Consider the following 115,343-nt stretch of genomic DNA (forward strand, 5'->3'; position numbering starts at 1 on the left):
TTTATGAGGCGCTTTATGAGTTTGGTTACAGTAATCAAAGACTATCTGAATCCCTCGTAGACGGCCTTAAACTTAAGCGTTGCCGTATTACCAACGCAGTTAAATGTCTGCCTCCGCAAAATAAACCAACAGGCGGTGAAATTAATCAATGTAATCAATTTTTGGCGGCGGAGTTAAAAACCCTGCCGGAACAGGCGGTGATATTGGCCTTGGGTACGGTAGCTCATCAAGCGGTATTAAAAGCCTGTAATCTAAAGTTGAGTAGTGCGGCCTTTGCCCATAATGCCCAACATAGCTTGCCGGGTGGATGCACCTTGGTTGATTCTTATCATACTAGTCGTTATAACGTACAAACCAAACGCCTCACCAAAGCCATGTTTTCTGATGTTTTTCGCAGTATTAAGCTGTTATTGCCAGATTGATAAAAGCTACCGTCCACGAAATACACGAAATACACGAAAAGCACGAAAAAATTCAAAGAGATACCAAGCTGTAAGCCTTTGCCCAAAGGATGATTGGTTGTGCAACGCAATAATCTGATTTATTTCATTTCGCCTGAAATGACCTGTTTTAGGTTTTTATGGATGAATTACTGTTCAGGATAAAGTTTTTTTTCGTGTCTTTCGTGTTTTTCGTGGACAATTTGTTTTTATCCATCTGGCATTATTCAAAGTGGCTTACACGTTTTTCAGTTAAAATATGCGCAATATCACTGGTAAGTTTTGCAATTTGGATGACATGACTTTTTTTACCCCTGTTACTGCAGTTAATTACGTTAAAAAACTAAGTTGTTTGATTTTCCTGATTGGTTTTTTTGGCACTGTATCAGCCAAAGAGCATCAATTTCTGGTTCTTAATTACCATGATATCGTTGGAGCGGAAGGTGCCAAGCCGCCTTTTAACGCTATGGATGTCAGTATCGATCATTTTGAAGAACATCTGCTGTGGCTGAAAAAAAACGGCTACCTGATTATCAGTATACAAAATATCCTTGATGCCGCAGCAGGCAAGGTTGAGTTACCTGTTAAAGGTGCGCTGCTGACCTTTGACGACGGCTATCAAAGTTTTTACACCCAGATCTTTCCGCTATTAAAAAAATACCATTATTCAGCGACAGTTGCCTTGGTGGGAACATGGATGGACGGTAATGTCACGGCCAACGATCCGGGTAAACCATTACTCACTTGGGAACAGGTAAGGGAACTGGTGCAGTCCGGTTTGGTAGAAATTGCCTCACACAGTTATGACCTGCATAAAGGCGTGTTGGGCAATCCGCAAGGCAATAATCAGGCCGCGGCTGTTACCCGAATCTATGACGATCCGATGCTGGTTTACGAAACTGACGAAGAATATCATTTACGTATCAATGCTGCTTTGTTGAAAAGCGCCGAGTTTATTTTCCAACACGCCGGTGTAAGGCCCCGGGTTATGGTTTGGCCGTATGGGGAATATAATCAAATGGCCGTGCAAGCCGCGCGTGAAGCCGGAATGCCAATTACCATGCGGCTGATGGACGGCTTTAACACGCTGGCGGACATCAGTGCCGTGCGGCGCTTGATCATGGTAGATAACCCTGATGTTAAACAATTTGCAGAAATTATTACCGGGTTGCGCGCTGACAGGTCTTTGCGGGTAGCACATCTTGATATGGATTATCTTTATGATAAAGACCCGGAGCAACTTGAGCGTAATCTGGACGTAGCGATACAACGTATTAAAGACATGCATATTAATACGGTTTATTTACAGGCGTATGCTGATCCTGATGGCGATGGTAATGCCGAGGCGTTATATTTTCCTAATCGACATTTACCGGTAACGCAGGATTTGTTTAATCGGGTTGCCTGGCAATTAAAAACAGTTGCCAGAGTGAAGGTTTATGCCTGGATGCCGATTATGGCTTACAAAGGCGAAGCCCCGGAATCTTGGTATGTTCAGGAATGGCGAGACGGCAAGGCACAAAAATCCAGCCATATTTATACCCGGCTATCACCGTTTAACCCGGAAGCCCGTCAGTATGTGGCTGAAATTTACGAAGATTTGGCCAAATATTGTAATTTTGATGGCATCTTGTTTCATGATGACGGGATTTTATCCGATTACGAAGATGTATCACCGCCAGCCTTACGTTTTACCAAAGAGGTTTGGGGGCTATCTGATCAATTTGAGCAGTTACATGCGACCAGCGCAATGCGCATGGTTTGGGCGCAACATAAAACTGATTTAATTAACCAGTTTACCGATGAGTTGGCGAGTCGGGTACGTATTTATCGACCGGATATAAAGACGGCGCGTAATTTTTATGCATTGCCTTTATTAAAACCCTATAGTGAAGAATGGTACGCGCAGTCTTATCAGTCATTTTTGGCGCATTATGATTATGTGGCCATTGAAGCCATGCCGTTTATGGAAGAGGCCGAAAAGCCCTTGCAGTGGCTCGCACAATTGGTAAAAGCGGCGGCTAAATACCCGGAAGGTCTTAAAAAAACCGTATTTGAGCTGCAAGCAGTCAATTGGAAAACCCAAGAGAAAATTCCGATGCCGGTATTTATTGAACAACTGGAATTATTGAAAAAAACAGGTGTAAAGCACATTGGCTATTATCCTGACAATATTTTTACCGATCAGCCGCGCTTGGTGGATTTACAACAACATTTCTCGCTGCATGCCCGGCCATAGTCACAATAAACCATGAATATTTCATTGCAGAACATTTTTGCCATACTCCAAAGCCAATGGCATTATTTTGTGCTGGCATGGCAACCGCTAAATGGTCTTACCGAAGGATTTATTTATTACTATCCTTTGTTTATGGCTTATATCTGGATGTTTGGCGCGATTATTTTTTATTTCCGCTATGAATGGCATGAGCAGGCTGATAGCGAACATTTGCCTGCATTAACTGACTATCCTCCCGTTTCTATTTTGGTGCCCTGTTATAACGAAGGGGAAAATGTTCGTGAAACTATCGAGATTTTGCTACGGCAGAAATACCCTGCGTTTGAAATTATTGCCATTAATGACGGTAGTAAAGACAACACGCTGGCGATATTGCAAGAGTTGGCCTTGCAACACGCCCAGCTTCGGGTGATAAATTTGGCGACCAACCAAGGTAAGGCCATGGGCTTGCGCACGGCGGCATTATTGGCCAACAGTGAAATTCTGATTTGTATTGATGGCGATGCGTTGTTGGCTCCGGAAGCCGTTGCCTGGATGGTGCGACATTTTCTTGAGAATCCCCATGTCGGCGCGGTGACTGGCAACCCACGCATACGCAATCGCTCGACGCTATTGGGCCGCATTCAGGTCGGCGAGTTCTCTGCCATTGTAGGCATGATCAAGCGGGCGCAACGGTCTTACGGTAAAGTATTTACCGTGTCTGGGGTTATAGCGGCATTTCGTAAATCCGCCTTGTACGATGTGGGCTTTTGGAGTAACGATATGATCACCGAAGATATCGATATTAGCTGGAAGTTACAGCTGGCTGGCTGGTCGATTTATTTTGAAGCCAATGCCTTATGTTGGGTATTGATGCCGGAAACCCTGGAAGGCTTGTGGAAGCAACGAGTGCGCTGGGCCCAAGGTGGAACGGAAGTATTGCTGCGTTATTTTCATGCCTTGTTCCGCTGGTCATCGCGTGGCATGTGGCTGTTATATGGTGAATGTTTAATCAGTATCATCTGGGCATTTTTGATACTGGTACATCTACTTTACGTGCCGGTAGAGTTATTGACTGAATCGACCAGGCAATCGTTACAAGATTTAAGCCCAAGCTGGACCAGCATGTTGCTGAGTCTGACCTGTTTGATACAGTTTGGCGTCAGTCTGTTTATAGATTCACATTACGAATCCAAAACCGGTGGAGTCGCGCGTTATTATTACTGGATGGTCTGGTATCCTCTTGTTTACTGGTTGATCAATGTCGGGACGACAATTGTTGGCTCGATCAGGGCGATAAAAAAGAAGCGTGGGCAGCGGGCAACATGGGTTACCGTCGATAGAGGCTTACGACATAAATGAAAGGTTACATTATCAATGCACCGCAGTTACAAAGCCTGCAAAAACGCGCTGGTGCTTTATTTGCGTGGGCTATTTGCTGGGTGATGTGGATTTACTTGTTGGTCCCCTTGGTTACGTTAAGTAGTTGGGTGCTGGGGGATAAACAGATGATCAACGAAATGCGCTGGTTTGGCGGTTATAAAAGTCTGCTGGAACTCATGGAAATTTATGTCGTAACCTTGTTGATTATGCTGGCACTTTGGCTGATCTGGATTTTTTATCGACGTTTACGGAGCAGGAGGATCTTACCCGCAGCACATAAAACGGTTAGCGATGCCGAACTGTGTACATTTTATCAAGTCAAGGCGGATGAGTTGCAACAATGCCGAAAGGTGTCAATGATTAGCGTTTATTTTGATGATCACGGACATATTGTGCAACTTGATCCTCATATAAACCGGCAGCGGTAAAGGAGAAAATTTTGCTTTTGTTTACAGATCCATCATCGGAAAATTTGGCAGTGCCAAGTGCTCATTTGTTATTGGTAGAAGATAGTTCGATTAACCAACTAATAATCAAGACCATGTTGCATAAGGGCGGCCATAGTGTTGACATAGCAGATTGCGGTATGGCTGCCATTAAAGCCGTATCAGCTACCCGTTACGATTTGATTTTTATGGACGTATCCATGCCTGATATGACGGGTATGGAAGCTACACGACGTATTCGTCAGTTGGGTGGTGCGGAAGCTACCGTGCCGATTATTGCCATAACGGCTCATGCTTTCGAAGACTATAATGCAACGTGCCTGGCGGCGGGCATGAACGGTTTTATCACCAAGCCGGTTGGCAAAAAAGACTTGTTGGCTTTGGTAGCGCAATGGTGCGGTAGCGCAACGCCAGGTGTTAGCGCCCAATCAACTATAACTGTCGAGCCGGTTGTGGGTAGTATCGAGCTGTTGAATGAAAAGGTGTTACAGCAATTTACTGATGATTACAGCATGGTTGGCGTCCCTCAGTTGTTACAACTTTCCATGACTGAGTTATTAAAGCGTAGTGACAAGATAAAGTGTGCCGTAGATCAGCGTGACTTAACCGCGTTGGGCTTTGAAGCCCATACTTTAAAAAGCGGTGTGGCACTTTTGGGTGCGTGGCCTTTGCATACGTTAGCCGTGGATATGGAGGCATCCAGTCATGATAACAAGATGGCAGCGACATTGTTGCTGGCAGAGCAATTATTGCCTTGTCTTGAGGCAACAGTAGCGGCGCTGGCCTTGCGAATTAACAAGGAAATTGCCTAAGACAGCTGTTGATCAACAATGAGCCGATTACGTCCTTCATGTTTGGCCTGGTAAAGTGCAACATCTGCCTGTTGCAGCAAGTTTTGCCAGGTTGTATGCTGATTCAGATTTAGCGTAGCCAGTCCCAAGCTTACAGTGACATGGTCTGCTACCGGCGAGTCGGCGTGGGCAATGCCCAAGTCACGGATACTGAGCAGTATCTGTTCGGCCAGATTGATGGCTTGTTCCTGAGGGACTTCCGGTAACAGGCAAACAAATTCTTCTCCGCCCAAGCGGGCGACCATGTCGCTGGCCCTGCGTATGGTGCTGACGAAGCTGTTGGCGATAGCTTTTAAACACTTGTCTCCGGCGGCATGTCCATAATGGTCGTTATAACGCTTGAAGTGATCCACATCAACCATAATAAGGCTGAGTGGTTTATCATAACGTAAGGCCCGATTCCATTCATTTTGTACAACCGTTTCAAAATGACGCCGGTTGGGAATACCGGTTAACATATCGGTGTCTGCCGTAAGTGCCAAACGATCACAATGTGCTTTAAGCTGTAACTGGGCAGTCACACGCGCACGAACAATGTTAGGGTTTATCGGCTTGGTAATGTAATCTACCGCACCTACAGAAAAGCCCCTGGTTTCATGTTCTTCATTATTTAGTTCGGTAACGAAGATAACAGGAATATGTTGGGTATCGATTTGTTGCTTGAGTTGCCGGCAGGTCTCGTAACCGTCCATTTCCGGGAGTCGAATACTTAGCAGGATTAAATCCGGTTGCACGTTAACAGCGATAGTTAGTGCTTGCAAACTATTTGTGGCAGTAAACAAGCGGTATTCAGCTAAAGCGGAAACCAATGTTTCCATATCCCGGATTGAATCATCGACGATTAGCAGGCTCGGTTGTATTTTAAAGCTTTTGATCATCAACGGGTCTACTCAGAAAAAGCGATAAGGTAAAGGTGCATTAAATAATATAGACACTAAAACACTGCTTTTTGGCAATTGTGCATTTTTTAAAGTATAGATGAGAGTCATCAATTTGGTAGGGTTTTTAAGTAGTATTTTTTGAGGGTTGTAATTTTTTCTGAGCTTGATTATTTTAGCGGCATGACTGTCAAAATAAAATATTTTCAGATGGACGCAATTAAATAGAATGTGCTATAAATTCAACTTTATTTTTCTTGAAAATTTGATTTGTTTTAGTAATGATACTAAAGGTTTAGTGCAAGAGCTTTTCCCATTGAAACATTAAGGATTGTTTTTTTCTTGAGCTTTTCGTCTATGCTCAGGAAGATTTTTTAAAAGAACATTCATGGAAATTATAGCGTAGATGTCCCCAAGTCAAACTTTACCTGGAATGATAATTTGCCGGAAAGTCCGGTAACATTTTTACCTTTATCAAGGTGTAATTTTTTTAACTTAAAGAGGATTTACTCATGAACACATTATCTATAAAAAAGGTACAACAAGGTTTTACCTTGATCGAATTAATGATCGTGGTTGCGATTATTGGTATTTTGGCGGCTGTGGCGATACCTGCGTATCAGGATTATGTTACCAAAGCTAAATATCAAGACATAGTTTCTGCGGCAGCAGCTGTTGAAACGGCCGTATCTTTATGTCTGCAAGAAAATGCTGGTGTTTTGGCTTCGTGTGATTCTGACGCTGAGGTTGGATTGACATCTATTACTAATTCAAAATATGCCGCTACCGCCTTAGCTATAACAACAGTCACTGCCGCTGTGACTGCAACGGCATCTGCGGAAGCGGGTGGTTATACCTATATCAACACTCCATCAGTTCCAGCCGGCCAGACACAAGTAGTGTGGACACAAAGTGGTACTTGTTTAGCAGCTGGGGTTTGCAAGCAGTAACGAATGCGGGACGAGGTTTCGAACGCGGGACGGGGTCTGCAACCCCGTCCTAAACGTTTGATGTTTACCGTTATTCAAAAAGTTTCGTTAGGAATGTATAGCTGTTTAGTTCAGGCAGGGTAAAAACGTAAGTGACGGAGTTGAAGTAGCGGGACGTTTTAATGGCGACAGTTATGTTGAATTTTTAAAACAACTGTTGGCTTATTACAAAGGTAAAATTATTCTGGTTGAAGATGGTGCACCTTATCATGCCAGTAACGTCGTCAAGGACTTTAAGTCAGCGAATGTCGACCGCTTGACGATTGAAAGGCTACCTGCATTTTCTCCTGACTATAATCCCATTGAAAAATTATTGAAAAATACCAAACGTGATTCGGACCCACATGAAGTATTTTAAAACCTTTGAAGATCTTTTTGATTCCGTTATAACGACTTTCAAAACGTATCTGCAAAATGCCAGTAAAGTGTTGTGTGTGATGAAAAAGATGCGCGTGGATTTTGCGACTACTGGGTAATGCCTACCGTGGGGAGCTGGAAATTGTTTATTTGAGGAACTATATGTTTAATCTTTCTTTACCCAATCAATCAGTAATCAGGTTTGGCAAGTTTTGTGCTTTTGTGGCAATACCCATCAAGTTTAATGAGCGACCCAATTAGAGTTTTTTTATCAATTGAGTCAAAAATTTTAGGCAGTAACATGGCAAAAATTACTAACCTTTCAAATTGGATTTAAACGGTACTTACAGTTATGCAGATTATTTAACGTGGCAATTTGACGAAACGGTCGAATTGATAAAAGGCAAAATCTAACTGATGTTGCCTGCACCGAATGTGCGGCATTAAAGTATTGTGACTGAATTAGGTGGGTATCTTACTCGTACTTTCATAAAAAATCCTGTAAATTGTTCTACGCGCCATTTGATGTGCGTTTATATAGCCAAAGAAAATAAATTCTTACCAATCAAGAAAATGTCGCGGTTTTTCAACCTGATTTGTGTGTCATTTGTGATGCCGACAAATTGGATAATCAGGGCTGCAACGGTGCGCCGGATTGGATTATTGAAATCTTGTCGAAGGGAAATTCCAAACGCGAAACCCAGGAAAAATATGCCTTATACCAGGAAAGTGGGGTAAAAGAATATTGGCTGGTTTACTCTTATGAACAATCGGTACATCAATTTTTTTTAAACGCACAAACAGAAAAATATGAGTTGATAGCCATGTATTTAGAAGAAGATAATGCCAGTCCGGTGTTGTTTCCTGATCTAGTAATTGATTTGGTTGAGGTATTGGCTGAGTGATTTTTCAGCATAACAGGCTTTTTAATTTGCGCTGAAGCTTGATAACTAACGTATAGATTCGGTTACTGTTATCGCCTAATCCAATCTCCTAAGCTTGCCTTTCATTTTAATAGTGGCTGGGCTTCATTTTAGCGACATTTCAGTGGCAAATTTGGGGGCATCAAATAATAAGGCTTAAGGAAACCATGATTATCATCAGTCGCTTGCTTAACTAAGCATTATTAAATTGATTGTTGTTCCCGGAGAGGAAGCTGTAAGGGAAATTTCTTGGTTGCAAACCATAAAAGCATTAGCCGAAAAAGAGGGCTTTTTTGTATTGTATTTGCAGTAGGATGAGGGTTTTGGATAAGATAGGTCTTCTAAATTTTATTGTATGGAATTATTGATGAAGCAGATGTTGAAAATATTACCTATTTTATTCGCGTTATTCTTTTTTATACCACATGTGGCAATGGCGAGAGATTACCCTACTATTGTTGGCGAAAAAGTGGCTACCGGTTTTGCCAATACAATTACCGGAGTAGGCGAAATTCCTAAAACCATTATGGTAATGAGCAATGAAAAAGGGCCTGTTTATGGGGCAACAGTAGGCTTTATGGTAGGTCTTGGACACACTTTGGGACGCAGTTTGTGTGGCGTTTTGGATTTGGTGACTTTTATTATTCCCACTGAGGCAATAGTTAAGCCTAATTATATCTGGGATCATTTTGACAGGGAAACCAGTTACAGTTCAACTTTTAAAATGCGCTAATAACCAACTTAAGACAGGTACATTCAGCGCTAAAGCAAAAGCGCTTGTCTGCTGAATGTACATGCTGACTTATCCAAATTATGCTTGTCGCTTTAACAGTCAATCAAACACAATTATTTGCTGTTTTAATTTCTGCCGTTAAATGCGCCCAGCAATTGCAATAAACTCAGGAACAAGTTGTAAATAGACACATATAAAGAAACCGTTGCCAGAATATAGTTGGTTTCACCACCGTTGACTATTTGGCTGGTTTGATAAAGGATCATACCTGACATCAGCAAAATAAACATGGCTGATACTGCCAGTGATAAGGCAGGGATAGCAAAAACGATTGCGCCAATACCTGCCAGAAAGGCGACCAGTACGCCAACCATCAAAAACCCGCCCATGTAACTAAAGTCTTTGCGTGTGGTTAATGCATAGCCTGAAAGCCCCATAAAAATAACGCCGGTACCGCCTAGGGCCATCATGATAAGCTCATGGCCATTACTGAAAGCTTGAACATACATGGATAAAATAGGGCCCAGTGTTAAACCCATAAAACCGGTTAAAGCGAAGACAAAAAGCAGACCTACTGCACTGTCGCTAAATTTTGCCGTTAAGAAAAATAAACCGTAAAAACCTACCAAGGTAACAATCATGCCAAAAGGCGGCAGATTAAGGTACATTGCCGCACCTGCGGTCATGGCACTGAAAATCAAGGTCATTGATAGCAGCATGTAAGTATTTTTTAGTACTTTATTGCTTGCCAGAATGCTTGCTTCCGGACGTGAAATAGCAGTATTTAATCGCATTTTAGTTAGATTCCTTAAATAAATGATTAACAAAACGGGCTTTGTGTAAGTCGGGATAAACCATTAAGAGTTAATCCAAAGTTGCCACTCAAGTTAAAAGCCAACGGGCAAAGAGACACTTAGATTCTACAAGAGTTTCATTGTCTTTGTAAGAAAACTTAAAACCAGCACTACGATTTAAGTGTTTGCATCGCTTAACAGACAGTGAAACTTTTATCAAAAAACGGGTTAAAAAATTATTCACCACGAAGGCACGAAGAAAAATATTCACATTTTTTTAATTGCGGTCACGCAGATTACTACCAAAGTGGTGGTTTATTTTTGTATCTTGCTTCCTGTTTAAACCTGGCAACAATGCAATCAGTGATCGTGCCACGTATAATTTATCGTTTAATTACTCAAAAACAAGCAGAAACCATGACTAAACCCTCAGTAAATTTTTTAGACAAGGAATGCACTATTGCCGGTCCGGGCTTCAATCGCTGGTTAGTCCCGCCAGCGGCGTTGGCAATTCATTTGTGTATTGGTATGGCTTATGGCTTCTCAGTTTTTTGGTTACCGCTTTCTAAAGCTCTCGGTATCAAAGACAGTATTGCCTGTGGTGCTGATGTCGGTTTTTTTCAGGAATTGTTTATTACCCACTGTGACTGGAATATTTCTACGCTGGGTTGGATGTACACATTGTTTTTTGTGTTTTTGGGTTCATCTGCATCACTTTGGGGTGGATGGTTGGAGCATGTTGGCCCACGTAAAGCGGCAGTAATCAGTGCCTTATGTTGGTGTGGCGGTATGTTGCTGTCGGCGTTAGGCATTTATTTACATCAGTTTTGGATAATGCTGCTCGGTTCGGGCGTCATTGGCGGCATCGGTTTGGGGCTGGGTTATATTTCTCCGGTGTCTACACTAATTAAATGGTTTCCGGATCGTCGTGGTATGGCAACCGGCATGGCCATTATGGGTTTTGGCGGTGGCGCAATGATCGGTTCACCGCTGGCAACGGCATTGATGAATCATTTTGCAACACCAACTGATGTGGGTGTTATGCAAACTTTTATGGTTATGGCGGTTATCTACTTCGTTTTTATGATAACTGGTGCCTTGAGTTATCGTATTCCTGCTTCCGGTTGGAAACCATTAGGCTGGACGCCTCGCATCGCCAAAAAGAACAATGGCATGATTACGCCGCATCATGTTCATGTTAAAAACATTTACAAGATTAAACAGTTTTGGTTGCTGTGGGCCGCCTTATGCATGAATGTTAGTGCCGGTATTGGCGTGATCGGGATGTCATCGCCCATGTTGCAAGAGGTTTTTGGCGGTCAATTAATTGGCGTCGCCAAAACCTACAGTGAACTGGATAAAACCGAACTGGCCGCGATTGCCGGTATTGCTGCAGGTTTCACTGCGCTGTTGAGTCTGTTCAATATCGGTGGCCGGTTTTTTTGGGCAACTTTGTCAGACTTTTTCGGCCGTAAAATGACCTTTATTATTTTTTTCGTGCTGGGCGGTTTGTTGTATATCAGCATTCCTGGCAGTGCCGATGCCGGTAACAAGCTGCTTTTTGTCGCTGCATTCTGCGTTATTTTAAGTATGTATGGTGGTGGTTTTTCGACGGCTCCCGCTTATCTCGCGGATTTATTTGGTACCCAAATGGTTGGAGCCATTCATGGTCGTTTGTTGACTGCCTGGGCAACGGCGGGGATTTTGGGGCCGGTGATAGTTAATTATATGCGTGATTATCAATTGAGTTTGGGTTTGCCACGTGAGCAGGTTTACAACCAAACCATGATGATTCTGGCCGGATTGTTAATGGCAGGCTTGCTGTGTAATTTGTTGATTCGCCCCGTGGCCGATAAGTGGTTTATGACCGCTAAGGAGCTGGCCGAAGAAAAACATCATGCTCGTGAAATAATAGCGGAGGAGGATGGACATTTTATAGCGGATAAAGAGCAGGGCAGGGACGCTATTAAACCCACGTCTAAGGTAATGGTCTGGTTAGCCTGGATAGTGGTTGTTATTCCCTTATCATGGGGAGTTTACAAAACCCTGATTAATGCAGCCAGGTTTTTTATCTAAGAGCCATTAATTTATTGTGGTATAGCGCCTGGCATTCACTTTACGCCGCTTTACATAATGGACATTCTGATGAATTACTCATGATTGAACCCGTCGCTTTGCAAGATTTTTTTATTACTTTTTTCTCTGCCGCTTTGATCATTCTGGCCGGTGCAAGTTACCCATTATTGTTTGCCTGGTCTAAAGTTAATCCAAATTGGCGTATTAAAGTTACTGCTTATCTGTCTTATTTTGTGTTGATACTCTCAGTAGCTGAATTAACATACGCAGCTCAATTTCACGGTTACTGGCTTACCATTTCTTTTGTGATGGTGACAGGCTATTTTTTTGCACCAATAGGTATCTGGTATTTGTGTGTTAAAACACATACCGATGATTTATCGACAACAACAAAGGATAGTCTATGAATGAAACACCCTTACGGGCTTCGGAATCATTCTGAAAAAAAACGGCAATATGGGTAACCGCAGGATCATTTTTGGTTTTAGTAGTGTTAACCATCGATTCATTAAGTAAAACCAGTGCGGGTAGTAAACGTGTCCCTGCCTACAGTGTTATTAACAAAAAAATCGATTATCAATAGAATAAGGATTTACATAAATCCATGCCGGTTATTGGTGAAAACGAGTTTTTATTTGGCAAGGAATATACGGAAGAAGAAGCGCGGCAATTAGTCGATTTGGGTAAAAAAGCCACATAAGCCAAAAACTGTATGAATTGCCATACTTTACTAGGTAATGGCGCTTATTACGCACCTGATTTAACTAAATCCTGGTTGGATAAGGGCTGGATTTCCAAAGAAATGCGCTGACATGATGGCCAGCTTTTTAATGCATCCCAAGAAAAATTCCCAATCTGGATATTACCGAACAGGAAGCGAAAGGTATTGTGGCCTTTTTGAAATGGATGTCGAGTATTGATACCAATGGCTTTCCTTATAACTTTAAAACCATTAATGCGGAGGAATGAGCATGACTACAAGCCGATCAAATGGGGTCATTCAGAATGTGGTTACTTTATGTGAGAAATCACAAGCCTGTTTCGGTAACTTTAAAGCCTGGGTGCAATTAGATAGTAGTCATTTAAGTGACGGGTAACAACTGGCCGTTAAATATTTTACCGTTGCGGTTATTTTGTTTTTGCACAAATTTTATTTGGCTTGTTGGCAGCGACATAATTTATCTACCCCGGCTTTCTTTACGAAATTCTGGATTTCAATGCCAACCGCATGTTACACATCAACGCCATGATTGTTTGGATGTTGTTTGGCTTTATGGGCTGCGTTTATTGGTTTCTTAAAGATGAGAGTGGCACTGAAATTGTCGGCTTAAATTTGGGTAATATCGCTTTCTGGGTATTTATTGCTGCGGTTATTCTGATAGTGCTGGTGTATTTGTTGGTACAAATTGGCCTCGGCAAGGATTCCAGTCTTTGGTTTATTAACTAAGGTCGTGAATATATTGAAGCGCCACGTTGGGCCGATATCGACATTGTCATTGTGATACCGATTTTTTTCTATAACGTTGTTGCAACTTTTAGTAAAGGTAAATGGTCGGGTATTGCCGGCGTTTTAACGCCAGATTTGGTGGTTTTGGCGGGATTATATGTCGCCGGAATGTTTTATATGGCCAATATTACCCACGAGCAATACTGGTGGTGGGTCATTCATTTGTGGGTTGAAGCAACCTGGGAAGTGCTGGTCGGCGTCATTATGGCGTGATCATTGATCAAACTACTGGGGGGTAGACGTAAAATTATTCAGACCTGGCTATATATTGAAGTCGCCTTGATGTTTGGTTCGGGTATTTTGGGTTTGGGACATCTTTATTTTTGGATTGGTACACCGGAATACTGGTTAATCATCGGTGGTTTTTTCTCGGCTCTTGAACTTATTCCACTGGTCGCCATGATGGTTCATGCAGTTTATGATTCCGGTAGACACGCCTTCAAAAACGGCAATCCCCCGGCATTGGCCTGGATTATCGCTCAAGCTTTTGGTAATTTTTTTGGTGCCGGTGTGTGGGGGTTTATGCATACCTTGCCACAAATTAATATCTACACGTATGGAACACAGTGGTCGGCATCCTATGGTCATTTGGTATTTTTTGGTGCCTATGCCACGATTAATATTGCCTTCTTTTATCTGGCTATTCAACATTGGCGTGGTGACGTCTGGATTGGTGGTGGTAGTCAAAATGCCTGGCGCTGGAAATGGGCTTTAGGCTTGCTCAATGGCGGTGTGCTGGGGATGACCATTGCGCTATTGATTGCAGGTTACGAACAATCATTTATAGAGCGTGCCGTCGAAGGCTCAACTTGGTCGGGATATTTTACCGCACAAAATCATCCGTCATTTCAAAGTGCGATGGTCTGGCGTTTATTTTTTGGTGGCGTAACATTTGCCGGATTTATCTTGTTGGTTTGGGATTTACTTACGATAGGCAAAGGCGAAACCAGAAAAGCACAGGAGATTGTTGAAAGTTAACTGATTCAGGTTAAAGGTACAATGTGCGTGTTTTAGAGTTTGCACCCTGTGTCTTTGTCATCAATCAATAATCGCTTTGTCCACATTTTTGGCAGAACTCAAACCTTTTAACTTCGATTTATCCTTAACACCCGCAAATTTGGTGCCCGCCAGATCCGCTCCAGAAAAATTGGTATCTTCAAGTGAAGTTCCTGTCAAATCAGCACCTGACAAATTAGCTCCTGAAAAATCTGCGCCGGAAAGGTCAACGCCAAAAAGCACGGTATTTTGCAGATTTGCTCCCGAGAAGTTGGCAAAGCGCATTAAGGCACGGTCAAAATTGGCATCGGAGAGATTGGCTCCCGAGAAATTGACATTATTCAGACTTGCTCGCATCAAACCCATTGACTGGTTTTTCATATCTGCTCCCCAGTTGGCGTGTGCGAGATTAGCATGAGATAAATTGGCTCGATCCATTATGCCAATAAATCGGCTATTACTTAAATTGGCATTGCTCAAATTTGCCCCACCGACATGCACCGCAAAAATACTGGTATTGGATAGGTTGGCATTTGAAAAGTCGACTTTCGATAGTACCGATAAATCCAGATTCACGCCGGATAACTCACTATTGCTGAAATTGGCACGGCGTAAATCCGAGCCCCACAAATCGGCCAATTTAAAGTCTAAACTTGATAAATCCAGACCGGTTAAATCCTTTCTGCGTAGGTCGGCGAGATGGGTTTTATCTGCTTTGGCGAGACGTTGTTCTACGGTTGACCGATCCAGATCGGCAGCCGGTGCCGACAGACAAAAGAACGCAGTTAATAGTCCTGCCCAGTGAAAATGAGTTTTCATATAGTTGCCTTTAAGTCGGTCAATAAAATCGTTCACCAATAATAAACTGGCGGTTAGCTAAATACTTCGGACAGTTTTGATTTGATTAAAATTAGTTTGGAAGCATCCAGCGTGGGAAGATGTAGTCATCGACGATAACAGCCCAACACATCAAAGGCCCCAATGTACTTAATAGAACCCATTCTGCAGCAAATGTCCAGTGTAGCAAAACCGCAGCGTAAATTTATGTCCATCTTGCTAACAACCCTGACTTATCTGCCGGGACGGGTAAATTTCCGAAATCTTGGCCGTTATAGTCCTTTGAATGAAAAAATCTTTTCGAGATGGTTTCGTCGCTCGTTCGATTTTGTTACACCAGCGATGAAGGTCAGGAGCAACAACAAGGGCAGGATGAATTTTCTGGCGAAGATGCTCGCGGCCTGGACACCGAAGGCGCATCGAAAACCGGAAGCGAGGAAAAAGCACCGACCGAGGCAGACGAGACACAGCTAACCAACCAGCAAGATGAGGCAACAAACGACAAACGGAAAGCGGCCAAACAACTGGGGATGCCCGACTACGGAAGCGAGAAAAAGATAGAAGTCACTGCAGAAGCGCATTATTATCCGGAAAATTGCGTACGCTGTGACCGTGAATTGAAGCCAGATACCGCGAAAGCCTATACCGCCTTTGAAACAGTTGATGTTGAGTGGGCTGATCCGAACACGCCCGGTATCCATTTGACCAATACCAAACACACCTATTATGAAACGATTTGCACCTGTGGGCATTGTACACAATAAAGATTTTATGAGTGTCAAAGAAATGCAAGTTAACAATGCGGCTAATTTCTCCATGTTCATGGTCACTTTTTCACCGTTTTTATCGGCAAAAATAGAGGCAACCAACAAGGGCAGTATGCTGGATTTGAAAGCCATCTTCAGAACCCGAAAATACACGCAGCGGATTATTAATTCGCTGGACAAAAATGATGACACATTTTTAATCGACGACCGTATCTTCCAAGCCGCAGAAATTAACAGGATTCATGCGAGAGCGGCCTAATTTTTGGCGAAGGTATTGAATTCATTATCTATTTATTATGAACTCAAAAAAATTCTATGAAAAAGTCACTTACATTAGTCAAATTAATTGCAATTGTTGCCGTGTACTCAATTTCATCTTACGCTTTTGCAGATGACCATGACCATGACCATGACCATGATCATGGACACCATAGATATCATCAATACCAGTCTGAAGAAAGAAGATATTACCAAGAGCGTCAAGATCCACGCTCTCATCAAGGCTTGGCAGGTGTTGTCGTCGGTAGTGTTGGGTTGCGAGCTTGGCAACGGAGATCCGTTAGCTAGCGGACTTGGTGCTGCGGCGGATTCTTTTCTTGGTAACGGGATGTCTGGAGGAAGATAATTCGATCAGCTGAAGCCGTGTAAGATCAATTCGAATTTTACGCGATGATAAGAGTGCTATTTTTGGGCTTTATATTGGCAAGAATTACTATCGATATTTTGTTATCCCAATAAATGTGCCAATGCCTTAAGTATATTAAGCTGGCATCATCGATTCAATATTGTTATCAGTAGCTTATGAAAAATTAACGAATCTTTGTTTATATTAAGCATTCATTCATATTTAGGCAGTAATAATGGCCTCCAAAGTTTATAACTAAATGATTTAATTTTGTTGATATATCAGTAGTATTAATTACTTATCCAAAGGAATCTAATGAAAAAATTATTTTTTTTAATTCAGTTAACGGTCGCTGTAGTAACCTATTCAGCTATTTCTTCTGCTGATGATCATCATGGACGGGGAGGCTACGGTTATGATCATCATGATAGAGGGCATCATGGGCATCATGGCCACCACCGTGACCACTATTATCCGCAGCCTCAAGTGAATTATTATTATGCCGAACCTCAAGTTCGTTATTATCCGCAACCTCAGCCTTACTATCCCCAACAACCCCAGTATTCAGGCTATGACCAGCGATCTCACCAAGGCTTGGCTGGAGGTGTAGTAGGTAGTGTTTTGGGTTACGAAATGGGTAACGGTAATCCCGTTGCTGCGGGACTCGGTGCCGCTGCAGGATCTTATATAGGTAATGGGCGGTGGTAGGCGATAAGTCACTGTCGTTTTTGGAAAAACCTTTATTTACAGATCTTGATCTTACCTGAAAACTGGAAAAGGATAAGTCAGTATTGAGATTGCCGAATAGCGATATGTTTCATCTCGATAATTTTTAAGATTGGACCAATAAGATCAGTGACCGTATACGGGTAATTCCCTATACGGTGGTTGATCTTTTTTCGTTGTTACGACCACATCTTTGGTTTATTTATTTTTTGCGTTATCTGTCATTATCATCCGATTTTTGTCCTTGATCCATTCACTCCATGAGCCTGCATAAATTTTGGAGCCACTTAATCCGGCGTGTTCCATTGCCAGTAAGTTATGACAGGCGGTTACGCCAGAGCCGCAATAATGAACCACTTGTTCAGGATCGATTGTGCCGATAAGATTTTTAAATTGGTGGTGTAATGAGTCGGCTGGTAAAAACAAGCCATTGTTGTCAATATTTAATTGGAAAGGGCGGTTTAATGCGCCTGGAATATGGCCTGCAACCGGGTCTATGGGTTCTTGCCCGCCACGATATCGTTCGGGTGTTCTGGCATCAATCAGGCATATTGTTTTTCTTGCGAGACTGTTTTGGATTTGTGAAGCTTTTAGCCAAGAATTGGTGTTTAAATATGGCCGGAAAGTATTAGGTTTTATGGTTGGTAATGTAGTGGTTATCGAAAAGCCTTGTTGTTGCCAGCATTGACTGCCGCCATCCAATACTGCGACTTTATCATGCCCCAAGCAGCGTAATAACCACCATAAGCGTCCTGCAAAAGCACCGCCTGCATCATCATAAACGATGACTTGGGTGTCATTAGTAATCCCCCATGCTCCCAGTTTTTTTGCCAACAGCGTAAAGTCGGGGAGTGGATGTCGTCCGGTAAAGTCAGTTATAGCTGATGACAGATCATTGTTTAAGTGAGCATAGCGGGCATGGGCTATATGGCCGTGGCGATAAGCATGGCTACCTGCATCATTATCGACCATAGAAAATCGACAATCCACAACGACCCATTTAGGGTTTTTAAGTTGTTGATTTAATGTGGCTGCGGAAACAAGTGTGGTGTAATTCATCTCGTTAATTCTCTAATATTATTTTACCGATATGTTGACTGGTTTCCATTAATTCATGGGCTTTGCCTGCGTCTTTGAGTGCAAAGGTGACGTGAATAATGGGTTTTATTTTTCCGGTTGCCAATAAAGGCCATACTTTTTGATGTAATTTTTGGGCGATGTCGGCTTTAAAATCATCGTCTCTGGCTCTTAATGTTGATCCAGTTATGGTTAGCCGTTTTATCATAAGAGATAGCAAGTTGATTTCAGTTTTCGCGCCGTTTTGAATGGCGATTTGCACGAGTCGGGCATCGAATGCCATACATTGTAGGTTACGTGGGAAATAATCACCGCCTATCATGTCGAGAATGACATCGACACCTTTAGTATCTGTAAGCCGATTGATTTCTTTAACAAAATCTTGTTCTTTGTAATTAATGACGGCATCTGCGCCAAGTTCCAGACAACTGTTACATTTAGCGTCAGAGCCTGCCGTGACAATGACTTTAGCATCAAACGCCTTGGCAAGTTGTATGGCTGTTGTACCGATGCCGCTGCTGCCGCCATGTACCAACAATGTTTCGTGTGGCAGTAGTTTGGCGCGATCAAATACATTACTCCAAACAGTAAAAAAAGTTTCAGGTAATGCCGCTGCCTGAATAAAAGACAAGCCTTTGGGGATCGGTAAACAGTGTGATGCAGTGGCCAGACAATATTCGGCATAACCACCGCCTGTCACTAAAGCACAAACGGTGTCGCTTGGCTTAAGATGGGTAACCATCGCGCCCGTTGCGACAATGGTTCCTGAAATTTCTAATCCTGGTGTATCAGATGCACCCAAAGGCGCAGGATATAAGCCTTTACGTTGCATAATATCGGGCCGATTAACACCAGCAGCGGCTATTTTAATTAATACTTGATGATTCGCCGGTGTGGGAATAGGGCATTCGGTCAGTTTTAAATGACTATTAACTATTTTAAAGGCCTGCATAGTGTCCGGAAGTTTCATAAGTGAGTACTGTAAAAAGTTGGATGCGGTTATTATATGCCTCAGTGATTTTCATAAACAATGTGTAATAGGATAAAAAATGATTCGTGCAGGTATTGTCGGCGGAACAGGTTATACGGGTGTTGAATTATTGCGGATTTTAGCTTTGCATGCAGAGGTTGAAGTGGCAGTCGTGACTTCACGTGCAGATGCGGGCTTAAGGGTGGATGCTTTATATCCGAGTTTGCGGGGCACTATTGATGTCGCTTTTAGTTTGCCGGATATTGAAACCTTGTCTCAATGCGACGTGGTATTTTTTGCAACACCCAATGGTACCACTATGTTAATGGCTGAGCAGTTATTGGGGCGAGGTATTAAGGTGATTGATCTTTCGGCGGACTTTAGGCTAAAAGATGCGCAAGAATGGAGTCATTGGTATGGTATGGAGCACGCCTGTCCTGATTTGATAAGCGAAGCTGTTTATGGTTTGCCTGAAGTGAATCGTGAGGCGATTAAACAAGCGCAATTAATTGCTTGTCCGGGTTGTTATCCTACAGCGGTGCAACTGGGTTTTTTACCGCTGATTGAAAACGACTTGATAGATATCAAGCATTTAATTGCGGATGTTAAATCCGGTGTTAGTGGTGCCGGGCGTAAAGCCGAGTTGGCTACTTTAATGAGTGAAACAGGCGAAAGTTTTAAAGCCTATGCGGTTAATGGCCATCGGCATTTGCCAGAAATTATACAGGGTCTTACGTTTGCCGCTAAAGAACCGGTAGGTTTGACTTTTGTGCCGCATTTGCTTCCGATGATACGCGGAATTCATGCGACTTTATATGGGCAATTTGTTACTCCGGCAGAAGGCGGAATTACCTTGGCCGATATTCAAGTCTTGTATGAGCAACGCTATCGTCATGAAGTGTTTGTAGATGTCTTGCCGCAAGGGTCCCATCCCGATACACGTAATGTCCGCGGTAGTAATAACTGTCAGATTTCAATTCATCAGCCGCAAGGTAAGCAAGTTATTGTGATTTTGTCAGTGATTGATAATTTGGTTAAAGGGGCTGCGGGGCAAGCCGTTCAAAATATGAACCTGATTTTTGGGTTGCAAGAAGACGCAGGTTTGAAGATAATTGCCTTGTATCCATAAATCTTGACTATAAAGCTGGGTATAGTCATAATTAAATTATGTTTAACGCAGAGAGTGTTTTATTTTATGGCTAATCCAATTATTTTTACTGATAGCGCTGCTTCTAAAGTGAGCGAATTAATTGCCGAAGAAGGTAATGATAACCTGAAGTTACGGGTTTATGTTTCGGGCGGTGGGTGTTCAGGATTTCAATATGGTTTCACCTTTGATGAAGAGGTCAATGAAGATGATACCAGTGTTGAAAATGGTGGTGTTACTGTGCTGATTGATTCAATGAGTATTCAGTATTTAGCGGGTGCTGAAGTTGATTATAAAGAAGATGTATCAGGTGCGCAATTTGTTATTCGCAACCCGAATGCAACAACTACTTGTGGTTGCGGCTCTTCTTTTTCTGCTTGATGTAAGTTAAAGGGGCGACGGAAAAGTTGCCCTTTTTTAATGCGGGATTATTTGAATTTAAAGCCGTAAAAAGTTGTTATTGACAGTTTATATGAATGTTTGATTATTTAATGAAGAAGGCCAGATACTTTCTTGAAGGCATCTGGCCAGATGCTATTAAATTGTAGAGTAATTTATGATTAATCGTACTGGTTTTTAGCAAATAACGATTGTGCTTTGGTTTTATTCAGTTCAGCTAAAGTGAGTCGGGATTGTGCTTTAAAGTGAGCCAGTATTCCTGCATGTAGCGGTAATGACTGTGCCAGATTAAGTGTTTCCGGGTTGCGATGAATACCGTCAACACGGAATTCATAATGTAAATGCGGACCGGTTGCCAGACCGGTTTGGCCAACGTAACCAATAACGTCACCTTGCTTCACCATATCCCCACTGCCAAGACCTTTTTTAAAATTAGCAAGATGTGCGTAAAGCGTTTCATAGTGATCGCCATGTTTGACTATCATTACTTGTCCATACCCACCTTTGTTACCACAAAAAATAATTTCACCATCTCCTGCTGATTTTACCGGAGTTCCTGTTCTTGCGGCGTAATCAACACCTTTATGCGCTCTAATTCGGTTAAGTATGGGATGCTTACGATTCGTATCAAAGCCGGAGCTGATGCGTACATAGTCAACAGGCGTACTTAAAAAAGATTTACGCATCGGTTTGCCTTCAGGGCTGTAGTAGTTGATTTGCCCTTCGCTATCCTTATATCTGACAGCGGTTAATATTCTGCCTTGATTAACAAATTCAGCGGCAACGATGTAGCTATCGGATGAGTTATCGCTTTGCTCATAAACAACGGTGAATTGATCACCTCGATGAAGATTTGTGGCAAAATCGATGTCCCAAGCAAAAATATTTGTGAGTTGAAAAATTAACTCCTCTGATAATCCTGCTTGTTGCCCTGCCGAGGATAAGGATGAATTAATTGTACCGTGAACGCTGGTAATATGACTTGGCGCTTCATCGGTTGCATCGGTTGAGTGGTCAACAAGATTATCTTGATTGTGTGGCGTTATAAGGGTGTGAATGCGTTCATTATTCTCAGTGGGCTCTAAAAATAAGTCATCTTGGTGATTAGCCAGGTAAGTGTTTTCAACTGAAAGTGAAAGTTGTTTTCGGGTTGTTACCTGTTGCGCAGTGTATATGGACCGTAGCTTTGGTTTGGCTTTGTTATTGGAGGCTTTAATTAGCTGTTTTTCGGTCGGGTGTTTTTTACGGTTGGGTGTATGCTTGGAAGTGGATTTGACGCTCTTGGCAGAAGCGCGAGCATGTTTGTTATGGGTAGGTTTGGCGTAACTAGTCGTGGCTGTAAAAGCTAAACCTATCCACAGTAATAAGGAGATATAAAATTTATTTTTCACGATATATGGTTAAGTAGTTGGAATTTATTCAAAACAGGAATCCTAAATTTTCACTGAAAATCATTTTAAGGGATTTTTGAAGGATTTACTAATTTACCGGCATTATAAAAATATTTATGCAGTCGATCTGATCATTAATTCTATAATGATCTGATTTATTAACGATTAAATTTGGAGAACTAAATTGCAAGAGGACGTATTGGCAAGCCTTCTAAGAGGCACGGATGAGGTTTTAATTAAACAGGAGTTAATTAAAAAGCTGGAAGAAGGTCGACCTTTGCGAATCAAGGCGGGTTTTGATCCGACCGCTCCGGATTTACATTTAGGGCATACCGTGCTTATTAATAAATTAAAACAGTTTCAGGATTTAGGTCATGAGGTGCTGTTTTTGATTGGCGATTTTACCGGGATGATTGGTGATCCCACCGGGAAAAATATCACCCGTAAGCCATTAACCCGGGATGAGGTTATTGATAACGCAAAAACGTATGAAGAGCAGATTTTCAAAATCCTGGATCCCGCTAAAACATTGGTCATGTTTAACTCAAGTTGGATGAATGCAATGTCATCAGCAGATTTAATTCAGCTGGCAGCCAAGCATACCGTTGCAAGAATGTTGGAGCGAGATGATTTTAGTAAGCGCTTTAAGGGGGGACAACCGATTGCCATTCATGAGTTCTTGTACCCATTAATACAAGGCTATGATTCCGTAGCCATGAAAGCCGATGTGGAGTTGGGTGGTACCGATCAAAAATTTAATTTGTTGGTTGGGCGTCAGTTACAAGAAGTTTTTGGGCAAAAACCACAAGTTGTTATTACAATGCCCCTTCTTGAAGGCTTGGATGGCGTGCAGAAAATGTCTAAGTCACTTAATAACTATATAGGTATAGCCGATGCTGCTGATGATATGTTCGGCAAATTAATGTCCATATCTGATGAATTAATGTGGCGATATTTTGAATTGTTAAGTTTTCGTCCAATGACGGAAATTAAGTTATGGGCGCAGGAGTGCGAGCAAGGTGCAAATCCCCGCAACTATAAAGTGAAATTGGCTCAAGAAATTATAGAAAGATTTCATGATGTCGCTGCTGCCAATAAGGCGCTGGAAAATTTTGAAGCCAGATTTCAGCGTGGAGCAATGCCGGATGAAATGGATGAGTTGGAATTAAAAGCCGAGGGCAGTAGTTATTTTATTGCCAATTTATTGAAGGATGCCGGATTAACGAGTAGTACCTCTGAAGCAATTAGATTGATAAATCAAGGTGCTGTAAAGATTGACGGAGAAAAGGTTTCTGATCCAAAGCTTGAGATATCAGTCAATGCCGAAAATGTTTATCAGGTAGGAAAGAGGAAGTTTGCACGAGTAAAAATAACCGCTTGACGGTACTGATTGTGACTATGTAATGTCCTGTTGTTTCGGGGCAGTGACTCCGCAAGGGCAGTAAGTTTTACGTTAATGTTAACGTGGAGGTTGACAAGTTGGCCTGGTAGGTTATAATTGCCGGCTTCTTCGGGGTAAAGCAGTTTGGCCCTGAAGCAGGACAGCAACACGCAATGTCGACAAGGGGTTGACAAACCGAATCCGCTCTGTATAATTGTCGGACTCAACGGTGCTGCGGCACCAACGCTCTTTAACAACTTGATCAAAATAATTTGTGTGGGTACTTGTGGTGATTGTTAGGCTGTTAAAAAATAATCGACACAGGAACAACACATTAAGAAGTAATTTTTAACGTTTAGTTTTGTAGTCGAGCCAAGATTGGCTACTCGTCTTATTGAGTGGCAAACTGATTTAAACTGAAGAGTTTGATCATGGCTCAGATTGAACGCTGGCGGTATGCTTAACACATGCAAGTCGAACGGTAACAGGCCTTCGGGCGCTGACGAGTGGCGGACGGGTGAGTAACGCGTAGGAATCTGCCTTATAGTGGGGGACAACGTGGGGAAACCCACGCTAATACCGCATACGCCCTACGGGGGAAAGGAGGGGATCTTCGGACCTTTCGCTATGAGATGAGCCTGCGTTAGATTAGCTAGTTGGTAGGGTAAAGGCCTACCAAGGCGACGATCTATAGCTGGTCTGAGAGGACGATCAGCCACACTGGGACTGAGACACGGCCCAGACTCCTACGGGAGGCAGCAGTGGGGAATATTGGACAATGGGCGAAAGCCTGATCCAGCAATACCGCGTGTGTGAAGAAGGCCTTAGGGTTGTAAAGCACTTTCAATTGGGAGGAAAACCTGCCGGTCAATACCCGGTAGCTTGACATTACCTTTAGAAGAAGCACCGGCTAACTCCGTGCCAGCAGCCGCGGTAATACGGAGGGTGCGAGCGTTAATCGGAATTACTGGGCGTAAAGCGTGCGTAGGTGGTTCGTTAAGTCAGATGTGAAAGCCCTGGGCTCAACCTGGGAACTGCATTTGAAACTGGCGGACTAGAGTTTAGTAGAGGGGAGTGGAATTTCAGGTGTAGCGGTGAAATGCGTAGATATCTGAAGGAACACCAGTGGCGAAGGCGACTCCCTGGACTAAAACTGACGCTGAGGTACGAAAGCGTGGGTAGCAAACAGGATTAGATACCCTGGTAGTCCACGCCGTAAACGATGTCGACTAGCCGTTGGTCCTATTTACAGGATTAGTGGCGCAGCTAACGCATTAAGTCGACCGCCTGGGGAGTACGGCCGCAAGGTTAAAACTCAAATGAATTGACGGGGGCCCGCACAAGCGGTGGAGCATGTGGTTTAATTCGATGCAACGCGAAGAACCTTACCTACCCTTGACATCCAGAGAATCTGTTAGAGATAGTAGAGTGCCTTCGGGAGCTCTGAGACAGGTGCTGCATGGCTGTCGTCAGCTCGTGTCGTGAGATGTTGGGTTAAGTCCCGTAACGAGCGCAACCCTTGTCCTTAGTTGCCAGCGGGTAATGCCGGGAACTCTAGGGAGACTGCCGGTGATAAACCGGAGGAAGGTGGGGACGACGTCAAGTCATCATGGCCCTTATGGGTAGGGCTACACACGTGCTACAATGGCCGGTACAGAGGGCTGCGAACTGGCGACAGTAAGCAAATCCCAGAAAGCCGGTCTTAGTCCGGATTGGAGTCTGCAACTCGACTCCATGAAGTCGGAATCGCTAGTAATCGCGAATCAGAATGTCGCGGTGAATACGTTCCCGGGCCTTGTACACACCGCCCGTCACACCATGGGAGTGGGTTGCAAAAGAAGTGGGTAGTCTAACCTTCGGGAGGGCGCTCACCACTTTGTGATTCATGACTGGGGTGAAGTCGTAACAAGGTAGCCCTAGGGGAACCTGGGGCTGGATCACCTCCTTACAAAGATGGTCTATCGTCATCATGCGTATCCACAACAAATTATTTTGATCAGACGCAGTATGAGCCCAGGGCCTGTAGCTCAGTTGGTTAGAGCGCACCCCTGATAAGGGTGAGGTCGGTGGTTCGAGTCCACCCAGGCCCACCACCTCGCCGCAAGGTAAGCGTGATGTGGCCCGGGGATGTCAGTAAGCAGCAGCGCAAGCATAAGCAAGACACATTGGGGCTATAGCTCAGCTGGGAGAGCACCTGCCTTGCACGCAGGGGGTCAGCGGTTCGATCCCGCTTAGCTCCACCAATTCTATAACGTTTCGATTCACTTAAGAATCAGCAGAGACCTTATAGAATTGGTGTATTTATTGAATACACGAATAGCTCTTTAACAATTTGGAAATCTGTAACAACGTAATCTTGATCTGTAAAGGTGACAGGATTACGCAACGAGTTCGCGTACACAGACGAAGTCAGCGGATAGTAACAAGACTTGGCCGATTAAGCAATTAATCAGCCAAGCTGGCTACTAAAGCGCAACCACAGAGTAGCACGCGAATGAGTTCTCAAAAACAGAAAAAAGCGATTAAGAAAGCTGATCGGTATAACACGTAACGATGTTAACCGGCTAACCCGCCAACAGAAAATACCCTGTTGACGGGCTAACCGGCGAAAACAGACTTATTGGGGTTATATGGTCAAGTGAATAAGCGCATACGGTGGATGCCTAGGCAGTGAGAGGCGATGAAGGACGTTGTAGCATGCGATAAGCCGCGGGGAGTTTGCAAACTAACCCTGATCCGCGGATTTCCGAATGGGGAAACCCGGCCAACATCAGTTGGTCACATTACAGTGAATACATAGCTGTATTGAGCGAACCCGGAGAACTGAAACATCTAAGTACCCGGAGGAAAAGAAATCAACCGAGATTCCCCTAGTAGCGGCGAGCGAACGGGGATTAGCCCTTAAGTTGTATAGTTGTTAGTGGAACAGTCTGGAAAGTCTGGCGATACAGGGTGATAGCCCCGTACACGAAAACGCTATACAGTGAAAACGAGTAGGTCGGAGCACGTGAAACTTTGACTGAACATGGGGGGACCATCCTCCAAGGCTAAATACTCCTTACTGACCGATAGTGAACCAGTACCGTGAGGGAAAGGCGAAAAGAACCCCGGAGAGGGGAGTGAAATAGATCCTGAAACCGTATGCGTACAAGCAGTGGGAGCACCCTCGTGGTGTGACTGCGTACCTTTTGTATAATGGGTCAGCGACTTAATCTCAGTGGCAAGCTTAACCGAATAGGGGAGGCGTAGCGAAAGCGAGTCTTAATAGGGCGTTTAGTCGCTGGGATTAGACCCGAAACCGGGCGATCTATCCATGGCCAGGCTGAAGGTGAGGTAATACTTACTGGAGGGCCGAACCCACGTATGTTGAAAAATGCGGGGATGAGCTGTGGATCGGAGTGAAAGGCTAATCAAGCTCGGAGATAGCTGGTTCTCCTCGAAAGCTATTTAGGTAGCGCCTCGTGTATAACTGTTGGGGGTAGAGCACTGTTTCGGCTAGGGGGTCATCTCGACTTACCAACCCGATGCAAACTCCGAATACCAACAAGTTTGAGCACGGGAGACACACGGCGGGTGATAAGGTCCGTCGTGGAAAGGGAAACAGCCCAGACCGTCAGCTAAGGTCCCAAAATCTATGCTCAGTGGGAAACGATGTGGAAAGGCCCAGACAGCCAGGAGGTTGGCTTAGAAGCAGCCATCCTTTAAAGAAAGCGTAATAGCTCACTGGTCGAGTCGGTCTGCGCGGAAGATTTACCGGGGCTAAGCATAGTACCGAAGCTACGGGTTCATCTTTTAGATGAGCGGTAGAGGAGCGTTCTGTACGCCTGCGAAGGTGAACTGAGAAGTTTGCTGGAGGTATCAGAAGTGCGAATGCTGACATGAGTAACGATAATGGGGGTGAAAAACCCCCACGCCGAAAACCCAAGGTTTCCTGCGCAACGCTAATCGACGCAGGGTTAGTCGGTACCTAAGGCGAGGCTGAAAAGCGTAGTCGATGGAAAGCAGGTTAATATTCCTGCACTAGTAGTAACTGCGATGGGGTGACGGAGAAGGCTAGGTCAGCTGACGGTTGGAAGTGTCAGTTTAAGCGAGTAGGGAGGGTTCTTAGGCAAATCCGGGAACCTCTATTCTGAGACGTGATGACGAGACTCTCCTCGGAGAGACGAAGTGATTGATGCCATGCTTCCAAGAAAAACCTCTAAGCTTCAGGTTACTAGTAGCCGTACCCCAAACCGACACAGGTGGGTGGGATGAGAATTCTAAGGCGCTTGAGAGAACTCGGCTGAAGGAACTAGGCAAAATGATACCGTAACTTCGGGAGAAGGTATGCCCTTGGTAAGTGAAGTCCCTTGCGGATGGAGCTGAAGAGGGTTGCAATAAAATGGTGGCTGCGACTGTTTAGCAAAAACATAGCACTCTGCAAACTCGGAAGAGGAAGTATAGGGTGTGACGCCTGCCCGGTGCTGGAAGGTTAATTGATGGGGTTATCTTCGGAGAAGCTCTTGATCGAAGCCCCAGTAAACGGCGGCCGTAACTATAACGGTCCTAAGGTAGCGAAATTCCTTGTCGGGTAAGTTCCGACCTGCACGAATGGCGTAACGATGGCCACACTGTCTCCAGCCGAGACTCAGTGAAATTGAAATTGCGGTGAAGATGCCGTATACCCGCGGCTAGACGGAAAGACCCCGTGAACCTTTACTATAGCTTGACACTGGACTTTGAATCGATTTGTGTAGGATAGGTGGGAGACTTAGAAGCCGGAACGCTAGTTTTGGTGGAGTCAACCTTGAAATACCACCCTGGTTTATTTGAAGTTCTAACCTGGATCCATTATCTGGATTGGGGACAGTGTCTGGTGGGTAGTTTGACTGGGGCGGTCTCCTCCTAAAGAGTAACGGAGGAGCACGAAGGTACCCTCAGCCTGGTCGGAAATCAGGCAATGAGTGCAATGGCATAAGGGTGCTTGACTGCGAGATAGACACATCGAGCAGGTACGAAAGTAGGTCATAGTGATCCGGTGGTTCTGTATGGAAGGGCCATCGCTCAACGGATAAAAGGTACTCCGGGGATAACAGGCTGATACCGCCCAAGAGTTCATATCGACGGCGGTGTTTGGCACCTCGATGTCGGCTCATCACATCCTGGGGCTGAAGCAGGTCCCAAGGGTATGGCTGTTCGCCATTTAAAGTGGTACGCGAGCTGGGTTCAGAACGTCGTGAGACAGTTCGGTCCCTATCTGCCGTGGGCGTTTGAGATTTGAGGGAAGCTGCTCCTAGTACGAGAGGACCGGAGTGGACGAACCTCTGGTGTTCCGGTTGTCATGCCAATGGCATTGCCGGGTAGCTACGTTCGGACAGGATAACCGCTGAAAGCATCTAAGCGGGAAGCCCCTCCCAAGATGAGATCTCACTGGGACCATGAGTCCCCTGAAGGGCCCTGGAAGACTACCAGGTTGATAGGCACGGTGTGGAAGCGCAGTAATGTGTGAAGCTAACGTGTACTAATTGCCCGTGAGGCTTGACCATATAACACCCAATCAGTTTGGGCGAGTTATACGCCGGGACGGTTAGCAATAACTGTTCTGGCCAGCCGATTATCGCTAATCACTGTAAAAAAGAACACAAAAAAAGCAGCAAAAAGTTAGTTGATATGAAGCTAACCAAAAAAGTGTTACAGATTTCCAGCGTTGTGTTTAACCGCACAGCGAAGACCGTCGACAGGCAAATAAAATAGCCTGAGGCGACACCAGTTTGCTTGGTGACCATAGCGAGCGTGAACCACCCGATCCCATCCCGAACTCGGAAGTGAAACCGCTTAGCGCCGATGATAGTGTGGCAGTTTGCCATGCGAAAGTAGGGAATTGCCAAGCGCTTAAATTAAAAACCCAAGATAATCTCTTGGGTTTTTTTTTGCCGGTCAGTTTGATGTTGCTTCATTAGGGCTAAAGTTATTTTTTCAGTATTAAAATACTTTAAATATGTTTTATTTTTATAAGTGAATAGCTAACCAGATGGTATTAAAATCAGGAAGCGTCCATTCCACCCTGTGTCGTGTATGTGCAGGGATTAATAAATAATCTCCAGGGATCATTGTTACCAAATGCTGATTTTCTTCGAAAAGTAATTTTGCCTGTCCTTGAAGCAGTATTACCCATTCATCTCCCGTTTGATCATACCATTGTCCGGCATCTGTAACATGGCCATTGGAAACAATACGTTCAATATGAATATTATCTTGTTTAATAATAGATTCAAAGAGTTCTTCCGGTAATTGCTCAGGAATATTGGCAAAAATATTAGCAGAAACAAGGTTCATTTTATTTATTAATTTAATTGAGAAGGTATATATTTTCAGGGTCACTGATTACAATATGAGTCATATTGTATAATGATAATTTATATATACTATATCCCGTCTGTTTATACGCAGCGGTTTAAAAAGGCTTAAGGGAGTAATAAAATCAATAAAGCATTTATGAAATCGTTTGATAATGTTCTGCCAAAAACGGTTGCTGTTATTGGTGGTGGTCCAGCCGGGTTAATGGCCGCAGAAGTTTTAATTGAAGCAGGTGTAAAAGTTGATATTTATGATGCCATGCCTTCTGTGGGACGAAAATTTTTGATGGCCGGTAAGGGTGGAATGAACATTTCGCATTCTGAGCCCTTCGAAAAATTTTTGTCGCGTTATAACGATTACCATGTTGATATTAAACCATTGCTTGAGAAGTTTACACCACAAGCTTTGCGTGATTGGGTGCAGGGTCTTGGTATTGATACTTTTATTGGATCGTCAGGACGGGTTTTTCCTGTTGACATGAAAGCAGCGCCTTTGCTACGAGCATGGTTACATCGGTTACGTGTTGCAGGTGTTAATATTCATGTGCGACACCAATGGCTAGGCTGGGTTGAAGGCGACAACACAATGCTTGATTTTGCAACGCCAGAAGGTGAGTGCAAAATAAAAGTTGATGCAGTCGTGCTTGCGTTGGGTGGAGGCAGTTGGGTTCGACTTGGTTCTACCGGAGCTTGGGTGCCGTTACTTACGCAGCGAGGTGTTTTAGTTAACCCGTTAAAGCCATCAAACTGTGGCTTTGATGTATTCTGGAGTGAGTATTTTCGCAGTCGCTTTGCCGGACAGCCGCTAAAATCAGTGTGCTTGTCTTTTAGCAATACAAAAGGGATTAATATTCGTCAGAAAGGAGAGCTAATAATAACCGAAAATGGTGTAGAGGGAGGATTAATTTATAGCCTTTCTGCTTTATTGCGAGAAGAGATTGCCGCAACAGGGTTTGCTATAATCTATATTGATTTGCTTCCTGATAAAAAATTGCCATTAATTCTTGATAAAATATCCCAAGCTCAAGGTAAGGATTCTATGGCAAATCATCTTCGTAAACGTGCCGGCATTGACGGCGTCAAGGCAGGATTACTTAGAGAAAGCGTCTCTGCGTCAGCTTTTGCCAATCCAGATTTACTATGTGATGCCATCAAGGCGCTACCGATTAAACTAATTGCTACAAGGCCACTTGATGAGGCGATTAGCAGTGCTGGTGGCGTTGGGTTTGAAGCACTTGACGAGAACTTGATGATACGTTCCATGCCAGGCGTTTTCTGTGCAGGTGAAATGCTGGATTGGGAAGCACCAACGGGTGGTTATTTACTAACGGCCTGTTTTGCAACGGGTCGAGCAGCGGGGTTAGGTGTATTGAATAGACTAAAATGTGTGATAGATTCTAAATCAAGTACCGATTTGTCAGTTCAGTGAAATTATTCATTGTGATTTACTGATAATAAATACAAAGTAACAATATGAGCGAGAGATAATGACAGTATCAAAGCCAAACGTTTTCAATTTTTTCCAGCATAGTAGGTAAAGGACGGCTATGAAAACTCCAAAAAGTCTCGAACCCTTGGTACGTGACGGTCTTGTCGATGAAGTTATCCGGCCACTAAAAAGTGGTAAGGAAGCAGCTGTTTACGTTGTACTCTCTGAAGGTGAAATTCGCTGCGCTAAAGTCTATAAAGAAGCTAATAAACGTGGTTTCCATAAGCAGTCTTTATATCAGGAAGGGCGTAAAGTCAGAAATACCCGACAGGCCCGTGCCATGGAAAAAAACACCAGTTTTGGACGCAAACAGCAAGAAGAGGTTTGGCAAAATGCTGAGGTCGATGCTTTGTACCGGCTTGCTGCTGCAGGTGTTCGGGTTCCACAACCCTATAATTTTGTTGAAGGTGTGCTGCTAATGGAACTGGTCACTGATGAGCACGGATCTGCCGCACCACGGCTTAACGATCTTGTTTTGACCCGTGAGGAAGCAATTGAATACCACGGTATATTGATTAAAGAAGTGGTAAGAATGCTCTGCGCAGGTATTGTCCACGGTGATTTATCAGAATTCAATGTGCTTGTTGATGCACATGGTCCGGTGATTATCGACTTGCCTCAGGCTGTGGATGCGGCAGCCAACAATAATGCGCCCGGGATGTTGGAACGAGATGTTAACAATATGGCTGCCTATTTTAGTCGTTTTGCGCCAGAACTGCTTGGAACCAGTTACGGTAAAGAAATCTGGAAAATTTACGAGAGTGGTAACCTGACGCCTGATGTGAAATTGACCGGGCATTTCAAAAGCAGCAATAAGCAAGCTGATGTACACAGTATTATGAGAGAAATTAATGATGCACGGGATGATGCAATAAGGCGTAAATACGAGCATGAAGACTAAAGGCAAAAGCTTCAAGATTGAAAGTTAAAGGCAAGTGGTTATTGTTTTTAGCTTTGAATTATGAATTTTTTATCTTGAGAACCTAATTTCCCTTCATCAGGATATCCAATGAATGACAAGCAACCAGATAACCCTCTACACGGTATCACTCTGGAAAGGATACTAATCAAACTGGTAGATTATTACGGCTGGGTTGAGTTAGGCAAAATAATTGACATCAGATGTTTTAATCATGAGCCCAGTATTAAATCCAGTCTGAAGTTTTTAAGAAAAACTTCGTGGGCGAGAGCTCAAGTTCAAGAATTGTATCTCAACAAAGATGGGTTTGAGTAAAAAAGTAGGCGATTAATTTAAGTCGGGATAGATACGATCCTTTGAATAGATGGTATCTATGAATTTGCTCGGCTTTAAATTGGTAGCCGTAGAAATAGTCTTTCAGAAGTTAAACTTACATTACATGAAATTTTAAGCCCACACGGATAACATTCATTAACAGGATGGTATCCGTAGTTATCGAAATTATTTATCTCACAATCTATAGCTATGGTTTTAATGTGGTGAGGGATGTCAATTGATGATTTAACTATAAGGTGGTTGCTCAAATTTTTGTTTTGATCCGCATGCGATAGAAAGAGCGCCACACAAACACGGCGGCCACCGCGAAGAATAAGGTGGCCAGCGATAAGCGCAACGTCATCAGGTGTTTCATGCTGAGGGCCAGTTCCACTGCCAACACGCCGAACAGGGTGGTGAATTTGATGATTGGATTCATTGCGACGGACGAGGTGTCCTTGAAAGGGTCGCCTACAGTATCACCGACAATGGTGGCTGCGTGCAGGTCTGTGCCTTTTTCATGCAGTTCGGTTTCGACAATTTTCTTGGCGTTGTCCCACGCGCCGCCAGCGTTAGCCATAAAAATTGCTTGGTACAAGCCGAAAATGGAGATTGAAACCAAGTAGCCGATGAAAAAGAACTCATTTAGGAATGCAAAGGCGAGCGTAGTAAAGAACACCGTCATAAAGATGTTGAACATCCCTTTTTGTGCGTAATGGGTGCAAATTTCAACGACACGTTTGGAGTCTGCGACCGATGCTTTAGTCGCGTTGGCATCGAGCTTGATGTGTATCTTGATAAATTCCACAGTCCTATAAGCCCCCGTCGAAACAGCTTGCATTGAGGCACCTGTAAACCAATAAATAATCGCGCCACCAGCTATAAGTCCAAGTAAAAAGAGCGGGTTGAGCAGCGAGAAATTGTATCCGGAGGTTATTAATAAAGCATTGATTTGTTCTATATTTAATTGTCCAGAGGAGCCTTCGCCTTTGGCGATCAGTAATATAATTGAGAAGATTAGGGTTGTCGAACCGACGACGGCCGTACCTATCAAAACCGGCTTGGCTGCTGCTTTAAAGGTGTTGCCTGTACCGTCATTTTCTTCGAGCAGGTGTTTGGCCTTTGCGAAGTTCGGTTCAAAGCCGAATTCCTTCTTGATTTCTGCTTTGATGTTAGGGAGCGACTCTATCATGGATAACTCATAAACGGACTGGGCGTTGTCTGTTACCGGGCCGTAGGAGTCAATGGCTATTGTCACAGGGCCCATGCCAAGGAATCCGAAGGCTACCAAACCAAATGCGAATACAGCCTCGGACGCCATAACAGTACCTAAGCCCATTCCGGAAACGAACCAGGCGCAGCCCATCAGAGCGATGATGGTCAAGCCAATCCAGTAGGCAGAGAAGTTACCAGCAACCAGACCTGCCAAGATGTTCAGCGAAGCACCACCTTCACGAGATGCCGTGACGACTTCCTGAACATGTGCTGATTTGGTTGATGTAAATACTTTCACCAGTTCCGGGATAATTGCACCAGCCAGTGTCCCGCAGCTGATGATGGTCGAAAGCTGCCACCACAGACTTGGGTTGCCGCCGAGATCAGGAATCATTGCATACGAGATCGTATAGGTCATAATGATTGATAATAACGAAGTAAGCCACACCAAATTAGTTAGCGGCTGCTCAAAGTCAAACTCCAGGGCTCTACCCCACATTGCTTTCGAGATCAGTCCGTTCAGGCAGTATGATACAACTGACGTGACAATCATTATAATACGCATGGCAAAAATCCAGATGAGCAGGTCAACCTGAATTTTCGGATCAGCAACAGCAAGCAATATAAAGGTGATGAGTGCGACACCGGTGACGCCGTATGTTTCAAAACCATCGGCGGTTGGACCAACTGAATCGCCTGCATTGTCGCCTGTGCAGTCGGCAATGACGCCAGGGTTGCGTACATCGTCTTCGTCGATATTAAAGAAAATTTTCATGAGGTCTGCACCGATGTCAGCGATTTTGGTGAAAATGCCGCCAGCCACGCGAAGAGCCGCCGCGCCGAGAGATTCACCAATAGCGAAACCGATGAAGCACACGCCAGCCAAATGCCCCGGGATAAACAGCAGAATAGCGAGCATAATGATCAGTTCGATTGCAATCAAGACCGTTCCTATGCTGATGCCAGCCTTGAGCGGGATTGCACTAGTCGCATAGGGCAACCCTCGCAGACTCGCAAAAGCCGTGCGTGAATTGGCGAATGTATTGATTCGGATACCAAACCACGCGACGCTATAGCTGCCAGCGATGCCGATCAAGCTAAACACCAGGATAATCGCTAGATTTATTATGACTTCAGTGCCTTCGCCAATAGGCTTCAACCAGCCGAAGTATACGCTTATGACGGCGGCGATAAAAATCCATAGCAGCATGATAAACTTGCCTTGGGTTTGCAGATAGGTTTTACACGTTTCATAGATTAGTTCTGAAATATCGAGCATGGACTGGTGGACAGGCAGGCTCTTAAGTTCGTTGAAGACCCAAAGGCCAAATATCATACCTAATGTGCAAATCGCAAGACCGACCATAATTAGTGTCCGGCCATTTATGCCCAGGTACATACCTTGGCTCAGATCCGGAACCACGATATCGGCTTCGCCTGCCAGCGCGATGCCAGGCGTAATTAATACCAGTGCAAAAAAAATAAATGAAGTCAGTCGTTGTTGTTGGGCAAAGTGCCACAATAAACCAGTTAGTTTTTGCATGGAGTGCCTTTGATTAAAATAATTCGATGGGTTATTTGGGCATGGACATTGATTAATCAATCTTCCTTGCTGGTCAGTCTCATTTCAATGATCAATAAAAGCTTAAGGACATATTTTTGTAACAGTTGGCAAGGCGTTAAATATTGAAGGGAAGTCGCCCTGCTATCAGTCAACTTTTGCCGAGTATAGTGTCAATAATGGATTTTATCCAGCAATGGCGAAGGAATAATTAGAATTAGCTTAACTAACTCCAACTAGCTACAGGTTTTGTGGGCAGAATAAGTTTGCTATGTGAATTAGCTGTTTAGGGTCAACTTAACAGTCTTTTTTCTGTTATTATAGACGATTAAATGACGGCAGTTCGCCGCCACTAGCGTTTGATATAAAAGAGTCCTTGTGAATACTGCTGAATTTTCTTCCTTACCGTTAAAACCCGCCCTGCTAGAAAATATTGAATCCTTGGGTTATACCCATTTAACACCTATCCAGGCGGAAAGTCTGCCGCATATTCTGGAGGGTAGGGATGTTATTGCCCAAGCTAAAACAGGCAGCGGTAAAACGGCTGCGTTTGGTATAGGTTTGTTGTCTCGACTGGATTTGACCAGTTTTAGAGTGCAGGCTTTGGTTGTTTGCCCAACCCGTGAGCTTGCCGATCAAGTATGTAAGGAAATTCGTAGACTGGCGCGTTTTACCCAAAACATTAAGGTGTTGTCCTTATGCGGTGGTGTACCGTTTGGACCACAGGTAGGTTCCCTGGAACATGGTGTGCATGTTGTAGTGGGTACTCCGGGTCGGCTACAAGAGCATTTGCGTAAACGTAGTTTACGTTTAAGCAACTTAAAGGTATTGGTATTGGATGAAGCTGACCGGATGCTGGATATGGGTTTTGAAGAAGTTATTACCGAGGTGATTTCTTATGCGCCTTCGCACAGGCAAACCTTGCTGTTTTCAGCGACTTATGCCGATCCTATTCGGGAAATCAGTCAGAAATTTCAATATAAGCCGGTTTCAGTAAGCATTGATAGTAGTCATCACGATAGCGTTATTGAGCAACGTTTTTATCAAATAGAAAAGTCTCAACGGATAAACGCGTTGGGCTATTTGTTAGCGTATCATCGCCCTGAATCAACAGTGGTATTTTGTAATACCAAAAGAGAGTGTCAGGATATAGCCAGTGCTCTTGAGAACAGCGGTTTTTCTGTTCAGGCTCTACATGGCGATCTGGATCAAAAACATCGGGATCAAGTATTGGTAAGGTTTTCCAATAAAAGCTGTTCAGTCCTGGTTGCTACCGATGTAGCTGCGCGGGGACTGGATATTAAAGAACTGCAAGCCGTGATTAATTATGATCTGCCTTGGGATCCTGAAATTTATGTTCATCGGATCGGGCGTACCGGTCGTGCAGGGAAAAAGGGCTTGGCGCTTAGTTTATGTACCGAACTGGAGCTAAACAGGGTTAAATCCATTGAAGAGTATCAATCTATTCCTGCCAAGTGGGATGAGATCGCCCCTTTTCAGATGAGTTATGAAAACCGGTTTGAACCTCCCATGGTGACCTTGTGGATAGATGGTGGTCGTAAAGATAAAGTGCGTCCGGGTGATATCTTGGGTGCATTAACCGGCGACGGTGGAGTTGAGGGTAGTGAAGTGGGCAAAATCGATATTTTTGATGCTCATGCTTATGTTGCCATCAAGCAAAATAGCGTGGATAAAGCACTTGCCTGCTTACAAAAAGGCAAAATAAAAAACCGCAATTTTATGGTTCGTAAATCTCAATGGGGATAACTACTTTTCTGTGAAGAAAATGTGGGGCAATCCTGTGTGGTTGCCCATTTGAAGGATAATTACAAAAAATTGTCGCTACGATTTAGTAATTTCCATCGCGATCGGACTGTTAATGCAATTCCCGGTGACGGACAATGACATTTACGAAGGGGCTTTTAAAATGTTTGATCAGTGAGTCAACCAAATAAACAGAGCGGTGTTGTCCACCGGTACAACCAATCGCAATCGTTAAATAACTTCGTCCTTCGGCCTCAAAACGGGGTATCCATTTTTCAAGAAACGTCGTAATATCCTTAAAAAACTCAGCGACAAGGGGTTGTTCTTTAAGAAAATCTGCCACGGGTTGATCTTTTCCGGTTAATGAGCGCAATTCTGGAATCCAGTAAGGATTGGGCAGGCTGCGTGCATCAAAAACAAAGTCGGCATCTAATGGTACGCCATGTTTAAATCCGAAGGATTGAAACTGCAAAGAAATATGTCTGAATTTACGTTCGCCTATTTGATCCCTGATTAGTTCACGCAACTGATGATAATCAGTGCGACTGGTATCTATAACAACATTTGCATGCTTGGCAATTGGTGTGAGCATTTCCTTTTCAATTTTCAGGGCTTCCTTTAGCGGTATATTATAGTCCGTTAGTGGATGTCTTCTGCGGGTTTCACTATAGCGTTTTAATAAAGTAGATTCTTCGGCTTGCATAAATATAATTTCACAATCAATACCTTTATCGCGAATTAATTTTAAATTTTCGGAGAAGTTTGCCAAGCTTTCAAATTGATTTCTGGCATCAATGCCAATGGCTGTTTTTGCATAAGTTTTTTTGTCCGCCAACATGACATTATTAATAAAAGCTTCCAACAAGGTTACCGGAAGATTATCAATGCAATAATAACCGCAATCTTCCAAGGTATCCAAAGCGATACTTTTACCTGAACCAGACAGGGCGCTGACAATTAATAGTTTCATATATTACTGGTTAAAGGTGCAAGGTTAACTAGCTTGCCTTGCACTTTTAACCTGGTACCTGCTTTATCTATGGCTTCCGGTTTTTTCTTTATGCTTGGTAATTTGACGTTCCAACTTGTCTACCATTGCATCAATTGCTGCGTACATGTCGTCTTGATGATCTTCGGCAAATAATTTTGCTCCGCTTAATTGCAGTGTTGCTTCTGCTTTGTGAACCAATTTTTCTACGCTTAAAATAACGTGTACATCGGTAACATTGTCAAAATGACGGGCTAATTTTTCAAATTTTGCATCTATGTGTGCTTTTAAAGCATCGGTTACTTCAAGATGTGGGCCTGTTACTATAACTTGCATGGAATAAACTCCTTTAATGGTAAATGATTGGTTGGTACTATCTGTTTTGTGTTACAAAATACGTTTTCGCTGACTTGATGAGGAAATAAGCATTGCTTCGCGATACTTGGCAATGGTTCTTCTCGCAACGTTAATGCCTTTTGCTTGTAAAAAATCGGCAATCTTACTGTCACTTAATGGTCGTGCTTGATTTTCATTGTCGATTAATTCTTTAATAAATGCTCTGATAGCAGTAGATGAGCATTCGCCCCCGCCTTCTGTTGAAACATGGCTGGAAAAGAAAAATTTAAATTCAATTATACCATTCGGAGTATGCATATATTTATGTGTTGTTACTCTGGAAATGGTTGATTCATGTAATTCCAGTTCTTCAGCAATATCCCGCAATACCATCGGTTTCATGGCAATCGATCCATGATCAAGAAATCCTGTTTGCTTCTCAACAATACATCGGGCAACTCGCAATAATGTATCATTACGGCTATGAAGATTTTTGATAAACCATTTGGCTTCTTGTAAATGGTCTTTCATGCAAATATTATCTTTACTGTTATCTGCTCTTTTAATGAGCGCTGAATAAAACGGATTTATACGTAATTTAGGTGCAATGTCCGGATTCAGGTTGACTTGCCATTGATCGTTTACTTTGGATACATAAACATCGGGGATAACGTATTCTGAATCCGATTCCTGTATCTGTGCACCCGGTTTCGGATCCAATGTTCTGATTAAAGCAACGATCTCGTCCAGTTGCCGCTCGGTAACGCCCAGTTGACGTGTAAGCTTTGCTTGTTCATGAGTAGCTAGCAGTTTCAGATGTCGCGTCACTATAATGAGCGCTTCTTGTCGGTATGGCGTTGTTTCCGGCAATTGTTGCAACTGCAATTTTAAGCAATCACTTAAATCAATCGCTGCCACGCCTGGCGGATCAAACTGTTGTATTCTATGCAGGACGGCATTAACTTCATCAAAATCAAGATCATCAATCTGATTTTGCAGGCCTTCAAAAATATCCTCAGGCGTACTACTCAGATAACCGTCTTCATTAACGGAATCAATTATTGCGGTAGCAATCGCATGATCCCGTTCTGAAAACGGTGTCAATTCCAGTTGCCATAGTAAATGATCCAGCAATGTTGATGCATTACTGCGCTGAGATTCAAATTCAACAGATTCTGTATTATCAGTGCCGGGAGCTAACGCGCTCTCATAAATATCTTCCCATGAAGAGTCGATGGGTAATTCATCCGGTATATTAGTTTGTGAACCTTCGCTGGTAAATGAATCCAGATTTTCTGTTTTGTTTTCGGAGGTGGCAGGAGCTTCCCGAGGACTGCTGTCATCATCATTTATTTCCAGCATTATATTGGACTCAAGAGCCTGCTGGATTTCTTGCTGTAAATCCAATGTCGACATCTGCAGCAGCTTAATAGCCTGTTGCAATTGTGGTGTCATGGTTAATTGTTGGCCTAGCCGAAGATGTAAGGATTGTTTCATTCGATCACAATTTTCAGTAGGGGTAATCCCGTGTGGTTACCCTGTTTTTGGTTAAGATGAGCACACTGGGATAGGTTTATTATTGGTAATAAATAGCGTGTTAATTTAGTCAGTCACAAGTGCTACTACTCTATTAAAGACTAAAGTTATTACCCAGATAAACTTTACGCACTTCCTCATTGGCAACGATGGCTTCTGCCCCACCTTCGGCAATTACCTTGCCAGCGTTTAGTATATACGCACGATCACAAATCCCTAAGGTTTCTCTAACATTATGTTCGGTAATTAATATACCAATGCCACGATCTTTTAAATGTTCTATAATTTTTTTAATATCTTCTACCGATATGGGATCAACGCCGGCAAAAGGCTCATCCAGTAATATAAACTGGGGATTGGTTGCCAATGCTCTGGCAATTTCAACACGCCTTCGCTCACCACCCGATAAGTGTAAGCCAATATGGTCACGCAAGTGTGCAATATGAAACTCTTCCAGTAATTCTTCAATTATCAGTTCTGCCTGCCCCGAGCTTAAATCAGAACGGATTTGCAAGACAGCCCGTAAATTATCCGCAACACTTAATTTACGAAAAACTGATGGTTCCTGTGGTAAATAACCAATGCCTTGAGCTGCACGTAAATGCATTGGATAGTGAGTAATGTCTTTTGAGTCCAAGGTGATTTTGCCTTGATCCGCTTTAATAAGGCCAACCATCATATAAAAGCTGGTTGTTTTTCCTGCACCATTAGGGCCCAATAAACCAACCACTTCTTTACTGGTAACATATAATGACACACCATCAACTACATTACGTTTATTGTAGGATTTAATCAACTGATTTGCTGCAAGTATTGCCATTATTAACCAATAAAAGGTAATAGAAAAAGGTTAAAGCACTCTCGTGCAATATTATCAGGCTTATATCGGGTATTTTGTACCATGTGCGGCATCATTTTTTGGTATCTTTTGCTGTTGGTTTTTCTGAAGCTGGTTTTTGCTCTTTGGGGCTGGGTTTCAATATAACGTGGACGCGCTTGTTATCAGATGATTTTTCTCCTGCTTTAACCAAAGACGTTTTAATATCATACTGAATATAATCACTGGAATAGGTTGTATTACCTTGCCAAACCGTCGCGGTATTGATTAAAACCAACAGATTTGTTTTGGGATAAAATTCACCGGTAAAGGCTTCACCGGTTATATCTTCACCGCCTTCGCTAGGTGTTTGTTTAAATTTGGCTTTATTTCCCGTAAATACCAGTTTCTCGGCATCACCATCGACAAAATAAACAACCAATTTATCTGAATTGACACGGATACTACCCTGAACCGAAATCACATTCCCGATGTACGTGCTGGTGGCTGTTACATCATCATAAGTCGCGGTATTTGAATCAATAATTATCGGTTGATCAGAATCACTTTCCAAAGCCCATACATTGGAACTTATTAGTGCCAATAGTAATGTACAACAATAAAAGATTGACGCTTTTTTATTTTGTTTCATATTTTCCCTTCACATTAGCGAGTAACTGCAGATGAATTGGCTGGGCAAAAGTCATTTTCATGCCTATTCCTGTTGTCGTGTTTTGTAGGCTGATCAACTCAGCCCACTGATCAGTTTCTGCATAACTGGTCTCCGGCTTTACTTTTAATTCGCTGGTATTAATCGTGAGCGGGGCAACACCATCGGCTTTTTTTCGGTCAACAATAACCTTTCCATTTAATAATAGATCCTTGCCATCACTAGAGAGAATACCTGTTTCTGAATTAACAACCCATGGCGGTGTTTTTTCGTTATAAAAAAACATCACTGGATTTACCATATGGGTAGTGCCATCATCGCTGTAATGGGTCATTTTGTCGGCCAGTACTTTGCTTTTTAAAGTGCCGAGTTCGCTCATTTCCCATTTTGTATAGTTGCTACTAAAATAATCGGGGCTATGTACAGGTACCTGGGTACGAAAAATCTCATCAAAATCCGTTAATTTAACCAGCCAACCGCTAATTAGTGCGATAACGACCAGGTAAATATATAGCTTGCTTTCTCTCAGACTCATGTCAGATAAGTATTCAATACGTCATCAAAGCGTCCCTGCGCCTGCATAATAAAATCACATACCTCGCGTACGGCACCCTGTCCACCAGGTAGTGTTGTGCACCAGTCGGCATGTTGTTTAACGGCAAAGTTTGCATCAGCAACGGCAATGGCAAGACCGACTCTTATCATTATTGGCAAATCCAGCAAGTCATCACCAACATGCCCTGCTTGTTCAGGTGTAATGCTTAATTTTTCAATAATTTCATAAAAAGCGGCTTTTTTATGTTCATGACCTTGATAAACATGCTCAATACCCAGATTTTTCATACGTAGTGCGACCGAGTTGGATTTTCGTCCGGAAATAACGGCAACTTCAACGCCTGTCTGACGCAAGAGCTTAATGCCATGACCGTCGCGGGCATGAAAAGACTTGTATTCGTTACCCTCATTATCAAAAAAAAGTTTACCATCCGTTAAAACACCATCCACATCCAGAATCAATAACTTGAGTTTTTTCGCTTTTTCTATGAGGGTTGCCAAAGAGATTGGTGTCTTTTCTGTCATCACACTATTCCTGCACGTATTAAATCATGCATATTCAAAGCGCCTATCGCAAATTGTTGTTTGTCAACAACGATCAAGGCATTGATCTTTTTTTGTTCCATAATTTGCATGGCTTCGGCAGCAAGAATATCCTCAGAAATAACAGCGCACTGAGATGTCATAACTTCACTGATAGCGGTATTCTGAATATCAAGGCTTTTCCCCAAGGTACGCCGTAAATCGCCGTCAGTAAAAATACCGATGACCTGTTTGTTTTCATTAACTATAGCGGTCATGCCTAATTTTTTTTCGGTCATTTCCAGTAAAGCCTGGCTGATAAATGCCGATTCAGGTACTGAGGGTATGTTACTACCAACATGCATAATGTCGTTTACCCGCAATAATAACCGCTTGCCCAAACTGCCACCGGGATGGGACAGGGCAAAGTCGTCACGCGTAAATCCTCGCGCTTCAAGTAATGACACCGCCAAGGCATCGCCCATTACCAGTGCTGCCGTAGTGCTGGAAGTGGGTGCCAGTCCTAAAGGGCAGGCTTCTTGGGCAACAGTGACATTGATATGTGTCGTGGCCACAAGACTTAGTGTTGACGCAGGGTTTCCGGTCATTGCGATTAAAGGTACGCCCAGGCGTTTAATAATCGGCAGGATTTTTAAAATCTCTTCAGTTTCCCCTGAATTAGATAAAGCAAGCACTACGTCCTGCTTGGTAATCATGCCCAGATCACCATGGCTGGCCTCTCCGGGATGCACAAAAAAAGCCGGGGTTCCGGTACTGGCCAAGGTCGCAGCAATCTTGCCGGCAATATGCCCTGATTTACCCATGCCGATAACAACCACGCGCCCCGTACACATAAACAGTAATTTGCATGCAGCCACAAAATTATCATTAATTTGTTCGGCCAGGGCATTAATTGCTTGCGCTTCTACCTGAATGACTGCCAGGCCTAATTCGCGAAGTTTTTGGTCGTTGAGCTTCATGATCTGCCGGAACGTTCATTATGTTGATCTGATAAGTAACCGGGCAAGGCCATAAACAGGATTGTGGGCATGATTATTTCTTTGAATCCAAATCAACTATTATGCCATATTCAATGCATTTATGTGCTAATTGATACATGGTTTCATTGGTACTCTTGGTCAATAGGAAATTCCGTTGCTTATCGTTAAAAATCTCTTGGTAATAGTATGTTACTATTGATGACTTAGTTTTTTATTGTTGATATATATGACTGACTTATCAGGCCCTATGCAATTAATTGATCGTTTTGGCAGAACGGTTGATTACTTGAGAATTTCTATCACTGATCGCTGTGATTTTCGCTGCGTGTATTGCATGGCAGAAGAAATGACCTTTTTGCCGCGTGCGCAAATTTTAACGCTGGAAGAAATCTTTACCATCGGCAAAGCGTTTACTGAATTAGGCACAAAAAAAATCAGAATAACCGGCGGTGAGCCTTTGGTCAGAAAGGGAGCGCTGGGGCTGCTCGAAAACTTGGGTCAAATTGAAAGTTTGACAGAATTAGTGATAACGACAAATGGTTCTCAACTGGAAACAATGGCGGCAGATTTAAAAAAAGCCGGTGTAAAGCGTATTAATATCAGCCTGGATACCCTGGATGCTGATAAGTTTAAAGCCATCACGCGGACGGGTGATGTCCAGCAAGTCCTCAGAGGTATACAAGCTGCCATTGCCGTCGGTTTTGAGCGGATAAAAATCAATGCCGTTATTCTTAAAGACAGAAATCATCAGGAAGTGTGTGAACTGGTGCAGTATGCGGTTGATAATGGCATCGATATCAGTTTTATCGAAGAAATGCCGCTGGGTGTGGTTGAGCAACATGATCGTTCAGAAGCTTATTATTCCAGTGATTTGATTAAACGTGATTTGGCGTTAAAATTTTCTTTAGTGGCTACACCTGAAAAAACCGGTGGGCCTTCCAATTATTTTAAGGTTGTAGGTACACAAACTCGCGTCGGCTTTATTTCTCCGCACAGCGATAACTTTTGTAGTACCTGTAACCGGGTGCGTTTGACCGTTGAAGGTCGGCTATTGTTATGTTTGGGTAATGAACATTCGGTCGATTTAAAGAAAGTGCTCAGGGCTAATCCCGGTAATATGACTATTCTAAAACAGACTATTGTTGAGGCTATGCTGATCAAACCTGAGAAACATGAATTTAATATTCACGAGCAACCGGTGATATTGCGTTATATGAATATGACAGGCGGTTGATGCCGCAAAAAGCCAACACGACTGTAACGGCTTGATTTTATCTGGTTATAGCCAGCTCATAATTTATTATAGGTGATTTGTTTCGTGGCTTTCGTGGACTGATTGGTTTTTTAAAGACAGCTTTAGCTGCGACTTCTAAAGCCGGTTTTTTTCAGAATTTTAGTGCTGTACAAAACATCACAACCTAGATTGGCATCTCCAAGTACGCGAGCAATCTGCTGAATTTGTTGATCAACGTCTTCCCGGGTTTTGCCATGGACCATAGCAAACAAGTTATATGGCCATTCTGGTAGGTGTCGTGGACGGTGGTAACAATGACTGACAAATTCCAGTTGCCCGACTTTTTCCCCTAATTTATCAATGACATCATCAGGGATGTTCCACACGGTCATGCCGTTAAAATGATAACCCAGTTTATAGTGATTGGGTACTGCGCCGATGCGCCGAATAATACCCTGTTCCTGCATGGCTGTCATTCGTGTCATGACAACTTCAGTTGTCAGTCCTAACTGTTCGGCAACACATTGATAGGGTTCAGGGGTTAGCGGCAAGCCGGCCTGGGTTGCCCGTATAATGGCCAGATCTGTTTCGTCAAGTGTCATCATCAGGCTTCCAGTTTTAAGCCAACAAAATATTCGTTGATTTTTGGCATGTTTACAACCGTCAGACCGGTTTGTTGTTCTATTGCAGTCAGAGTGCGGCTGATTTCTTCAGGCGTTTCTGTGGCAATAACGAACCACATATTTAGTGCATGGTTACGAGCGTAATTATGAGCCACTTCCGGGAAAGCATTGATAATCTCAGTGACTTCAGCCAAGCGATCCAATGGTGTCTTAACTGCCGCCAATGTTAAGGCACCACCCATTAATTCGGCATGGTAAAGCGGGCCAAAGCGGGTTAAGGTGCCATTATTTAATAAAGTCTGTAATCGTTCAATGAGAGCTTGTTCGGTTAAACCCAATTGCATTGCAACTTGTTGATAGGGCGCGTCACAAACAGGAAACCCGGCTTGCAGGGTATTGATAATGTGGCGATCGATGTCATCCATGCGTCAGTGATGTGGTATTTGTGGGTTGATAAACAGCACCGCGTTGTTTAAAGCAGCGGCGACTAAACAGGATGTTATGCTCAAGTCCGACCAAGTCACAATTGGCGTTGAGTTGTTCCAGTTGCTTTAAGACGGTTTCCCGGTCTTTGCCATGAATCATGCAAAACAAATTATAGGGCCATTCCGCTTGTCGTGGGCGTTGATAACACAGCGTTACAAAAGCAAACTGGCTAAGCTGCCTACCCAGTTGTTTAACAAGATTATCGGGTACATTCCAGACAATCATGGCATTGGCCCGATAACCGAGTTGATGGTGTTTGACGATAACACCCATACGCTTAATCAGGCCTTGTTGCTTGAGTTGGGTCAGACGTTCAAGTACCTCCGCTTCAGGCATCGCCAAAGTAGTACCAATTTCAGCGTAGGGCCTGGGACAAACAGGGAGCCCCGTTTGTATTTGTTCCAATAGTTGACGGTCGCGTGCATCAAGCATTATGAAAATCCATTTTAAAACCCAGATCAATAAAGAAATCATCCAGCAAAGGTAGCGACATGGTTTTGTAACCGGTTTCCAGTTCTATGGCGTCCAGAACAGCTTGCAAATGTTCGGCATTTGAGGCGATAACCACAAACCATAGATTGAAGGTGTGCTCGCGCTCATAATTATGATTAACTTCAGGATATGCGCTAATTTTATCAGCAATAGCCTGTAGTTGCGGCTCAGGAATAGCCATTGCCACCAAGGTACTGACACCCAGTTGATTAGGTGGAATAATGGGGCCTATGCGGCTGATAAGGTGGTTCTCACTTAACTCGGTTAATGCCGATAACACGTCATTTTCACTGACACCCAGAGCATTGGCAATGTCCTGATAAGGGCGTGATGACAGCGGAAAGTCGCGCTGAAAATCGTTCAACAGGCTTTTGTGTAAAGGGGTAAGCATCTGTTTATAAACCTGTTTTGTGTGCCCGTGCACTAAAGAAAATCCCGTTAGGCTTTTGCGCCGGTAGTCGGGTTATTTCCTGTAACGTATCGGTATCATAAATAACCAGTTGATTATCATCTCTTACCGCAACCCAGACTTGTTCGCCGCGTGGCGTAAATTCCATGTGCAGAACGGCCTTGCCAGGTATTAAGGTTTTTCTTAACGATAAGTCCTTAACATCAATAACTTGTAGTTGATTATTATCAGGCATGGCAAAATTAACCCACACTTGTCGTCCGTCCGGTCTGGCCATGACAAAAACAGGTTGTCCGGGAACCGGTATGGCTTTGACAAGTTGCCAGTTTTGTTTGTCGATAACCAAGACTTCATGCTTGCCGATAGCCGGAACAAAAATAAAGTCGCCCGCTACCGCCCAGCCTTCCAGATGCGGCATTTTGTAAACAGGAAGTTTTTCATCGGCCTTAACGTAGTCGGGTAAAATACGTTTTACGCCGTTTCCGGTGTTCCATAAGTCCAGTAAAGCCATACCGCCTTCACCAAATAAACCGGCAATATAATAACGGCCATCTGGCGAGATCAAGGCATCATAAGGTAGTTTGCCAATATTTTTGAATTTTTCAATAACCGGTTTTTGCGGGTTTTTCATATCCAACGTCCAGATTTCGCCGGCATCAAACAAACTAAAAACAAAACGCTGCCCAGGCGCATCAACCAAACCAACGACTTTGGAAAGTTTACCGTCGCCGTAGTCAGCAGGAATATCAGCTATCAGCTCCAGCGTCGCTGAAGAAAATACTTTAACGCCGCCGGGTGTGTAATTAGAAACGGCAATTAATTTGCCATCTTGAGATATTGCTCCGCCAATGCTGTTGCCCGCCTGAATAATGCGTTTATCCAGTTTATCCTGCAATAGATCGATTTTACTTAAACCGCCATCCCGACCAAAAATATAGGCATAACGCTGATCACGCGAAAATACCACGGATGCATGGGATAAATCCCCCAGGTTGCTTATTTTGGCCAACTGTTTGTGTTCAGTGGTATTGATGATTAGTGCTGCGCCGTCTTCGCGTTCAATGACGATACCTAAATCACCGGTTGCGCGTAGCTCTGCCAGTACGTTGAACGACAACAGAAAGCTTAAAAGTGATAATATTTTTTTCATAACGATGTTAATAATGAAAACAGCAGCCAATAATTTTAGCGGCCATCGGCAATTTTATAAATTAGATCGGCTTAGCTATCAATGCCTGTTAATCAGCATAGGCATGAATAAGGCAACCCACATGAAGTGTTCCGGCAATCCATATGGTGTACCGGAACATATTTTAATGTACTGACTTGCGCAAAACACCAATCAGCCACAAAGCCTCATCATGATTCATAAACGGTTGCCACGGTGGCATAGCCGTATTTTTGCGTCCGTTAAGAATCGTTGTAACTAAAAACTCATCCGGTTTTTTATCCAGACTTTCGGGTAGTAATGCTGGTCCCATACCGCCTTGCAGGGTTAAGCCATGACAGGCGCCGCAATCATTTTTAAGCAGATGGCGCAACGCGACTTGCCGCTCCGGCGAAGGATCACCAGCCAAACAGCTGGTGGTGATACAGAGTAATAGCAGCCACTTTTTCATAGTTGGATTAGGCACATAAAAATAATTAAACTTTTTTCGACTTTCCACTTAACGCGAAATAGCACCGTAGGATGCGCTGAGGTAAGAAGTACATCGATTGTGGTTGATACGCCTCCTTACTTACGTCGGCACATTCTATGGTTTTAGGCCAGCATAATACGCTGCGACATTATCGATATCGTCATCGCTCAATGAACCGGCAAGCGCATTCATAATGTCAGATTTTCGGGTTTTATCGCGGTATTGTTCGAGCGCTGATTTCAGGTAAGCAAAATCGCGTCCAGCCAATGGTGGAAACGGTGCATCCGCAGAGGGTGTTTTAATACCGTGACATTGTGAACATACCGCCGCTGCTCTGGACTGCCCCGCATAAATACTGGCGGCATTGACGCTGTGGGTTGATAGCAACCCCAATATCAATGCGCCTGAAAGTACCATAAGTCTCATTATTTTGCCCCTTTCATTTCGTCAGGTGAAAGACCGCGTGTCATGTATTTGGTTCTGCCATGAGAGAAGAGACCGGCGGGGCTTTCCATAGCAATGGAGGCTATTTTTTGTAAAGAGGTTGAGTCATAAACTACGACTTCATCACCGCTGTAACCAGCACTGATATACAGAAATTTACCATCGGCACTGTATTCAGGAAAATAAGCATGACCGCCTACATCCAGGGTTTTTACCACCTCAAGCGATTTCTTGTCGATCAACTGAACGGTGCGGGCACGTCTGTCTTTAGAGATAATGTCCACGGCAACATAAGGTGCATTGGCATGGGCAGCAGGCGATTCAGTTCCGCCAGCGACGGGCACTTGTTTAACCACTTCCATTTTATCCAGATCCCAGACACTGACGACCATTTTGTCGCAATCGCCAAAGTTGGTGCCAAATCCCAAGGTACGACCGTCTACTTCAACTGCTGCGCCGCCGCCAACATGGGGTACGCAACCCGCTTCAAGTTTTTTGATGATTTTGCGTTCTTTTAAATCAATCGCGGTGACAATGCTGTCGTCATAAGAAGCTACCATCAACTTGCTACCGCCATGGGTTAAAAAGGCATCATGCAGATGTCGACCTACATTTTCAATTTTGGTAACAGGAAAGCCTTCTTTTAAATCAACCACCCAGACTTGGCCGGCATTTTCCAAGGCAATGGCAAAGATATCGGCAAACGGTGTGCCAATAATCATACCGGAATCGGAGGAGACCATTTTGCCGTCTGGATCAATACCTTCAAGCTCAAATGTTTTGAGTGGTTCCAGAGTTTTGGCATCAAGAATGACGGCATTGTGCGGCACATAAGAGCCAGCCATGATGTATTTACCGTCGCGGGAAACACCCAGGCCGGGACCATTGAAGCCGGTTTTAACGCTACGCACAATTTGCATGGAATAGAGGTCGACTTTGAATATTTCTGCGGTGTCATTTTTCACATAAGCCCAGCGCGGGTTGGCTGGGTCATAGTCAATGATATGCGCAGCGGTACCGGTTGCGATTTCACCAATTTCTTTATGGGTAACGCTGTTGATAAACACGGCTTTTGAACCCAAGCCGCGCCCATATTTACCACGAGCGGCGACGCCGATAATATTATTAATATCGTCGATTTCATAGGTTGGTTTGGCGGGTAGTGTGCTTTCATCTTTAACATATACTTTGATTGACGCTTTAATATCATCAATAGTCCAGGCAGGATTGGCCTGTTTAGGGGTTGCTTGTAAATGTTTAACCAAGCCGCGAATTTCATCATCCGTTAAGCGACCGTAGAACGGAGGCATTAAGGTGTCAAAACTGCCGGTCATAATAATGCTGCGTAACGCCGTAGGGCTTCGGCCTTTTAATGATTCTGAATTTAATCCGGGAGCAATAAATCCGCCATGGTCTGAGCCGTGACAACTGGCGCAATTATCTTCATATAATTTATGCATTTTTTTTGCATCATCAGTCGCTGCCTGTACGCAAATTGGCAAAAGAAGGGCGGCTAAGCTGGCGATGACAGATTTGGACAGATGCTTTTTTGTTATTTTCATATTTATGGGCTCCAAGTAGTATTGAATCAATATTATCTTGTCTGATTGAAAAGCTCAAGTTTGATTTTGGTTTATTGCCGGTAATCGCTAAAATTAGCGATGAATAACAGTATTGCACAGCCAGTTATTGACAATTATTTCCTTCCTGAAGCGTACGTTTTTCGGAGACAAACTGACTTTTACCATCATAATTAATAATGGCCGAATTAAAATCACATTGCGTGGCAACATGCAGTTTATTGAGCGGGATAATACGCCTTTTTTGCAGTTATGTTCAATGGGCTAGTTTTGGGAAAGTCTTGCCATAGTTAAGGGGGCTACAGGGGGGAGGGGTAAATAATGTAGCACCGGAGTGAAAAAATCGTTAAATAACAGAGAGTCAGTGACTGCCATTGATACGTTTAATCGCCGCAGAATCACCGGGCAGAGATGCCCGGGATTTGCTCATGAGAATTATGGATACTCATGTTTTTAGGGAAGGAGTATCTATCGGCTTAAACTGGTTTACCATTCCGTTCAGGAACATCGCGCCTTGTTGCACCGGTATAAAGTTGTCTTGGTCGGCCAATTTTTTGATCGGGATCTGCTATCATTTCATCCCAATGTGCAATCCAACCGACTGTTCTGCCCATAGCGAACATGGCAGTAAACATGTTGCTGGGTATACCTAAAGCATGCAAGACAATACCTGAATAAAAATCGACATTTGGGTAAAGTTTTTTTGAGATGAAGTAATCATCTTCAAGCGCAATACGTTCAAGTTCAAGAGCTAATTTGAATAATTTGTCATCATGCAAGCCCAGTTCTGTCAGGACTTCATGACAAGTTGCTCGCATTAATGTCGCACGTGGATCATGATTTTTATAAACGCGATGGCCAAAACCCATCAACCTGAACGGGTCTTGTTTATCCTTGGCCTTATTTATATAAGTGGGGATATGTTCAACATCATCAATTTCTATCAGCATGTTGAGTACGGCTTCATTGGCACCACCGTGAGCTGCACCCCAAAGGCAGGCAATCCCGGCAGTAATGCAAACGTATGGGTTGGCACCGCTGGAACCGGCCAGGCGGACGGTTGACGTTGAGGCGTTTTGTTCATGATCGGCATGAAGAATTAAAATTCTGTCCAGTGCCCGTACCAATACCGGATTAGGTACAAAGTCATCACAGGGTGTTCCCAGCATCATCCGCATAAAGTTTTCCACATAGTTCAACTTGTTTTGTGGATACATAAATGGCAGACCGGTGCTGTATTTATGGCACATTGCGACAATTGTTGGTACTTTGGCAATCAGGCGAATGGCACTTAGGTCACGATGCTCTTTGGATTGTATGTCCAGTGCGTCGTGATAAAAAGCCGACAATGCACCCACTACAGCAACCATAATAGCCATCGGGTGCGCGTCACGCCGAAAGCCTTTGAAAAAGTTGGTCAGTTGGTCATGTACCATCGTGTGCATGGTGATAGTACCTTCAAACTCTTGCATTTGGGGGTTGCTGGGCAACTCACCGTTCAGCAGTAAATAGCAAACCTCAAGAAAAGTACATTTTTCTGCCAGTTGCTCAATGGGATAACCACGGTAAAGCAATATACCTGCTTCACCATCTATGTAGGTGATGGTTGAGCTGCAACTGGCGGTAGACGTAAAGCCAGGATCGTAAGTAAACATGCCGGTTTGTTTATACAGGGTCTCGACATCTATTACATCAGGTCCCGTAGTTCCAGATAAAATAGGTAGCTCGCATAAAGTCTGATCGTTCTCATTTAAGATCATACTGCGTGGATTGGTCATGGCTTTTCTCTCTATTTTAAAAACGGTATGGCACTATCGCAAAGTCAGATAGTTCAGGCGTGAGTAACATTAGCGATGGCTTGTTTTGCCAATTCAGTGACTTGTGCCCAGTTTTTAGATTTTATGGCATCCGCAGGAACCAGCCATGATCCGCCTACACAAGCGACGTTACTTAAGTTTAAATAGGCGCTGTAATTTTCAGGGGAAATTCCACCCGTTGGGCAAAAAGTGGCTTGTGGAATTGGGCCTGCAATGGATTTTAGCATCGGAATACCACCAGCCGCTTCAGCCGGGAAAAATTTGAAGTGATCCAGGCCGTATTCCATGCCCATCATTAATTCTGACAGAGTTGAAATTCCTGGAATCAAGGCAATATTTCCTGCCTTGGCAGCAGCCAGTAGCGTAGGCGTTAAACCGGGGCTAATGGCAAAAACAGCACCGGCATCTTCAGCTGCTTTTAATTGTTCAGGAGTCGTAATAGTGCCTGCACCAACAATAGCTTCTTTAACTTCCTGGCTAATAAGGCGTATGGCATCCAATGCGACCGGTGTGCGCAGGGTTATTTCCAGTACTTTAATACCACCGGCAACCAAGGCTTTTGCCAAAGGCACGGCATCGTCCAGATTTTGAATAACCATGACGGGCATGACAGGTCCGGCGTTTAAAACGTCAGTAGGTTGGATTTTCCAGTTATTTGAATTCATTGTATTACCCGGTAGTTTTGTAGGTTGGGTTAGTATGGCGTAACCCAACAAATAGGTTGGAAAGGCAGCCTACGCCAGCCTGATCCAACCAGCATTATTATTTTAAGTTAATCAACAAGAAACAAGTTGGAAGCGCCTGTTTCAGCGGAAGATGCACCTAGACGGAAGCGACCAAACATCTCGCGTCCCATACCATAGTGATGGTTTTTAGCAGAATTGGGTGCCGGAATTCGGGCATTAAATTCCGTGTCATCAACCAATACATTAATATCGCCGGTTTGCAGATTCATGGAAATAATATCTCCCGTTTGTACCTTGGCCAAGGGACCACCGGACTCACATTCCGGGCACATGTGGATAGCTGAAGGAACTTTTCCCGAAGCACCTGACATACGACCATCAGTAACCAGTGCGACCTTGAAGCCTTTGTCTTGCAGAACACCCAATGGTGGTGTCAGTTTATGCAGTTCCGGCATGCCATTCGAACGAGGTCCCTGAAAGCGGATAACCGCAATAAAATCTTTTTCCAGTTCACCGCGTTTAAAAGCGGCAAGCATATCTTCCTGGTCATCGAATACGATGGCAGGGGCTTCAACGATTTGATGTTCCGGTGCTACGGCTGACAGTTTGGATATACCGCGACCCAAGTTGCCGTGCATAACATGTAAACCGCCACCGACAGCAAATGGTTTTTCTACGGTGCCCAGAACGTCAGTATCTAAAGAAGTTTCCGGTACAGGTTCCCAGATCAATTTGTTGTCAATAAGTTTGGGTTCCTGACAGTAGTTGTTCATGCCGCGCTGATCGGCAACCGTTATAATATCTTCATGCAGCAGGCCGTTTCTCAACAGTTCAGCAATTAATACTCCCATGCCACCAGCCGCCTGAAAATGGTTAACATCCGCAGGGCCATTGGGATAAATTTTTGTGATTAATGGAATCGCTTTGGATAGATGATTAAAATCATCCCAGTTAAGAACGATGCCGGATGCACGGGCAATAGCGATTAAATGCATGGTATGGTTGGTTGACCCGCCCGTTGCCAATAAACCAATGACGGCATTGACGATGGCTTTTTCAGAAATCATATGGGCAATCGGGCGATAATCATCGCCCAGCGCGGTAAATTTTAAAACTTGTTTGGCTGCGGCTTTGGTTAATTCATCACGTAACGGTGTGTAAGGATTAATAAATGAACTGCCAGGCAGATGTAAGCCCATAATTTCCATCATCATCTGGTTACTGTTTGCCGTGCCGTAAAAGGTACAGGTACCCGGGCTGTGGTATGACGCAGATTCTGCTTCCAGTAGTTCTTTACGACCGATTTTGCCGATAGCGTAAGCTTGGCGTGCACGCGATTTTTCTTTATTGGTTAAGCCACTGGGCATGGGGCCGGCTGGGATAAATATTGCTGGTAAGTGACCAAAACTTAGCGCACCAATCAACAGGCCCGGTACAATTTTGTCACAAACGCCCATATATATTGCGCCATCAAACATATTGTGACTCAAACCTACCGCAGTCGCCATGGCAATCAAGTCACGGCTGAATAATGACAGCTCCATGCCAGGTTGGCCTTGAGTGATTCCGTCACACATTGCCGGTACGCCACCAGCAACCTGAGCCACGCCGCCCGCTTCCCTGATAGCGGCTTTGATTAGATCAGGAGCATCCTTGTAAGGTTGATGAGCCGACAACATATCATTATAAGAGGTAATGATGGCAATATTGGCTTTTTGATCGCCGGTTAAATCGGCTTTCTCACTGGCACTGCAGGCTGCAAAGCCGTGAGCCAAATTACCACAGCCCATTCCGGAACGAATAGGGCCTTTTTTAGCGATAGCATCAATATAGGTGATGTAGGCTGAGCGGGTTTTATGACTACGCTCAATAATTTCTTGAGTCACTTTTTCAATTACGGGATGCATATTTTTTCCTGTTTTAGAGTTAGACGGAGGCTTAGTTATTCTTCCCAGGCACGGCCATCTCTGGCAATCAGGGCGACTGAGGCGACAGGCCCCCAAGAGCCAGCAGAGTAGGGCTTGGGAGTATCTTTATAATGATGCCAAGCATCTTGTATGGAATCAACCCATGTCCAGGCTTGTTCAATTTCTTCGCGGCTAAGAAAAAGGGTCGGATTGCCGCGCATGGCTTCAAGAACCAGCTTTTCATAGCCGCCAAAAATACGGCTCATTTTAAACGTATCAGAAAAGCTTAAATCCAGCTTAGTCTTTTGCAGTTTGATATGTTCGTCGATGCCGGGTATTTTGTTAAGCATCTCAATTTCTACACCCTCATTCGGTTGTAGATGAATGATTAATTTATTGGGCGGCAATTCACGAAAGCTGTCTTTAAAGATATTATGCGGCAACTGTTTAAAGTAAACGACAATCTCGGTACGTTTGCCGGTTAAGCGTTTACCTGTACGTAAATAGAACGGCACACCTGCCCAGCGCCAGTTATCAATATCAACGCGTAAGGCGACAAAACTTTCTGTCGTGCTCTCGATATTGGCACCGTCTTCTTCAAGGTAGCCTGGTACCGGCTTTCCTTTAATATAACCAGCGCTGTATTGTCCGCGGACGGTTTTTTCTTCAACATTGTTACTGGTAATTGGACGTAGTGCTTTAAGGACTTTTATTTTTTCATTTTGAATGCTGTCAGCCTCCAGATCGACAGGCGGTTCCATGGCAATAAAAGTCAGAATCTGTAACAGGTGGTTTTGCAGCATATCCCGCAACTGTCCGGTTTTATCGAAATAATCCCAGCGACCTTCAATGCCAACTTCTTCGGCAACGGTAATCTGAATATGATCAATGGTGTTGTGATTCCAGTTTGTGGTGAAAATAGAATTGGCAAAGCGTAACGCCAATAAATTTAATACCGTTTCTTTGCCCAGGTAATGATCAATACGATAAACCTGTTTCTCGGTGAATACATTTGCCACTTCATCATTAATTTCTATTGATGATTTAAGGTTATGGCCGATAGGTTTTTCCATCACCATCCGCGAGTTTTCAGTCAAAATTCCTGATTTATCCAGTCCTTGGCAAATGCTTTTAAACAGAAATGGGGATACGGCAAAGTAATTGACCATAACCCTTGATTGCTGATCAATCACAGCATTTAATTGCAGATATTGATCCGGTTGGGTTAAATCTATTTTCAGATAGGAAAGTCTGGTTGAAAATCGTTCCCATACTTTGTTGTCAATACCATCGCTTAAAAATTCCTGCAAGCTTTTGTGCGCAAGTTCAATAAATCCTGAGCTTTTTATGTCATGCAGATCTACCCCGATGATCCGCGTATCAGGCTCGATGAAATTAGCGTTTTCAAGGCGATACAAGGAAATGAGCAGCTTGCGTTTCGATAGATCACCCATGGCACCATAAATGATTAAATCACAGGGTTTAAATGTTTTTTTGGCTTTCATGTGTCGGTTATCGAGTAAAAAATTATAGGCTGAGTGTAAGAGAAACGCAGTTTTTTTGCGAAATATTCAGGCATCATTATCGCAGAAATCGTCTCAAGATGCTGTATTGATTACAATCCCTTTACTACCAAGTGATTGAGGTTGTTATTAATACTGCTTGTGCAATTAATGCCGGTGTTGGTGTGTTATATAGCTACGTAAATATTTCTATGGAATAGTGTTGAGATAGTCGGGGTACTTTAGATACTGACGTTACTCTGTGTGGCATGGTTGATTGAGTATTAGTAGCGAATCGAAATATTGTTGACATGTGCTATAAGTGCTTTTATAGTAGCGATTCACTACTAACATTTAAAAAGGTAATTATTTATGAGTATTGCAATTTTTTATCATGCCGGTTGCCCGGTTTGTTTGGGTGCAGAGCAAATGGTCGCCGATGCCATTGACTGTACAAAATATCAGGTTGAAGTTGTGCATCTCGGTGACCATGCTGATCGAATAGCTGAAGCTGAAGCCGCCGGGGTTAAATCAGTTCCGGCATTGGTCTTAAATGACCAGGTTTTTCATATCAACTTTGGTGCATCCATTGATGACTTAAAATAAATAAAGGGGGTTGTATGATTGAAGAAGCACAAAAAAAAGACCTATTCTGGTTATACGTCGGAGTTGCTGTGTTTGTGATAGTAACCGGGATTTTTATGATTAAGCAAAGTGAGAATGAAAAGTTTGCACCGATTAAGCAGCAACTAGACGAGGAAAATGCGCAAATGAATATCAGGGTTTTGAACTGATTTAAATTATTTCATTTGCTTAGTAATAAGGTGATATTCAAGAATGAATACCCCCAAAATGGCGCAGGATTTTTGTTCATTGCCTGGGCGAAAAAATAGATGGGTAACTGGCTACATAATTATGTTGACAGTACAGGCAATGAATGAAAAGACCCGTGTCGTATCAGCTTTAGCGCATTAAAATGATTTAGTAAAAACAATAATAATAACCGGGAGAAAAATTATGAGACTTAATTTACTGGGCCTGTTTGCAGTATTGGCCTTTTTTTCAGGTACAACATCGGCAACAGAATATATTTACAGAGATCTTATGGCAAACACGAGGCCTTCACCGGGTTGTGCAGTAGAATCCGAGGCTATTGCAACAGCTTCCAAGCCTTACAATATTAAAAGTTACAGTAAAAAATTTTGTCAAACGCAGGGTTACGGTTGGCACGTTGAGGCAATCAAGGATAAAGGTAAGGTCGTTTGTGCGCCATGTAGTGATACTAATAGCGGCAAAAAACAATGTCATCTGGAAGATGTCGTTGTTGCCTGCAAGCTGATTAAACCCGGTTCGGTAGGTATGTTGCCGGGTAAAGGCTAGTAAGATGATTTCCTGCGCCATTTGGGTATTTAGTTCTTGGCTATCACCTGAGGTGAGATTTTTATGGCAATAGAACTTATCTGATGCTTAACCTGTAGGAAAACAGTTTTTCCTACAGGTTGCCATTGAATAATGGCGAGACGCCGGATAATGCTTTACATGCAAATTCGACAAATAGGAAAGCGACAGCTAAAACAACTGCCTTTGCCTAGTTCACTGGTGATGTTCAAGTGAGCATCGTGGCGCATTAGTACGTGTTTGACAATAGCTAAACCTAACCCGGTCCCGTTTACTTTTTTGAGTCGCTTGGTTTCAATCCGGTAAAACCGTTCTGTGATTCTGGGTAATTCTGCTTTTGTAATGCCTTCCCCCTGATCTTCAATAGCCAGTATTATGGATACATTGTCTTGATACCAGCGCACTTTTACCAGCGAGTTTTCCGGCGAATATTTGAGTGCATTACTTAATAAATTAGTAAAGGCACTGCGCAATTCCTGTTCTTCACCTCTAATATGTACAGGGGTTTCCAGGGTTAATTCAATTCGTCTTGACGCATTTTCCAGCGTATCGCCTTCTTTGCAAATTTGGCTTAATAACTCAGGTACATTGACACATTTTGTCTTTTTCTGTTGAGTTTCCAGACGAGCCAACAATAATAAGTCATCAACTAGATGCTGCATACGCTCCGTTTGCCCCAGCATTTGCTGGAACGAGTTGGTTAATAAGGGAGAGTTTTCATCATCCAGATCTTGTAAGGTTTCCAGATAACCTTTTAATACGGTTAGTGGCGTTCTTAGTTCATGAGATACATTGGCCACAAAATCCTTACGCATTCGTTCCATCTTTTTTAGTTGCGTAACATCTTGTGCCAGCAGTAATCGCAGGCCTGCTCCATAGGGTATGATTCTTACTTCCAGGGTAATACGGTTGTCGATAGGCGAGGGTAATATAACGGATTCTTTATAATCTCCGGATTTCAGATAACCGATAAATTCAGGGAAACGAATGAGATTAGGGATTCGTTGACCTTTATCTGATTGCTGCAAACCAAAAACATCTCTCGCCGCTTTATTTGCCCAGTCTATTTCATCATCAATGCCTAAAACAATGGCAGCGTCAGGTAAAGCTTCGGTGGATTGGCGAAACTGATCAATCATTTTACCCAGTTTCTTTTTGCGACGTTTTTCATCCTTTTTAATGCGATAAATATGGTAATAAATTTCTTCCCAAATACCGGTTGCCTTTGGATACTTGCCTCTCCCACCAGTACTTATCCATTTTTCAAACTGATTAATCTGAATTACCTGACGTACAATGATGCCAACCATTAGTAACAATAATATGGGTAGAAATACCCCCGTTAATGCGCCAAAAATTGCTGTTGCCAATAATAGCAAGAGCAATCTGGTTATCTCTTTTTGCCAGATACCCATAGTTTTTAATCCACCAGTGAAAACCGGTAACCAAAGCCACGCACGGTTTGTACTAAATCTTCGCGCCCGTATTCCTCAAGAATTTTTCTCAGTCGTCGAATATGAACATCAATAGTGCGTTCTTCAATATAGACACTACGACCCCAAACCTGATCCAGCAATTGAGTTCGGCTGTAAACTTTATCGGGATGGGTCATAAAAAAATGCATTAATCGAAATTCGGTGGGACTCACTTCCAATTGCTTGTCGCCTATACTTAGGCGGTGCTGTTCAGTATCCAGTATTAAATCACCCAGAATAATTTGGGCCTGGCCTTGTATTTTTCCACTTCTACGCAAAACAGCGCGAATCCGTGCGACCAATTCCTTAGGTGAAAAGGGTTTGGTCATGTAATCATCAGCACCAATTTCAAGGCCTCTAACTTTGTCCTCTTCTTCGCCGCGTGCCGTTAATAATATAATGGGGATATCACGATAAACAGGTTCTTTCTTTAAGCGTCTGGCCCATTCAACACCGCTAATGCCTGGTAACATCCAGTCCAGCAGTATTAGATCCGGCAGGTTGTCATCCAATGCTTTCTGAGCATCTTCTGCATCACCGGCAGCAATGGGTGCAAAACCAGATTGCTCAAGAATCATCATTAACATTCCTCTGATGGCATCTTCATCTTCAACAACGAGAACATTAAAATTAGACATAATTAGTATATTGAATAAAAATTGGCTATTGTAACAAAGACCTTATTACTTCATTATGACAAAAGTTTAAAATTGAGTCTTAAATTTGTAAAAAAACTGGTTCCATAAACTTTCAGAAAGTAAATTTCAGTCAGCTTGCAAAGACAATGATTTACAATAAAAAATTTACAAAATCAAGCCTGATTGATAACACATTATAATGACAATGCCTAAAACATACCTCACTGTGCCTTATGCACAAAAAGATGCAGTAAAAGCACTAGGTGCCAAGTGGGATGCTGTCAACAAAAAATGGTATGTTCCTGCAAATATGGACTGCACTGTTTTTGCCAGGTGGCAACCTCAAACGGGTACTTTGGAATCATCTCCAACAATCAGTAAACCTGTTATTCGTAAGTCATCGACCACCGATGCTTCTGCAAAAAATACCGCCGTTGGTATTATTACCCAGGCAACAGACAAAAACTTTGTTGCCTATAACGGCGATGAACCGCCCTGGGATTAAGAGATATTTTTGCACAATATCGACCGGCTAACAAATCTGAAGAGTTAAAATGAGCACATTAAAATATCTTACTGGCTACCCTGTAACAATAACAGATCAGATCCATAGCCTTATCGATAATGATAAATTGGCCGGGCTATTATTAAAAAAATATCCTTTTAGCCATGATATCAGAACTGACAAAGCGCTTTATAGTTATGTCGTGGAGTTAAAGAATCAATTTCTCAGACAATCCGGTCCGCTTAGTAAAGTTATTTATGATGACAAGATTGATGTAATCCATCAAGCCTTGGGGCTACATTCGTTTGTATCCAGAGTTCAGGGTAATAACCTGAAAGCAAAAAATGAAATTCGAATAGGCTCGGTTTTTAAAAATGGTCCATTGGAATGCCTTAAAATGATTGTTGTGCATGAGCTCGCCCATTTAAGAGAAAAAGAACATAACAAGGCCTTCTACAAATTATGCGAGTATATGGAACCGGATTATCATCAGTTAGAATTTGATATGCGGCTTTATCTGACTTACCTTGATCAGGTTGGAAAGCTTTATTAAATATTTTTTTCCAGAGTCTGTAGGGGGGGGGTGGTAAGAAAAACATTACCCTGTCTTTTATTCATTTTCTGACAGTTGTTGAGTCAGAAAATTATCCAGCTGATTGGCAAATGCTTGTATATCGCGTGAGTTTAACGCAGAGGGTCCGCCGGTATCGATTCCGCTACCGCGCAATGTATCCATAAAATCACGCATATTCAAGCGATCTCTAATATTGTCCTCGGTATAACGTTCGCCGCGATGATTGATGGCATGGCCACCTTTGCAGATTACTTCATACGCTAACGGAATATCCCCGGTGATAACTAAATCATCAGCATTTAAATTTTTGACAATGGCATTATCCGCCACATCGAAGCCCGAATGTACTTGCAGCAACTTGATATAGCGTGATGGTGGAGTTTGCAGGTATTGGTTAGCGACCAGCGTCGTTATTATTTTGGTGCGCTCGGCCACCCTAAATAAAATGTCTTTAATCATTTTCGGACAGGCGTCCGCATCAATCCATATTTGCATAACTTATTCTCATCAGTGAAAAATCACAAAGCTTCCTGGTTGTCAGGTTTACCTTTTTCGGTAAAATTCGATTTTATCTGTTTATGTCGTTGAATGATATTAAGCGGTGTTGGTTGTTTGATAAATCTTAATGAAAGCAGGAGAATAACTGTCTTTTTAGAGTAAAAAATGGTGTCAGTATCAGGATATTCGCTGGAGTGAGGATCAAAAATTTATTGATGCACTGAGGAGCAGTTATCTAAAGTTTTGGTTAAATTGTTCAGTTATCTTGGGGTAGGGCTGAAGTTTGCCATAAATGGCAATACTATTTATGCGCAAGGCGTTTTAAACAAATGGTTAAGCAGAAAGACGACTGCAAACTTAAAACCTCCAAGACGTTTAAGCCCTGGAAGTTTTTAGAATAATTGGTTAAGCAATTTAACCAAAGACAACACTAGCATGCAATTTGCTCAGCTTTGGTCCGTTTACGATTTAAGTTAATGTTGCTGGCAATGGTCGCAGATGCGAACAGTGTGGATGAGATGATAAATTCGCCTGAAACAAAACCAACCAGGCCGATTATAAACATCGCTGCGGTTAAAATATCTTTTTGAAGATCGTTCATGGATAAGTTCTCTTATAAAGTTGAAGGGTTTTTTTAATTTACAACTTAACTATACAGAAGAGCTTTATTGTTGACAATAACACTGGGAATATATGGATTGTTTCTTTATTTGATACATTAGGTTCATCAATTATTCATATAACTATGAGTTTAAGTACGGCTCACTAACGAATAATGGTTGGTGGCTAAAGGAGTGTTTTACTAAAGTGAAATGCTTTAGTCAGATCTTTAGTCCAGACAAAAGCTATGCTTAATATTATCTTGGTAAACTACTTGCCAGCGACACAGTTTTGTATCGCTGGCAGCTAAAGTTAAACCTTCAAAAATCGCAATCCCTCATCGTTTATATCGACTTTTATAGTGTCGCCGGCAATGAAATGTCCTGACAGTATTTCTTGCGCCAGCGGATTTTCCAGTTGTTGTTGTATCGCGCGTTTCATGGGTCTGGCTCCGTACACAGGATCAAAGCCAGCTTCACCCAATAAATCAATGGCTTGGTCAGTCATTTCAAAGCCAATTTCCCGATCCCGTAAACGCTGACGTAAATGATCAATCTGAATACTGGAAATAGCTCTGATTTGCTCACGTCCCAGCGGATGGAAAACCACGGCTTCATCGATTCGATTGATAAACTCGGGTCGAAAGTGCTGGCTGACTTTTTCCATCACAGCCGCTTTCATTACCGGGTAAAGGGCTTCACCCGCCAGTTCCTGAATAATGTCCGAGCCCAGGTTTGAAGTCATTACGATGACGGTATTTCTAAAATCGACAGTTCTGCCTTGGCCATCGGTTAAGCGGCCATCATCCAGCACTTGCAACAAGACATTAAATACATCCGGGTGGGCTTTTTCAATTTCATCCAGCAAAATAACCGAATACGGTTTACGTCTAACCAGTTCAGTTAAGTAACCGCCTTCTTCATAACCGACATAACCGGGAGGCGCACCGATCAAGCGAGCGACCGAATGTTTTTCCATAAACTCGGACATATCAATACGCACCATTGCATCAACCGTATCAAACATAAATTCTGCCAGAGCTTTGCACAATTCAGTTTTACCGACGCCGGTAGGTCCCAAGAATAAAAATGAACCATTGGGGCGATTGGGGTCGGATAACCCTGCTCTGGAGCGGCGTATCGCATTGCTGACAGCTTTCAGCGCTTCATCCTGGCCGACTACTCTTTTACTTAAGTATTCTTCCATGCGCAATAATTTATCACGCTCGCCTTCCATCATTTTTGAGACCGGTATGCCTGTCCATTTTGATACCACTTCGGCAATTTCTTCTTCGGTGACTTTATTGCGTAATAAGGTCATTTTTTGGGTTTCAGCGGGTTCTGCCATAGTCAGTTGCTTTTCCAATGCGGGAATAATACCGTACTGAAGTTCTGACATACGCGCCAAATCATTAGTGCGACTGGCAACTTCCAATTCTGTTCTTGCATGTTCCAGCTTTTCTTTAATCATCGCTGAACCTTGCAATGAGGCTTTTTCCGATTTCCAGATTTCTTCAAGATCAGAATATTCTTTTTCCAGGTCGGCAATTTCTTCTTCCAGAATTTCCAGACGTTTTTTGGATGCTGCATCCTGTTCTTTTTTTAAGGCTACCTGTTCAATTTTTAATTGAATCAAGCGCCGGTATAATTTATCCATTTCTTCCGGCTTGGAGTCAATTTCCATGCGGATTCGGCTACCTGCTTCATCAATCAGATCAATGGCTTTGTCGGGCAGTTTTCGGTCAGCAATATACCGGTAAGACAACGTTGCTGCAGCAACAATGGCAGGGTCGGTGATATTAACGCCGTGATGTACTTCGTATTTTTCTTTTAAGCCACGCAGAATGGCAATGGTATCTTCGACAGAAGGTTCATCAACCAATACTTTTTGAAAGCGACGTTCCAGCGCGGCATCTTTTTCAACATATTTACGATATTCATCCAGTGTGGTTGCACCTACACAATGCAATTCGCCACGCGCCAGCGCGGGTTTTAACATATTGCCTGCATCCATGGCACCTTCAGCCTTACCTGCACCTACCATGGTATGCAGCTCATCAATAAATAAAATGACTTGACCTTCCTGTTTGGCCAGATCATTTAAAACTGCTTTCAGACGCTCTTCAAACTCACCACGAAACTTGGCGCCGGCAATTAATGCGGCCATATCTAAAGCTAGTACCTGTTTGCCTTTAATACCTTCCGGTACTTCGCCATTAACGATACGTTGCGCCAAGCCTTCAACAATCGCTGTTTTACCGACGCCGGGCTCACCGATCAAAACAGGATTGTTTTTGGTGCGTCGTTGTAAGACCTGAATGGTGCGACGAATTTCATCATCTCTGCCGATAACCGGATCAAGTTTGCCTTGTGCTGCACGTTCCGTCAGGTTGATGGTGTATTTATTTAAGGCTTGGCGTTGATCTTCGGCATTGGCATCATCAACGGCTTCACCGCCGCGCATTTTATCGATCGCTATTTCGACATTTTTCTTAATAACACCGGCTTTTTTAAGCAGATCGTTTAAAATTCCTTTTTCTTCACAAGCCGCCAGTAAAAATAATTCACTGGAGATGAATTTATCGTTACGCTTTTGGGCTAATTTGTCGGTTAAATTCAGCAGTCTGGATAATTCGTTTGATATTTGGACATCGCCACCCGAACCACTGACGGTGGCAATACGAGCCAATTCCATCGCCAGTTCTGTGCGTAACATCTGCGTATTAACACTGATCTGAGCCAGTAGCGGCTTGATGCTGCCTCCTTCCTGGTCCAGTAATGCCATCATTAAATGGACGGGTTCGATAAATTGATGGTCTTTTCCCAAGGCCATACTTTGAGCATCAGCCAAGGCTGATTGAAACTTGCTGGTTAATTTATCCATTCGCATGGTGGTTGCCTTTAAAAAAGTGTTTAAGTTAGAGCTAATATGAGGGAGTATAGGCCGCTTTTCAAGCGGGCCTTTGCTTTTGTATTTATCGATGAATAAGGTAATCTTTGCTGGCTGTAAAATGATATTAACCAATAGACGACTTAAGTTACGCAGGTATTTGAATTAGTCGCTTTAGTGCCGCTATCATGACGTATTTTGTTAATCGGTTTTGGGCGCTTGAGAACAAGAAGCTTTTTTTACTCGGCGCGGCAAGCCAAAATTACGATAGTTCAACACGTAATATCATTAGGTGATTTTTAACTTTAACTTAATCATGCTGTCATATACCGCTGCTTATAATCTTAGTCTCCTTAACTGAGTCTCTAGGAATGCAGCCATGTATCGTGTAATTAAAAATCACCATTATTTTCTGAAATCTACCAACCTGACTGCGGCAATTGTCGCCATACCGCTATTACTGTCACTGTCAGCCGATGTTGTCGCCACCGACGATGCGCCACTTATGGAGCAAGGCATACAAATTGGTGATCTGGCACCAGGACGCGCCATAATCTGGAGCCGAGCTGACCGTCCGTCGCGGATGATTGTGGAATATGCCTACAACGAACAGTTCAACGACTCTATCATTATTCGTGGCCCCTACGCGATGGACGGCACAGACTTTACGGCCAGGCAGGACTTGGTCGGGCTTCCCGAGGGCGAAGAAGTTTTTGTTAAAGTCTGGTTTGAAGATCTCACCAATGCTCGCGTCAAAAGCGAGGAGGTCACCGGCCATTTTCATACTATCGGCAAGCACGACAACATTCGCTTCGTTTGGGGCGGTGATACCGCAGGTCAAGGTTGGGGGATTAACGAAAGTTTTGGAGGCATGAAAATTTATGAAGCCATGCGTCAGGTCGAACCACTTTTCTTTATCCAGAGTGGTGACAGTGTCTATTCCGATGGTCCCATTTTACCTAGCGTAACTGCGGAAAATGGCCAAATATGGACTAACCTGGTTACATCTGAAGTCAGTAAGGTGGCCGAAACTCAGGCGGAATTTCGTGGACGCTATAAATATAATTTACTTGATGAAAACCTCCGTCGCTTCAATGCTGAAGTGCCGCAAATCTGGCAATGGGATGATCACGAAGTAGCAAACAACTGGTCCGATTCCAAGGATTTGAGTAAAGATATCCGTTACACGGTCAAGGATGTACCTTTGTTGGTCGCCCGCGCTTCCAGGGCTTTTCATGAATACGCACCTTTACGTCCCCATGATACGGAAGAATCTGATCGTGTTTACCGCAAGATTTCCTACGGTAAGTTACTTGATGTGTTTGTGATTGATATGCGTGCCTATCGAGGCCCCAATACCGCTAATCTGCAAACGCAGCAAAGTAAAGAAACCGCATTTCTTGGTGATGTACAGGTAGCCTGGCTGAAGAACGAACTGAAACATTCTCAGGCGACTTGGAAAGTCATTGCGGCCGACATGCCTATCGGCCTGAACATTGGCGATGGAGTCACTACTCAGGGAGATGCTCGTTGGGAAGCCGTTGCGAATGGCAACAACGGCCCGGCAGCCGGTCGCGAGCTGGAAATCGCCGGTTTGCTTAGTTTCATTAAGCATGAGCATGTCGAAAACATCGTTTGGCTGACTGCAGATGTTCATTACGCAGCAGCGCATTACTTCGATCCTGGCAAAGCCAAAACCAAGGACTTTACGCCGTTTTGGGAGTTTGTGGCGGGTCCGTTAAATGCAGGTTCTTTCGGGCCTAACAGCATTGATGCTACCTTTGGCCCGCAAGTGGTATTTTCCAAGGCACCACCAGCCGGTCAAATTAATCTATCGCCTTTATCAGGCCTACAGTTTTTTGGTGAAGTTAACATTGACAAAAGAAGTCAAGCTTTGACGGTAGACCTTAAAGACATTAATGGTACCAGCGTATTTAGCAAAACCCTTTCAGCGGAAAGAGAAAGAGAAAAAGACCACGATTAATCACTCGATTGTCGGGATGGTACTTGTTGCTATTCCGGCAACTATCTGCAAACGGTAACAACATAAAAACCAATTTTCCAAGTCAAATATTTTTAAGAGGAAGTACTCCATGATAAACGACTATTACAAATCAACTATATTGGTAGGTGCCATAATTGCTGTACTCGGCTCTCAAGGTATTGCCAAAGCAGAGTCGCAGTTGCAAATGAAAAATACCCCCATCGTTATCGGTCACCGGGGCACGGCAGGTCATCGCCCTGAACACACTATAGAAGGTTATACCTTAGCTATCCAAATGGGGGCCGATTTTATTGAGCCTGATCTGGTATTGACCAAGGATGGTCATATGATTGCTCGGCACGAACCGATGATAGGCGGCACCACTGATGTTGCAACTGATCACCCTGAGTTTGCCGACCGCAAAACCAAACGCATGGTCGACGGCGTTGAATACAACGACTGGTTCGCTACTGATTTTACCTTGGCGGAAATTAAAACACTGCATGCTATCCAAGCCTTTGCCGGTCGCGATAAGCAGTATGACGGTCAGTATCAAATCCCGACTCTGGATGAAATTATTGCGTTGGCTAAAAGTCAAAGCAAAGCCACTGGAAGAGTTATCGGTATCTATCCTGAAATAAAGCATTCCACTTATCATGCCAACGTTACAGATGCCAACAATCAGCTTTTATATGGGCCGCATGTTTTTGAAAACAAGCTGTTAAAAAAACTGCATAAAGCCTACGACAATAGCGCCTGTGCGCCGGTATTTATTCAATCTTTTGAAGTGAGTAATTTACAATACTTAAGTCACAAAACCGACATTCAATTGGTGCAGTTGATTGATGCCGATGATGTCAATGCTGACGGTTCAATGTCGTTAGTCGTTCCTTACAAACAGCCTTATGATTTTGTAATGGCTGGGGATGTACGTACTTTTGCAGATTTGTTGACTGACGAAGGTTTGACTTTCGTTAAATCCTACGCCGATGCCGTTGGTCCGTGGAAACCTTATTTGGTAAAAACGGTAAATGACGGTGTAGATCGTAACGGTGACGGAAAAATTACTATCAACGATCGTCGCGTCGATGGCAGTACCGGTGTGGTGGAAATGGCTCACGACAAAGGTTTGCTGGTTCACACCTGGACTTTCCGTGATGATGCCAGCGGTTACGGCTTTATCGACCCTCAACAGGAAATGACTTATTATTTTGATCTGGGCGTTGATGGCTTGTTTACCGATTTTGCCGATACAGGTGTTGAAGCACGCGATGCCTCAATTAATGCCAGTAACGTTAGTTCGAATAATCAATGCAAAATTCACCACGATGACCATAAGAAACACGATGACCATGAACGTAAGGATCATGGCCATCACTTTGCGAGATAATTTACAGTAACTGGTAAAAGGCAATCCCGGCAAGAGCTTGTGCAGGGATTGCCTTCCATAAAAGCTTGGTGGTTTTGCTTGGCACTCTAATTGGCCGCGATGTTATTTTGTTTTTCAAGCTTTAAGCCAAGCCAGTCAGAGAGCAGGGTTTTTTCATCAACATAAGAACTAAACCACTGCGCTATTTCTTTATTATCATTGTTTCTCAAATGAACATCAAGATTTTGATCGTTGCCAATAAAACCCAGCAGTGTTACTTCGGGCAATAACTCAGGCAACCTTTTTGTGACATACTTTTTGATATCATCAAAAGCTGAAAGCGGAATTTTATTATAGATAGTGCCTGAACGAAAAAGCCACTTTTCAAAAAAACCAGCTCAACATCCGGAAATATTTTTTGGAAAAATCTTTCCGGAGTGGAACAAACGACTTATTTTCTGATTTACCATCAGTTTTTCAGAATTATTTCTAATAATCACAAATTATAAGCGCACCTTTCCTGTGGATAACCTGTTGGCTGTTCTCAAAAAAGCGTCAGGCAGCTAGTTTTTGTTGCTCGTTAACAAGCCTTAGCCGTTCCATGTCGCGTTTAATTGTGCCGAGCTTTTGAATGTTACGCGATAACACGGCTAAGCCAACATAACGCTCGAAGGCTTCAATGCCATGATCAAGGCACTTATCCAGCCCATGTACTTCTAACGCATTAATAGCCGATTCTACGGCGGAATGTTGCTTTTTTGCCTGTTTAAATTCCGCGGTGTATTCACGATTCTGGTCGGCTTTGGATAGCTTGCCTTTTTTGGGTAAAACGACTTGCTCAAGGAGGGCTTTCAGGTCGGTTTGATTGGCCGGACTGTGGAAACCTTTGTCAAAGCTACAGGCGTTAAAACTTGGGAATTTTACTTGAGTCGCTTTAACCATCGGCACGGCGACTTTGTCGTCGGTAGTCTTTTGCATGACTTGACTGTGCAATATAAAGCCCTGATGGTCTTCCATGATACAGACCCGCAAGCCCAGTTCAACCGGGACTCCGGCTTTGCCTTTGCTGATCCATTCGGTGTGGGTCTGGAACAGGGAAAAGACTTTTTCATCATGGGGAATGGTTTCTCCTTGAATAGCGCGACGTCTAATCTGCTCGATTTGACGTTCGGCATGCAGGCTAAAAGTGCTCAGATCGGTAAGCAACACTTCTGGTATGTGAAAGTGATTTTTTAACGTCAACATACTGGCTTTAGTGCGCTCAAGATAAAACCCTGCCAAATCAATATAGTCCTGGTAGGCCTGTTTGATCTCAAGTGCTTTGGCGGCCTTGATAGCGTCATTTTTTGACGTGGAATGTTTGAGTTTTTGCAGCGTGCGATACCGCCTTTTAAATTTAGACAGGTTGTGCTTATGCAATCGCCATTCAGGCAAGGCATGTTGCAAGCTCCATTTGACGCACGTCCGAATCAGAATCCGGATCGCATCATGCAGTAAACTGATATCGGTTGGAAAATGCACGTTGGTTTTTAACACAAAAGAATCGCAACGGCCTCTGATCAGCGCATGAATATCCAGATCCAGTAATTGATAGCCGGCTCGAATAACTTCAGTACTAATACGCGCCATGATCGCTGGCGTAAACAGCTTGAGATTGTCTTTCAAGGTTTGCAGGCGATAGCGTTTGTCGGCATCAAAGCAACCAAGACCGAGCATTTCACGTAGGGTGTTATGCTGATTGGCCAACTCCAGAATGCGATCATAGTCTGTATTCAGTCCTACGCGTAGCGATCCTAACACCAAAATCGACCATTGATTCATACCGGGGCGGCCTTTGTCGATGGCAACGATTTTTGTCACTTCGGCGTCAATTTTAGTAGGCACCACATCCTCCAGTATTTTAAAAACAGCATCCCTTAATGGCTGAGTCGTATAAATGTGTTGCAAGCCCAGCAAGATGATCGGAATGTCATCACGGGAGGAAACATCTATTTTGATATCAGCAATATCGCGTTGACCGATGCTCATTTGTGGAGAAAATACCTTTCTCATCGGGAGTTTTCCAACGAGAATTTGAAAGCTGAGGCGCTTATCCGGGAGGTAGCTTTTGCCAAGCCCTTTTCGATGAAAATAATAATCATAATTATCAGCAAGTTACTTAAATTCAGCATTTTATACGCCAATAGGCTGTTATTTGATTTTCAATAGCCTATTTTATCGCAACTTATTGTTTTGTATTAAATAATTTATTACCGTTCAAACACTAGATAATACCGATGTTTACCAAACCCTTTATACGAGGGTGTAAATAATTTCGTGTAACTGCTTATTTTCAGTATAGTGAAATTCCTTTAGGAGGAATGAAAATGAGCGATTTTATCAAAGACCCCCATTTTAGTCTCAGCGATTCAGGATTTGGCCCGTGGTATTAAATCCGAGGCTGACCTCTATTCGTTAACTAGAGAGCTACTTAAAATCACTGTAGATGCCTCACTCAATGCGGAAATGGAAGGCCGTTATGGAAAAATCATCGAATGGCAATCCAGGCCGTTAGAAGAGATCTACCCCATTATCTATCTGGATTGTATTGTGGTAAAAATCAGGCAAGATAAACGCGTTATTAACAAGGCAGTTTATGTGGCACTGGGCATCAATATGGCAGGCCACAAAGAATTATTAGGACTCTGGTTATCCGAAAATGAAGGTGCCAAGTTTTGGCTTTCTGTGCTGACCGAGCTTAAGAATCGAGGCATCAAGGATGTTTTTGTCGCCTGCGTGGATGCTTGACTGGATTTCCGGATGCCATAGCACAGTCTTTCCTAAAACGCAGTTTCAGCTCTGTATTGTCCACATGGTGCGGAATTCAGGTAGTCACTGGCCTAACCTGATTGCTTTCTTTGATTATCCTAATGAAATAAGAAAGAGTGTTATACCACCAATACCATCGAATCCGGGAACAGTGTGATTAGAAAAGCGACTAACGCCAGGAAAATATTTCCCAATGATCAATCGGCAACGAAAGTCATTTATCTGGCTATTGAAAATGCGTTAAAAAAATGGTCCATGCCATTGCGCGATTGGAAACCGGTCATTAATCAGTTTATGATGATGTATCAGGACAGGATGCCCGATTTTAATTAATGGCAGTTTACATAGATTTTCTTACACCCTCTTACGGAACTGCGTAACATCAGATTCTCAGAAAAAAAACTGAAGGATACCAGTGCATTTAGAAAGTTTTAAGATGTGAATGTTGAAATTTCCTGAACGGGGTCAAGTTTGCATGACTGACCATACAAATACGCGTATCAGTTTTCTTGAGAGCGATTACACCATACCAAATCTACGTCAGGACTTTCGTGAGTGGCATTTGGGGCGATCTCGCTATGTATTTTGGGCAATCGATCTGGATTGTCCCACTGTTTGCCTGCAAGTAAATGCCGCTGAGCTACATCTCGCTGATCTTCTGCTTGACGGCTATGACAGAAAGCCGCATATCACCTTAAGTGTTTGTGGCTTCTTAAGTGGGCAACCGAAACACACAGACGATTTTGGAGTCAGCCACTTTGCAGCTCATCTATCGGCTTTACATAAGGTTCAGCAACGACCTTTTCAAATCGAAATCGGTACACTAGCCAGCTTTTCCTCGGCGCCTTATTTGTCTGTTAACGATCCAGTTAACGGTCTCTCTACGCTACGTAATTGCCTCACCCCAATCGTGCAACAGAGCCATCAAGGTATCAACAACTACATTCCTCATGTAACGGTTGGCCTTTATGGTGGATCATGGTTAACCCAAGTAGTCAGCGATCGTTTGGATAAATTTCCAAGAGCTGATGTATCGCGCTGTTTAATCAAGCATATTAGTTTAATGAGTTACAGCGCTTTTGATATTGGTGGGGCATTGACAATCATCGCCGATTACCATTTTGAAGGGGCCAGAATTCACTGGCATGAAACATCGCTTTTTAATACACTAAAAACCAAAAGCTGATAGTCACGAAAAATATCAACTGACTCAGAAAATCTATTGATACTTTCGTTGAGAGGCAGAATGGTTTAATTCCTTAAATCCTTGCAGAATTTTTACCCTCCCTCTTATCCAACATTACTGAATGTAAACGTTCTTTATTGGTGCAATAAATGAATGCAATTGCACATTTATAAAGCGCAGTAATGGGGATTTTATAAAGATAGATTGCTTGATTCAATTACATTGCACCATTTTAGTCATTTGTACTCATTTTATGTCCTATTTTAACGCAATTTCCCTGGTATTAGTTTTAAGGATACCAATTGAATTTATATCCTTGCATAGGAGCAGGTGATATGGCTTGAAAATTGCTTGATCAAAAATATATGAAACTATCACTCGACAAATTTTTGTTTTCTGACTCGGCAATGAAAATGCATTCATCTTCTATCACAAAGAGCTTCAGCCCCGGCCTGAGCAAACTTTTGCAAGATAGGGAGCGTATGCTGGGTATGCTCATAAGCAATCTTAAAGGGATGATGTATTGCTGTCTGCTTGATGAGAATTGGACGATGGTTTTTGTCAGTGAGGGTTGTATCGGTCTTACCGGCTATAATGCCGAAGATCTACTTTTTAATCACCGAATTAGTTATGAGGCGCTGACGCTGCAAGATGACAGGGCTTGGGTGCGCGATAGCATTAAAGAAGCTCTGGGTAGCAATGAAAAGTTTGATTTGGAATACCGCATCAGGCATGCTGATGGCAATATTCGTTGGGTACAGGAGAGTGGCTCACCACTTTTTAATGAGAATGGTGAGTTGGAGGCTCTGGAAGGATTTATTCAAGACGTCACTTGCCGCAAGCAAAGTGAACAGCAGGCACAAGAAGCAGAGCAGCGTTACCGTTCCATTTTTGAAAATGCCATCGAAGGTATTTATCAGACCACGCCTTCCGGGCAGTATCTTGATTTTAATCCTGCATTAGCCAGAATCTATGGTTACGATTCGACACAGGACTTGGTGCTTGGTATTTCCGATATTCAGAAGCAGCTTTATGTTGATCCTAATAAACGTGCCGAGTTTACTGAATTGATGAAAGTACATGGACAAGTACTTAATTTCGAAGCGCAGGTTTATCGTAAAAATGGTGAAGTTATATGGATTACCGAGAACTCACATGAAGTACTTGATACTGACGGCAAATTATTATTCTATGAAGGTACTGTCGAAGATATTTCCGAGCGCAAGAGCTACGAATACCAGCTTGAATATCAGGCAACGCACGATATACTAACCGGACTGCCGAATCGTACTTTGCTGACCGACCGGTTGGAGCAGTGCATGAGCTTTGCTGATCGCTACGGCAGAATAGTGGCAGTGGCCTTCATTGATCTTGATCAATTTAAGATCATCAACGATAGCATGGGACATCATGTTGGCGATGAGTTGTTGGTGTCGATGGCAGGAAGATTATTGGACAATGTGCGGAAATCCGATACGGTGGTGCGATTAGGTGGGGACGAGTTCGTATTGTTGTTGACCAGCATGCAGAGTCTTGATGATATTACGCAGAGTATGCAGCGTATTCTTGCGGCAGTTATGGATCCTTGCGTGATTGATGGTTACGATTTTGTTATTTCTTGTAGCATTGGTGTCGGCATATATCCTCATGACGGGTCTAACCCCGGTACGTTGTTTAAAAATGCCGATTTGGCCATGTACAAAGCCAAGCAATTAGGTCGTAATAACTTCCAGTTTTATAGTAGTAAACTCAACGAGGTATTGACCGAGCGGGTTGAAATTGAATACCGCCTGCGTAGTGCGATAACAAATGAAGAGTTTCTGCTGCACTACCAACCAAAAATGGATTTTGCTACCGGCAAAGCCTGCGGTATTGAGGCGCTAATCCGTTGGCAACCGACGGGTGAGGAGATAATCTCGCCGATGAGCTTTATACCGGTGGCGGAGGAAACCGGTCAGATCGAAGAAATTGGTCATTGGGTATTGATAAATGCCTGCCGCAAGGCCAGAGATTTGCATAAACTTTTGGGATACCCCATCCCTGTGGCGATCAATGTATCGCCTCGGCAGTTTCGTCAATTTGATCTGGTCGAGATGGTAGCGTCAGTGCTTAAAAGTACAGAACTTGATCCGCAATTTCTGGAGCTGGAAATCACTGAAAGTTATCTGATTCACGACCCTAAAAATTTCATTAAGACTCTGCATAACCTTAAAGCTCTTGGCATCATGCTGTCCATTGATGATTTCGGTACCGGATATTCCAGCATGGCGTATCTTAAAGATTTTCCGGTGGATCGGCTTAAGATTGACAAGATTTTTGTCGGTAACCTGGAAACTGAACCGACAAATATCGGTATCCTCAACGCCATTGTCGCACTTGGGCATGGTTTGGGTCTAAAAGTAGTGGCAGAAGGGGTAGAAACAGCATATCAGTGCGCATTTCTTCACGCTATCGGCTGTGATGAATTGCAAGGTTACTACTTCAGCAGACCCTTATCGGCTGAAGCGTTAGGGGAATTTCTAACTAATGGCAAGTAGTAGTCCCAATGCCATTTTTTTTACACCGAAGCTGTTTGCTCTGGTATACGGTTTTTTTCTGAGTAATCCAGGCAGCTATAAAGAAAAAACTGTACCCCAAAAATCAGGCTGGCTACAACTAAATGGATGGGCTGCACAATGGCGGGCACGCCCAGTCTGTCCAGACTGACACCCGCCAGTATAGCAGTAATGACCAGTGTGGTAAGTGCTACACCGGTAAGAAACAAGAGCTGGTCTTTATTAAAAACACGGGAGATTTTCCACATTAGCCATAAGTTGGTAAACAGAATAAGTGATGAAAAAGATCGGTGTATATAAAAAATAACGGGGAAATCATCACGCCAGTATTGACGCTCAATATGTTCGCGAGCAATAAAATCAACGGCTTCTCTTACTTGAGTACCCATTGCTACCTGCAATAATGTCATTATCATTGCCGCAATTAAAACGCTTTTAAATCTGGCAGGTAATGCTTGCGTATCAATCTTACCAAGAAAGTCTCGTTGCGATCGGGCAATGGTATAAATCAATAAGGCCACCAAAACTAAAGCCAAGAGCATATGTAAGGTGATCATGACCGGTTTCAGGTTGCTTGCGACAACAGTTGATCCCAGCCAGCCTTGAAAACCCACCAGGAAAAAGCTACCTAATGACAAATAGAAAACAGTTTTGTCGGTTTTAAGATAAACGCGGGATGACCAGGCGGTTAACAATATTAACAAACCAATGGTTACACCGACTAATCGATTGACATATTCGGTCCAGGTTTTTACAGGATTAAATTGGGTATTTTGATAGCCGCGCTCAGCATACAATTCATGATAATTAGCCGGTAACTGTGACTCTTCAGTGGGTGGTATCCATGAGCCAAAGCAGGTTGGCCAGTCAGGGCAGCCCATGCCTGCACCTGAAGCCCTGACCACGCCGCCCATAAGAATGACGATATAAACCGCAAAAATAGTTAGAATGCCGATGCGACGAAAATGTAAGGCTGCTTGAGAATTCATGAGTGTGGCCATGGTAATAAAGTTATTTTATGGTGATTCTGGTCTTTTAATGTCAAGTGTTGAGTGTGGCTATCAGAAACCAGTAAAACGATCAGCATCTTAACTGGCGATGACTCATTTTCTGGTGCTAATTGGTCGTGTTGCGCCAGCAATACCTTGCCGATGTTTTGTTCGGTGCCCGCAGTGTCAGCAATAATAGTTGAGTTAGGTGTTGGCATCAATGGTGCATCAGATTCTGCCAGAAATAGCGCTCTTTTGGCCTTGCCCAGATAATGGGTGCGCGCAACAATTTCCTGTCCGGTATAACAGCCTTTATTAAAACTGATGCCACCCAATAGATCCAAATTTAGCATTTGTGGAATAAATTCCTCAGAAGTTTCATTCGTCAGCCAAGGAATGCCGGAAAGTATATCCAGATAACGCCACTGATCTGAATTTTTTGGTTTAAAGTCCTGGTGGTCAACCCACTCTGACCAAAGGGCAATAGCTTTATCGACTTCGACAATAATGAGCTGTCGGTTGTGCTTGGTAGAAAAATTAACGCTAATAAACGTTTGCTGCGTTGTGGCAAATAAAGCTTCGGTTTGTAGTGCAGGATCTGATAGTCCTATCAAACATAACTGGTCGGAACTGTTTGTCAAGGTGACATCAGATCGTAAAATGTACATTTGCAATCTTTTTTTGACGGATTCCAATAGCATTTCGGGTAAAATCATCAAAAAAGTAGCGCCGCTTTTAACCAGTAAAAAAGTGGTCAGGGTTCGGCCTTTGGGATTACATAAAGCGCCCAAGCTGCTTTTGGTCTCGGTAATGTCGTTAATGTCGCAGGTCATTTGTCCTTGTAATAGTTTGGCGGCATCTTTGCCGCTAACAGTTAAAATTGCTAAATGGGCAATTGGATAAATGGTTTTGTCGTTATAACCTGCAACGGCTGGAAAGGTAATTTGAGTATCACTTTCAAATGTTGCATGTTGATTGAGCAGGAAGTTTTTCCAGTTCTGATTCATAGAGTAAAAATAGTCAGCAGTAAGATTAATATCGATTATATAGTAAGTCGCCTTCAGTCGTTAAAAGGTGCAAGGTAAAAAATAGTTTTCTGGTACCTTTAATGAGGTATAAACCTTGAGTTTTAAATATGCCCAAAGAATATAATACAACGTTGCTATTGGCGCTTAAGCCTTCCAGGCGATTTAAAAAAATACTGGTTTTTATTCATTTGCTGGCCTTGGTAGCCAGTATCGCTAATGCGTTGGGTTTTACTATAAAAATCAGCCTGTGTGCATTGATAGGCTTACATTATTGGTTAACTGTCAGGCGCTTGCGCTCTGAGAATCACACTATTAAGTATACTGAAGCGTTGGCTTGGGAGCTGTCAAAAGGGGAGGGCTTTGCTGCGATTGAGATTTTGAAATCAACGGTCATTACAACACAAACATTATTTTTGCACTTTAAATATCGATCTCAGCCCCCATCTATAATGCTTGCCGATAAAAAAATGCTGCTTATTTTAAGTGATGCGCTGGCTGAAGAAGATTATCGATACCTGATCGTTAAATTGAAAACGACAGCAATAAAATAGACGGCAATCAAGGTGTCTCTGATAAAATAAGTGGGTATAAAAAGCCAGCAGGTTTCAAGATGAGACAGTTTGATTTGTATTGCTTTGTAATTGCAGTTATCTTTAACCTAACCTAACATATATAGAATAATAAGGAGAAATCGGATGTCAAAAAGTCAAAATTTGCAGGATAGTTTTTTAAATACTCTGAGAAAAGAACATACCCCTGTGTCAATTTTTCTTGTTAACGGTATAAAATTACAAGGAAAAGTCGATTCATTTGATCAATATGTCATTATGCTGAAAAATACTATTAGTCAGATGGTTTACAAGCACGCTATTTCAACTATCGTACCCAGTAAATCTGTAAAAATTATACGTGACGACGAAGTTGCCAGTGACGAGTGAAAGTGCCTGATTGCCAAGGAATGATAATTTTATAACTTGTACACCTTGACTGATTTTTTATTAGTTTTGTATTTTGCTTCTGCATCCTTGCAGCTGTTTTTTAAGTATAAAAACCCGAGATAAAAGTGTCCAAGTTACTTTGTTCCTATCCCAAAATAGTTTTTTTATAGACATCATTATGGAGTATTTTATTGTTTGATCGTCCAGATTCTGCAGGTGAACGAGCTGTACTTGTTCATCTAACCTTTCGTTCCGGCCAGGAAGATCTTTTAGAGTTAAAAGAATTGGCTAAATCAGCCGGAACTGATCCTGTTTTTGTTATCACCGGCAGTCGAAAACGTCCTGACTCAAAATATTTTGTCGGCAAAGGTAAGCTTGAAGAACTTAAGGCGGCGGTAGAAGAGCACTCTGCAGACGTTGTTTTATTCAATCACCCGCTTGCTCCCAGTCAGGAAAGGAATCTCGAAGGCGCTTTGGGTGTTAGGGTTGTTGACAGAAACGGACTTATTCTTGATATATTTGCTCAGCGAGCGCAATCCTTTGAAGGTAAGCTTCAGGTTGAATTGGCGCAGTTAAAACACTTGTCAACACGTCTCGTCAGAGGTTGGACGCATTTGGAACGCCAAAAAGGCGGTATTGGTCTGCGTGGTCCTGGTGAAACCCAGTTAGAGACCGATAGGCGCCTATTAGGTTTGCGTATTAAGCAAATTCAGCAACGTCTGGATAAAGTTGACAAGCAACGGCATCAAGGCCGTAGTAAAAGAAAAAAAGCTGAAGTTCCTTCTGTTTCATTGGTGGGTTACACCAATGCGGGTAAATCCACTTTGTTTAACACGCTTACCGGCGCAGATATATATACTGCAGATAAGCTGTTTGCTACTTTGGATCCCACTTTACGTAGCTGTCAACTGCCTAATAGCAGTGAGATTGTGCTTGCTGATACGGTAGGTTTTATTCGTCATTTACCTCATGAATTGGTAGCAGCATTCAAATCGACGTTACAGGAAGCCAGTGAAGCAGATTTATTACTGCACGTTATTGATGCTAACAGCGATGACAGGGATGAGATTATTCATCAAGTTCATCAGGTTCTGGAAGATATAGGTGCAGATACAGTCAGGCAAATTGAAATTTTTAATAAAATAGATTTACTGGATAATATTCTCCCTCACATTGATAGGGATGATGCCGGTAATCCGGTTAGAGTCTGGCTATCTGCTGAAACGGGAGCAGGTGTTGAACTGCTTTATCAAGTCTTGGCGGAATTATTTTCGATTACTAAAGTTAAGCGTCGCTGCTTTTTACGACCCGATCAAGGTAATATCAGGGCAAAATTATTTACTTGCGCAAAAATAATTGACGAGCATATTGATGAGTTCGGTGCCAATGAATTAGTTGTTGAAATTGATGTAAGGTATCTGGGGTTGTTAAAAGAAGTGAAAATCGAAGAAACGAATGAGTAAACCAGTCAAGCTAAATTCGTCAGTTTTTAGTATTGAACGGTGTACTTTTTTCATTTTTTAAGAAATTTACGATAGAATATCAATAAACATCCTGCGGGATGAATTAATTAAGTTATCCAATATGGAGTGTAAATATGTCGTGGAATGAGCCTGGCAACGATAAGAAAGATCCTTGGAGTGGACGAGGTGACCAGAAAGGACCGCCCGATTTAGATGAAGCAATACGCTCATTGCAAGAGAAATTAGGTAAGTTTTTTGGTGGTGGCAACGGTGGCAACGGTGACAATGAAGGCTCCCCCAGAAATTTCTCTCCAGGTGCATCAATGAAAAGCCTGGGTTTTCTTGCTGGCGGTGCTGTTATTTTATGGGGCTTAAGCGGATTTTATATCGTTGATGAAGGTAACCATGGCGTTGAAACGCGATTTGGTAAATATATTGCTACTACACAGTCTGGTTTAAATTGGCACTTACCTACACCTATTGAACGGGTTGATATTGTCAATGTAAAACAACAACGCTTTATCGAAGTGGGGTATCGAAACAGTGGCGGAGATCAAGTGACTGCGGTGTCCAAAGAAGCCTTGATGTTGACCAAAGACGAAAATTATGTCGATGTTCGTCTGGCTGTTCAATACCAGGTTAAAGATGCCAAAGAATTTATCTTTAATGTGGTCAATCCTTCGAATACGTTAAAGCAAGTTACTGAAAGTGCACTGCGTGGTGTCGTTGGTAGTAGTACGATGGACTTTGTTTTAACCCAAGGTCGTAGTGAAGTTGTGACGCTAATCAGAAAAGAAATTCAGTTAGTCATGGATAGCTATCAATCAGGTATTCAGGTGACCAGTGTCAATTTACAGGATGCTCAACCCCCGGAACAGGTCCAAAACGCTTTTGAAGATGCCATCAAGGCACGCGAAGATCAGCAGCGTTTGATTAACGAAGCAGAAGCTTATTCTAATGACGTTGTACCTAAGGCGCGTGGTGGTGCTGCCAGAAAGTTGCAGGAAGCTGAAGGTTATAAAGAACAAGTCATTGCTCAGGCTGAAGGTGAATCAAGCCGGTTTACCAAATTACTTGCCGAGTATGTTAAAGCGCCCGATGTGACACGTAAACGTCTTTATATAGAATCAATGGAAAGCGTATTGGCTCAAACAAGTAAGGTTTTAGTTGATGTTAAAGGGGGCAATAATTTACTTTATTTACCGCTGGATAAAATGATGCAAAATCAATCTTTATCGCAACTATCAAACATGAATTCACAGTCAGGGAGTGTCGATCAACCTCAGTCCCAACCGACTGTGGTACAAGAGCAAGCTGTTGAGCGCGCTTCAACTCGTAGCCGTGATGCAAGGGGACGCTAATGATACAGAATAAACTTTTGGTAGGCTTGGCTGCATTGGTGCTGGTTGGCATGATGTGTGTGTTTTCCGTTAATCAAACTGAAAAAGCAATTAAATTTCGTTTAGGTGAGATCGTAAAAAATGACTACGAGCCTGGACTACATTTTAAAGTACCTTTTATCAATAACGTCAAGAAATTTGATGCTCGTATTCAAACGATGGATGCCAAGCCTGAGCGGTTTTTAACGGCTGAAAAGAAGAATGTTATTGTTGATTCTTTTGTTAAATGGCGGATTGGTAATGTAACCACTTTTTATACTACCGTTGCCGGTGATATCGATCAGGCTAATTTACGTTTGGATCAAATTATTAAAGATGCCTTTCGGAGTGAATTTAGTAAACGTAATATCAAGCAACTGCTGTCAACTGATCGTAGTGCCATCCGCGATATATTAACGAATAACTCCAAGGCTGTTGCTGCGTCTTTAGGCATGGAGATTGTTGATGTTCAGGTAATGCGTATTGATTTGCCACCTGATGTCAGTAGTTCAGTATTCCGAAGAATGGAAGCCGAGCGTGAGCGTGTCGCTCGTGAGTTCCGTTCACAAGGCTCAGAAGCTGCAGAAAGAATTCGTGCTGATGCCGACAGGCAGCGTGTTGTTACGCTGGCTAATGCCTTTCGTGATTCAGAAATACTGCGTGGTGAAGGTGATGCAATATCTGCCGATATTTATGCCAAGGCTTATGGTGCGGATACTGAATTTTTTACTTTTTATCGAAGCTTAAATGCCTACAAGAAAACTTTCTCCAGTTCAAGTATGATGGTCCTTGATCCTGATTCTGATTTCTTTCAGTATTTTAAGAAACAAAAGTAGCTATAAATATTGGGTTATTCTAAGGTAACCCAATCTGTATTTTGAAATATAAAAACGCTCCGCTTGCGGGGCGTTTTGTTTGAGTGGACACACAAAACATGCAACAAAAAGATTCCTGGCTTTTGCCTGATGGCATAGAAGAAGTTTTGCCGGAAGAAGCCAAACATCTGGAAAACTTACGTCGTGAATTACTGGAATTGTTTACTTGCTGGGGCTATGGCCTGGTTATTCCTCCCTTTATTGATTTTCTGGATTCATTACTGACGGGCTCAGGGCATGATCTGGATTTACAAACCTTTAAACTCACTGATCAAATTAGTGGTGAAATGCTTGGTGTAAGAGCTGACATGACCCCTCAAGTTGCCAGAATAGATGCGCATAACCTTAAATACGAATGGCCAACACGTTTGTGTTATGTTGGTACTATATTGCATACTCGCGGCGACCCATTGGAAAAGACGCGTAGCCCTATGCAAATAGGTGCGGAACTTTATGGACATGCAGGTAAGGAAAGTGATGTTGAAGTTATTCGGCTGATGCTTGAAATGCTGGCCAGAACCGGATTGCAAAATATTCATCTTGATTTAGGGCATGTGGGCATTTATCGCGCTTTAGCCAGACAGGCGGGATTAACTGATTTACAGGAAAGTGAATTATTTGATGTCTTGCAGCGTAAAGCCAGGCCTGAACTTCAGGAGTTGATGGACAGTTATTCAATTGATAGCGATCTTAAGGTCATGCTATTGAAGTTACCCGAGTTGAATGGTGGTAAAGACATTCTTGATAAAGCGCGGGCGGTATTGTTAAAAGCCAATGATGAGGTTAAAAATGCGTTGGCAGATTTGGAAGCGATTGCGGAAAAGCTGGCAGCGCATTTTCCTTTCTTGCCGGTCAGTTTCGATTTAGCAGAGTTACGTGGCTATCATTATCATACGGGTATGGTTTTTGCGGCTTTTATACCCTCAGTCGGCAGAGAAATTGCCCGTGGTGGTCGTTATGATAATATTGGTGCCGTGTTTGGGCGTGCTCGTCCTGCGACTGGTTTTAGTGCCGACTTAAAATTACTGTCATCACTTAGCAAGCAATCCTGCCCAGTAGCACCAAGAGAGCTTATTTTTGCTCCGTATTCAGATGATCTCGCGTTAAGCGAAATAATCAGGGATTTACGTGCCCGGCAACAAGCTGTTGTTCAGCAATTGCCAGGACAAACCGGAAGTGCAAAAGAATTAGGATGCACTTCTATTTTAGAACAAGATAATAAAAACTGGGTCGTCAGACCTTTAGTTTAAGCCTGGAATAATTATGGGAAAAAATGTCGTTATCATCGGCACTCAATGGGGTGACGAAGGAAAAGGTAAGCTGGTTGATTTATTAACCGAACAAGTATCAGCAGTCGTGCGTTTTCAAGGCGGCCATAATGCCGGACACACGCTGGTAATTCGTGGCGAGAAAACGGTATTGCATCTTATTCCTTCCGGCATACTTAGAGATAATGTGCTGTGCATGATTGGTAATGGTGTGGTTTTATCACCGAATGCCTTAATGGAAGAAATTGAATTTTTGGAAAAAGCCGGAATTCAGGTTAGAAATCGTTTACTTATCAGTGAGGCTTGTACCTTGATTCTGCCGGTGCATGTGGCTATCGATCAGGCGAGGGAAAGAGCGCGTGGTGGTAAAGCCATTGGTACAACCGGACGTGGGATTGGACCTGCTTATGAAGATAAAGCCGGGCGTAGAGGTTTGCGTGCAGGTGACTTACTGAATGCCGAAAGCTTTGCCGAAAAACTTAAAGAGCTGGTTGAGTATCATAATTTTATGTTGACCCACTATTATCACACTGACGCAGTTGATTATCAGCAGACATTGGATGAGGCGCTTGCCTTGGGCGAGCAAATCAAGCCTATGTTAACGGATGTCAGTGAAGCGCTTTATAACTTTCAGGGGCAAGGAAAAAACCTGTTATTTGAAGGTGCTCAAGGTGCGCTACTGGATATTGATCATGGTACCTTTCCTTATGTTACCTCATCCAGCACCACTGCAGGCGGTGCTGCGACAGGTAGCGGTTTAGGACCGCTTGATCTTGATTATGTCTTGGGAATTACCAAGGCTTACTCAACGCGTGTTGGCAATGGCCCCTTTCCATCTGAATTACATGATGAAAATGGCGAGCATTTGGGTACCAAAGGTAATGAGTTTGGCGCTACAACAGGACGTAAACGTCGTACTGGTTGGTTTGATGCCGTCGCCATGCGTAAATCAGCAAAACTTAACAGTTTGAGTGGTATTTGTTTAACCAAGCTTGATGTGTTGGATGGACTAAAAAATATTGGTATTTGTACTGCTTATCGGTTGAATGGAGAAATTACTGAGGTAGCGCCTTTAGGTGCGGATCAATATGAGCAATGCCATGCCATTATTGAAGAAATGCCGGGTTGGTCTGAAAGTACTTTTGGCGTAACGGATTTTAATGCGCTGCCGGTTAATGCAAAAGCCTATATTAAAAGACTGGAAGAGTTGGTTGGTGTTAAGGTGACAATCATTTCAACAGGACCCGATAGAGATGAAACCATTATTTTGGAACATCCATTTGCTTGATTGAACGGGTTTTAATTAGTCGGTTGGATAATTAGTAACATATTGACTTTCCAATCGAATTTTCAAGGGCAGGCAAAGCATTGTCTGTCCTTAGATTCAGTAATATTTTAATCTTAGTCAAAAATAGTTATCTGAAAAAATAGTAATCAGGTAATAAAATCAGATTTGTTTATCTGTTGGAAGGCTTTTCGCGTAGATATTGAACGCCGGATAGTGTTCCATAATTCCGGCTATAATGATCAGGCAGAAAAGTACTTGATGCATTACTTGAGATTGAATATGCCTTGCATGCTTTGGAAATTAAGGTGTTTACGGAAGGTTCTACGCACTTGATTAATTCAGTAGTTCCTATAAATAATTGGTCGGCTTTACTCTGCCAGTTTCACTAATCAAGTCTTACAATGACCAAAATTTAATTTTGGTCTGGTCGTTTTTTAAGTGGGTATATTCATGGAAAAAATAAAAGTTCTTTTTGTTTGTATGGGCAATATTTGCCGATCACCGACTGCTGAAGGCGTTTTTGCAAAGCAACTTAAAGAACAAAATTTAGAAAATTATTTTGTTATCGATTCAGCGGGCACTCATGCGCATCATATTGCAGAATCGCCTGACTTTCGTGCCCAACAGGCAGCTTTGGGGCGGGGTATTGAGCTTGCTCATTTACGTGCAAGAAAAGTTATTATGGGTGATTTTGAAGATTTTGATTTCTTGTTGGTCATGGATGATGATAACCATGCTGCGCTGATGAATGCTTGCCCTGATGAATATAAAGGCAAAATCAGTTATTTTCTTGATTTCGCTCCGCAGTTGACGACAAGGGAAGTGCCTGATCCTTACTTTGGCGGAAAGTATGGTTTTGAGCATGTGCTGGATTTGACAGAGGCAGCTTCTGCAGGGTTTTTAATGAAGTTACGGCAAGCAGGACGCTTAAATGAAAAAATTAACCAATAAGGTGGCGTGATGGCAATTATATCTAATACTGTTGGGTATATGGATGGTGATGTGTTGTTGGAGGCTTTTTTTGCTTTTGATGATTCGTTCACTGGCCGTAGACCTGCTGTTTTAATAAACCATAGCTGGGTCGGCAGAGATAATTTTGTCGACGAAAAAGCCAAGAAATTAGCGGCGTTAGGTTATGTCGGCTTTGCAGTTGATGTTTATGGTAACGGTATCTTGGGTGCGGATGCCGAAGAAAATGCCAGGCTCATGCAACCTTTTATGGATGATCGGCAAATGTTGGCAAAGCGACTGCAGGCAGCGCTGTATGCAGTGAAATTATTACCTTGGGTTGATGATAGTAAGGTTGCTGCGATTGGTTTTTGTTTTGGCGGTTTGTGCTCGCTTGATTTGGCAAGAACAGGTGCAGATTTAAAAGGGGTGGTTAGTTTTCATGGCTTGTTAGGTGCGCCTGTCAATGCTTCTGGTAATGTTATCAAGGCAAAGGTGTTGGCTTTACACGGCCATGATGACCCCATGGTACCTGTTGAGCAAGTGCTTGCTTTTGAACAGGAAATGACACAGTCGGGTGTAGACTGGCAGTTACATGCCTTTGGCAATACCATGCATGCATTTACCAATCCGGTTGCCAATAATCCTGATTTTGGCATGGTCTATCAGCCTGATGCAGACAGACGATCATGGCTAATGATGGAAAATTTCCTGACTGAAATTTTTGCTTAAGTTATAAGAATTAAAAAACCAGTTGGTTAACGAGAGCAAAAAAAATGTTTTGAGGCGATGGTAAAGTTCGGGTAAAACTGCTCGGTGACAGAAAAATGCCGCAGATGACTTCATCCTGTTCAGGAATTTTCATTATCGGCCACTACACAGCCTATCAAATCAAAAAAGCCATTTTATAATCAGCAAATCTGTGGTGCATTAATTCTCATTTTTTAATAACCAGGTAGTTACAAGCCAGGAAAAGATTTAAACAGCTGCCAAGCTGTAAGTAATTATCAAAAAAGGTACTGGCTACGCAACATAATATGCTGATTTATTTCGTTTTTTTTCGTGGAAATAGGGTCCTTTTCAGGATAAAGCGTCAACATCTTCGACTCACTATCGAGTATTTGGTATAATCTTGGTTTTATTTAAAGTCATATAGCCGCGCCTAACGAAAGGAATCGAGAATGGTGCAGTTGTTGTAGTCAAGAAACCATACCGATACCTTGTTATCGGTACATTGTTTATATAGGGATCAATGTCAAACTTCGCTAAAGAAATTATTCCGGTCAATCTCGAAGACGAGATGAAACAGTCCTATCTCGATTACGCCATGAGCGTTATCGTTGGTCGCGCACTCCCCGATGTCAGAGATGGCCTTAAACCAGTGCATCGTCGTGTGTTATATGCGATGAGTGAGTTAGGTAACGATTGGAACAAGCCTTACAAAAAATCAGCACGTATTGTCGGTGATGTTATTGGTAAATACCATCCCCATGGCGATACCGCAGTTTATGACACTATGGTTCGTATGGCTCAGTCTTTTTCAATGCGCTACATGCTGGTTGACGGGCAGGGCAATTTCGGCTCGGTTGATGGTGATCCACCCGCAGCGATGCGTTATACGGAAGTGCGTATGGCAAAAATCGCTCATGAGTTGCTGGCAGACCTTGATAAAGAGACGGTTAATTTTATCCCTAACTATGATGAGTCAGAAATACAGCCGGAAGTATTACCCACTCGTGTACCAAACTTATTGGTTAACGGCTCATCAGGTATTGCTGTAGGTATGGCTACCAATATACCGCCACATAATATGAATGAAGTGGTTAGTGCCTGTTTGGCAATGATTGACAAGCCGGATGTCACTATTGATGATTTAATGACTTATATCCCGGGTCCTGACTTTCCTACTGCCGGATTTATTAATGGTGCTGCCGGTATTTATAATGCTTATACCACCGGACGCGGCAAGATTTATCTACGCGCACGTTGTCATTTTGAGAATATAGGCGATAGTAGTCGACAAGCTATTATCACCACAGAATTACCTTATCAGGTTAACAAGGCGAGGTTACTTGAGAAAATTGCCGAGTTGGTTAAAGACGGCAAGCTTGAGGGTATTTCAGGTTTACGTGATGAGTCCGACAAAGACGGTATGCGCATGGTTGTTGAATTACGTCGTGGTGAAGTGCCCGAAGTCGTTTTAAACAACCTGTATAAACAGACACAGTTTCAGACAGTTTTTGGTATTAATATGGTGGCCTTGCTGGATGGTCGCCCGCACTGTATGAATCTGAGGGAAATTATTAGTGCATTTATTAATCACCGACGCGAAATTGTTACTCGCAGAACGATTTTTAATTTGCGTCGTGCCCGCGAAAGAGCCCATATCTTGGAAGGTCTTGCTGTTGCTTTGGCTAATATTGATGTAATGATCGAACTGATCAAGACCTCCAGTAATCGCGAAGAAGCCAAGGTTGGACTGCTATCAAGAACCTGGGATGCAGGACTGGTTTCTACCTTGTTGGAAAGAGCCGATGCCACGCGGTCCAGACCGGAAGATCTGTCTGACGAGTTTGGTATATTTGAGGGTGTTTACCGTCTGTCCGAAACGCAGGCTCAGGCTATTCTTGATTTGCGTTTACATCGTTTAACCGGATTGGAACAGGACAAGATAGTCCAGGAATACAAGCTTTTACTTGAGCAAATTGATGAGTACTTGTTTATTTTGGGTAACGACACTCGTTTGATGGAGATTATCAGGGAAGAACTGGTCGCTATTAAAGACCAATATTCCGATCCACGGCGTACAGAAATTATTCAGAATCAATTGGATTTATCAGAGCAGGATTTAATCACCGAAGAAGATATGGTCGTTACCATGTCCCATGAAGGTTATGTCAAGTCTCAGCCTTTGAGTGATTACAAGGCGCAGCGGCGTGGCGGACGAGGCAAATCAGCAACTGCTACCAAAGAGCTTGATTATGTTGACAAGCTGATTGTTGCCAATACTCACGATATTATTTTATGTTTCTCTTCGTTGGGTAAAGTTTATTGGCTGAAAGTTTATCAATTGCCTGTTGCAAGCCGTGCGGCGAGAGGCAAGCCATTTGTTAATTTATTGCCGCTGGGACAGGATGAGAAAATTAATGCCATTTTGCCTATCCGCGAATTTACAGATAACAAATTTATCTTTATGGCAACTTCAGCGGGTACCGTTAAAAAGACTCCGTTAAAGGAGTTTGAGCGCCAACGCGCTACCGGCAAGATTGCTATCGATTTAAGGGAAGGCGATACTCTGGTGGGTGTTGCGGTAACTGACGGCCAGCAAAATGTTTTATTGTTTGGCAGTACCGGTAAAGCGGTCTGTTTTAATGAAGCAGATGTGCGATCCATGGGCAGAACAGCTTCTGGAGTTCGAGGTATGCGCTTACACGAAGGACAGAGAATCATTTCCTTAATTATTGCTACTGAAGGCACGGTGCTGAATATTACCGAGAATGGTTATGGCAAGCGTACCAAGTTGGAAGAATTTACCTGCCATAAACGCGGCGGGCAGGGATTGATTGCCATACAAACATCGGAACGTAATGGTTCGGTAGTCGGTGCCGTATTGGTTAATGATAATGATGAGTTGATGTTGATTACCGATGGCGGCACTTTGGTACGTACCCGTGTTGATGGTATTTCAGTGGTCGGCAGAAATACTCAGGGCGTTACGATTATTCGTTTGGATAAAAAAGAAAAAGTCATTGGCGTTGATCGTATTGAAGGCTTGGCTGGCGAAGAGGATGATGATGACAGTGAAATTGATGACGATGTCGACAGTGCATTGGTGGTTGGTGCAGTGTTGAATGATGACATCGATTCAGAAGATGATATACAGACAGGCGATGATTCAGGCGATAGCGACGATGATGAATCTGAATAAGTTCCGGTCATAGGCAATATTCAGCTTCACGATTACAATTAAAAGGTGGGCAGTATTTTTTGCCCGCCTTTTTTATCGATTATTCAGGCTGTAAATCGTGGGTAAAAAAGGATTGTCCTTACGCCTGCGCGGCTAAACTAATTTTTATTTTATAAATTTAACCAAGAGAAAAGTCATGTCCAGAGTTTATAATTTTAGTGCGGGGCCATCAATATTCCCTGAATCGGTATTACAGCAAGCTCAACAAGAGTTATTGGAATGGCGTGATAGCGGCATGTCCGTGATGGAAATGAGTCATCGAGGCAAGCATTTTTCGCTTATTGCCGAAGAATTGGAAAGTGATTTAAGAAGCTTGATGGCTGTTCCCGAGAATTATAAGGTGTTGTTTCTCCAAGGCGGTGCATCAGCACAGTTTTCATTAATACCACAAAATATTTTGAATGGTAAAGCTAAAGCCTGTTACCTGAATACCGGTGCATGGTCTGAAAAAGCCATTAAAGACGCCAAAAATTACTGTGATGTTATCGTGAGTGCGAGTTCCGAAGATACCCGGTTTACCAGTATTCCTGATGCCTCAACCTGGCTTTTGGACGAGCAGGCAGCTTATTTGCACTATACATCTAATGAAACCATTCATGGCGTAGAATTTCAAAATACTCCCAATGCCCATGGCCTGCCACTGGTGTCGGATATGTCATCCAATATTTTATCGCGTAAAGTTGATGTCAGTCAGTATGGTTTGATTTATGCGGGAACTCAAAAAAATATGGGGCCTGCAGGTGTTACCGTGGTTATTATCAGGGATGATTTAATCGGACATGCGGATAAAACCACTCCTTCGGTATTTGACTACGCCGAGCAAGCTAAAAATCAATCCATGTTAAATACACCGGCAACTTACAATTGGTATCTGGTTGGTCTGGTGCTCAAATGGGTAAAAGCCCAAGGTGGCGTCGAGGCTATCGAGCAGCTAAACATAGCCAAAGCGGTAAAATTGTATCAAGCCATTGATCAATCGGTTTTGTATTCCAATCCGGTAGACGTTTCCTGCCGTTCACGCATGAATGTGCCATTTATTCTGGCTGATGAAAGCTTGGACAAGGCTTTTATTGTTTCGGCAGAAGCTAACGGATTATTTGAATTAAAAGGCCACCGTTCGGTGGGTGGCATGCGGGCAAGTATTTACAATGCCATGCCGGAGTCTGGTGTACTGGCTTTAATTGATTTTATGGCTGAATTTGAACGTACTCACTAAACGAAACCTTACAATATAGAGCAGTGGTAAAAATGACATCAACCACCCCCCTTTCTGAATTAAGAAAAAAAATTGATGCAATCGATGAGCAGATTCTGCAATTAGTTAATCAGCGTGCCTCTTGTGCAGTTGAAGTTGCAAAAACCAAAATTGCTCAAGGTGAGCAAGGTACTTTTTATCGTCCGGATCGAGAGTCATTGGTTTTAAGGCGAATTATGGACTTAAATCAAGGGCCGTTATCCAATCATACTGCTGCACACTTTTTTCGAGAACTGATGTCTGCGTGCTTGGCGCTGGAACAGCCAATGGACATTGCTTTTTTAGGGCCTGAAGGTACATTTACCCAGCAAGCAGCCTACAAACACTTTGGACATGCCGTCAAAACGATTCCGGTTACCACTATAAATGAGATCTTTAATGCGGTGGAGTGTGATAATTGTCAGTTTGGTGTGGTGCCTGTTGAGAATTCAACAGAGGGTGTCATTAGTCATACTTTAGACCGATTTTTGACTTCACCTTTAAAAATATGCGGTGAAGTTGAAATTAGGGTGCATCAAAATTTGATGGGGCAAGCCACCAGTCTGGCTGAAATTACCGAGGTTTTTTCGCATCAGCAATCACTGGCCCAATGTCGGCAGTGGCTGGATAATCATTTACCTCATGCGAGGCTTACTGCCGTTAGCAGTAATGCCGAAGCAGCACGCTTGGCGTCGGTGAATAAACAAAGCGTAGCCATTGCTGGCATGGTTGCGGCGGAAATATATAATCTCAATATTATTGAAAAAAATATTGAAGATGAGTCCAATAATACCACCCGTTTTATTATTATAGGGCAACAATCTCCGTCTCCTACCGGCAACGATAAAACCTCTTTGGTGGTTTCTACCGGAAATCAGCCGGGAGCCTTGCATAAAATTCTTGAGCCTTTTGCAAAATTTAATATTGGCATGGTCAACATTGAATCCAGGCCATCGCGTCAAGGTTTATGGGATTATGTTTTTTTTATTGATATAGAAGGTCATAGCGAGGATAAAGATATTGCCCAAGCTTTGGTCATGGTAAGAGACAACGTTAAGATGTTCAAATTATTGGGATCTTATCCTAAAGCCGTGTTGTAAGTGGCTTTGTATTCTAATCAATAGTTGCTGCGGCAATAGTAAAATATTCTTAATTTAAATATCATGAATAATACCGATAAAATTTACCATCTGGCAACAATGGGTGTGCAACAGCTTATCCCTTATAAGGCCGGTAAACCGATTGATGAGCTTGAGCGCGAATTGGGGCTTACCCAAATTATAAAGCTGGCATCCAATGAAAATCCTTTAGGGCCAGGGAAAAAAGCCTTGTTAGCCATTCAGGCAGCTTTACCGACTTTGGCGCTATATCCTGATGGTAACGGCTTTACGTTAAAGCAGGCGTTAGCCAAGAAATATGCCGTTGATATGAGCCAGATAACCTTGGGTAATGGCTCTAATGAAATTCTTGAGTTGGTAGCCAGGGCATTTTTAACGCCCGGGCATGAAGTGGTTTTTTCACAGCATGCTTTTGCAGTGTATCCTCTGGTAACGCAAGCGGTTGGTGCTACTGCGGTAGTGGTGCCGGCATTGAATTATGGTCACGATTTGGATGCCATGTTGCAAGCGGTCACCGAAAAAACACGCCTGATATTTATCGCTAATCCCAATAACCCAACAGGTACTTTGCTAGGTCAGGCGAGTTTGGAGCAATTTATTGGGGCATTGCCGGATACGTGCGTCTGTGTGCTGGATGAAGCCTATTTTGAATTTGTTAGTCGTGTTGAGCTGGTTAATTCGATTGATTGGTTAAAAAAGTTTCCTAATTTATTGATTACCCGGACTTTTTCAAAAGCTTATGGCCTGGCTGGCTTACGTATTGGTTATGGTTTATCCAGTCCATCGCTTGCTGATATTCTTAATCGGGTGCGCCAGCCTTTTAATAATAATACACTTGCCTTGGTTGCAGCAGAAGCGGCATTGACTGATGACGAGCATTTACAGCAGACTATTTCCGTGAATGCGCAAGGCATGCAACAATTGACAGACGGTTTTAAAAGTTTGGGCCTGGAGTGGATTCCTTCGGCAGGAAATTTTGTTTTGGTAGATTTAAAGCAGGCAGGACAACCTGTTTATGAGGCTTTGTTACGTAAAGGCGTTATTGTCAGGCCTGTAGGTAATTATGAATTACCTGAACATTTACGTATTAGCGTAGGAACGAGGACAGAAAATCAATTATTTTTACAGGCGTTAACTGATACATTAGCTAATGTTTAATCGACTTTGCATTGTCGGTGTTGGTTTAATTGGTGGCTCTATTGCTCGTGCTGCCAGAAAACACGGATTAAGCAAAAGCATTGTTGGCTTCGGTCGCCCAGAGGATTTGCAAAACCTTGAAGCTGCAAAACAGTTGGGCGTTATTGATGACTATTATTTACAGGTAGAGCAAGCTTTACAAGGCGCTGATTGTGTTGTTATTGCCACACCAGTTGCGGCTATCGAAAGCATTTTTGCTTTGCTTAAGCCGTTTTGGTCAGAGAACACCATTTATACCGATGTAGGTAGCACCAAAGGTAGTGTAGTTTCAGCGGCGCAACGGGCTTTTGGAATGGTGCCTGATAATTTGATTCCTGCCCACCCCATTGCGGGAGCAGAGCAAAGTGGTGTCTGCGCCTCTGTAGATGATTTGTTTTTGAATAAACGCCTCATTATTACTCCTTTACAGCATACCAAAACAGAAGCCCTGCATAAAATTCAACGTTTTTGGGAAGGCTGCGGTTCTGTGGTGTCGGTTATGGATGTCAATCATCATGATGCAGTATTGGCCGCTACCAGCCATTTACCGCATATTTTGGCCTTTGCTTTAGTGGATATGCTGGGTCATAAAGATGAGCAAAGTGAAATTTTTAATTATGCGGCGGGCGGTTTTAGGGATTTTACCCGGATTGCATCCAGTGATCCGGTTATGTGGCGTGATATTTGTTCGGCCAATAAAAATGAAATAATCCCCTTGCTTGAACAGACAAGGGAACAACTGGATAAAATACAGCACTTGTTGGAAAACGATGATAACCAGCAGCTTTTAACCATCTTTGCGTATGCCAACACTGCAAGGCAGCGCTTTCTTAATCAGTTTGAAGGGAATATGTCAAAATCAATCACATTTAAAGTGCAACCCGGTGGTGTGTTACAAGGTGAGGCCCGAGTGCCGGGTGATAAATCCATGTCACATCGTTCTATTATGCTAGGCTCGTTGGCTGATGGCGTGACACATGTTAAGGGTTTTCTTGAAGCTGAAGATGCTTTGGCAACCTTGCAGGCATTTCGTGATATGGGTGTGGAAATTGAAGGGCCGGTTAATGGTTGTTTAACGATCCATGGTGTTGGCAAGCAGGGCTTAAAAGAGCCTAAAAATGAGTTGTATTTGGGTAATTCCGGCACCTCCATGCGCTTGTTGAGTGGGTTGTTGGCCGGGCAAGCATTTAATTCAGTATTGACTGGTGATAAATCCTTGTCCGGTAGGCCCATGAAACGGGTCACAGAACCATTGGCAATGATGGGCGCTGATATAAAAGCGACTGAAAAAGGTACCGCACCACTATATATTACCGGCAAAGCCGGACAGTTAAAGGGTATAGACTACCTGATGCCAATGGCAAGTGCGCAAGTAAAATCCTGTTTGTTGCTGGCAGGTATGTACGCTGAAGGCGAAACCAGTGTCACTGAACCTGCGCCCACACGCGATCATACTGAACGGATGTTGTCGGGGTTTTCTTATCCTGTCAAACAACAAGGCAGTAAAGTTACTATTAATGCTCAGGGGCGTTTAACGGCAGCAGATATTGATGTGCCTAGTGATATTTCTTCGGCCGCATTCTTTTTGGTCGGTGCATCTATTGCACCTGGATCTGATCTATTGTTAAAGCATGTCGGCATTAACCCTACCCGTACCGGTGTTATTGATATTCTCAGATTGATGGGTGCCAATATTGAGGTACTTAATGAGCGGGTTGTGGGTGGTGAGCCGGTTGCAGATTTGCATGTGGTTTACAGTCCTCTTAAGGGTATCGATATTCCTGAAGAATTAGTACCATTGGCTATTGATGAGTTTCCGGTATTATTTGTTGCCGCTGCCTGCGCGACAGGACAAACCCGATTAAGTGGTGCTGAAGAACTTAGGGTTAAAGAATCTGACCGTATTCAGGTAATGGCGGATGGTTTGCAGTTATTGGGTGTTGATGCCCAGTCTACCGAGGATGGCATGATTATTCAAGGTGGCTTGATAGGCGGTGGCGAAGTGACATCACATGGTGATCATCGCATTGCCATGGCTTTTTCGATTGCCGGATTGCGGGCCAATGCACCGATTACTATTTTGGATTGCGCTAATGTGAATACTTCTTTTCCCGAGTTTAAAGATTTGGTAAAGCGTCTGGGATTAGCTTTAGTTTGTACGGAATCCTGATGCAAGTCCCTGTTTTAACAATTGATGGTCCTAGTGGTGCCGGTAAAGGAACAGTTAGTCGGTTGGTAGCGAAAAAACTGGGTTGGAATTATCTGGATAGCGGCTCTATTTATCGATCATTGGCTATTGCGTTGCAGGAAACTTCCGTTGACTTGGAAAATAGTAGTGAGATTGTTAAAGTAGCGCAAGCCATGACGTTAGAGTTTGATTGTGGCGATGAATTAATCGTCAAACTCAATGGAGAGGATATTACCGGTCAATTGGGTCTTGAAAGTACTGGCAATATCGCTTCGCGAATTGCCGCATTGCCTGAAGTAAGGCAGGTATTGTTAAAAAAGCAGCAAGATTTCAGACGGCCACCGGGATTGGTCGCTGATGGCCGTGATATGGGCACTGTGGTTTTTCCGGATGCTGAAAACAAAGTATTTTTAACGGCCAGTGCCCTAAAAAGAGCGGAAAGACGATATAAACAGTTGATAGAAAAAGAAATTGATGCTAATCTTGCAAGAATAATAAATGAGATAGAAGTGCGTGACCGACGTGATATGGAGCGTGAAGCCTCTCCATTAACAATGGCCAGCGATGCGCTATACATTGATTCTTCTGACATGGCTATAACAGCGGTGGTTGAAGAAGTTTTAAATTTAATCCGTTAAGGATTTTTTGTCTGGCCTCACTTAATGGTAAGTGCGGTTTTTTTTAACTTTGATAAAGAAAAGGTTTGTTCGAGTTTCGACAAGCTTGGGAAATAATAAAATGAGCGAAAGCTTTGCTGCACTACTTGAAGAAAGTTTAACCAAGACCAAAATGAGTCCTGGTGCCATGTTGATGGGTACTGTAATCGATATCGAAAATGATATGGTTATCGTAAGTACTCATTCTAAATCAGAAGGCGTCATTCCTAAATGGCAGTTTCTAAATAACGATGGTGAATTAGAAGTTGCCATTGGCGATGAAGTTGAAGTTGCCCTGGATTTATTTGAAGATGGCTTGGGTGCTACCCTTCTTTCCCGAGACAAAGCGAAGAAAAACAAAGCTTGGTCAGAACTTGAAACAGCCTTTGAAAAAGAAGCCACTATTATCGGTAGAATTACCGGTAAAGTTCGCGGTGGATTCACGGTATCGGTTGGCGCTTTACGTGCTTTCTTGCCTGGATCATTGGTTGATGTTCGTCCAATCAGAGATACGACTTTCCTTGAAAATCGTGATCTGGAATTTAAAGTTATCAAGATCGACCAAAAACGTAATAACGTTGTTCTGTCTCGTCGCGCCGTAGTTGAAAAAGAATACAGTGCAGAAAGAGAAGAATTACTGAAGACACTGGAAGAAGGCGCAGTAGTTACCGGTGTTGTTAAAAATCTGACTGATTATGGCGCATTTATTGATTTAGGTGGTATTGATGGTCTGTTACATATTACTGATATGGCATGGCGTCGTGTTCGTCACCCATCTGAGTGTGTAGAAATCGGTCAAGAAATTAAAGTTAAAGTCCTGAAATACGATAAAGAAAAAAATCGGGTTTCTTTGGGTATGAAACAAATGGGTGAAGATCCATGGCAAAATATTGCCCGTCGTTACCCAGCAGGAACACGCGTATTTGGTAAAGTTAACAATCTAACTGATTACGGTTGTTTTGTTGAAATTGAAGAAGGCGTTGAAGGTTTGGTTCACGTTTCTGAAATGGACTGGACCAACAAAAACGTCAATCCTTCCAAACTTGTTCAACTAGGCGATGAAGTTGAAGTCATGGTTTTGGAAATCGATGAAGAACGTCGTCGTATTTCTTTAGGTATGAAACAGTGCAAAACTAATCCTTGGGATGAGTTTGCAGCAACGCACAACAAAGGTGACAAGATTTCTGGAAAAATCAAATCAATTACTGATTTTGGTATATTCATTGGTCTTGATGGTGGTATTGATGGCCTGGTTCATATGTCTGATATTTCTTGGGCAGATGATGGCGAAGCATCCGTTCGCGAATTCAAAAAAGGTGATGAACTGGAAACTGTTATCTTGGCGGTTGATTCTGAACGTGAACGTATTTCATTAGGTATCAAACAACTTGAGCAAGATCCATTCCAAAACTTTTTAGCTACTCATGAAAAAGGTAGTTTGGTAAAAGGAACTATTAAGGAAGTTGACGCTAAAGGTGCCATTATTACTTTAGAGGATAATGTTGAGGGTTATTTACGTGCTTCTGAAATTCAACGTGATCGCGTTGAGGATGCCCGCACATTACTGAAAGAAGGCGAAATCCTTGAAGCCAAGTTTATTGGTGTAGACAAGAAAAGCAAGTCAATTTCTTTGTCAATTAAAGCGAAAGATCAAGACGAAGAAACACATTCAATTAAAGATCATTCCCAACAATCAGTTGGAACACCTACATTCGCTGATATATTCAAGCAAATGGAAAAATAAAGACCATGACGAGGGCAGGTTTTAATACCTGTCCTCTGATTTTTTCTTTTTCACAGGATAGAATGTGACAAAATCAGAATTAATTGAAGCGCTTGCTAAAAAACAACCACATCTGGCGTTGAAAGATGTAGAGTTGGCAGTAAAATGCGTAATTGAGAAAATGAATCAGGCATTATCTTCCGGTAAAAGAATTGAGATTAGAGGTTTTGGCAGTTTTTCTTTACACAAGCGTCCTCCACGTATGGGGCGAAATCCAAAAACTGGTGAATCTGTAGCCTTGGCTGAAAAGCATGTCCCACATTTTAAACCTGGCAAAGAGTTACGCGATCGAGTTGATGGCGCTAGTCATCAGTTTGAAATAACGGACTAAAGTTTAATTTAACGCAGCAACAAGTTGATAGATAAGTAAGGTTCATCACTTCCTATAATTCTTGTTATTGCGTTGATTTTTAAAATATTTCGTTTGAATACATCCGCTTGTTTTAACGTCAATTTTCTACTTGACCCTCCCATCAAAATCCTACACATATTGCTGTTACTTGAATTAACGCAATGAAGTCTAACTTGGCCATTGCCAAGTAAAAAATATTTCAATCGAATAAATCTTGGTAATATCTCAATACTCCTTCTTCTTTAATTACTCTGTTCCATTCGTTGTTCTTTAATCAAATTCAGTATGTAGTTATTTTTGAAAATCAACTGTTTGTAATTTTTAATGCTACTTGTTTTGATTGTATGCTATATTTGTTGGTAATGAGAATGATTGTTGATTGATCATTGCTCTTTTAGATTATCCAATATATTTATTATCGGGGCTGAATTCATGTCAATAAGCTTAAAAAATCTTAACGTCGGTGATTTGGGAAAGATCGTAGGCTTTGAACAATCCGGTAAGGCTTATCGAAAACGGTTGCTGGCTATGGGTTTAACTCCCGGCACTGAATTTCGTATTACCCGGTTTGCACCCATGGGTGATCCCGTTGAAATCAAATTGCGTGGGTTTTCGTTAACATTGCGCAAAGATGAAGCGGCAATATTACTGATAGAGAAACTATGATGAAAACTGATTTTACAGTCGGTGTTGTTGGTAATCCTAATTGTGGTAAAACGACTCTTTTTAATGTGCTGACTGGTTCCAAACAGCATGTCGGTAACTGGCCGGGCGTAACCGTTGAAAAAAAAACGGGGGAATATTCTCACGCCAATAAACTGATTGAGTTAGTTGATTTACCTGGCACCTATTCATTAGAAGCAGCAGATGACCAAGTTTCTTTGGATGAAAAAGTGGCGCGGGATTATGTAGCGTCACGGGATGCAGATTTAATCATTAATATTGTTGACGCCTCTAATATAGAACGAAATTTATATTTAACATCGCAACTTATCGAAATGCGTGTGCCAATGATCCTGGTGCTCAATATGATGGATGCGGTTAAAAAAAATGGTATTAAAATAGATTGTGACTTTTTGGCTGCGCAGTTGGGTTGTCCTGTTATTCCTGTTTCTGCATCTATCAAAGAAGGTATCAGTACACTAAAAGCAGTTATTAATAGTGCTGCGATGACCAAGCCGGTGCCATCGGCAAGTATCACTTATGCAGCAGCTTTAGAGCAAGCTATTACTGACATTTCACCCGAGTTAGTTGAAATTGCCAATAAACGCCAGTGTGATTTGCGCTGGCTAGCTGTCAGGTTATTGGAAGATGATACCCTCGCCAAACAGTTTGCCGGTAAGGCACTGATGCCTACCGTTGCTGGTTTGCAGCGAAGAGTAGAAGCTGAAACAGAGGATGAAATTGATATTCTTGCTGCGGATGCACGTTATGGATTTGTTAACATGCTGATTCAGGATGCTGTGTGCAGGCTAAATGAAGTTAGTCGGCATGCTACAGAAAAAATTGATGCTGTTGTTCTAAACCGGTTTTTAGGCATTCCGGTATTTTTATTGGTCATGTACGCCATGTTCATGTTTACAATTAATATTGGCAGTGCTTTTGTTGATTTTTTTGACCAATCTGTCGGTGCGTTATTGGTGGATGGTTTAAGTCTGGTCTTGGCAGAAATAAATTTACCGCAATGGCTGATTGTCTTAATTACCAAGGGAGCCGGAGGTGGTGTTCAGGTAGTCGCTACTTTTATACCGATTATCGGTTTTTTGTTTATGTTTTTATCTGCCCTGGAAGATTCAGGGTACATGGCCAGAGCTGCTTTTGTAATGGATAGATTCATGCGCATGATTGGCCTGCCCGGCAAGTCGTTTGTACCGATGATAGTCGGTTTTGGTTGTAATGTGCCAGCTATTATGGCGACCAGAACGCTTGAAAATCAACGCGACAGGATTCTTACTAATCTGATGAATCCATTTATGTCTTGCGGAGCCAGATTACCTGTTTATGCTTTATTTGCAGCGGCTTTTTTTCCGGTTGGCGGACAAAATCTGGTTTTTGGTTTATATTTGCTGGGCATTGCCGTTGCAGTTTTAACTGGGCTAATCATGCGGCACACCTTGTTTAAAGGTGAGTCAGCACCCTTTATTATGGAGTTACCCGCTTATCATTTGCCAACATTACGTGGGGTTTTTATTAGAACCTGGGATCGGCTAAAATCATTTTTGTTTAATGCGGGCAAGGTGATTATACCCATGGTGTTGGTATTAAACTTTCTTAATGCGCTGGGTACGGATGGCAGTTTTGGGCAGGAAAACAGTAATAAATCAGTATTAAGTGAAATCGGGCGAGCGTTAACCCCGGCGTTTAAGCCTATGGGTATTGAAAAAGACAACTGGCCGGCAACAGTCGGTATTTTTACCGGTGTGTTGGCTAAAGAGGCCGTTGTGGGTACTCTCGATGCCTTATATAGTCAGCTTGCAGCAACTTCTGACGAGTCTTCTGATGACAAGTCAGCATTTAATCTTAAAGAGGCATTACTTGCAGCGTGTGCAACCGTCCCAGAAAATTTAAGTGCTATTGCCGATAATCTTTTGGATCCTCTGGGATTAAATATTGGTGCGCTCGATGACATAGATTCTGCCGCTACTGAGCAAGAAGTCAAGATGGATACTTTTGCAGCCATGCAGCATAGTTTTGACGGTAAAGCGGGGGCATTTGCATACCTGTTATTTATTTTACTTTACGCCCCGTGTGTTGCAGCAACCGCAGCCATTTATAGGGAAACTAATGCGGGATGGACGTTATTTGTTGTATTTTGGACTACCGGCATTGCTTATATGTCAGCCACTATCTTTTATCAGACCATGACATATAGCCAACATCCTGATTATTCATTGGTATGGATTGGTGGATTAATCAGCGCTTTTTTATTGGTTTTATTGGGGTTATGGCTAACCGGAAAAAATACTTTTACAAAACACACTCAGGAGTCAATAAGTGATTTTATCTGATTTGCGTAGTTATTTAAAACAACAGCACCGAGTCGCTTTAGCTGATTTGGTCAATCATTTTAGTATGGATGCCGATGCCTTGCGCGGTATGCTGGGTAAATGGATGAGCAAAGGAAATGTGCGGAAATTGTCAAAGGAAACTTCCTGTGGCACCAGTTGTTGTAAGTGTGATCCGGCTTTGACAGAGTTCTATGAATGGGTTGATAAGTAAGCTGATGTCTTGCGTTATCAAAATTTTATGTAACCAGTTATGCGCTTTTTTTCGCATAAACAGATAGGATTTCGTAGAAAGATAATAGCTAGAAAATTTTTAGTTAAAAACTTACTGAAAAACAAACAAATAACAAAACGCCAACATATCATGATGATCTTTATGGTAGAATGGCTTAATTGCCCCGATAGCTCAGCTGGATAGAGCGGTCCCCTCCTAAGGGACAGGCCGGTGGTTCAAATCCGCCTCGGGGCACCACACAAATTACACAGATAGAGATCGCGAATCTGTGTTACCAATAACGTTCACTATCCCGCCACTATAAAAATACGCCAATCGCTTTTAGAAACACTTGCAATATATTTACATATTGTTGATAAGTCGCGTTCTTGGCAAGAAATTCATTTTTTATACAGTGCTGCAAGATACTAATCAATAGCAGCCATCAATTGAGACACAATACATGCCATTTTCAAAACTCGGTTTATCAGATCCACTTTTACGTGCTATTGCTGATGCCGGTTACTTAACTCCATCTCCTATTCAATTACAGGCCATTCCTGCCGTATTAAACGGTCATGATTTGCTTGCTGCCGCGCAAACAGGTACCGGTAAAACAGCTGGCTTTGCTTTACCGATTTTGCATCGTTTATCACAACATGCCTACGGTCCCAATCGTCCGATCAGAGTATTAATATTAACGCCAACCCGCGAACTTGCTGCCCAAGTCGGTGAATCAGTCAACAAATATGGTGTGCATTTACACCCACGATTAAAAACTGAAGTGGTATTTGGCGGGGTAAAAATCAATCCACAGATGATGCGCTTAAGAGGCGGCGTTGATGTGCTGGTAGCGACTCCGGGTCGTTTACTGGATTTGGTTAATCAAAATGCAGTTAAGCTGGATAAAGTAGAAACATTGGTTCTGGATGAGGCAGATCGAATGTTGGATATGGGTTTTATTCGGGATATTCGTAAACTAATTGCTTTGCTGCCAAAAAAACGCCAAAACCTGTTGTTTTCAGCAACTTTTTCTGAAGATATACGTAAGCTTACAACGGGCTTGTTAGTTAATCCGATAAAAATTGAAGTGGCCGCTCGTAACACTGCAGCAGAAACCGTCGAGCAAATTGCTTATCTCTGTAATAAAGCTAATAAAACCGAACTGCTTTGCCATTTGATAAAAACCAATAATTGGCAACAAGTTTTGGTATTTACCAGTACCAAGCATGGTGCCAACCGACTGACTGAAAAACTCAACAAAATTGATATAAAAGCGGCTGCCATTCATGGTAATAAAAGCCAGGGTGCAAGAACCAGTGCCTTGTCAGGTTTTAAAGCCGGCGAGATCAGAGTATTGGTTGCTACCGATGTGGCGGCGCGAGGTATTGATATTGCCTTGCTTCCGCATGTTGTCAATTATGAATTGCCACGCGCTCCTGCCGATTATGTGCATAGAATTGGTCGTACCGGCAGGGCAGGTATAGAAGGGCAAGCGATATCGTTGGTATCGCATGATGAGCGTGATGCTTTGCGGATGGTTGAAAAATTGATTGGTGCGCCGATTAAACGTGAGCAGATTGTCGGTTTTGAACCGGCCGATGTTGCACCACCGATGCCTCCTGAGCCTCCACGCGCGCCTCGGCCACCCAGAAACTCAAATCAGGCGCGTAAACCTTCGGGCAATTCAAATAACAGGCCCCGCTCAAGAAGCAGCGTTTAAGTTATTATATCTATTCACCCTAAAAGTTAATTTTTTGGGATGAACCAGATTAGCGATCAAGAAATGGCCAGTCTTGCCTTGCAAATTAAGCAATGGGGTCAAGAGCTGGGCTTTCAGCAGGTTGGTATTACTGATACTGATTTATCGGCTGCAGAAGGACATCTGGATAATTGGTTGGCAAATAATTTCCATGGTGAAATGGATTATATGCAGCGGCATGGCCTAAAACGTAGTCGGCCTGCTTTACTGCATGAAGGCACCGTCAGAGTTATTTCTGTGCGAATGGACTATCAGTCAGAGTCAACTGCCGCCATGAACCAGTCTCTGGCTGATCCGACTTCAGCTTATATCTCACGCTATGCCTTAGGTCGTGATTATCACAAAATGATGCGCAACCGCTTGCAAAAGTTGGCTGATAAAATACAGGCCGAAGTGTCTTTATTTTCACAAAAACCGGTATTTAATTCAGGCATGCGTGCTTTCGTTGATAGTGCACCTGTCCTGGAAAAAGCGTTGGCTGAAAAAGCGGGGTTAGGTTGGATCGGCAAGCATTCCAACGTCATTAATCGCAAAGCCGGATCGTGGTTTTTTTTAGGCGAAATTTTTATTGATTTGCCCTTGCCAATAGATAATCCTGCCACAGCCCATTGCGGTGTCTGTAATGCCTGTCTTGATATTTGTCCAACCAAGGCAATAGTTGCACCTTATCAAGTTGATGCGCGACGCTGTGTCTCTTATTTAACCATTGAGCTACACGGCTCAATTCCTGAAGAATTCAGACCGTTAATAGGTAATCGGATTTATGGTTGTGATGACTGCCAGATTATTTGTCCGTGGAATCGCTTTGCCCAAATAACCGCTGAAGCTGACTTTAATCCCCGGCAGCAACTTAATACCCAACAATTATTAGAAGTTTTTGCCTGGAGTGAGGAAATGTTTTTAACAAAAACAGAGGGCTCAGCAATACGCCGTATTGGCCATGACCGCTGGCTGAGAAATATTGCTGTCGCTTTGGGTAATGCACCGCGATCACCGCGAATTATTGAGGCCTTAAAGCCTGTGCTGACAGATCATTCTGAAATGGTCAGAGAACATGTGCAATGGGCATTAAATCAACATGTATAGTAAATTAGCTATTTAAAATCGTGTAAATCTTTGGGTGAAACATTATCCACCCAAAGAATCGTTTAAATTTCTTTATAAAATCGATAACTTGTTTTTTTTAATGGGCCGTATCGTGATGCCATTTTGGCATTAAAATAATGCTGTTAGGATTAAGTCCTTGCTCTTTAAAGGTATCGATACTGGCGATTTTTTTAAAAGTTGTCATATCAATTACCGACAAAGAACCGTCATTCATGTCGGGAAGATCCAGAAAATTATTCTCTACAATCGCATAGTGTTCATCAGGTGAAAAGACGACATGATGAGCACCGGGGGCAGTTGGTATAGACTTTAATAACGTAGGTTTTAATACCGATTGGCTGATATCAAAGACATTGAGATGACCAGGTTTGGCTGTGGTGATATACATCCGATCATGCTTGTGGTTGAAGTAAATCTCCAGCGGTACGCTTTGCGTTAACGAATTAAATTCGTAAGCTTGCTCGAAATCAAAGGTTTTATTGGCAGCATTCCACTGCCCCGTCCAAATAGTCCCACCAAACATCGTTGTGACATACGCCAATGGTGGATTTGCTTCGGGCAGAAAAACGGCCTCTACTGTAGCAACACCGGAAGGTGAGGGTTTGTCTGATAGTTTGTGCGTAGATAATACGTTACCGGTGCTGGCTTCGATGACGGTAACTGTTTCGCCTGGTTCACCCAAGTCGGATGGGCGAATCGTACTGGTAACCATGATACGGTCAATATTATCTTGCAGGCCGATACCGTGCGGATAACGAATATGCGTAGTTTTTGATTCAGCAGCGATGACTTTAACCGGTTGATCGGTGTGGGCATTACCGACAATGACATTGCTGGTGCCCATACAGGTCAGATGCCAGGTTTTTTTGTCATCAGAAAACACCATGTCTTCACTTACCTTGCATTCAGGTATATCAATTTTTTTGATGTGATAGGGTACATGCTTCATATCCATAACATGAAGGGCACCATTTCCTAAAGAGGTAATATAGGCTTTGCTTAGGTCTTTGTTATAAAAAATATGATGTGCAACCAAGTCGTCTGGTAGCGGTATATTATTTAAAATTTTGCCGAAATTTTCGGACTTCGGATCAACATCTATAATCGCTATTCCCTCACGTCTTGGGGTTTGTGGTTTACTTTCGTAATTAACCATCGCTAATATTTCTGTCTGTCCGGTTACCGGAATGAGCGCTAAAAAAGCCACCCCGATCAGCATGGATTTTGTTTTTTTCATGGTGTTATTCCTCATATTTTGATAAAAGTGCTAATAATTTAGTAAGTTATCGTCTTTTTTTAGTATTATTAGGTGCTTGTTGTGCTGGTTTATTGGTCAGATAAACTTATGTATTTTTGAGATAAATCAAGTTTTAACAGCTCAGTTACGATTGGAGAAATTATGGCTTTTTACCAAGAGATACCTTATTAAAATTAAGGTGACCGGTCATCTCATTTTTAATAATACCATTAACATTTATAAAAATCACTAAATAAATCCGGGCAATATCTTTACTTGTCCGGTAGTGCAGTTACATCTGTTGGCAATGCAAATCCTTAGTACCAAAAGATTGGTTTTAGTGATCTGTTCGTGGCGAGAGCGCTTGATAAAGTCGCTACATAACACAGTTAATTAAAGCTGTTTTTTGTTGGTAGCAGGAGATGTTTACGATACCGAAGCGATGATTATCGAGACTGGATGGAATAAAAATTCAAGTTTTTAATTTGATTTCGGCGAATTTAATGAGAGATTCTCAGCTAAATAATTTTGATATTAACAGATACCACCCCTTCAAGGTATGGTATCTGTGACTCATTCAGGTCAAGTGTCAGTATTTTGATGTAACAGGGTTTGTAGGGTTTTATGCGCTTTTTCAAACTCAAAGTCCTTGATTTGCCGGGCAAGTTCTTCGTAGGCTAACCCTAAGGTAGAGCGGAGTGACTCCGAGTAATTATCAAATAACGGAATAGCAGCAGTATCACTTTCCGCCAGCAAGGTATTTAGTTTTTTTAGTGCTATTCTTAGGGTTACTTGCTCTGAATGTGCGTTATTCGCGGGAGTGGGAGTAGATGGCAGGGCAGAGCTAATAGCCATGAGTTCAAGATTAATAGCATTCATTTCAAGGTGAATATCGTCATTTTTAACCGTTTTATACTCACTGGCCTCCAGCCTGGCTTCTAGATGAGTGACTATTTTTGCCAGATGATCAAGCCCCAGAGTGGCTGCCGAGCCTTTAAGCGAGTGAACCAGGTGTTTGGATTCCTTGTAGTTGCCATTATCGAGACTGGTGGCCACCAGTATCATGTCATTGGCATGTAGATCAATAAAAAGCGCCAGTAATTCCAGATATCTTTCAGCGTTACCGCCCAGTATTGATTGGCAATAGGGCATGTTAAGCCCCGGTATTTTTGCCATATATGCCAGAGCTATTTCATTACTTTTTTCTTGTGTATTCGCTACCGTTAAATCCGTCGCTGTTTTTGAGGGGATTAATTTGGCAAGTGCTTTGGTATGCTTTATATTTATCCCCTTAAATGTATTTTTCATTTTTTGAGGTAGCCATTTTAATAGGGTTGTATAGAGTATTTCAGGATCTATCGGTTTGGTGATAAAGTCATTCATGCCGACTTCTGTGCAAGTACGGCGACTTTCGGCAAAGGCATTGGCAGTTAACGCGATAATGGGTATTGACTCCCATCCTGATAAAGCACGGATAGCCAAGGTCGCATCGATGCCATCCATATTGGGCATTTGCATGTCCATCAGGATTAAATCATAGCTGTTGATTTGTGTTTTTTTAATGACTTCCAGACCATCTGCTGCCGATTCGACGACCATACCTGCACTACGAAGCAGGGCCACAATGATTTCACGATTAATATTATTGTCTTCTGCCAACAGCAGTCTTGCACCTTCGTGATTTAGTCGCAACTGCGCCTCGGCCTCTCCCGGATTCATGATTCTGGATACATTTGGCATAATGCCTTGGCCGCGCTGCAGGCGAGTAGTGAACCAGAAGGTACTACCGATATTTGGGGTGCTATTAACACCAACTTCCCCTCCCATCAGTTCTACCAAGCGTCGGGTGATGGCTAATCCAAGACCGGTACCACCATATTTGTCTGTGCTGGAGGTACTAAGTTGTTCAAAAGGCTGAAATAGTCGAGGTATATTTTCGGGCGAAATGCCGATGCCGGTGTCGATAACCTCAAAGCGCACCAAGAGCTCGTCACCATTCTCTTCCAGTAGCTTGGACCGTAGTGTGATCAAGCCTTTGTCGGTAAATTTGACAGCATTGCCGGCATAGTTAAGCAGAGCTTGGCGTAGTCGCATGGGGTCACCTCGCAACCATAAGGGGACGGTACCATTATCGATCTGGATAGGGAGAAGCCCTTTATTTCGTGCCGATTCGTCTATAATTAACCTGACATTGTCGAGAATATCGGTGAGCTGAAAGTCAGTGTTTTCCAGTTCCAGTTTACCTGCCTCGATTTTTGATATGTCAAGAATATTGTTGATAATGGCTAGTAAATGATGTGCTGCAGTATCGATTTTACTGAGTTTTTCGGCTTGTTCCGGTATCAGTTTAGAACGGCGCAGCAGATAAGTGAGGCTGATAATGGCCGTCATAGGAGTACGAATTTCGTGACTGATGTTGGTCAGAAAAGTACTTTTGGCCCGATTGGCAGTTTCAGCGGCTTCTTTGGCTTTTGCCAGCTCAGCGGTGCGGGAGAACACAAGTTGTTCGAGGTGATGGCGGTGCTGATCAAGTTCAACTTCATTTTTCTTGCGCTCGGTAATATCGCTTAGCACAATGCGGCAGAAACCTTTGTTCTCGGTTTCTTGCGCGCTTGCTTCTGCCAGTTGTGCCCAAATTTGTGTGCCATCGTGTTTAACCATTCGTAACTCGCAAGACTGTGGTTCACCCGTTTGAGATAGCTGTTTACGGTGTAGATAAAAAATATCCTGATCCGCCTTGAAGATAAAGTGGGCGAGTGGCTGGCGAGTCAGCATGTGTCTGTCTACGCCCAGCAAGGTAGCGGCCTTGAGGTTGGCTTCCAGGATCAAGCCTTGTTCATCAAGTGTGCAATAGCCTACCGGAGCCAAGTCATAGAGATCAAAATAGCGAGCCCGTGCGTCACCTATTAATAGTTGTGCTTGGCGCAGTTCTTCATTTTGCATTTCCAGCTCAATCTGATGTACACACAGTTCGTGCAGCATATTGCGTATAGCTTCGGGTGACAGGTCATCAAGAATGTCCATGGACGCAGTCGGCTTTTCCTGCAAAACCAATGCTTCTGCCTGTTGGCGTAAAGTCGGCACAGGGACTGGTGAAGACTGGTTGCTTACCTTGTTATTCTTAATGGCCATTTGGTGTCTCTATTAGTTGAGCATTTTTTGATTCTATCAATCGAGCGGTTGTGGCAATGGCATACACTTCCTCTACTTCGTTCACCAAAGCTGTGGCGATTATCCAGACATTTACGGTAGCACCTGCCTTGGTAACTCGTTGTGTATAGTATGGCTCCAGGGTTTTAGTGGCGCTAATTTGATTATCTTTGGTTAATGCCTGTTCTTGCTGGTCTTTAAGAATTAGATCGCGCACGTTCATTTTTAGCGCCTCAGCTTCACTCCATCCATACAATTTTACGGCTCCTGGGTTCCAGGCCAAAATATGGCCATTAAGATCCTGTACGGTGATGGCATCAGTAGCATCGCGAACGACTATCGCCAGGCGACGCAGTGCGTCTCGCGCCTGCACAATCTCAGTGATGTCGACAAAGGTAATTACTACGCCTTCAATAATATTATCGAGGGTCCGATAAGGCTGGATACGCATGGCAAACCACTTGTAATCTGCTGTCTGTACATCTACTGCTTTAGGAATCAAAGTATTTAGAACGCCATTAGTATCCTCCATGAGGCGGTCGTAACCAACCAAATTGAGAGCCAGGTGGCTTACCGGTCGGCCTACGTCGTTTATGAGCAGGTTCATGATTTTGCAGGCAGTTGGGGTAAAGCGCAAAATACGCAGTTGCAGGTCTAAAAAAATGGTGGCAATGCCGGTCCCGGCCAGCAGATTATTCATATCATTGTTGGCTCGGGATAAATCTGCCAGCTTGGTTTGTAATTCGGCATTGACAGTCGCGAGTTCTTCATTAACTGATTGCAATTCTTCTTTGGAGGTTTCCAATTCCTCGTTGGTTGATTGCAATTCCTCGTTGACTGATTGCATTTCTTCATTTGAGCACTTTAATTCTTCGTTGGAAGTTTCCAATTCCTCGTGAAAGGCTTGCATGTACTCGTCTTTTTGTCGTAATTGCAGCTTTAGCGCCTTGATGCGCTCGTCTGTCTCTAATTCGGTGCTTGGTGTGCTTGGCTCTGTGTTTGTTTCAGTAGTTTGTGTGCTGAGTATTCCCTGCGCTTCTTCCAGCGTAACCAGGTATAGAGACGTTGTTGTTGTTGTTGTTGGGCTTAAGGTTACCGGATGTATGGTTAAGTTGACTAAAGTAAAGTGACCGTTAGTTTTAACGCGCAGACCAGGAGAGTATATGCTTTCAGATAATCTTACCGCTTTGTGCAGGCTGGTGGTCAAGTCCAGCTTTAGTCCTTCACGGGCCATTTTCAGAATGTTATTGATGCCGGACTCGCCAGGAGTCGGCTCCAGATACCTGCCGGTACGGCCATGTAAATAGAGAATGTCGCCCTGATTATTAACGAGGGCGCTGGCTGGCGCGACATGTTGTAACAGTGCTTGTTCCGTCAGTTCTCGTAATGATAGTTTTGCGGTATGGTTTGTTTTTCCGGGAGCTCGCAGTAGCGGAACTTCATGCGTCGTCATTTGCTGCATAAAATTACCGGTATGTTTGTTTGGTTTGTTATAAGTATATTCTTTACGCTTGTACAGCTTGGCCTTGCGGTCGAGTACGATAAATACATCATCAAACTCACCCACGCTTTCGGAACTGCCAAGAAACAGGGTGCCGCCAGGATTTAGCGCGTAGTGAAATAGCGGTATAAGTTTTTTTTGCAACTCTGAGGTCAGATAAATCAGCAGGTTTCGGCAACTGATAAGGTCAATTTTGGAGAAGGGAGGATCTTTAATGACGCTGTGTTCAGAAAAAACCAACATATCGCGGATATTTTTATGAATCCTGTAGCCGTTGCCGTCAGACTCAGCAGTAAAAAATCGGGCCAGGCGGTTCGGCGAAATGTCAAAGGCAATACTGGCCGGATAAAGGCCGGCGCGAGCAGTAGTAATTGCCTGATGGTCAATGTCAGTAGCGAAAACTTGTACTTTGTAACTTTGCTTGATCAGCTCCAGATACTCTTGGACAAGAATGGCGATAGAATAAGCTTCTTCGCCGGTAGAGCATCCGGTAGACCAGATGCGAATCGTTGTAGCTATGGGCTTGTCGATAAAAAGTGTCGGGATGATCTGTTTTTCAAGTGCCATAAAGGCATCCGGATCGCGGAAAAAATTGGTCACGCCGATTAACAGGTCGGCAAATAACGCATTGACCTCGGTCGGATTCTGTTGCAAAAACTTGAGGTATAGATCAATGTTATCTATTTGATGTACTGCCATTCGTCGTTCAATCCGACGATAAATTGTTTTGGGTTTGTAGAGGGAAAAGTCATGACCGGTTAGGCCCCGCAACAGCACGAAAATCTTGTTTAAAACTGCCTCGCTGGGTACCATAGGTGTGTTGATTAACTCAGAGCGGTTGATAAAGGCGTGCTTGACATAGGTGATGAGTTGGGCAGGCATCTCGGCTGGCGGCATTACGTAGTCTACCAGGCCAGTGGCAATAATACTGCTCGGCATACCGTTGAATTCAGTAGATTCTGTATTCTGCGCTATAACGATGCCCCCTTCGGCCTTGATGGCTCTTGCGCCCGATGTGCCATCGCTGCCGGTACCTGAAAGTATAATGCCGATGGCACGTTCATGCTGATCTTGGGCGAGTGAGCGAAAGAAAAAGTCAATAGGCAGGCGCTGGCCGCGTGGTGCAAAAGGCATCAGCAATTGCAGTGTACCATTCAGTAGTGCCATATCGCGATTGGGTGGAATTATATAGGCACAGTTGGGTTGTACGTGCATACCGTTCTCAACTTCATAGACCTTCATGCGTGTATAGCGCTGGATGAGATCAGTGAGGATGCTGCTATGGTCCGGAGCCAAGTGTTGTACCAAAACAAAAGCCATGTCAGGGTCTGTGTCCGTAGGCATGCCAGAGAAAAATGCCTCAAAAGCTCCCAGTCCGCCAGCTGAGGCACCGATGCCGACGATCGGGAAAACCGTAACCGGTTTGTCAACCGTTTCTTGCGCATTATGGCTGGTTGGTTTTATGGCTTGTCCGTCGTTTGTTTTGGCATCGCCGGAAGCTATTGTGGTATTTTTATTGTTTTCCTTGCGGGTCGTCATGACAATTTCCTGGTTTGAATGTTTTGGTCAGCGGTTACTGTGTGGAGATTAAGATTGCTATCAAGATTAAGATAACGCTCGGCGATGGCGACGAAATCGTCAAATCCGGCCAGAAAAGCATCGGTCATGTCGGGATCGAAGTGCTTGCCGCGGCCTGCAGCAATAATGTTGCGGGCTTGATTGTAGGACATTGCCGGCTTATAAGTACGGGCTGAAATTAGTGCATCAAAAACGTCGGCAATAGCCATCAGGCGAGCAGAAACAGGAATGTCATCTTTTGCCAGTCCGTCAGGATAGCCGCTACCATCCCATTTTTCGTGGTGCCAGTGGGCGATTTCTTTGGCCAAAGTAAGAAATGCCAAGTGTATATCAATATCCTGTTCGGCCTGCTCGATGGCATCGCTACCTAACTTGGCGTGGGTTTGCATGATAGCCCATTCCTCAGAGTTAAGTTTGCCTGGTTTGTGCAGAATATGATCGGGAATGCCAACTTTACCAATATCGTGCAATGGCGCAGATCTGGATAACAGATTAATATAGTTATCAGTAAGCGTAGCAGCAAAGCGAGGATGTAGGATTAAGCCATTGGCCAGTCGCTGGATATAGCCCTGGGTGCGTAAAATATGATTGCCGGTTTCCAGATCACGGGTTTCAGCTAAACGCGCCAGCGCCTGAATACTAACCCGTTGGGTGAAATCGTTCTCGGTCATACGCCTGGTAACTTCGGCTTCAAGGGTTGCATTCTGGTCTTTCATCCAGTCACGTGCCAATTTGGCTTCAAGTTGGGTATGCACTCGAGCCAGTACTACAGCCGGTATGATGGGCTTGGTTATATAATCGGCAGCGCCAAGTTGCAGGCCGCGTTCTTCATCACCTATATTAGCCAAAGCGGTAAGAAAAATAACGGGAATGTCACTGGTTATGGGGGTATCGCGTAATTGTTTAAGTACCTCGTAACCATCCATGTCCGGCATCATAACATCCAGTAAAATTAGATCCGGCTTAGGTAGTCTGCCAGCTATGTGGCAACCACTTTCACCAGTAGTTGTTGCCAGTACCCGATATTTTGGGCGTAGTAGCTCACTTAATACAGACAGGCTTTCTGAGGCATCGTCAATAATCAGAATGGTAGTATTAGTTTCGCTAATCATGCGCCTGTATTCCTTGAGTTTTAAGCTGTATTTTAAACCTTTTAATGTTTTTGAAAAGCTGATTATTTGTTATGAGGTTAGCGAGATGGGGCAGGAAGTTTAAGTATTAGTTTAAAAATGTGCGGACTGTTCAAAAATAAGTAAATGGTGGGTATATCTGTCATCATTTACTTATTCTTGAGCCAATTCAAGGAAGCTATTGTTGACACAATTTTTTTATAGGCGAGTTATTGGCTATATTTGGTAGTCAGCTTTTAAGGGGCAATTCGCTGTTATTTGTATAGCTTTGAACGGTGAAGAAATTTTTAAAATACGGCATGAAACTAATGGTAGTGGGGATTGAATAGAAGCAATAAATAGCGGCGGCTTCGCCTGTTGAAACGCCCAGCAACCATTGCGGCATAAATAAAGTCATCAGGGCCATAAATAAATGATAACTGGAAATTTTCCAGTTATTTTTCCAGATAAAGCCACTTAATGCCAGCGCAAATAGCGACCCGTGAGTAACAAAGGTTCCAAATGCACTCGCGATGTGATAGCCGATATGATAAGTTCCCATAAACAAACAGGAAACCATATTGCCAATAAAATTAGGTGTAGTATCAAAAATTTGCAGATTTTTTGGCAGAAAAGAACACACCAGGAATAAACAGCTTAAAGTTGCTCCAAATAATGTGGCATGTTTAAGTGCAGATTTATCAGATGAGTAGGTGGCGAGTGCTGGCATAATCGCTAGTGCCTGCATACTGATATGATAAGTTGATAATTCACTTAAAAAAAGATTAGGCCCGTAGCCACATTGATCGGCAACCGGGTAGGCAAAATATTGAATAAATTCCATGAGTGAAAAATGAAAAATAGCATAAGATCTTGCCACTCTTACCCAAAAGGATTCAGTTTTATCAAGAAAAGTCACGCTTGAAGCTGCAATTCCTATAACACCGAGCCCCAGTGACATGTCAGCACTAAAACACATAGTTTTTACCCAAAATAAAAAACAGTATAATAAAAAAAACCAGTAACACAACGTATTAAGGTGATTTCCTGTGAATAATAGTCCGGCTTGTTGATCTTTTTATGTATTTGCTGCGTTGTCAAAATAGTTACGTAGCCAGCTACGAGCTTGTTTTTGCGCCTCGGCAACTGCTCCTGCGTCTCTTAAGAAGCCTGCTGTTGGTAACCTCAATCGCTTTCCAGATGCCGTTCTACCTTCTGCCCCCACATGGCTACGTACCTCCAGTATAATCACCGGGGATGTGGTTAATGCAGAGTTTGCAGGAGCAAATATCTGTCCTTGCCGTCGTTGTAAATAAACAAAAAAAATCCTGCGTCACTTGGGGTTATTCATTCTTGTATATCAGCTAAAGTTATTAAAGTGGTTGTGTTGTGCGTGTAAAAGATCAAAAGAAGTGAATGGTACGTTTTACTTGCTACATTCATGGTCGCTTTAAAAGTAATATTTCCCTCCGACAGGTTCATTGGCTTTTTTACTTGAGAATCTTTAACGGTTTTATGAATTATGCGAGTCACCCAAATTGCGCATTTGTCTGAGTATCCAATTTTGTCTTCTGATGACATAACTGGAAGGGTTTGCTGCCTTTAGCTGAAGGGGGTTGGGTAATGTAGCTGCAAGCATCGCTGCTTGTGAACGGCTGAGATTTTTTGCCGAAGTATTAAAGTAGTGTTGGCTTGCTGCCTCTATACCAAATAAATGATCACCAAATTCAGCAATATTCAGGTACACCACGACTATTCGTTGCTTACTCCAAGCTATTTCTATAAGTAAAGTAAACCAGGCTTCCAAGCCTTTACGGATAAAGCTTTTGGATGGCGTTAAAAATAAATTTTTGGCAACTTGTTGGGAAATGGTGCTGGCTCCTCTCAAGTGTCGTCCGCCATTGATGTAAGTAGTAATTGACGAGCTTATGGATTGTAGATCAAAACCAAAGTGCTGGTAAAACTGTTGATCTTCTGAGGCAATAACGGCAGTGGGTGCATTTGAGGAAATATCTTGTGCACTGATCCATTGATAGCTAATAGGCTTGAAGGTGTGGTCTTTAATCAAGTCTTCATAATGTCGATACAACATAAAAGTCGAAGTTGGCACCGGCAGCCACTTTAATAAAATAACGATAGCAATAGATGAGACAACAAAAAAAAGCAGGCTATTTCGCAGTATTACACGTAGTGATAATCGGTAATTGTCAATGTAGTTGTCGCCTCGACGGTTAAATCTTACTCTGGTTTGTTTTCTAAATAATCACTTCCTTGGTAGCATTTTTTTGTTTAGACCTTGTCTGGGTTAAGGTGGGCTGTCTGGATTTTTTCCCAATTACGGGAACTTCCAGTCCAGCGTTGCGGATGTTTAGCACGTGCTGCTTCGTAGACGACTTTACGGTTATCCAGAAGCTTGTCGTCCAAGCCTTCATGGCGTTGCGCTGGAGTAATAAACCGAATAGCGCTGTGACGATGCTCATGGTTGTACCATTCCACTAAGCTTGTGACCCACTGACGCGCTTCCGTAACATCGGCGAACGGCTTTAGCGGATAGTTAGGACGATATTTCAAGGTCTTAAACAACGATTCTGAGTACGGATTATCGTTGCTAACCGATGGCCGACTAAACGAAGGCATGACACCCAGTTGTTGCAAGGTCGCCAGCATAGTCGATCCCTTCATCGGACTGCCGTTGTCAGAATGCAGGATAAGCTGTTCTGCCTGTATCCCTTCACGATGACAGAGATCACGTAACAATTCGCCAGCCAAGGCGCTGTTTTCTTCTTCATACACCTGC

Annotated in this window: 96 protein-coding genes, 3 tRNA genes, 3 rRNA genes and 5 pseudogenes (2 of these 107 running past the window's edge); 63 read left to right on the plus strand and 44 right to left on the minus strand. The window is 43.0% G+C overall.

From position 1 onward, the window contains the following. The 5 genes from KKZ03_RS10760 to KKZ03_RS10780 all read left to right on the plus strand — a co-directional run. Positions 1-422 carry the 3' portion of a uracil-DNA glycosylase gene (locus tag KKZ03_RS10760; RefSeq protein WP_243216876.1) on the plus strand. The gene continues 220 nt to the left of window position 1, outside the view, so only the last 422 of its 642 coding nucleotides appear in the window; its start codon lies beyond the left edge, outside the window; its stop codon occupies positions 420-422. Between the two features lie 277 nt (positions 423-699). Next, positions 700-2,679: a poly-beta-1,6-N-acetyl-D-glucosamine N-deacetylase PgaB gene (pgaB, locus tag KKZ03_RS10765; RefSeq protein WP_243216877.1), complete on the plus strand. Its 1,980-nt coding sequence runs from the start codon at positions 700-702 to the stop codon at positions 2,677-2,679. 12 nt (positions 2,680-2,691) lie between these two features. Beyond that, a complete protein-coding gene (gene pgaC / locus KKZ03_RS10770; RefSeq protein ID WP_243216878.1) occupies positions 2,692-4,020 on the plus strand; it encodes a poly-beta-1,6-N-acetyl-D-glucosamine synthase in 1,329 nt (442 codons plus the stop codon). Further along, entirely contained in the window at positions 4,017-4,469 is a 453-nt protein-coding gene (gene pgaD, locus KKZ03_RS10775) for a poly-beta-1,6-N-acetyl-D-glucosamine biosynthesis protein PgaD (RefSeq protein WP_243216879.1), read from the plus strand. Before pgaC ends, pgaD begins: the two co-directional genes overlap by 4 nt. Before the next feature lie 11 nt (positions 4,470-4,480). Then, positions 4,481-5,299: a hybrid sensor histidine kinase/response regulator gene (locus KKZ03_RS10780; protein ID WP_243216880.1), complete on the plus strand. Its 819-nt coding sequence runs from the start codon at positions 4,481-4,483 to the stop codon at positions 5,297-5,299. On the opposite strand, the gene KKZ03_RS10785 is transcribed toward KKZ03_RS10780, so the two are convergent. Continuing rightward, positions 5,296-6,216, minus strand: coding sequence for a diguanylate cyclase domain-containing protein (locus tag KKZ03_RS10785; protein ID WP_243216881.1), 921 nt, complete (start codon positions 6,214-6,216; stop codon positions 5,296-5,298). The genes KKZ03_RS10780 and KKZ03_RS10785 overlap by 4 nt on opposite strands. Positions 6,217-6,728: 512 nt before the next feature. Between KKZ03_RS10785 and KKZ03_RS21905 the strand changes: the two genes are divergently transcribed. The 4 genes and pseudogenes from KKZ03_RS21905 to KKZ03_RS10805 all read left to right on the plus strand — a co-directional run bounded on the left by KKZ03_RS21905 (position 6,729) and on the right by KKZ03_RS10805 (position 9,218). Beyond that, a complete protein-coding gene (locus KKZ03_RS21905) occupies positions 6,729-7,166 on the plus strand; it encodes a prepilin-type N-terminal cleavage/methylation domain-containing protein (RefSeq protein WP_305852344.1) in 438 nt (145 codons plus the stop codon). Between the two features lie 157 nt (positions 7,167-7,323). Continuing rightward, positions 7,324-7,563: pseudogene (locus KKZ03_RS10795) on the plus strand (transposase); the annotation flags it as partial. A gap of 595 nt (positions 7,564-8,158) precedes the next feature. Beyond that, positions 8,159-8,467 (plus strand): Uma2 family endonuclease, encoded by a 309-nt coding sequence (locus tag KKZ03_RS22020; RefSeq protein ID WP_371744707.1) that lies wholly within the window; start codon positions 8,159-8,161, stop codon positions 8,465-8,467. Positions 8,468-8,852: 385 nt separating this feature from the next. Further along, entirely contained in the window at positions 8,853-9,218 is a 366-nt protein-coding gene (locus KKZ03_RS10805) for an exosortase system-associated protein, TIGR04073 family (protein ID WP_243216883.1), read from the plus strand. A 125-nt stretch (positions 9,219-9,343) separates the two neighbouring features. Here KKZ03_RS10805 and KKZ03_RS10810 read toward each other — a convergent pair whose 3' ends face one another. Further along, on the minus strand, positions 9,344-10,012 hold the full coding sequence (locus tag KKZ03_RS10810) for a Bax inhibitor-1/YccA family protein (RefSeq protein WP_243216884.1): 669 nt from the start codon (positions 10,010-10,012) through the stop codon (positions 9,344-9,346). A 417-nt stretch (positions 10,013-10,429) separates the two neighbouring features. Here KKZ03_RS10810 and KKZ03_RS10815 point away from each other — a divergent pair, with 417 nt between their 5' ends. From KKZ03_RS10815 to KKZ03_RS10830, 4 genes and pseudogenes are all read left to right on the plus strand, one after another. After that, a complete protein-coding gene (locus KKZ03_RS10815) occupies positions 10,430-12,088 on the plus strand; it encodes an OFA family MFS transporter (protein WP_243216885.1) in 1,659 nt (552 codons plus the stop codon). Positions 12,089-12,168: 80 nt separating this feature from the next. Further along, positions 12,169-12,495 (plus strand): hypothetical protein, encoded by a 327-nt coding sequence (locus tag KKZ03_RS10820; RefSeq protein ID WP_243216886.1) that lies wholly within the window; start codon positions 12,169-12,171, stop codon positions 12,493-12,495. 47 nt (positions 12,496-12,542) lie between these two features. Continuing rightward, positions 12,543-13,057 (plus strand): annotated as a pseudogene (locus KKZ03_RS10825) (cytochrome c). 131 nt (positions 13,058-13,188) lie between these two features. After that, a pseudogene (locus KKZ03_RS10830) lies at positions 13,189-14,573 on the plus strand (cbb3-type cytochrome c oxidase subunit I). A gap of 60 nt (positions 14,574-14,633) precedes the next feature. Here KKZ03_RS10830 and KKZ03_RS10835 read toward each other — a convergent pair. Continuing rightward, positions 14,634-15,410 carry a pentapeptide repeat-containing protein gene (locus tag KKZ03_RS10835; RefSeq protein ID WP_243216887.1) on the minus strand — a complete coding sequence of 259 codons (777 nt, stop codon included), beginning with the start codon at positions 15,408-15,410 and terminating at the stop codon, positions 14,634-14,636. A 323-nt stretch (positions 15,411-15,733) separates the two neighbouring features. Between KKZ03_RS10835 and KKZ03_RS10840 the strand changes: the two genes are divergently transcribed. The 4 genes from KKZ03_RS10840 (at position 15,734) to KKZ03_RS10855 (ending at position 17,528) form a co-directional block, all read left to right on the plus strand. Further along, entirely contained in the window at positions 15,734-16,192 is a 459-nt protein-coding gene (locus KKZ03_RS10840; RefSeq protein WP_243216888.1) for a hypothetical protein, read from the plus strand. A gap of 7 nt (positions 16,193-16,199) precedes the next feature. Next, on the plus strand, positions 16,200-16,454 hold the full coding sequence (locus KKZ03_RS10845; RefSeq protein ID WP_243216889.1) for a hypothetical protein: 255 nt from the start codon (positions 16,200-16,202) through the stop codon (positions 16,452-16,454). Between the two features lie 138 nt (positions 16,455-16,592). Continuing rightward, entirely contained in the window at positions 16,593-16,820 is a 228-nt protein-coding gene (locus KKZ03_RS10850) for a hypothetical protein (protein ID WP_243216890.1), read from the plus strand. 315 nt (positions 16,821-17,135) lie between these two features. Continuing rightward, entirely contained in the window at positions 17,136-17,528 is a 393-nt protein-coding gene (locus KKZ03_RS10855) for a hypothetical protein (RefSeq protein WP_243216891.1), read from the plus strand. Positions 17,529-17,744: 216 nt separating this feature from the next. Here the strand turns inward: KKZ03_RS10855 and KKZ03_RS10860 are convergent, their stop codons facing one another. Beyond that, the gene (locus KKZ03_RS10860) at positions 17,745-18,605 is read right to left on the minus strand and encodes a sulfurtransferase (RefSeq protein ID WP_243216892.1); all 861 of its coding nucleotides are present in this window, start codon (positions 18,603-18,605) and stop codon (positions 17,745-17,747) included. A 4-nt stretch (positions 18,606-18,609) separates the two neighbouring features. Then, on the minus strand, positions 18,610-19,593 hold the full coding sequence (locus tag KKZ03_RS10865) for an NAD(P)H-quinone oxidoreductase (RefSeq protein ID WP_243216893.1): 984 nt from the start codon (positions 19,591-19,593) through the stop codon (positions 18,610-18,612). A gap of 79 nt (positions 19,594-19,672) precedes the next feature. On the opposite strand from KKZ03_RS10865, the gene argC reads away from it, so the two are divergent. Next, the gene (gene argC / locus KKZ03_RS10870; RefSeq protein WP_243216894.1) at positions 19,673-20,722 is read left to right on the plus strand and encodes an N-acetyl-gamma-glutamyl-phosphate reductase; all 1,050 of its coding nucleotides are present in this window, start codon (positions 19,673-19,675) and stop codon (positions 20,720-20,722) included. Between the two features lie 66 nt (positions 20,723-20,788). Continuing rightward, a complete protein-coding gene (gene erpA / locus KKZ03_RS10875; protein ID WP_243216895.1) occupies positions 20,789-21,121 on the plus strand; it encodes an iron-sulfur cluster insertion protein ErpA in 333 nt (110 codons plus the stop codon). Between the two features lie 179 nt (positions 21,122-21,300). Here erpA and KKZ03_RS10880 read toward each other — a convergent pair whose 3' ends face one another. After that, positions 21,301-22,530, minus strand: coding sequence for a peptidoglycan DD-metalloendopeptidase family protein (locus KKZ03_RS10880; protein ID WP_243216896.1), 1,230 nt, complete (start codon positions 22,528-22,530; stop codon positions 21,301-21,303). 184 nt (positions 22,531-22,714) lie between these two features. On the opposite strand from KKZ03_RS10880, the gene tyrS reads away from it, so the two are divergent. The 6 genes from tyrS (at position 22,715) to rrf (ending at position 29,780) form a co-directional block, all read left to right on the plus strand. After that, positions 22,715-23,911, plus strand: coding sequence for a tyrosine--tRNA ligase (gene tyrS, locus KKZ03_RS10885; protein ID WP_243216897.1), 1,197 nt, complete (start codon positions 22,715-22,717; stop codon positions 23,909-23,911). Between the two features lie 413 nt (positions 23,912-24,324). Beyond that, positions 24,325-25,859, plus strand: a 16S ribosomal RNA gene (locus KKZ03_RS10890). Positions 25,860-25,927: 68 nt separating this feature from the next. Beyond that, positions 25,928-26,004 (plus strand) — tRNA-Ile (locus KKZ03_RS10895). A 74-nt stretch (positions 26,005-26,078) separates the two neighbouring features. Further along, a tRNA-Ala gene (locus KKZ03_RS10900) sits at positions 26,079-26,154 on the plus strand. A gap of 389 nt (positions 26,155-26,543) precedes the next feature. Next, a 23S ribosomal RNA gene (locus KKZ03_RS10905) occupies positions 26,544-29,436 on the plus strand. Positions 29,437-29,664: 228 nt separating this feature from the next. Continuing rightward, a 5S ribosomal RNA gene (gene rrf / locus KKZ03_RS10910) occupies positions 29,665-29,780 on the plus strand. Together the 16S, 23S and 5S rRNA genes with 2 tRNA genes alongside form the textbook arrangement of a ribosomal RNA operon. A 119-nt stretch (positions 29,781-29,899) precedes the next feature. On the opposite strand, the gene KKZ03_RS10915 is transcribed toward rrf, so the two are convergent. Continuing rightward, the gene (locus KKZ03_RS10915; protein WP_243216898.1) at positions 29,900-30,226 is read right to left on the minus strand and encodes a cupin domain-containing protein; all 327 of its coding nucleotides are present in this window, start codon (positions 30,224-30,226) and stop codon (positions 29,900-29,902) included. 159 nt (positions 30,227-30,385) lie between these two features. Between KKZ03_RS10915 and KKZ03_RS10920 the strand changes: the two genes are divergently transcribed. From KKZ03_RS10920 to KKZ03_RS10930, 3 genes are all read left to right on the plus strand, one after another. Further along, the gene (locus KKZ03_RS10920; RefSeq protein WP_243216899.1) at positions 30,386-31,675 is read left to right on the plus strand and encodes a TIGR03862 family flavoprotein; all 1,290 of its coding nucleotides are present in this window, start codon (positions 30,386-30,388) and stop codon (positions 31,673-31,675) included. Between the two features lie 118 nt (positions 31,676-31,793). Beyond that, the gene (locus tag KKZ03_RS10925) at positions 31,794-32,636 is read left to right on the plus strand and encodes a PA4780 family RIO1-like protein kinase (RefSeq protein ID WP_243216900.1); all 843 of its coding nucleotides are present in this window, start codon (positions 31,794-31,796) and stop codon (positions 32,634-32,636) included. Between the two features lie 108 nt (positions 32,637-32,744). Further along, positions 32,745-32,969: a VF530 family DNA-binding protein gene (locus KKZ03_RS10930; RefSeq protein ID WP_243216901.1), complete on the plus strand. Its 225-nt coding sequence runs from the start codon at positions 32,745-32,747 to the stop codon at positions 32,967-32,969. Between the two features lie 265 nt (positions 32,970-33,234). On the opposite strand, the gene KKZ03_RS10935 is transcribed toward KKZ03_RS10930, so the two are convergent. After that, entirely contained in the window at positions 33,235-35,727 is a 2,493-nt protein-coding gene (locus KKZ03_RS10935; RefSeq protein WP_243216902.1) for a sodium-translocating pyrophosphatase, read from the minus strand. Positions 35,728-36,123: 396 nt separating this feature from the next. Here KKZ03_RS10935 and dbpA point away from each other — a divergent pair, with 396 nt between their 5' ends. Next, on the plus strand, positions 36,124-37,512 hold the full coding sequence (dbpA, locus tag KKZ03_RS10940) for an ATP-dependent RNA helicase DbpA (RefSeq protein ID WP_243216903.1): 1,389 nt from the start codon (positions 36,124-36,126) through the stop codon (positions 37,510-37,512). 109 nt (positions 37,513-37,621) lie between these two features. Here dbpA and rapZ read toward each other — a convergent pair whose 3' ends face one another. The 8 genes from rapZ to KKZ03_RS10980 form a co-directional block, all read right to left on the minus strand. After that, positions 37,622-38,479 carry an RNase adapter RapZ gene (rapZ, locus tag KKZ03_RS10945; protein WP_243216904.1) on the minus strand — a complete coding sequence of 286 codons (858 nt, stop codon included), beginning with the start codon at positions 38,477-38,479 and terminating at the stop codon, positions 37,622-37,624. 63 nt (positions 38,480-38,542) lie between these two features. Continuing rightward, positions 38,543-38,833, minus strand: coding sequence for a ribosome hibernation-promoting factor, HPF/YfiA family (gene hpf / locus KKZ03_RS10950; protein ID WP_243216905.1), 291 nt, complete (start codon positions 38,831-38,833; stop codon positions 38,543-38,545). 51 nt (positions 38,834-38,884) lie between these two features. Further along, entirely contained in the window at positions 38,885-40,330 is a 1,446-nt protein-coding gene (locus KKZ03_RS10955) for an RNA polymerase factor sigma-54 (protein WP_243216906.1), read from the minus strand. 133 nt (positions 40,331-40,463) lie between these two features. Next, positions 40,464-41,189 carry an LPS export ABC transporter ATP-binding protein gene (gene lptB, locus KKZ03_RS10960; RefSeq protein WP_243216907.1) on the minus strand — a complete coding sequence of 242 codons (726 nt, stop codon included), beginning with the start codon at positions 41,187-41,189 and terminating at the stop codon, positions 40,464-40,466. Positions 41,190-41,280: 91 nt separating this feature from the next. Beyond that, positions 41,281-41,838 (minus strand): lipopolysaccharide transport periplasmic protein LptA, encoded by a 558-nt coding sequence (gene lptA / locus KKZ03_RS10965; protein WP_243216908.1) that lies wholly within the window; start codon positions 41,836-41,838, stop codon positions 41,281-41,283. Continuing rightward, the gene (lptC, locus tag KKZ03_RS10970) at positions 41,825-42,391 is read right to left on the minus strand and encodes an LPS export ABC transporter periplasmic protein LptC (RefSeq protein ID WP_243216909.1); all 567 of its coding nucleotides are present in this window, start codon (positions 42,389-42,391) and stop codon (positions 41,825-41,827) included. Before lptC ends, lptA begins: the two co-directional genes overlap by 14 nt. Beyond that, positions 42,388-42,936 (minus strand): 3-deoxy-manno-octulosonate-8-phosphatase KdsC, encoded by a 549-nt coding sequence (kdsC, locus tag KKZ03_RS10975; protein ID WP_243216910.1) that lies wholly within the window; start codon positions 42,934-42,936, stop codon positions 42,388-42,390. The genes lptC and kdsC overlap by 4 nt, the downstream gene beginning before the upstream one ends. After that, positions 42,936-43,913: a KpsF/GutQ family sugar-phosphate isomerase gene (locus KKZ03_RS10980; RefSeq protein ID WP_243216911.1), complete on the minus strand. Its 978-nt coding sequence runs from the start codon at positions 43,911-43,913 to the stop codon at positions 42,936-42,938. Before KKZ03_RS10980 ends, kdsC begins: the two co-directional genes overlap by 1 nt. Positions 43,914-44,160: 247 nt before the next feature. On the opposite strand from KKZ03_RS10980, the gene moaA reads away from it, so the two are divergent. Then, positions 44,161-45,168 (plus strand): GTP 3',8-cyclase MoaA, encoded by a 1,008-nt coding sequence (gene moaA, locus KKZ03_RS10985; RefSeq protein WP_243216912.1) that lies wholly within the window; start codon positions 44,161-44,163, stop codon positions 45,166-45,168. 122 nt (positions 45,169-45,290) lie between these two features. Here the strand turns inward: moaA and KKZ03_RS10990 are convergent, their stop codons facing one another. From KKZ03_RS10990 to zwf, 12 genes are all read right to left on the minus strand, one after another. Beyond that, on the minus strand, positions 45,291-45,773 hold the full coding sequence (locus tag KKZ03_RS10990; protein WP_371744708.1) for an Lrp/AsnC family transcriptional regulator: 483 nt from the start codon (positions 45,771-45,773) through the stop codon (positions 45,291-45,293). Further along, positions 45,773-46,216: an Lrp/AsnC family transcriptional regulator gene (locus KKZ03_RS10995; RefSeq protein ID WP_243216913.1), complete on the minus strand. Its 444-nt coding sequence runs from the start codon at positions 46,214-46,216 to the stop codon at positions 45,773-45,775. Before KKZ03_RS10995 ends, KKZ03_RS10990 begins: the two co-directional genes overlap by 1 nt. Further along, complete coding sequence (locus KKZ03_RS11000) at positions 46,209-46,709, minus strand: AsnC family protein (protein WP_243216914.1); 501 nt, start codon at positions 46,707-46,709, stop codon at positions 46,209-46,211. The genes KKZ03_RS10995 and KKZ03_RS11000 overlap by 8 nt, the downstream gene beginning before the upstream one ends. Further along, a complete protein-coding gene (locus tag KKZ03_RS11005) occupies positions 46,702-47,160 on the minus strand; it encodes an Lrp/AsnC family transcriptional regulator (protein WP_243216915.1) in 459 nt (152 codons plus the stop codon). The genes KKZ03_RS11000 and KKZ03_RS11005 overlap by 8 nt, the downstream gene beginning before the upstream one ends. 4 nt (positions 47,161-47,164) lie before the next feature. Beyond that, entirely contained in the window at positions 47,165-48,328 is a 1,164-nt protein-coding gene (locus tag KKZ03_RS11010) for a cytochrome D1 domain-containing protein (RefSeq protein ID WP_243216916.1), read from the minus strand. 163 nt (positions 48,329-48,491) lie between these two features. Beyond that, positions 48,492-48,797, minus strand: a complete 306-nt coding sequence (locus KKZ03_RS11015) for a cytochrome c (protein ID WP_243216917.1) — start codon at positions 48,795-48,797, stop codon at positions 48,492-48,494. 135 nt (positions 48,798-48,932) lie between these two features. Next, positions 48,933-49,244: a cytochrome c gene (locus KKZ03_RS11020; RefSeq protein WP_243216918.1), complete on the minus strand. Its 312-nt coding sequence runs from the start codon at positions 49,242-49,244 to the stop codon at positions 48,933-48,935. Next, positions 49,244-50,824 (minus strand): nitrite reductase, encoded by a 1,581-nt coding sequence (locus tag KKZ03_RS11025; protein WP_243216919.1) that lies wholly within the window; start codon positions 50,822-50,824, stop codon positions 49,244-49,246. The genes KKZ03_RS11020 and KKZ03_RS11025 overlap by 1 nt, the downstream gene beginning before the upstream one ends. 494 nt (positions 50,825-51,318) lie before the next feature. Next, complete coding sequence (gene gltA, locus KKZ03_RS11030) at positions 51,319-52,620, minus strand: citrate synthase (protein WP_243216920.1); 1,302 nt, start codon at positions 52,618-52,620, stop codon at positions 51,319-51,321. Between the two features lie 53 nt (positions 52,621-52,673). Further along, positions 52,674-53,324, minus strand: a complete 651-nt coding sequence (locus KKZ03_RS11035; protein WP_243216921.1) for a bifunctional 4-hydroxy-2-oxoglutarate aldolase/2-dehydro-3-deoxy-phosphogluconate aldolase — start codon at positions 53,322-53,324, stop codon at positions 52,674-52,676. Between the two features lie 107 nt (positions 53,325-53,431). Beyond that, a complete protein-coding gene (gene edd / locus KKZ03_RS11040; RefSeq protein WP_243216922.1) occupies positions 53,432-55,252 on the minus strand; it encodes a phosphogluconate dehydratase in 1,821 nt (606 codons plus the stop codon). 35 nt (positions 55,253-55,287) lie between these two features. Next, positions 55,288-56,757 (minus strand): glucose-6-phosphate dehydrogenase, encoded by a 1,470-nt coding sequence (gene zwf / locus KKZ03_RS11045; RefSeq protein ID WP_243216923.1) that lies wholly within the window; start codon positions 56,755-56,757, stop codon positions 55,288-55,290. A 369-nt stretch (positions 56,758-57,126) separates the two neighbouring features. On the opposite strand from zwf, the gene KKZ03_RS11050 reads away from it, so the two are divergent. From KKZ03_RS11050 to KKZ03_RS11060, 3 genes are all read left to right on the plus strand, one after another. After that, positions 57,127-57,360 carry a thioredoxin family protein gene (locus KKZ03_RS11050; RefSeq protein WP_243216924.1) on the plus strand — a complete coding sequence of 78 codons (234 nt, stop codon included), beginning with the start codon at positions 57,127-57,129 and terminating at the stop codon, positions 57,358-57,360. A gap of 14 nt (positions 57,361-57,374) precedes the next feature. After that, positions 57,375-57,548 carry a hypothetical protein gene (locus KKZ03_RS11055; protein WP_243216925.1) on the plus strand — a complete coding sequence of 58 codons (174 nt, stop codon included), beginning with the start codon at positions 57,375-57,377 and terminating at the stop codon, positions 57,546-57,548. 223 nt (positions 57,549-57,771) lie between these two features. Beyond that, on the plus strand, positions 57,772-58,134 hold the full coding sequence (locus KKZ03_RS11060) for a hypothetical protein (RefSeq protein ID WP_243216926.1): 363 nt from the start codon (positions 57,772-57,774) through the stop codon (positions 58,132-58,134). 155 nt (positions 58,135-58,289) lie between these two features. Here KKZ03_RS11060 and phoR read toward each other — a convergent pair whose 3' ends face one another. After that, positions 58,290-59,567: a phosphate regulon sensor histidine kinase PhoR gene (gene phoR, locus KKZ03_RS11065; RefSeq protein WP_243216927.1), complete on the minus strand. Its 1,278-nt coding sequence runs from the start codon at positions 59,565-59,567 to the stop codon at positions 58,290-58,292. A gap of 5 nt (positions 59,568-59,572) precedes the next feature. Then, on the minus strand, positions 59,573-60,265 hold the full coding sequence (gene phoB / locus KKZ03_RS11070) for a phosphate regulon transcriptional regulator PhoB (RefSeq protein ID WP_243216928.1): 693 nt from the start codon (positions 60,263-60,265) through the stop codon (positions 59,573-59,575). A gap of 205 nt (positions 60,266-60,470) precedes the next feature. On the opposite strand from phoB, the gene KKZ03_RS11075 reads away from it, so the two are divergent. Next, positions 60,471-60,770, plus strand: a complete 300-nt coding sequence (locus tag KKZ03_RS11075; RefSeq protein ID WP_243216929.1) for a DUF5710 domain-containing protein — start codon at positions 60,471-60,473, stop codon at positions 60,768-60,770. Positions 60,771-60,819: 49 nt separating this feature from the next. After that, the gene (locus KKZ03_RS11080; protein WP_243216930.1) at positions 60,820-61,323 is read left to right on the plus strand and encodes a M48 family metallopeptidase; all 504 of its coding nucleotides are present in this window, start codon (positions 60,820-60,822) and stop codon (positions 61,321-61,323) included. Between the two features lie 57 nt (positions 61,324-61,380). On the opposite strand, the gene KKZ03_RS11085 is transcribed toward KKZ03_RS11080, so the two are convergent. From KKZ03_RS11085 to clpB, 3 genes are all read right to left on the minus strand, one after another. Further along, positions 61,381-61,839, minus strand: a complete 459-nt coding sequence (locus tag KKZ03_RS11085; protein WP_243216931.1) for a YaiI/YqxD family protein — start codon at positions 61,837-61,839, stop codon at positions 61,381-61,383. 433 nt (positions 61,840-62,272) lie between these two features. After that, positions 62,273-62,443 carry a hypothetical protein gene (locus tag KKZ03_RS11090; RefSeq protein WP_243216932.1) on the minus strand — a complete coding sequence of 57 codons (171 nt, stop codon included), beginning with the start codon at positions 62,441-62,443 and terminating at the stop codon, positions 62,273-62,275. 311 nt (positions 62,444-62,754) lie between these two features. After that, the gene (clpB, locus tag KKZ03_RS11095; RefSeq protein WP_243216933.1) at positions 62,755-65,331 is read right to left on the minus strand and encodes an ATP-dependent chaperone ClpB; all 2,577 of its coding nucleotides are present in this window, start codon (positions 65,329-65,331) and stop codon (positions 62,755-62,757) included. A 379-nt stretch (positions 65,332-65,710) separates the two neighbouring features. Here clpB and KKZ03_RS11100 point away from each other — a divergent pair, with 379 nt between their 5' ends. Together KKZ03_RS11100 and KKZ03_RS11105 are read left to right on the plus strand one after the other, a co-directional pair. Next, positions 65,711-67,315: an alkaline phosphatase gene (locus KKZ03_RS11100; protein WP_243216934.1), complete on the plus strand. Its 1,605-nt coding sequence runs from the start codon at positions 65,711-65,713 to the stop codon at positions 67,313-67,315. 109 nt (positions 67,316-67,424) lie between these two features. Next, positions 67,425-68,705, plus strand: coding sequence for a glycerophosphodiester phosphodiesterase (locus KKZ03_RS11105; RefSeq protein WP_243216935.1), 1,281 nt, complete (start codon positions 67,425-67,427; stop codon positions 68,703-68,705). Positions 68,706-68,791: 86 nt separating this feature from the next. Here the strand turns inward: KKZ03_RS11105 and KKZ03_RS11110 are convergent, their stop codons facing one another. Together KKZ03_RS11110 and KKZ03_RS11115 are read right to left on the minus strand one after the other, a co-directional pair. After that, the gene (locus KKZ03_RS11110; RefSeq protein ID WP_243216936.1) at positions 68,792-68,971 is read right to left on the minus strand and encodes a hypothetical protein; all 180 of its coding nucleotides are present in this window, start codon (positions 68,969-68,971) and stop codon (positions 68,792-68,794) included. Positions 68,972-69,239: 268 nt separating this feature from the next. Then, positions 69,240-70,736 (minus strand): ISNCY family transposase, encoded by a 1,497-nt coding sequence (locus KKZ03_RS11115; RefSeq protein WP_243216937.1) that lies wholly within the window; start codon positions 70,734-70,736, stop codon positions 69,240-69,242. A 471-nt stretch (positions 70,737-71,207) separates the two neighbouring features. Between KKZ03_RS11115 and KKZ03_RS22025 the strand changes: the two are divergent. The 3 genes and pseudogenes from KKZ03_RS22025 to KKZ03_RS11135 form a co-directional block, all read left to right on the plus strand. Further along, positions 71,208-71,825: pseudogene (locus KKZ03_RS22025) on the plus strand (transposase); the annotation flags it as partial. A gap of 142 nt (positions 71,826-71,967) precedes the next feature. After that, entirely contained in the window at positions 71,968-72,678 is a 711-nt protein-coding gene (locus tag KKZ03_RS11130) for a 2'-5' RNA ligase family protein (RefSeq protein ID WP_243216939.1), read from the plus strand. Positions 72,679-73,043: 365 nt separating this feature from the next. Then, positions 73,044-75,215 carry a bifunctional diguanylate cyclase/phosphodiesterase gene (locus KKZ03_RS11135; protein ID WP_243216940.1) on the plus strand — a complete coding sequence of 724 codons (2,172 nt, stop codon included), beginning with the start codon at positions 73,044-73,046 and terminating at the stop codon, positions 75,213-75,215. 20 nt (positions 75,216-75,235) lie between these two features. Here the strand turns inward: KKZ03_RS11135 and KKZ03_RS11140 are convergent, their stop codons facing one another. Continuing rightward, positions 75,236-76,222 (minus strand): heme A synthase, encoded by a 987-nt coding sequence (locus tag KKZ03_RS11140; RefSeq protein WP_243216941.1) that lies wholly within the window; start codon positions 76,220-76,222, stop codon positions 75,236-75,238. Continuing rightward, positions 76,219-77,229, minus strand: a complete 1,011-nt coding sequence (locus tag KKZ03_RS11145; protein WP_243216942.1) for a folate-binding protein YgfZ — start codon at positions 77,227-77,229, stop codon at positions 76,219-76,221. Before KKZ03_RS11145 ends, KKZ03_RS11140 begins: the two co-directional genes overlap by 4 nt. 128 nt (positions 77,230-77,357) lie before the next feature. Between KKZ03_RS11145 and KKZ03_RS11150 the strand changes: the two genes are divergently transcribed. The 23 genes from KKZ03_RS11150 to queG all read left to right on the plus strand — a co-directional run bounded on the left by KKZ03_RS11150 (position 77,358) and on the right by queG (position 103,950). Next, positions 77,358-77,801: a protein YgfX gene (locus KKZ03_RS11150; RefSeq protein ID WP_243216943.1), complete on the plus strand. Its 444-nt coding sequence runs from the start codon at positions 77,358-77,360 to the stop codon at positions 77,799-77,801. 144 nt (positions 77,802-77,945) lie between these two features. Then, a complete protein-coding gene (gene hfq, locus KKZ03_RS11155) occupies positions 77,946-78,188 on the plus strand; it encodes an RNA chaperone Hfq (RefSeq protein ID WP_243216944.1) in 243 nt (80 codons plus the stop codon). Positions 78,189-78,379: 191 nt separating this feature from the next. Continuing rightward, positions 78,380-79,651: a ribosome rescue GTPase HflX gene (gene hflX, locus KKZ03_RS11160; protein WP_243216945.1), complete on the plus strand. Its 1,272-nt coding sequence runs from the start codon at positions 78,380-78,382 to the stop codon at positions 79,649-79,651. A 134-nt stretch (positions 79,652-79,785) separates the two neighbouring features. Next, entirely contained in the window at positions 79,786-81,012 is a 1,227-nt protein-coding gene (gene hflK / locus KKZ03_RS11165) for an FtsH protease activity modulator HflK (RefSeq protein ID WP_243216946.1), read from the plus strand. Then, positions 81,012-81,866, plus strand: coding sequence for a protease modulator HflC (gene hflC, locus KKZ03_RS11170; protein ID WP_243216947.1), 855 nt, complete (start codon positions 81,012-81,014; stop codon positions 81,864-81,866). Before hflK ends, hflC begins: the two co-directional genes overlap by 1 nt. A 98-nt stretch (positions 81,867-81,964) precedes the next feature. Next, on the plus strand, positions 81,965-83,155 hold the full coding sequence (locus KKZ03_RS11175; protein WP_243216948.1) for an ATP phosphoribosyltransferase regulatory subunit: 1,191 nt from the start codon (positions 81,965-81,967) through the stop codon (positions 83,153-83,155). 13 nt (positions 83,156-83,168) lie between these two features. After that, entirely contained in the window at positions 83,169-84,461 is a 1,293-nt protein-coding gene (locus tag KKZ03_RS11180) for an adenylosuccinate synthase (RefSeq protein WP_371744710.1), read from the plus strand. 450 nt (positions 84,462-84,911) lie between these two features. Next, positions 84,912-85,412, plus strand: coding sequence for a low molecular weight protein-tyrosine-phosphatase (locus tag KKZ03_RS11185; protein ID WP_243216949.1), 501 nt, complete (start codon positions 84,912-84,914; stop codon positions 85,410-85,412). A 9-nt stretch (positions 85,413-85,421) separates the two neighbouring features. Continuing rightward, positions 85,422-86,141 carry a dienelactone hydrolase family protein gene (locus tag KKZ03_RS11190; protein WP_243216950.1) on the plus strand — a complete coding sequence of 240 codons (720 nt, stop codon included), beginning with the start codon at positions 85,422-85,424 and terminating at the stop codon, positions 86,139-86,141. A gap of 520 nt (positions 86,142-86,661) precedes the next feature. After that, positions 86,662-89,337 carry a DNA gyrase subunit A gene (gyrA, locus tag KKZ03_RS11195; RefSeq protein ID WP_243216951.1) on the plus strand — a complete coding sequence of 892 codons (2,676 nt, stop codon included), beginning with the start codon at positions 86,662-86,664 and terminating at the stop codon, positions 89,335-89,337. A gap of 175 nt (positions 89,338-89,512) precedes the next feature. Beyond that, positions 89,513-90,592, plus strand: coding sequence for a 3-phosphoserine/phosphohydroxythreonine transaminase (gene serC, locus KKZ03_RS11200; protein WP_243216952.1), 1,080 nt, complete (start codon positions 89,513-89,515; stop codon positions 90,590-90,592). 32 nt (positions 90,593-90,624) lie between these two features. Next, on the plus strand, positions 90,625-91,710 hold the full coding sequence (pheA, locus tag KKZ03_RS11205) for a prephenate dehydratase (RefSeq protein ID WP_243216953.1): 1,086 nt from the start codon (positions 90,625-90,627) through the stop codon (positions 91,708-91,710). 63 nt (positions 91,711-91,773) lie between these two features. Continuing rightward, entirely contained in the window at positions 91,774-92,886 is a 1,113-nt protein-coding gene (gene hisC / locus KKZ03_RS11210; protein ID WP_243216954.1) for a histidinol-phosphate transaminase, read from the plus strand. After that, a complete protein-coding gene (locus KKZ03_RS11215) occupies positions 92,879-95,074 on the plus strand; it encodes a bifunctional prephenate dehydrogenase/3-phosphoshikimate 1-carboxyvinyltransferase (RefSeq protein WP_243216955.1) in 2,196 nt (731 codons plus the stop codon). Before hisC ends, KKZ03_RS11215 begins: the two co-directional genes overlap by 8 nt. After that, positions 95,074-95,730, plus strand: a complete 657-nt coding sequence (cmk, locus tag KKZ03_RS11220) for a (d)CMP kinase (protein ID WP_243216956.1) — start codon at positions 95,074-95,076, stop codon at positions 95,728-95,730. Before KKZ03_RS11215 ends, cmk begins: the two co-directional genes overlap by 1 nt. A gap of 100 nt (positions 95,731-95,830) precedes the next feature. After that, a complete protein-coding gene (gene rpsA / locus KKZ03_RS11225; RefSeq protein WP_243216957.1) occupies positions 95,831-97,492 on the plus strand; it encodes a 30S ribosomal protein S1 in 1,662 nt (553 codons plus the stop codon). Between the two features lie 64 nt (positions 97,493-97,556). After that, the gene (locus KKZ03_RS11230; protein WP_243216958.1) at positions 97,557-97,862 is read left to right on the plus strand and encodes an integration host factor subunit beta; all 306 of its coding nucleotides are present in this window, start codon (positions 97,557-97,559) and stop codon (positions 97,860-97,862) included. Positions 97,863-98,315: 453 nt separating this feature from the next. Further along, positions 98,316-98,549, plus strand: coding sequence for a FeoA family protein (locus KKZ03_RS11235; protein ID WP_243216959.1), 234 nt, complete (start codon positions 98,316-98,318; stop codon positions 98,547-98,549). Continuing rightward, on the plus strand, positions 98,549-100,891 hold the full coding sequence (gene feoB, locus KKZ03_RS11240; RefSeq protein ID WP_243221607.1) for a Fe(2+) transporter permease subunit FeoB: 2,343 nt from the start codon (positions 98,549-98,551) through the stop codon (positions 100,889-100,891). The genes KKZ03_RS11235 and feoB overlap by 1 nt, the downstream gene beginning before the upstream one ends. Continuing rightward, positions 100,878-101,102, plus strand: coding sequence for a FeoC-like transcriptional regulator (locus tag KKZ03_RS11245; RefSeq protein WP_243216960.1), 225 nt, complete (start codon positions 100,878-100,880; stop codon positions 101,100-101,102). Before feoB ends, KKZ03_RS11245 begins: the two co-directional genes overlap by 14 nt. Before the next feature lie 181 nt (positions 101,103-101,283). Next, positions 101,284-101,360, plus strand: a tRNA-Arg gene (locus KKZ03_RS11250). A 205-nt stretch (positions 101,361-101,565) separates the two neighbouring features. Further along, on the plus strand, positions 101,566-102,825 hold the full coding sequence (locus tag KKZ03_RS11255) for a DEAD/DEAH box helicase (RefSeq protein WP_243216961.1): 1,260 nt from the start codon (positions 101,566-101,568) through the stop codon (positions 102,823-102,825). 39 nt (positions 102,826-102,864) lie between these two features. Further along, positions 102,865-103,950: a tRNA epoxyqueuosine(34) reductase QueG gene (gene queG / locus KKZ03_RS11260; RefSeq protein ID WP_243216962.1), complete on the plus strand. Its 1,086-nt coding sequence runs from the start codon at positions 102,865-102,867 to the stop codon at positions 103,948-103,950. A gap of 97 nt (positions 103,951-104,047) precedes the next feature. On the opposite strand, the gene KKZ03_RS11265 is transcribed toward queG, so the two are convergent. The 7 genes and pseudogenes from KKZ03_RS11265 to KKZ03_RS11295 all read right to left on the minus strand — a co-directional run. Beyond that, a complete protein-coding gene (locus tag KKZ03_RS11265; protein ID WP_243216963.1) occupies positions 104,048-105,208 on the minus strand; it encodes a YncE family protein in 1,161 nt (386 codons plus the stop codon). Positions 105,209-105,790: 582 nt separating this feature from the next. Continuing rightward, on the minus strand, positions 105,791-108,340 hold the full coding sequence (locus KKZ03_RS11270; RefSeq protein ID WP_243216964.1) for a PAS domain-containing hybrid sensor histidine kinase/response regulator: 2,550 nt from the start codon (positions 108,338-108,340) through the stop codon (positions 105,791-105,793). Further along, positions 108,330-111,398, minus strand: a complete 3,069-nt coding sequence (locus KKZ03_RS11275; protein ID WP_243216965.1) for a chemotaxis protein CheB — start codon at positions 111,396-111,398, stop codon at positions 108,330-108,332. The genes KKZ03_RS11270 and KKZ03_RS11275 overlap by 11 nt, the downstream gene beginning before the upstream one ends. Further along, positions 111,395-112,549, minus strand: coding sequence for a two-component system response regulator (locus KKZ03_RS11280; protein ID WP_243216966.1), 1,155 nt, complete (start codon positions 112,547-112,549; stop codon positions 111,395-111,397). Before KKZ03_RS11280 ends, KKZ03_RS11275 begins: the two co-directional genes overlap by 4 nt. 247 nt (positions 112,550-112,796) lie before the next feature. Next, a complete protein-coding gene (locus tag KKZ03_RS11285) occupies positions 112,797-113,525 on the minus strand; it encodes a DUF5765 domain-containing protein (protein WP_243216967.1) in 729 nt (242 codons plus the stop codon). 534 nt (positions 113,526-114,059) lie between these two features. Further along, positions 114,060-114,758 carry a monofunctional biosynthetic peptidoglycan transglycosylase gene (mtgA, locus tag KKZ03_RS11290; protein ID WP_371744893.1) on the minus strand — a complete coding sequence of 233 codons (699 nt, stop codon included), beginning with the start codon at positions 114,756-114,758 and terminating at the stop codon, positions 114,060-114,062. A 77-nt stretch (positions 114,759-114,835) separates the two neighbouring features. Continuing rightward, positions 114,836-115,343: pseudogene (locus KKZ03_RS11295) on the minus strand (IS3 family transposase); it runs 1,018 nt beyond the window's last position.

Origin of the sequence: Methylobacter sp. S3L5C (assembly GCF_022788635.1) — a bacterium.
In the GTDB taxonomy this organism is placed as follows: Bacteria; Pseudomonadota; Gammaproteobacteria; order Methylococcales; family Methylomonadaceae; genus Methylobacter_C.

What these genes read in the sequence shown, in the direction of transcription:
- pgaB (WP_243216877.1), top strand. Translation starts at nt 700, where the DNA reads ATGCGCAATATCACTGGTAAGTTTTGCAATTTGGATGACATGACTTTT.
- pgaC (WP_243216878.1), top strand. Translation starts at nt 2,692, where the DNA reads ATGAATATTTCATTGCAGAACATTTTTGCCATACTCCAAAGCCAATGG.
- pgaD (WP_243216879.1), top strand. Translation starts at nt 4,017, where the DNA reads ATGAAAGGTTACATTATCAATGCACCGCAGTTACAAAGCCTGCAAAAA.
- KKZ03_RS10785 (WP_243216881.1), bottom strand. Translation starts at nt 6,216, where the DNA reads ATGATCAAAAGCTTTAAAATACAACCGAGCCTGCTAATCGTCGATGAT.
- KKZ03_RS21905 (WP_305852344.1), top strand. Translation starts at nt 6,729, where the DNA reads ATGAACACATTATCTATAAAAAAGGTACAACAAGGTTTTACCTTGATC.
- KKZ03_RS10805 (WP_243216883.1), top strand. Translation starts at nt 8,853, where the DNA reads ATGAAGCAGATGTTGAAAATATTACCTATTTTATTCGCGTTATTCTTT.
- KKZ03_RS10810 (WP_243216884.1), bottom strand. Translation starts at nt 10,012, where the DNA reads ATGCGATTAAATACTGCTATTTCACGTCCGGAAGCAAGCATTCTGGCA.
- KKZ03_RS10815 (WP_243216885.1), top strand. Translation starts at nt 10,430, where the DNA reads ATGACTAAACCCTCAGTAAATTTTTTAGACAAGGAATGCACTATTGCC.
- KKZ03_RS10820 (WP_243216886.1), top strand. Translation starts at nt 12,169, where the DNA reads ATGATTGAACCCGTCGCTTTGCAAGATTTTTTTATTACTTTTTTCTCT.
- KKZ03_RS10835 (WP_243216887.1), bottom strand. Translation starts at nt 15,410, where the DNA reads ATGAAAACTCATTTTCACTGGGCAGGACTATTAACTGCGTTCTTTTGT.
- KKZ03_RS10840 (WP_243216888.1), top strand. Translation starts at nt 15,734, where the DNA reads ATGGTTTCGTCGCTCGTTCGATTTTGTTACACCAGCGATGAAGGTCAG.
- KKZ03_RS10845 (WP_243216889.1), top strand. Translation starts at nt 16,200, where the DNA reads ATGAGTGTCAAAGAAATGCAAGTTAACAATGCGGCTAATTTCTCCATG.
- KKZ03_RS10850 (WP_243216890.1), top strand. Translation starts at nt 16,593, where the DNA reads ATGACCATGACCATGACCATGATCATGGACACCATAGATATCATCAAT.
- KKZ03_RS10855 (WP_243216891.1), top strand. Translation starts at nt 17,136, where the DNA reads ATGAAAAAATTATTTTTTTTAATTCAGTTAACGGTCGCTGTAGTAACC.
- KKZ03_RS10860 (WP_243216892.1), bottom strand. Translation starts at nt 18,605, where the DNA reads ATGAATTACACCACACTTGTTTCCGCAGCCACATTAAATCAACAACTT.
- KKZ03_RS10865 (WP_243216893.1), bottom strand. Translation starts at nt 19,593, where the DNA reads ATGAAACTTCCGGACACTATGCAGGCCTTTAAAATAGTTAATAGTCAT.
- argC (WP_243216894.1), top strand. Translation starts at nt 19,673, where the DNA reads ATGATTCGTGCAGGTATTGTCGGCGGAACAGGTTATACGGGTGTTGAA.
- erpA (WP_243216895.1), top strand. Translation starts at nt 20,789, where the DNA reads ATGGCTAATCCAATTATTTTTACTGATAGCGCTGCTTCTAAAGTGAGC.
- KKZ03_RS10915 (WP_243216898.1), bottom strand. Translation starts at nt 30,226, where the DNA reads ATGAACCTTGTTTCTGCTAATATTTTTGCCAATATTCCTGAGCAATTA.
- KKZ03_RS10920 (WP_243216899.1), top strand. Translation starts at nt 30,386, where the DNA reads ATGAAATCGTTTGATAATGTTCTGCCAAAAACGGTTGCTGTTATTGGT.
- KKZ03_RS10925 (WP_243216900.1), top strand. Translation starts at nt 31,794, where the DNA reads ATGAAAACTCCAAAAAGTCTCGAACCCTTGGTACGTGACGGTCTTGTC.
- KKZ03_RS10930 (WP_243216901.1), top strand. Translation starts at nt 32,745, where the DNA reads ATGAATGACAAGCAACCAGATAACCCTCTACACGGTATCACTCTGGAA.
- KKZ03_RS10935 (WP_243216902.1), bottom strand. Translation starts at nt 35,727, where the DNA reads ATGCAAAAACTAACTGGTTTATTGTGGCACTTTGCCCAACAACAACGA.
- rapZ (WP_243216904.1), bottom strand. Translation starts at nt 38,479, where the DNA reads ATGAAACTATTAATTGTCAGCGCCCTGTCTGGTTCAGGTAAAAGTATC.
- hpf (WP_243216905.1), bottom strand. Translation starts at nt 38,833, where the DNA reads ATGCAAGTTATAGTAACAGGCCCACATCTTGAAGTAACCGATGCTTTA.
- KKZ03_RS10955 (WP_243216906.1), bottom strand. Translation starts at nt 40,330, where the DNA reads ATGAAACAATCCTTACATCTTCGGCTAGGCCAACAATTAACCATGACA.
- lptB (WP_243216907.1), bottom strand. Translation starts at nt 41,189, where the DNA reads ATGGCAATACTTGCAGCAAATCAGTTGATTAAATCCTACAATAAACGT.
- lptA (WP_243216908.1), bottom strand. Translation starts at nt 41,838, where the DNA reads ATGAAACAAAATAAAAAAGCGTCAATCTTTTATTGTTGTACATTACTA.
- lptC (WP_243216909.1), bottom strand. Translation starts at nt 42,391, where the DNA reads ATGAGTCTGAGAGAAAGCAAGCTATATATTTACCTGGTCGTTATCGCA.
- kdsC (WP_243216910.1), bottom strand. Translation starts at nt 42,936, where the DNA reads ATGACAGAAAAGACACCAATCTCTTTGGCAACCCTCATAGAAAAAGCG.
- KKZ03_RS10980 (WP_243216911.1), bottom strand. Translation starts at nt 43,913, where the DNA reads ATGAAGCTCAACGACCAAAAACTTCGCGAATTAGGCCTGGCAGTCATT.
- moaA (WP_243216912.1), top strand. Translation starts at nt 44,161, where the DNA reads ATGACTGACTTATCAGGCCCTATGCAATTAATTGATCGTTTTGGCAGA.
- KKZ03_RS10990 (WP_371744708.1), bottom strand. Translation starts at nt 45,773, where the DNA reads ATGATGACACTTGACGAAACAGATCTGGCCATTATACGGGCAACCCAG.
- KKZ03_RS10995 (WP_243216913.1), bottom strand. Translation starts at nt 46,216, where the DNA reads ATGGATGACATCGATCGCCACATTATCAATACCCTGCAAGCCGGGTTT.
- KKZ03_RS11000 (WP_243216914.1), bottom strand. Translation starts at nt 46,709, where the DNA reads ATGCTTGATGCACGCGACCGTCAACTATTGGAACAAATACAAACGGGG.
- KKZ03_RS11005 (WP_243216915.1), bottom strand. Translation starts at nt 47,160, where the DNA reads ATGCTTACCCCTTTACACAAAAGCCTGTTGAACGATTTTCAGCGCGAC.
- KKZ03_RS11010 (WP_243216916.1), bottom strand. Translation starts at nt 48,328, where the DNA reads ATGAAAAAAATATTATCACTTTTAAGCTTTCTGTTGTCGTTCAACGTA.
- KKZ03_RS11015 (WP_243216917.1), bottom strand. Translation starts at nt 48,797, where the DNA reads ATGAAAAAGTGGCTGCTATTACTCTGTATCACCACCAGCTGTTTGGCT.
- KKZ03_RS11020 (WP_243216918.1), bottom strand. Translation starts at nt 49,244, where the DNA reads ATGAGACTTATGGTACTTTCAGGCGCATTGATATTGGGGTTGCTATCA.
- KKZ03_RS11025 (WP_243216919.1), bottom strand. Translation starts at nt 50,824, where the DNA reads ATGAAAATAACAAAAAAGCATCTGTCCAAATCTGTCATCGCCAGCTTA.
- gltA (WP_243216920.1), bottom strand. Translation starts at nt 52,620, where the DNA reads ATGACCAATCCACGCAGTATGATCTTAAATGAGAACGATCAGACTTTA.
- KKZ03_RS11035 (WP_243216921.1), bottom strand. Translation starts at nt 53,324, where the DNA reads ATGAATTCAAATAACTGGAAAATCCAACCTACTGACGTTTTAAACGCC.
- edd (WP_243216922.1), bottom strand. Translation starts at nt 55,252, where the DNA reads ATGCATCCCGTAATTGAAAAAGTGACTCAAGAAATTATTGAGCGTAGT.
- zwf (WP_243216923.1), bottom strand. Translation starts at nt 56,757, where the DNA reads ATGAAAGCCAAAAAAACATTTAAACCCTGTGATTTAATCATTTATGGT.
- KKZ03_RS11050 (WP_243216924.1), top strand. Translation starts at nt 57,127, where the DNA reads ATGAGTATTGCAATTTTTTATCATGCCGGTTGCCCGGTTTGTTTGGGT.
- KKZ03_RS11055 (WP_243216925.1), top strand. Translation starts at nt 57,375, where the DNA reads ATGATTGAAGAAGCACAAAAAAAAGACCTATTCTGGTTATACGTCGGA.
- KKZ03_RS11060 (WP_243216926.1), top strand. Translation starts at nt 57,772, where the DNA reads ATGAGACTTAATTTACTGGGCCTGTTTGCAGTATTGGCCTTTTTTTCA.
- phoR (WP_243216927.1), bottom strand. Translation starts at nt 59,567, where the DNA reads ATGGGTATCTGGCAAAAAGAGATAACCAGATTGCTCTTGCTATTATTG.
- phoB (WP_243216928.1), bottom strand. Translation starts at nt 60,265, where the DNA reads ATGTCTAATTTTAATGTTCTCGTTGTTGAAGATGAAGATGCCATCAGA.
- KKZ03_RS11075 (WP_243216929.1), top strand. Translation starts at nt 60,471, where the DNA reads ATGCCTAAAACATACCTCACTGTGCCTTATGCACAAAAAGATGCAGTA.
- KKZ03_RS11080 (WP_243216930.1), top strand. Translation starts at nt 60,820, where the DNA reads ATGAGCACATTAAAATATCTTACTGGCTACCCTGTAACAATAACAGAT.
- KKZ03_RS11085 (WP_243216931.1), bottom strand. Translation starts at nt 61,839, where the DNA reads ATGCAAATATGGATTGATGCGGACGCCTGTCCGAAAATGATTAAAGAC.
- KKZ03_RS11090 (WP_243216932.1), bottom strand. Translation starts at nt 62,443, where the DNA reads ATGAACGATCTTCAAAAAGATATTTTAACCGCAGCGATGTTTATAATC.
- clpB (WP_243216933.1), bottom strand. Translation starts at nt 65,331, where the DNA reads ATGCGAATGGATAAATTAACCAGCAAGTTTCAATCAGCCTTGGCTGAT.
- KKZ03_RS11100 (WP_243216934.1), top strand. Translation starts at nt 65,711, where the DNA reads ATGTATCGTGTAATTAAAAATCACCATTATTTTCTGAAATCTACCAAC.
- KKZ03_RS11105 (WP_243216935.1), top strand. Translation starts at nt 67,425, where the DNA reads ATGATAAACGACTATTACAAATCAACTATATTGGTAGGTGCCATAATT.
- KKZ03_RS11115 (WP_243216937.1), bottom strand. Translation starts at nt 70,736, where the DNA reads ATGAGAAAGGTATTTTCTCCACAAATGAGCATCGGTCAACGCGATATT.
- KKZ03_RS11130 (WP_243216939.1), top strand. Translation starts at nt 71,968, where the DNA reads ATGACTGACCATACAAATACGCGTATCAGTTTTCTTGAGAGCGATTAC.
- KKZ03_RS11135 (WP_243216940.1), top strand. Translation starts at nt 73,044, where the DNA reads ATGAAACTATCACTCGACAAATTTTTGTTTTCTGACTCGGCAATGAAA.
- KKZ03_RS11140 (WP_243216941.1), bottom strand. Translation starts at nt 76,222, where the DNA reads ATGAATTCTCAAGCAGCCTTACATTTTCGTCGCATCGGCATTCTAACT.
- KKZ03_RS11145 (WP_243216942.1), bottom strand. Translation starts at nt 77,229, where the DNA reads ATGAATCAGAACTGGAAAAACTTCCTGCTCAATCAACATGCAACATTT.
- KKZ03_RS11150 (WP_243216943.1), top strand. Translation starts at nt 77,358, where the DNA reads ATGCCCAAAGAATATAATACAACGTTGCTATTGGCGCTTAAGCCTTCC.
- hfq (WP_243216944.1), top strand. Translation starts at nt 77,946, where the DNA reads ATGTCAAAAAGTCAAAATTTGCAGGATAGTTTTTTAAATACTCTGAGA.
- hflK (WP_243216946.1), top strand. Translation starts at nt 79,786, where the DNA reads ATGTCGTGGAATGAGCCTGGCAACGATAAGAAAGATCCTTGGAGTGGA.
- hflC (WP_243216947.1), top strand. Translation starts at nt 81,012, where the DNA reads ATGATACAGAATAAACTTTTGGTAGGCTTGGCTGCATTGGTGCTGGTT.
- KKZ03_RS11175 (WP_243216948.1), top strand. Translation starts at nt 81,965, where the DNA reads ATGCAACAAAAAGATTCCTGGCTTTTGCCTGATGGCATAGAAGAAGTT.
- KKZ03_RS11180 (WP_371744710.1), top strand. Translation starts at nt 83,169, where the DNA reads ATGGGAAAAAATGTCGTTATCATCGGCACTCAATGGGGTGACGAAGGA.
- KKZ03_RS11185 (WP_243216949.1), top strand. Translation starts at nt 84,912, where the DNA reads ATGGAAAAAATAAAAGTTCTTTTTGTTTGTATGGGCAATATTTGCCGA.
- KKZ03_RS11190 (WP_243216950.1), top strand. Translation starts at nt 85,422, where the DNA reads ATGGCAATTATATCTAATACTGTTGGGTATATGGATGGTGATGTGTTG.
- gyrA (WP_243216951.1), top strand. Translation starts at nt 86,662, where the DNA reads ATGTCAAACTTCGCTAAAGAAATTATTCCGGTCAATCTCGAAGACGAG.
- serC (WP_243216952.1), top strand. Translation starts at nt 89,513, where the DNA reads ATGTCCAGAGTTTATAATTTTAGTGCGGGGCCATCAATATTCCCTGAA.
- pheA (WP_243216953.1), top strand. Translation starts at nt 90,625, where the DNA reads ATGACATCAACCACCCCCCTTTCTGAATTAAGAAAAAAAATTGATGCA.
- hisC (WP_243216954.1), top strand. Translation starts at nt 91,774, where the DNA reads ATGAATAATACCGATAAAATTTACCATCTGGCAACAATGGGTGTGCAA.
- KKZ03_RS11215 (WP_243216955.1), top strand. Translation starts at nt 92,879, where the DNA reads ATGTTTAATCGACTTTGCATTGTCGGTGTTGGTTTAATTGGTGGCTCT.
- cmk (WP_243216956.1), top strand. Translation starts at nt 95,074, where the DNA reads ATGCAAGTCCCTGTTTTAACAATTGATGGTCCTAGTGGTGCCGGTAAA.
- rpsA (WP_243216957.1), top strand. Translation starts at nt 95,831, where the DNA reads ATGAGCGAAAGCTTTGCTGCACTACTTGAAGAAAGTTTAACCAAGACC.
- KKZ03_RS11235 (WP_243216959.1), top strand. Translation starts at nt 98,316, where the DNA reads ATGTCAATAAGCTTAAAAAATCTTAACGTCGGTGATTTGGGAAAGATC.
- feoB (WP_243221607.1), top strand. Translation starts at nt 98,549, where the DNA reads ATGAAAACTGATTTTACAGTCGGTGTTGTTGGTAATCCTAATTGTGGT.
- KKZ03_RS11255 (WP_243216961.1), top strand. Translation starts at nt 101,566, where the DNA reads ATGCCATTTTCAAAACTCGGTTTATCAGATCCACTTTTACGTGCTATT.
- queG (WP_243216962.1), top strand. Translation starts at nt 102,865, where the DNA reads ATGAACCAGATTAGCGATCAAGAAATGGCCAGTCTTGCCTTGCAAATT.
- KKZ03_RS11265 (WP_243216963.1), bottom strand. Translation starts at nt 105,208, where the DNA reads ATGAAAAAAACAAAATCCATGCTGATCGGGGTGGCTTTTTTAGCGCTC.
- KKZ03_RS11270 (WP_243216964.1), bottom strand. Translation starts at nt 108,340, where the DNA reads ATGGCCATTAAGAATAACAAGGTAAGCAACCAGTCTTCACCAGTCCCT.
- KKZ03_RS11275 (WP_243216965.1), bottom strand. Translation starts at nt 111,398, where the DNA reads ATGACGACCCGCAAGGAAAACAATAAAAATACCACAATAGCTTCCGGC.
- KKZ03_RS11280 (WP_243216966.1), bottom strand. Translation starts at nt 112,549, where the DNA reads ATGATTAGCGAAACTAATACTACCATTCTGATTATTGACGATGCCTCA.
- KKZ03_RS11285 (WP_243216967.1), bottom strand. Translation starts at nt 113,525, where the DNA reads ATGTGTTTTAGTGCTGACATGTCACTGGGGCTCGGTGTTATAGGAATT.